The sequence below is a fragment of the Streptacidiphilus albus JL83 genome (assembly GCF_000744705.1).
In the GTDB taxonomy this organism is placed as follows: domain Bacteria; phylum Actinomycetota; class Actinomycetes; order Streptomycetales; family Streptomycetaceae; genus Streptacidiphilus; species Streptacidiphilus albus.
In genome coordinates, this window is sequence record NZ_JQML01000001.1 from 4,011,878 (window position 1) to 4,127,220 (window position 115,343).

Below are 115,343 nucleotides of genomic sequence, written 5' to 3' on the forward strand. Positions count from 1 at the left end.
CTGACCGGTATCGGCGCCTACCTCCTGCACCGCCACCGCGGAGGCGACCTGCTGCGAGACGTCCTGGCCTACCTCGTGCGGCTCATCGAGCCGGTCACGGTCAACGGCGAGGCCCTGCCCGGCTGGTGGACCGGCGACGGACCCCAAGGGCAGCCCTCGCCATCCTGGCCCGGCGGTCACGGCAACCTGGGCATCGCGCATGGCGGTTCCGGCATTCTCGCCCTGATGGCGACGGCCATGCGGCACGGCACCACCGTGGCCGGACAGCCCGAGGCCCTCGCGCGGATCTGTGCCCAACTCGACCAGTGGCGCACAGGCACCGACACGCGGGCCTGGTGGCCGGAGACGATCTCCCTGCCCGAATGGCGCTCGCGTACCAGCCGTCAACGTGGAGCAGGACGCCCGAGCTGGTGCTACGGCACACCAGGTCTGGCCCGCGCCCAGCAACTCGCCGCCCTCGCCATCGACGACACCCGCCTCCAGAGCCGCGCGGAGGCGGCCATGGCCGGTTGCCTTCACAACGAGGACCAGTTGGCCCAGATCACCGACGCCTCGCTGTGCCACGGCTGGGCCGGGCTCCTGCGTGCAACCGAGCGAATATCCGCCGACAGCAGCAGCGGCACCCTGGCCGACCTCCTACCGGGCCTGCGCGCCCGCCTGGACCAGCACAGGAGACCGGCACACCGCGGGTTCCTGGAAGGTGAAACGGGCGTGCTGCTGGCCCAGCAGACCGGCTCTGAATCGAACTGGGATGCCTGTCTGCTTCTCACCGGCTGAACCCGCCGTGTCACCCCGCCCGAAGCACCCGAAATCGCTAGGGTCTGCCACTCACCCCTCCCGTCAGACCCTTCAGGGAAGGAAACCCCGCATGAACGCCACCACCAGCTCCGACACCGCAGAAGCCCTGCGCAACCGCATGGTTGACCAGATCAAGGACGCCGGAGGCATCCAGTCCAGCGCCGTCGAGGACGCGATGCGCACCGTGCACCGCGACGCGTTCCTTCCTGCCGCCACCCTCGAGGAGGCATACGCCGACCAGGCCGTCACGATCAAGCCCAACCCCGCCGGCGGACTCGCGCTCAGCTGTGCCTCCCAGCCGACCATCGTGGCCCTCATGCTCGACCAGCTCGACGTCAAGCCCGGCGACCGCATCCTGGAGATCGGCGCCGGCACCGGCTACAACGCCGCCCTCCTCACCCACCTCGCCGGCCCCGACGGGCAGGTCACCACCGTCGACATCGACAGCGACGTCACCACCCACGCCCGCAAGGCCCTGGACGCCACCGGCAACGAGCACGTGCACGTCGCCACCCGCGACGGAGCCCTCGGCGACCCGGACCACGCCCCCTACGACAAGGCGATCGTCGCCGTCGGCGCCTGGGACATCCCGGCCGCCTGGTGGGACCAACTTCCCCCCGGCAGCCGCCTGGTCGTACCGCTGCGGTGGCGCGGCACCACCCGCAGCATCGCGTTCACCCGCGAGACCGATCGCATGGTCTCCAGCGACGTCCAACTGTGCGGCTTCGTACCCATGCTCGGCCAGGACGGCGAACGAGACGCCACCATCACCGCCGACGGAACCGTCAACCTGTACTGGGACATCGACCAGCCCATCGACCCTGCCGACCTGCACGGAGTCCTTGACCAGCCCAAGGCCGAGGCTTGGTCCGGCACCACCGTAGGCGGCTATGAGCCCTTCGACGGCGTCTGGCTGCGTCTAAGCGCCACCGAAGCGGGCACCTGCCGCATCGAGGCCCTGCCCGCCGCCGTCGAGTCCGGCCTGTGCAAGCCCGCGATCCCTTCTCGCAGCCCCGCTCTGGCCGAAGGCAACTCCCTCGCCTACTTCGTCACCCGCCGTCAAGAGAGCGAAGAGGGAAGCCCTGCCCAGTTCGAGCTCGGGGCAGTCGGCCATGGTCCGGCCGGAGGCGACCTCGCCGAGCGCCTATGCGAGCAGATCCGCGCATGGGGCAGGACCCGAACCGCACGCCCGACCATCACCGTCTACCCCGCCGGAACACCCGGCGACCAACTCGCAATCGGCTACGCCATCGACAAGCACGATAGCCGCATGGTCATCTCCTTGACCTGACCACGGCTGCGACGCGCAGATGTCACGCCTCAAGTGCGGCTGACACCTGTAGTTGACACAAAACGACGGTAGTCGTCACCAAGATCGGCAAGGTGCATCTCGCACAGCGCTGTTGGCCTCATCGGGTGCATGGATGAGGCACCGAAATACCGCACACCCTCCCCCCGAGCACCGCCCCGAACCCTCCTCAAAAATCAACCATTGATCACGTCGGTGGATTCGGGCTCAGTCCAGGCTGACAGAGAGGGGCCAGCGTTCACCCAGTTCAGCTCTTCTCTCTCGTGGAACCGCACGCTGTGGAGCCACACCTGTTGAGCGACGTTCGTTGTGGTGATGACGGCGTCATTGGTTTTGGTGCTGGGCAGCGACGGGAAGGGCCGGTCCGACGGAGTCGGACCGGCCCTTGTGTTCATGTCGCCGCGGTGATGCTCACTCTGTCGTGACTTCGGCGACAGCGGCGCGTGCTGACGCCTCGTCGACGATGGTCTTGTTCTGGACGAAGACGTCGAGCAGGGCCTGGACGGCAAGATTGTTGACCGCGCGGGGCAGTCCGCGCCCGGTGGTGTGGATCAGTTGGACGGCGTCATCGGAGAACAGCGGGTCGGACCGGCCGGCCAGGGCGAGGTGGTGTTTGAGGTAGCTGCCGGTCTCCTCGCCGGTCATCGGGGGCATCGCGAACCGCAGCGCGATCCGCTGGTCCAGCGCGGCCATGGTGCCCATCTTGATTCTCCTGCGCAGGGTGGGCTGGCCGATCAGCAGGCAGGCGAACGGCGACGCGGAGTCCATGTCCTGGTTGGTGAGCATCCGCACCGACTCCAACTGGTCGTGGCTCAGCAGGTGGGCCTCGTCGAGCACCAGGACGGGGACGCGGCCGCGCTCGGCGCGTTCGGTGGCCAGCGCGTCGGCGGCCTGCGGGATCAGCGCGGCAGTATGCGGGTGCGGGCTGCCGCCCAGCGCGGAGACGATCGCGCGGTGGATCCCGCGCGAGCCCACGGCGGGGTTGCCCAGGTAGATGACCTGATGGCGGACCGGGTCCAGAGCTGCCAGGGCGGCGCGGACAGCGACGGTCTTGCCCGCGCCGACCTCCCCGGTGACCACCCCGATCGCGCGCTCCGCGACCGCCCAGCTGATCCGGGCCACCGCCTCAGCATGCGCGCCGTGACGGTGCAGAGCCCCAGGGGCCAGGCTCTTGCCGAACGGCATCTTGGTGAAGCCGAAGTACTGCTGCAGGCGCTCGATCACCGCGTCACCTGCGCGTTCGCGGCCCGCTGCAGGGCGTCGGCCCGGTCGAACAGGGCGAAGGCCAGACGCGCGGCGGTGAACACGGCCTGGTCGGCCAACTCGGTGTCACGGAGCTTCGCGCGCTGGCAGACACGGTCGGCCAGGTCCAGCGCCCGAGTCGACAGCTCCCAGGCCCGGTCCAGTGCTTGCAGGTCAACCGGCACGGTGATCCCCTTCGCTGTCGCTGTCGCTGTCGCTGTCGCTGTCGCTGTCTTCGTGGAGGAGGGCCTTGTAGTTGATGCGTCCGGCGAGTTGTTCCTGGTGGGCGGCGTCCAGCAGGGCGAGGTAGTTGACCCCGGTCGCGGCGGCGGGCTGTTCGGGTGGGAGTTCGGGGCGGGCCTTGGGGTGGGAGTGGCGGCGGATCTCGAAGGGCGTCGCGGCGCCGAAGCTGCGGCTCCCGTGGCGGACCTCGATGTTCTCCAGGTCGAAGGGGTCGAAGACCAGCTCGACCTTGCGTCCCGCCAGAGCGGGTTCGACCTGGTAGGAGTTGGACTGCAGGCGCACGGTCGCAGTCTTGGACACGTTGCGCCACTCGGACCACAAGAACGCCTCCCGCAGCAGGTCCGGATGCGGCAGCCGCGGGCCCTGGCCCTTCTCCCAGCCCTCCTGCCAGCGGGCGAGTGGTCCTTGACCGGTCTCGGAGTGCTTGCGCGGGTGGTACTCGGTCTCCACCCAGGCCGTGAACTTCCGGTTCATCTCCGCCAATGCCGCTGCGGCCTGGTCGGCGGGCCGGTCGGCCAGGTCTGCGGTCTCGATCAGGAACTGGCCCCGAACCGTGCGGAAATAGCGTTCGATCTTGCCCCGGCCCTCCGGTCGACCGGGTCGCGAGTGGACCAGCTTGACCCCCAGGACAGCGCAGGCCCGCATCAGCCAGGAGTCCACGAACGGCGACCCGTTGTCCAGATAGACCCCTTCGGGGACACCCCGGGACGCCAACGCGGGACGAAGCGCGACCGCCAGGCGCACGGTGTCCTCAACGAAGCCGAACCGGGCCGCCATCACCGCCCGGGAGTGGTCGTCCAGGAACGCGAACAGGATCGTCTTGCGCCCGGCGACCAGCGGTCCGTGCAATGCGTCACCGACCCACAGCTCGTTCGGGCGCGAGGCCTCGAACCGGCCGAAGACCTCCTTCGGCCGGTCCTGGCCGAGCTGGTCCAGGCCCAGGCGCACGAAGTGCCGCTGCAAGGTGCGCTCCGAGGGCGCCCACCCCGAGTGCGCCCGCAGCACCCGCGCGACCTGCACCGCCGTGCGCCCGGGGTTCTCCCGCTTCAAGCCCGCCGCCAACTCCAGCACCTCGGCCGGCGTCCTGGCCGCGACCCGCATCGCGTTCGGGACCAGCGCCTCGAAGCCGCCCACCCGCCAGGAGCGGATCCACCGGTCCAAGGTGCCCCGCGCCACCTGCACCGGCTCCCCGTCCAGGCCGACATGGGTCAACGCGGCGATCTCGCGCACCAGCACTCCGCGCTGCTTGGCCGACAGCGCCGGGTCCAGCGCGTCCTGGACCACCCCGTAACGGAACAGACCCACCAGGCGGGCCCGCTCCGCGCGCTTGCGCATCTCTTCCTCGTACTGCGATGCCACCGGCACCGACCTCCCCTTGAGCACCAAGCCGGGCCGGCGACCGAAGGCGGCCGCCAGTCCCGGCCCACCACCCTCGCCCGCCCCACCGGCCCCGCATCAGGGGCGACTCGCGTTGATCGACGATCTTGGCCAGCCCGGTGCCAGCAGCCGCCCGCCCGACAACGCCGACGCCACCTGCCACGGCGACAAGGCGACCATCTCCGGCCACCTGGCGGTGACCGCGCCCGCCGCAGCAAGCACCGCCGCGACCCCGTCCGCGAACAGCGCGCCCCTCGGATCGGGCAGCACCGGATCCGAAGGCGCGACCTGCACCAACAGCACTGTGAACACCTCACGCACCACCCCGGCCCGGCCGGCGAACCGGCGCAACCAGCCCCGCACCGTCTGATCGGGAAGCCCCAGCCCGGCCGCGATCACCCGATGCCCGCTCCCAGCCGCCCGCGCCACCAGCGCCGCCCCGATCACCACCGCCGCGTCAGCACGCCGAAGCAGCACCGTGACCGGCAGCAACACATGCGTAGCCCCGCACTGCGGGCAGCGCGACCGACGCGGCCTCAACTCCAGCCGCAGCCCCCGCAGATCCCGCACCGACCGCCGCCCGGACCAACCCCACGGACGCAGCCCCGCACCGCACCCCGGACACGCGATCCGGCCCGCCGACAACCGCATCTCGACCCGAACCGGCGATACCTCTACCGTGACCACAGCGCCTCCGAGCGCGATGCGGCCCTCCCGGACTACTCGGCCAAGAGATCACCGGGAGGGCCGCGCCCATGTTCAACCATGAGCACGCTGTCGCCGCACACGACGAAGGGCAACCCCCCCGGGCTGCCCTCTCCCACATCACCACGACCCTGACGCGAACCCGCTCACCCATCACCACAACGAACGTCGCTCAACACACACCCAGTGGCGGCACCAGCACTGGAGGGCTCATCACAGAGGGAGGCTAAGCGGTCTTGGCGATTTGTAGTGCGTTTTGGGTAGGTGGCTTGATGGGAGGGGCTGCCGTGGTGATGAAGACGTTGCGTGTGGAGTTGTCGGCAGTGCAGGAAGCCGAGCTTCGAGGGCGGTTGGGGGCGCGGGATCTGGGCGTGAATGAGCGGATGAGGCTGGAGTGTGTGCGGCTGTCGGCGCAGGGCCGGACGGTGCCGCAGATCGCGTCGATCGTCGTCAGGCATGTGGTCACCGTGCGCAGGGCGCTGCACCGGTTCATCGGTGGTGGGTTCGCGGCCCTGGCGGATGTGCCGCGTCCGGGCCGGCCGCCGTGCTGGGCACGGGAGGACCTGGATGCGCTGGAGGCGATGCTGGACGAGGCGGCGGTCGCGGGGCGGACCTGGACTCTGCCTGGGTTGGCGGGGTGGTTGCGGCGCGAGCGCGGGGTGGACCTTGACTCCTCGTGGCTGTCGGTGCTGCTGCACCGGGACGGCTTCCGCTGGAAGCGCACCCGCGACAGTCTTCGGCATCTGGCTGATCCCGTCCGCCAGCGGGCCGCCCGGGCCGAGCTGGAGAACTTACGGAGGGAGGCCGACGCGGGTACGCGCGATCTGGTCTTTCTCGACGAGTCGGGGTTCGCGCCGACCATGCCCACCGGCTATACATGGTCGCGGGTCGGGCAACGCGCGGTGGTGCCGCGCGAGGACACCCGCGACCGGCGGGTCAACGTGCTGGGTGCCCTGATCGTGGGCACCGCTCCCGACCTGCTGTGGGAGTGCACCCCGGGGAAGATCGACGCAGGGGTGCTGTTGGAGTTCGTCTGCTCCCGGCTGGTCGGTCTGCCCGGCGGGGCAGCCGCTTTGGACCTGGCCGCCGACGGCGCCCCGGTGCCCGTGTGGCGGCGGCCCAGGCCGTGCACGGTGGTACTGGACAATGCCTCGGCGCACGTGGCCAAGGCATTCAAAGGCCGTCGCGCTCAGCTGATGCGGACTGGAGTGGATCTGTTCTACCTGCCGCCCCGCAGTCCCGAGCTCAACGACATCGAACGCGTCTGGCGCTCGGCCAAGTACGAGGACTACCCCGACCGGGCCCACACCGGCATCGACGCCATCGAAGCCGCCGTCGACCGGGCGCTGATCCGTCAACAGGTGCGTGTCCGAGGGTTACCGACCCACTCCACCCAAGCCGCGTGCTCTGAATCCCTGCCGCCGGGCGTTCTCCAGGTACGTACGGAACAGCCGGGTGGGGGCGCTGGGTTGGCTGGATCAGGGTCGAACGAACACGCGCCGGCTGTCGGGAGGTCAGCGCGGCTGGCGGTGCGAGCGCCGCGTGAAGACCGCCACATCATGGCCCATCCCCACGACAAGAACTCCGTCCGCGGTGATGGCGAGCGCGTGAGCGTCGGCTGCGACGATGAGTCCCGCGGGTTCACCTGTCCGTAGGTTCCACACCCGCACCGTCTGGTCCCAGCTGCCGGTGACGGCGACGGGAACGCCGTCCAGGATCGTGCACGCCACCGCCGTCACATCGCTGGTGTGGCCGGTGAGGGGTGGGCCGAGGGGGGTGCCGGTGGCCAGGTCCCACACCCGCACCGTCCCCTCGTTGCTGCCGGTGACGGCGACGGGGGCGCCGTCCAGGCTCGTGCACGCCACCGCCGTCACATCGCTGGTGTGGCCGGTGAGGGGTTGGCCGAGGGGCGCGCCGGTGGCCAGGTCCCACACCCGCACCGTCCCCTCGCCGCCGCCGGTGACGGCGACGGCGACGGCGACGGCGACGGCGACGGCGACGGCGACGGCGACGGCGACGGCGACGGCGACGGCGACGGCGACGGGGGCACCGTCCAGGATCGTGCACGCCACCGCGTACACGTCGTCGGTGTGGCCGGTGAGGGGTTGGCCGAGGGGGGTGCCGGTGGCCAGGTCCCACACCCGCACCGTCCAGTCGTCGCTGCCGGTGACGGCGACGGGGGCACCGTCCAGACTCGTGCACGCCACCGCCGTCACATCGCTGGTGTGGCCGGTGAGGGGTTGGCCGAGGGGGGTGCCGGTGGCCAGGTCCCACACCCGCACCGTCCGGTCGGAGCTGCCGGTGACGGCGACGGGGGCACCGTCCAGGATCGTGCACGCCACCGCGTACACGATGTCGGTGTGGCCGGTGAGGGGTGGGCCGAGGGGGGTGCCGGTGGCCAGGTCCCACACCCGCACCGTCCGGTCGGAGCTGCCGGTGACGGCGACGGGGACGCCGTCCAGACTCGTGCACGCCACCGCGTACACGCCGCTGGTGTGGCCGGTGAGGGGTTGGCCGAGGAGGGTGCCGGTGGCCAGGTCCCACACCCGCACCGTCCGGTCATAGCTGCCGGTGACGGCGACGGGGACGCCGTCCAGGATCGTGCACGCCACCGCCGTCACATCGCTGGTGTGGCCGGTGAGGGGTTGGCCGAGGGGGGTGCCGGTGGCCAGGTCCCACACCCGCACCGTCCCCTCGCCGCCGCCGGTGACGGCGACGGCGACGGCGACGGGGGCACCGTCCAGGATCGTGCACGCCACCGCGTACACGCGGTCGGTGTGGCCGGTGAGGGGTTGGCCGAGGAGGGTGCCGGTGGCCAAGTCCCACACCCGCACCGTCCCCTCGCCGCTGCCGGTGACGGCGACGGGGACGCCGTCCAGGCTCGTGCACGCCACCGCGGACACATCGTCGGTGTGGTCGGTGAGGGTGTTGCGAAGTGCGGGGGAGAAGCCGCTGCCCGTGGCCCAGCGGGGTGTCCAGTCGTGGTCGGGGATGGCGTGGTTCAGTTGCTGCCGTAGGGGTGCGGCGCCGGCGCGGGCGGCGTCGAGGGCGAGGATCTGGCGGCGCACGGCCGGGGTGGTGGTGGCGTGGAGGTTGAGGGTGGTGCGGTAGACGGCTGCGTTGAGGCGGGCGGGTTCGGTACGGGCGTGGTGCAGGTGGGGGGTCAGTGAGCGGGGGTTGGCGTGGACGAGGTACTCGGAGTCGGTGAGGATGTCGTCGAGGCGTCCGGCCGCGGTGGCGTGGGCGGCGAGGTGGGTGCGGGTGTAGGGGTGTGCGCGGGACCAGTCGCGGGTGGCGTCGGCGCGGTAGGGCACGCGGTCGGTCAGCAGGTCGGTGAACGCGGCGTGCACCGCCTGCGGATCAATGTCCTCGCGCAGGTACTCGGCCAGGGCCTGGTGGTAGAGGCGGTAGGCGGAGCGGCCGGACTCGGTGGCCTCCACGGCGTAGGAGCCCGCGGTGCGGGCCAGCCACAGCAGGTCCTCGTCGCTGTAGGCGCGGCCGGAGATCGCGGAGGCCAGGGGCGCCCAGATGTCCTCCCAGGGCAGGCCCTGGCCCTGGGCGAACGCCAGGGGGCGCAGGAGGTCGGTGGCGCGCTGGGCGTCGGTTCCGAGGCGGCGGGTGAGGTCCTCGCGCATGGCTGGTCCGGGCAGGCGCGGTAGACCGGCCTGCCACTGCCGGTCACCGGGGTCGGGGACGACGTGGTCGGCTGCGGCGAGGGTGCCCGCGGTGATGCGGGCGACGAGGAACGAGGTTCCGGCGGCGGCGGCGACCGCGAGGGCGACCGGGAGCGCCGCGTCAAGGTGGCGTCGGTAGGGGGAGGTGCGGTGGGCTTCGAGGAGGTTGCGGACGGTGTAGGCGCGCAGTGCCTGCGGGTCGGCGTAGCGGGGGTGGTCGAGGTCGATGATTCTTTCGTCGTCGGGCTGGTGGCGCGGTGGGATGCCGAGGCGGTCCAGGAGGTAGGGGCGGGTGCCCAGCAGGAGGCGGATCCGGCCGTTGGAGTTTTCGGTCAGGGGGCGCAGGATCCGGGTGCACAGGGTGTCGGGGGTGGCGGCCTCGTCCAGGGCGTCGATCAGGGCGGTGAACGGCTGCTTGTGGTCGCGCCGGCGGGCGTCGAGGGCTTCGAGGAGTTCTCCGACGGTGGTGGCACGGACGCGGGCGGCGGCGGCCAGGGCGTGCAGGACGTCGGCGTCGGTCAGGTTCTGGGCGTAGACGGCGACGTCCAGCGCGCCCTGGTCGGGTACCTGGCCGGGGTCCAGGTCCAGGGCGTGCAGGGGGACGGTGCGGCGGCGTTCGGGGTGGGACAGGGCGGCGATCAGGCCCAGGACGGCGGTCTTGCCCGAGCCGGGGCCCGCGGTGACGATCCGGCAGACCGCAGCGCCTGCGGCGGTGGCGGTGGCGGGGGTGCGCAGCCAGGTGGCGAGGTTGGCCAGGGCGGTGCGGCGGCCGCAGAACCACCAGCCCTGGGCGGTGTCGCCGTGGTTGGCCATGGCGCGGACCAGCAGGCGCCGGGTGAGTTCGGTGTCGCGGAGCTGGGCCTGCTCGTCGAATTCGGCGGCCTGCTGCACGGCCAGGTCCACGTCGGTCAGTCGGGTGCTGCGGCGGGGGTTGGCCAGGAACGCGGGCGGCTCGCCGGTCAGGCCGATCAGGGCCAGGGTGATGCGCTGGTGGGCGGGGCGGTCGGGGTGGTCGTTCATCTGCTGCACCACCGTGGACACCGCCAGGGTGTCCGGGCCGTGCCCGGCCGTGGCCCGACTGGCCACCGCCTGCGCGAGCAGGGTAGGGAACGCCCCGGCCAGGGCCTGCTGGTGCGGCTGGGCGGAGGAGACGACGACCAGGCCGGAGCCGGCGGCCTGCCCCCACTGGGCGCCGATGCGCTCCAGGGCGGCGGCGGCCATCTCGTTGCCGCCCTGCCCGGAGTAGCAGGTGTCCAGCATCAGCAGCAGCCGGCGCACCTTGGTGTCGCGCAGCATCGCCCGGGCCAGGTCCACGGTGGGCAGCGCGGTGTAGGCGATGTCGTCCGGGTCGGTGTCGCAGGTGAGCAGGACGTGGTCGCCGCCGTCGTCCAGGACCTCGCCGTGGCCGCAGATGTAGACCGCCAGGAGGTCGTCCTCGCGACGGTCCGGCGACTTGCAGAACGCCCGCAGCTGGTCCGTCAGCTGCGCGCGGGTGGGGTCCAGGCCCAGCCCGGTCTGATGCCGGTAGCCCAGGCGGCCGGTGAACAGCTCGATGACCTTCTCGCGGGCCTCTGCCAGCCCCGGCCGGTCCCAGGCAGGGCACTTGGGGTAGTGGGACACGGCGGTGGCGATCAGGAACCGGCGCGGCCCCCCGCCAGCCGCATCGGCGGCGCCGGTCACGCCAGGCCGGCCGCGATCGCCTGCCCGCACAGCGCATCGGTCAGGTAGGCGGTCGCGTCGTGCGCGTGCGCACCGTTGTGCACCCGCACCGAGCGCACCGCCTCACCGAAGGCCGGACGCAGATCCTTCACCAGCGCGACCACATCGCCCTCGTCCGCGATGTTCGTCCACACCAGCTCCCCGCCACCGGGCCACACCCCGCGCAGCACACCGCCCCTGCCCCCACCCGGCCAGCGCGAGGGCGCGGGATCCAGCCGGTGCAGGACCAGGTTCGCTATCCCCAGCGGGGAACCGAGGGTCACCAGCGCCCGCACGCCGTGCCCGGGCAGCGCGCACAGCGCCTCGTAGGCGACCACCGAACCCAGGGAGTGCGCCACCACCACCCGGGTGTCCGCGCCGATCGCCCCCAGCACCCGCGCCCGGGCCCGGGCACGGACATGGGGGTCCAGCAGGTAGCGGCGGACCTGCTTCAGGTCGAAGACCATCGCCCGCAGCGCCACCCCCGCGAAGAACCGCGACCCCGACAGCGCCCGCAACGCCGCCTGCACCGACCCCGGCACCGCGACCAGCGTGTCCGCCTCCGGCGCCACCACCGCCGGATCACTCCCGGCCGCCGCACGCCACCACGCCAGCAGCAGCTCCTCCTCGAAGCCCGCCGCGACATCGGCAGCCGTGTAGCGCGGATCCCCGACCGCCAGCAGCTCGCCCGCCGGGCGGAACACGTCCCCGTAGAACGCCACCGCCACATCCGGCTCAGCCGTGGCACCACTAGCGCCGGCGCGGCGCAGCCCGTCCACCAGCGCGGGCCGCCACTCCTTCAGCAACGTGGCCTCCCCGGACAACTGCTGGCCGACCCCGTGCACCGCCACCACACGCGCCACAGCGCACCACCCCCGGTCTGCTCGCCCTGGAAGCAGGGTAGGAGCAACCCGCCACCAGCGCGGTGAAAACCGACAACCCACATGCCCCGCCGCGAATCGCACAGCACATCCCAACCCGCTCGCCCCGCCCCCTTGCCGGACTGCATCACCTCGACAGCCTCGCCTGGCAGGCCGCCCAGCCAAAACGCACTACAAATCGCCAAGACGGCTTAGAGCTTGCCAAACATTGCAGACGTAGGCCCGAGCGCTGTATAGAGTGATCGCATGGGGGAAAATAGGACTCACATACTTGATGTGCCAGTGGAGGGCGGCGGCCGCCTCCTCGTCGAGGTGTCGGATGAGGATCTTCCTGACGGCCTCGATCTTGCGGCGGCCCCGCCTGGCGAAGTGGTAGCCCGAGCAGGCGCATCGTTGGAAAGCTCGCTTGGGCATCTCACGCCCGCACTCACGTCTCTGAGCACCAAGCTGCGGGCACTCAGACCTGACTCTGTCACCATCGAGTTCGGGATCGCGCTCAGTGCCGAGGTCGGAGTCGTCGTGGCCAAGGGCAGCAGCGAGGTGCACTTCGCAGTAACGCTCTCCTGGCAAGCTGCTTCGGACCCCCCAGGGATTGACGCGTCGTGACGAACCCGAACGCTTCCATCCTCCGGATCTTGACACTCTCGGGCACGGTCGTCGGGGTCGGAGCGCTGATTGGCGAGCGAGAGGTGGTCACCTGCGCACACGTGATCAACGCAGCGCTCGAACGCGATCCCCGAGACCAGGACGTCCCGGCCGACATCATCGAGCTCTCCTTTCCCTTGATCGCAAACGCGATGCGGCGGCAGGCACGCATCATTCGGTGGTTTCCGCCGACGCCAAGTGGGGTCGCAGGCGACGACCTTGCCGTATTGCAGCTCATTGACGCGTTACCGCGGGGTGCGGCGCCAGTCAGCATCGACCCAACCGCACCCAGTTCGGGCCGCGTCGTCGATGTCTTTGGCTACCCCGGTGTCCCTCCAAGGCCAGACGGGGCCTGGGTCGCGGCTGTGGTGCGAGGCTTGGTCGGCGGCGGCAGGCTCCAACTCGACGGCGGCGAGGGGTCAGCGCTACGGGTGCAGCCCGGCTTCAGCGGCAGCCCGGTCATTGACCGGGCGAGCGGTGGCTTCATCGGCCTGCTTGTGGCGGCGCCGCAGGGCCGTTCAGGCGATAGAGACAGCTATGCCATCTCTGCCAGCCGCATCAGGACTCTGTTGACGACCGGATCGGGTTCCCCCATTCGGGTTCGTGTGCCGGTCTCCGCCACCCTTGTGGGCCACACTGATGCTGTTATCTCGGTGGCATTCAGCGGCGACGGCACGACGCTCGCCACCGGCGGTGCGGACGGCACGGTCCGGCTATGGGACACCGGCACTGGTGCTGCCGTCGACACCTTCAGCGACCATAGCTCCGCAGTGAGCTCCGTGGCTTTCCTCCTGGACGGTGGATTGCTCGCGAGCGGCTGCGCGGACGGATCCGTCCAACTATGGAATCTTGTTATCTGCGCCGGTTACACGGTGACTGCCGACAGCGACGCGTGGTCGAGATCGTTCATCCCCGGCGAGGATGGCACCGCCAGTATCTCCACATTCCAAGGCAGCACTGCTGGTGTGTGGTCAGTGGCATTTAGCCCTAACGGTACGACCTTTGCCATCGGGCTCCGAGACGGGAGTGTCCTGGTACGGGATATCGCCATCGACTCCAGCCTTGTCCTCGCCGACCAGACCGACGAGGCGTTGTCGGTGGCGTTTAGCCCTGACGGCAAAACTGTCGCGCTCTGTGGCCGGGACGGTATCCCCCGGATGAGACATATTTCCGTCGACAACACCGGTGCCAGCGACAGTTCGGCCTGCCTATGGGCAGCCTCGGCTGCTGCCCTTGGTGGGAGCGTCGCAGTTTTCACCAGGAGTGTGAACTCAGTGGCATTCAGTCCAGATGGCAAGGTCCTCGCCAGCGGCGGAGCCGATGGAACCGTGCGGTTGTGGAACATGACTACCGGCGGTCTGACCGATACATTCACGGACCACGCCAGCGCGATAAACACCCTGGCATTCAGCCCTGATGGCACGATCCTGGCCAGCGGCAGCGACGACAACACTGTCCGGCTACGGAGCCTTTGGTAAGCCGCCAATTTTTTGTCCGATCGATACTCAGAGCGTTGTGGTGAACCGCTCTGCTGATCGATGACCTGCGGTTTTCTCTTCTCGGTGGTGTGTGAGCGGTGCCTGTCGGGCAGTCAGCTGACGTCTGGTCGGTTCGGTGGTGGAGGTGTCGTTCGTGCCGTCGGTGATCGCGTTGCTGGAGCGTCGTGAGGCGCGGGCTCGGGAAGAGCTTGATGCCTGGCAGGAGTTGCTGCGCGAGGCCCAGGAGCAGGTGAACCTCCACCGGGAGCGGGTGGAGTGCGCGCGGATCGGCCGGGAGGAGGTCCTGCGGGCGCTGGCGGAGGAGGTCGAGGTGGCGATGTTGCCGCTGCCGAGCGCGGTGACCGCGCCCGTTCCTGTGCCGGAGCCGGAGGCACCGGTGTCCTCGCCGTCATCGGAGTCGGTGACGGCGGCGGTTGACGTGCGGGAGCCGGCGGTGCCTGCGGCGTCGTCGGTTCTGCGGGGGGACTACGATCCGCGTCCGCCGGTGTGGCGGCCGGGGCTGGGGGTGGAGGTGCTGGCCGGGGTCTACCGGCAGGTCTTCGATGTGGTCGCGGCTGCGGGTGCTCCGGTGGCGGTCAAGGCGTTGACCCTCGCGCTGGGGCGGGACGCGGAGCGGTTGAACGAGATCGAGAAGGTCCGTCACCGTGCGTATGCGCTGCAGGCGCGGGGCTGGCTGGCTCGGGTGCCGGGCGGGTTGTTCATCCCCGCGCAGGGCCTGGTGCCGCCAGCCGGTGCGGGCGGAACTCGGGCCAGTGCGGGCGCTGGCCGGCCATCCGCCGCACGAGGGTGATCGTGGCGGCCCACCACACCATCTGCACGTGGTGGTCGGGGCGGCGCTCGTGGTCGCGGTTCAGGCGCCGTGAGCGCGACAGCCAGCCCAAGGTCCGCTCCACCACCCAGCGGCGCGCCAGCACCTTGAACCCCTTGGTCCCGTCGGTGCGCTTGACCACCACCACCTCCACCCCGTGCGCGGCGAAGGCGTCGGCCAGTTCCTGGCCCTGGTAGGCGGAGTCCACCCAGACGAGTTCGAGGAGCCGCCCGGGCTCGGCCATGAACGCTTCGAGCAGTTCGGGGGCGGCCTTGGAGTCGTGAACGTTGGCGGGGGTGACGGTGACCTCCAGCAGCAGTCCGCCGGTGTCGGTGAGGATGTGGCGCTTGCGGCCGTCCCGGGATTTTCCGCCGTCGTAGCCGCGTGAGGAGGCCGGGCAGGTCTCCGAGCCGTCCACGGACTGGGAGTCGATGATGCCCGCGCTCGGCTCCGGGAGGCGTCCCTGCCGCTCGCGCTCGGTGCGGCGTAGGCGCTGGTGGAGCTCGCGAATGTAGCCGTGGCGGCGCCAGCGGCGGAAGAAGTCGTAGACCGCCCGCCACCCAGGGTAGTCCGCGGGCAGGTTGCGCCACTTGACGCCGTTGTCGACCAGGTACCGTACCGCGTCGACCAGGCAATGCCACGAAGTTAAGGCTTCGGTGGTGGCGTCAAGGGGGGACGAGACATGGGAGGAGCCTCTGCTATCCAGGGGATCGACCAAGATCTTCCAAAGAGAGCAGAGGCCCAGTGGCCAAGTCTGTCACGGGCGGGACCGACGTGTTCGCGCCTGGTCATATCGGTGAGTTGACGCAGGTCATCCCACCCGAGTTGGTGGACGCGGTACTGGACGAGACGGGGGCTCGCGAGCATCGGCTGCGGAGCCTCCCGTCTCGTGTCGGGGTGTACCTGGTGCTCGCGCTTGGGCTGTTCGAGCATCTGGGCACCGGACTGGTGTGGGGCAAACTCACGTCCGGACTGGACGCCCGGACGCCGCATCCCTCTGAGAAGGCGCTTCGTGATCTGCGCCGGCGGGTCGGCGTGGCTCCGCTCAAGCGGCTGTTCGACGTCCTGGCCGGCCCGCTGGCCCAGCCGTCCACGCCTGGAGTGCGATACCGCCGATGGCGCACGGTCGCCTTCGACGGATGCGGAAGCCTGAACGTCCCCGACCACGAGCGCAACCGGTCCTGGCTCGGCCGCACCCAGCGCCGCCACGGCCCAGCGGGCTACCCCCGGCTGATGCTCATGACCCTGTGCGAAACCGGCACTCGAGGCCTGATCGCCGCCGTCTTCGGCTCCGCCTCGAAAGGCGAGACCGACTACGCCCACGACCTCGTCGGCCACCTGACCACGGACATGCTCTTGCTCGCGGACCGCGCCTTCGACAGCAACGAACTGCTCGCTGATATCACGGCTCAGGGAGCGGAGTTCCTGATTCGCGCGACCAGCACCCGGCGACCACCGGTACTGGCGCTGCTGCCCGACGGTTCCTATCTCACCCGGATCGGTGGTCTCAGGCTGCGGGTGATCGAAGCCGAGATCCGATCCCGGACTGCCGACAGCGGCGACTTCGGCGGGACCTACCGCCTGCTGACCACGCTCAAAGACCACCGCACCGATCCAGCCGACCACCTGGTGCGTCTCTACCACGAACGCTGGGAGATCGAGATCACCTACCTGGCGCTACGTCATACCCTGCTCAAGGGCCGGGTTCTGCGGTCGAAGGACCCGGTGGGCCTCAGCCAGGAGATGTGGGGACTACTCACCCTCTATCAGGCCCTGCGCTCGGTGATGGTGACCGCAGTGGAGACGATGCCCGGCTGCGATCCCGACCGGGCCGGCTTCACCGTCGCCCTGGAGGCCGCCCGCGACACGATCGTCAGCCTCGTCGGGACGACCGCGGCCGCAGGCCCCGGCAGCCGCCCCGACCTGGTCGGATACATCGGCGCTCATGTCCTGCGCGCACTGCTTCCCAAACGCCGGATGCGGCTGTCCGCCCGCATCGTCAAGTGCGGAACCTCCCGATACGCCGTCTGGAACCGCGACGGACGCCCACGCGACAGCACCCGGATCACTGCTATCGAGATCACCGTGCACCCACCCACCCTGCCAAGCGCGCAGGACTTGAGCCCGACCCTCTCCGGACGCTGGGGCCAGGTCTGCCAAATCCTGGCCGCGAACGCCAACCAAGCCATGCACACCCGCGACATCGCACAGCGCCTCGGCCTCGCGACCACAGGACACCGACTCAAGGGCTTCACCGCACAACTCTGCTACTGGGCCCGCAACGGCCGGCTCATCCGCACCGCGCCGAACACGTACAAGATCACCCTTCCTGACACCTTGACGCCACCACCGAAGCCTTAACTTCGTGGCATTGGTCGACCATGCTCCGGTGGCAGTGCGCCTCAGGGCGTCCGCCCCTTCCCTCCAGCCAGGCGGGCATCGGCATCGCGACGCGGACCACCGCCCATTCCGCGTCCGACATGTCGCTGTCGTAGCGCGGAGCGCGGTACCCGCCGGGAATCGCCCCGTACACGTGCACGTAGCAGTCACACCCCCGGGTGAGCGCAGTGGACTCACCGACACCACAAGTGCTCAACTGGTCGGGCAACGGGCTCCCTTGGCTTGCAGTGGTCTCGACAACCGACTGTCTACCAAGAGGCCCGTTGCTTCATGCCCGAGCAGTCCCGGGCACGCGCGTGCGAACCCTCACCCTCCCCACCGGCAGTCCTAGAACGCCGGACGGTTCACCACAACGCTCTCAACGGCCTGGGTTGTTCGCCGTCAGCTCCTCGAGATAGATCACCGCGAAATCGCGGGCCTCAACGAAGTCCTCGGCGGCCTCCGGGAGTCGCTCGCGACGACGCCATGCCCCCGTCGCTTCCATCGCCCCTTCCACGGCGATGAAGCGCGTCCTGGATTCCGACCACCGCGCATACTTCTCGGGGCCGTCCCAGAGGTCCAAGATCGTGATCGCGTCCAGCAGACGAGCTCTCAAGTCACCAGCGGCCACGTCCAGCGACGCGACGCGGAGGTTCTCGATCAGTTCGGCACGCGCGGTCGACCGTTCGTCGGTCCGCGGGTCAATCGGCCTGCCGCGGAACGACTTCAGCGCCCTAAGTGCCTCGATCACCCGATCCGTTGCCGCATCCGTGCGGGCTCGCCGCTCAGCCTCCAGCCGGGCATCATCGCCGCCCGCCTGGAGCTGCGCCAGTTCGGATTCCATCGACTTCGCCCGGGCGAGGACATCGTTCAGATCGGCCTCCAGGGCCTCGATCCGTGTCTCGAGGCCGACGATCCGCTCGGCCGCCTGCTCCTCCTCCGACCCATCTCGCCTCGCCCTGGCCGCACGATCCCATGCTTGACGCCACGGCTCCCACTCCTGCCCGCAGCCGGCCGCGATGAACTCGCGGAAGGTGTCGATGCGCGGGAACTTGTTCCCGTTGACGAGGTCGGAAATGGTCCCCTCGGCGAGGCCGGATGCCTTTCTGATCTCGGTGCCAGTCAGCTTCAAGACGGCCTTCAACCGCTTGGCCGCGTCGGCGAACTCCTCCCCGTTGGTGATCTCCGCCGGATCGGGCAGATCCTCCTTCGGCTCCGCGTTCACTCCTACCCCCTCCCATGTTCGCGTTTTCGCCACGCTACAGCGAAACCGGCCTACAGGCTGCGGAAGCGTCTTCGCAGCTTCTGCCTTGGGAGTGCCACCTTCGGAAGGGACTGTCGCAGCGGCCGCCGGTGATGGGGTGGAGCCGTCCAATCGACAACTCCTTCAGGGGGCAACCGTGGAGCTCCTGCTCCTCCTCTCGCTCATCTCGCTCGCCGTCTCGACGCTCACGGCGATGCTCGCCGTCCTGGCCCTGGCCTTCCGCCTCGGCTCGCCTCAGATTGAGCGCACCCCGGCACCCGCGGGGGACCGCTCGGTCGACCAGCCGATCCGGGCGCGCGGCCGCCTTTACAGCTTCGCGCTCCGCGGCGCGGCCTCCACGGCGGGCTCGTCCCTCGTCACCTTCGTCATCTGGTGGATCCAGCACCGCTGAGCATCGAGCGTGAACGGACGGGGGCCAAGGTCGGTGACCTTGGCCCCCGTCCGTTCGAAGGCTGAGCGGTGCCGGAACCCCGAGGGGCGAATACGCGGCCCCAGCGAGGACCAGGAAATCGGCACGAACAGAACGAAGCGGAGGCGTACTGTTGCTGGCGAGCACGGTGGTGGAGTCGGTCACCACCGTGATCGTCTGCGCATCGCGGAGCCGGTCGACGAGGGCATGGTGGACTGCCCCCACCCCACTGTCGGGTGCCCCGCCCAGAGTCTTCGAGCCCGGCCGTCGGCCCCGGCTCTTGTCCCGTCTCCGTTCGAGTGAGGCACTGTTGTCCAGCGAGCTCGTCCACACCAACCCGCCCAAGCAGCCGCCCAGCATGCTGCAGACCGAGCTCACCGAGGAGCAGATCGCTCTGCTCTTGGAGATCGCGACGCCGTACGTGAAGACAGGCTCCTGGCCGATCTGGGACTTCGTCGTCAAGCGGATGGACCAGCGCAAGCTGAACGCCCGCGACATCACGGCCTCGCTGCCGCGCGTCGGCACCAAGGGCACGCTCGGCCCCTCCTACGGCTTCACGGTCGGGCACGACTGGCGCATGCTCCGCGACAACGAACCGGTCCAGCTCACGGTTGCCGCCGCCCTCGTACTCGACGAGCTTCGCCCCCTCCTGGCAGATCCCTTCCTGCGCGTGCTGCACTACATGATCGCCCTGCAGCGCGACACGGAGCCGTCCCCGACCGAGGTCACCCAGACGTGGCTGGACTCGCAGGAACTGGCCAAGGCCATCCCCAGTCTCAAGCCCGAGTTCCTCTCCGCGCTGCCGAAGATCCTCGCTGCAGAGCCCGGTACTTGGCGCGGCAGTTCCCGTGGGCCGACCCTGCCGGACGACCCGACCTGGTCGCGCGAGATCACGCGGGAGATCCAGCAGTACGCCGAGGCGACGGACCTGGAATCCTACGTCGCCACCGTCTGCGAAATCGTGACGATGCAGGCCTGGGAGCAGAGCTACCATCACTTCCGCACTGAGCATGACGGCGTGCCCCTGCCTCGCGAGTACGCCGCGGCGCCCTGGCTCGACCCGGTGATCTCCAACGAGACGGCGGAGCCGCCCGTCGAGCCGGAGTCGGCCCGGCCCATCTACGTCAAGGAGTCGCTGATCGAGGAGTTGATCGACCTCGACGGCGCGGGCGGCTTCGTCACCGACAAGCTGGTCCAGCAGTGCAAGGAGCTGAACTTCAACTTCCGGCACGCACAGCCGTTCTCGTGTCACTCCCTGCTGCGCGCCATCATGGATCACGTCCCGCCGGCCTTCGGGGTGACGGGGTTCGCCCAGGTCGTCAGCAACGTGTCGTGGATCAAGACGGACAAGGACTACCTCAGGAAGCTCCAGGACTTCCGTACCCAGGGCGACGATGTGATGCACCGGCCGATCGGCCGACAGCGGAGCCGGATCGACATGCACGACGTTCCCGCGCCCGCAGCCCTGAATGCCCTGCTCGAAGGTCTCCTCAGGCATTTCCGAGACGCCCGGGACGCAGCCGCAGCCGGAAGGTGACGCGCCCGCCCGTCGGCTTCATGTCGGCGGGCGGCGCTCCACGGTCGACGAGCGCGGGTCAGCTGCGGCCTGCGCTCCGGTGGTAGCTGGTGGCCTCCCGAGGTGTCGGTCGGCGGGGTGATGATGGGGTGATGGTCGACGAGCAGGCAGTAGCGAAGTGGCACCTCAACGAGGAGCAGTGGGCCCAGCAGGTCGCCGCCTCGTGGTTGGGGGACCCGGCGGTCCGCGCGGTGGTGGAGGCGGCAGCCCCGGCCGCCGCCCAGATCGTCGCGCCGCTGGTGCGGCACATGGTCGACCAGGTGGAGATCACCCGGTTCTGCTGGAGGGTGTGCGACATCGGCGCGCTGTATCCGGACGGCAGCGAGAGCCTGAACCCGTTCGACCCGGCCGCCCCAGGCGCGTGGCAGCTGAGCGACGACGAGCGGACGCTGGCCGGCTACGTGGCCGCCGCCTTCCACCAGCTGGTCAAGTTGGTCGTGGAGAAGCTCGAAGAGGCCGGGGTGCATGTGGACGCGCCGTGGGGGTCCGACCAGGCGGTGGTCGCGGTGCTCCTGCTGCTGGAGGCGGAGGGGAGCTACCAGCTCCCCTGGGGTGACGCCCGGCTGCTGGCGGAGCATCTGCAACCGCCTGGCGTCTCCGCGATCACCCCGGACGGACGGTCGACCTCCGCGCGCGACGGCCGCTCGGACGAGATGGCCCGCAACGTCGACCGGATCCGCAAGGCCGTCCGTGAGCGGGCCGGCGGCCGCGACCATCGCCGCCCCTACGCCGCAGCGCGCGGCCAGCGCTCCGAGCCGCGCGCGACTGTCCTCCGCCGGGAGGTCCTGAAGGAGATTCTCGACGACGACCCCACGATGAAGGTCGAGTGGCTGCGCCGGACCTGGGATCTGTCAAAGGAGAAGCCGGGCGGGCGCCTGCGCTGCGAGTTGACGGCCCGGCTCGCCGCCGAGGGGCTGCCCGCCCCGAACAAGCCCTCCAGGGCCACCTTGTTCAAGGACTTCCAGGTGCTCGGGACCAGCAGGAACTGACCCGGGCGGAAAAGAGTCCGTGCGAACACCCGCGGGCGTTCGCACGGACTCGGGAACCGACAGTCTCTCCAACGTCAGCACCACGACGAAGACCTTGGAGCACCGGATGTCCACCGAGCACATGAACCCGCCCGCCCCCACGGCCACGCCGAGTCCACAGCCGCCGACGAAGTCGCGGTGGCTGCCGGAGGCCTCCACCCGGGTCGGCGCCGTCATGTACGCCTTCCTCGGCGCCCTCCTCCTTTGGGCCGGAGGCGCCCTGGTCCAGCACGTCCACATCTACTGGCGTTGACGGCCTGCTGCCGCGGCCCGAGGGGCTTCGCCCCCTCGGGCCGCGGGACGGACGCTGCCGCTGATGCGCGTCGTGCCCGCCCAGCCAGGCTCCTACGAGACGCCGACGAGCCGCTGGGGGTCGACGCGGCCTGCTGCCGGGTCGGTGAACGGGTTGGCAGCCACATCGAGTCCGAAGAGGGGGTAGAGGCGTTGGAGCGCGGCGTGGGCGTCGCGCTCAGGGTCCCCGAACGCCTCCCATGACTGGCTCCAGGCGTCGCTGGTCGCCGGCTGCGGTGCGCCCTGGAAGGGGAATTCCGGGTCGGCGCCGGGGGCGAGCGTGCGAGGCGGGGCCTGGGCGAAGCCAACGGCAACGACGCTATGCGTCCAGGGGCCGTCGAGGCGCGGCAGGATGGCGCGGTCCACCAGCCGGAAGTACTCGAGGGTGATCTCCGTGAGGACGAAGACGCTGATCCGGCCGAACTGGTGGCTTCCGTAGCTCTCCATGGCCCAGCCGAGCATTTCACGGTCGGCGGCCACCGCGGCGGTGACCGACCCATCGGCCTCCACCCACAGGCCCCACCGGGGCGGGGAGGTGAGCAGCAGGCCACCGTCGAGCGGTTCGGGCCGGTGGATGCCGGAGGCGAAGTTGAAGGCGGTGACGCCACGGAGGGTGTCCTGGTGGGTGAGCGCCTCCACCACCCCTCCGGTCGCGTACATCCCCGGCAGGAGACCGGTGAGTGGGCTGGGGGTGCTCTGGAAGAACAGGACGGGGGTGTCATCCATGTTCAACCTGCTGCGCAGCGCGGCGCGTTCCGCGGCTCGGTCCGCGTGGGGGGTCGGACGCGCTGCGGGGCCCCGGCGGACGCGAAGGCCGTCGTTGACCAGCCGGTAGACCTCGTCGGGCGAGAGGTAAGCGGTGGTGTCGCCGTTGCGCACGGGGATGGCCCAGGCGCCCCTGACGAACTTGCCATCCTCGTTGAGGCCGCGGGTGACGATGGCCCAGCGCTCTTGCTCGGGCAGGGGCGCGACCTCGATGACGAAGTAGTGCCCCGCCGTGTCCTGGTCCCCGTCGGGGTGGTCAAACCAGTGAAAGTCCACCTTGACCAGGGGCCGCAGGTACTCGGTCAGGACGTCCTTGTAGGAGTTCGGCTTGACCAGTTCCTTCCCGAAGGGCGTGGCCTTGGTCGCGGTCTCGTAGAGCTCGGTGGTCTTCTGTACGGCCTTGAAGCCGCACACGATCAGGCCGCCCCCGGCGTTGGCGAACGCAGCCACGTCCTTCGCCAACTCGTACTTGCCCTTGTCCGTGCCGAGGTCGTAGGGGCCGACGCCGGGCCAGACGCTCTTGAAGTCGACCCAGTCGCTCTCACGGGTGCCGATGATCCGGTCCGGGTCTCGCTGGACGAGCGCGGTGATCAGCTGCATGCGCGAGGAGACGGTCATGCCGCCAGGGTAGGGCTCGCGCTGGGTCAGCTTGCGCTTGTCCGGCCAGGATCCTCGAACTTGCGCTTGCCGTGCAACGGCCCGGGACCGATGCACGACGCAGTGACCTTCATCACTGCTAGGATCGCCTGCGCCCTCTGAAAGGGACACAATGCAGGTCGTCGCCAGGGACACGGCGCCAGGTTCGCCAGTCCGGCTTAAGCGACACGGCCTGCGGGGGGACACGGTGAGTGCAGCGATAACCGCGGTGGTCATCCCGGCGTCCGCGCGATGGCGGTCCGTCCGGCAGCAAACGAGGTGCCCGAGGTGCAGCAGCCAGGCGTAGGCCACGGCGGCGGCCAACAGCGGCAGGGATCTGATCCGGCGCAGCAGCAGCGTGCCGAAGGAGTGGGTGCCGCCAGTCGTGATGGGCGTGCGAACGAAGGATGCGCCGCCGCAGCCGGTGAACCCTGGCAGCACTACGACCTCGGACACGGCTACTGCGGCTACACCTTCTTCGAGCAATGCCAGCGCATGGCCTGCGCACGCTGCGACTTCTACACCCCGAAAACCTCCAGCAAGAGCCAGCTCCTGGAGGCCAAGGAGAACCTGCAAAAGATGCTCGTGGCCATCCCCCTGACGGACGAAGAACGTGCTGCGGTCGACGACGGCCAGGCCGTACTCGACCAACTCCTCGACCGGCTCACAGATGTCCCCACTCCCGCCAGCCCGCCGACCGCAGCGCTTGCGGTCGGCAGAAATAGCGGTGGGGTGGACCCGCAGGCGCGCCGGCCTCCTGCCGATCGCCAGCCGCTCGCCCAGCGTCCGCCCGTAGAAGGAGTGGACACGTCGGCCGAGCGTCGCGCAGTCCGGGCACTGCGGCGGCTTCCCCGCACCGCTGCCTCGATCGCCAACAGCTCGGGACTGACGATCAGCCGCTCCAAATCAATGTCGACACCGGGAAACAGCAGATCCTCGATCGCACGCAGGCCCATACCAGGGAGATTCTGCGACGAAACGATTCGTCATGCAGACCGCTGACCTGGCCTTTCGCGGACTTCGAGTCAGCATAGTTTTCGAGGCTCTGACCGCGATTGCGTGAATGACCTTGTGTCGGGGGTGCAGGGGCCGGGTGCCGAATTGCCAATCGTCGTCACGCGCGTTCGTCCGTAGTGTCCCGGCCGGAGCCTGAAGCCGAGGCGGAGCAGCGCTGGCGGCCCTGGTCTGCTGACGTGCGGCGTTGAAGGCCTCCGTCGCCGGTGGCCTTCAACGCCGAGACCCGTGTCCGGTTCGGCTTCGGGCATGCCGTCCCGGGCGGGCGGTGGCGACTATTTGACGGTGAAGGTCTGCCACGCGTCGTACTCGGACACCTGGGCGTTGGCATTGTGCGGGTCTGCGACCGAGTACGCCTCGGCGGGCATGGCGCTGATCTGCCACTGCCCGGCGTAGGCGGCCTTGCTGAACGTGATGCGCAGGTTCACGTGCTCCCAGTAGCCGGGGGTGATGGCGATCTGGTTCTTGACCAGCCATGTCCAGTAGTCGCCGGCCATGTCGGGCTTCCAGACGCCCCACCTCCCGGTGGCGGGGTCCTGCAGGCTGACGGTGACGCCGCGGTTGTCGAGGGCGGGCCTGCGGTCGTCGTCGGCGGTGAGGCCGAGCCCACGGCCCAGGACCTGCACCTTGTACGGGGACTCGTCCCGGTACCAGACGACCATGGTGACGGTCGTTCCGCGCTTGACCACGGCGGGGGTGTGGACGCTCGAGTTGAGGGTGCCGACGGTGGGCGGCATGTTCGCGGCGGGGTGCGCGGCCGCTTGCGCGGAGCCGGGCACGAGGGCCAGCAGGGCGGCGACGGCGGCGATGCCGAGCGCGGTACGGCCAGTGTTCATGGGTCCCCCAGTTGTGGTTGTGGACTCCGGAGCCTAACGCTGCCGTCACGAGCATCACCAGGATGGGTGGGCCACCGCACATACGGGCGCCGACTTGAGACGCCATCAACGCGGATGGCCGCGCCGGTGATGAGGCTTGATGAAAAATCGGTTCTACCCGCGCTTTCGTGAAGCCGCTGGTAGGTGGCCCGCATGCAAGATCGTTCCGGTGCGGCGTGCCGTACGTGTGAGCCTATGCGCGATCAAGGACATGTTGTTCCCCGACACCGAGGTCGAGCTGCATCAGCTGATCATGGAGCCGCTGCTGGTGGTTGTGGAGGCTGCGGCATGTGGTCGTCCGCTGCGCTGCCGAGACTGCGGCGATCCGGGGGCCGAGCCCAAGAGCCAGGCGATGGGCCGCGGAGCCGCCGGACCTGTCACAGGCCCCGGCTATGGTCCCTGCAACATCAACGAACGCTGGAGGCGACATGAGCTGGGACCTGCTCGTCCTGCCCGTCCCGGCGGAGTTCGTCTCAATCGACGACTTCCCCGACGACTTCACCACCGAGCCAATCGGTTCCTGCGAGGAGGTCAAGGCCACGCTGCGTGGTCGCATCCCGGGCATCGAGTTCGCTGAACCGACCTGGGGTCGGCTCACCGGCCCCACCTGGTCGATGGAGCTGAACCTGGGCTCCGAAGCCTCAGTGGACTCGATCATGCTCTATGTCCACGGCACCGGTGACGCCGTCCTGCAGGCCGTCATCGACATCGCTGACGCGGTGAGCTGCCGTGTGATCGACACCTCCCGGGGCGACTTCCTGGCAAAGGACGACCCGAGCAGCTGGCAGGCATTCCAGACCTACCGCGACCACGTGATCCGCGGCGATTAGACGCATCATGCCCCCAGGGCCGACGGTGCTCGGGTCGCACGTCGGAGACTATTTTTCGGCTTCAAGGAGGGTTGCACGCGTGCTGCTGGAAAAGCAGGAGATCACGGGAGTGAAGCTGGTGGGCAGCGGTCGCACACTCGGCCCACTCGAGCTGAATCGGTGCGTGTTCAACGGATCGGTGCTGGCGCAGTTCGACGACCCGGACCTGGGCCTGGTCGTTCGCGATGTCACTGCGAGACGTTGCCGGGTGAATCGGTCCGGGGCCCAGGGAGTGCGGTTCGAGGACGTGCACATCGACGGGCTCGCTGTCACCTCGCTGCTGCACTTGAACGCCTGCGTGTTCAAGCACGTGACGTTGACCGGCAACATCGGCCCGCTGATGGCGACCCCGCCGAACTACGCGCTCTCAGTAGACCTGCGGGACCGCTTCAGAGCCCAGATCATCGCCTACTACGCAGGCGTCGACTGGGCTCTGGACATCTCGCAAGCGGCGTTCTCCGAGGCGGACTTCTACTACGTCCCGGGGCACCTGATTCGGCGCGACGAAGAGACCCAGTTCCTGCTGCACCGCGACCGGGCGGAACACTTCGGCGATCTGAAGAAGCTGCCCGACTTCGCGCGGTTTGCCGTGAGCCGCTTCGAGGCGACACCGTTCGACACGCTCGTCGCCATCGCCCCCAAGCGCTCCAAGAACTTCACGACATGGCTCGCTGAACTGCAGATTCTTCGCACGGAGGGCCTTGCCGACTGACGTCGAATCAAGGCCTGGCCCGGCTTGCCGGGCATTCCATCGGCGACATATAGGGTAGAGAGCACGGTTCCGGGTCCACCGGACAGTCCTCGGTGGAGATCACGCGCTCGCACCACCTGCAGGCCAAGTCGGCTTGAGCGCCAGCCATGTTGAGAGACATGGCGATTTGCAGCATCTCCCGGAGCGGCAACCCGCTCAAGATCAATCACGGAACCGCGGTCAGAGCCGTTTTCGAAGAACGCCATCAGGCGTCGGGGCTCCGCCCCGCAGGGACGGATCGGCGGGACGGCGTCCAGCAGTGGTAGGAGCCGGGTGAGGTCGTAGCGGTTGCCCCCGATGAAACTGACGGCCAGCGCGGTGCCGTGCCGGTCGACCCAGACGCCGGTCTCGGTCCAGTCCCGCAGCCTGCGCCAGACCGTGAACGGTGTCCGCCAGCACGTCGATGATGCCTGACGCCGTGCGCAGGGTGGTGTGGGTGTCCGACGCCGATCGTCATCGCTTCGGCAGGCGCCGCGCCCACGGTTCGCGTCGCTCCGCGGGAATCGTCGTGAAGCTGCGGCCAGGGGCGTTGCAAAGTCCCGATGATGAGGTGAGTCTGCAGGTCGTAGTGCTGCGGGGCGTCGAAGGTGACCCGTCACGGAAGCAACGAAACTCCGGTTGAACGGGGTGACCTTCCCAAGTCGCCCTGCCCCGCCGGAGTTTCGATGTGTCGTCAGTCTGCCACCGTCTGTCTGGTCAAGTCGCCCGCCCTGGCGGGTGTCGCAGCGCTTCCGCTGGTGGAGCGGTTGCGGGTGCTGCCCGATCCGCGTCGGCGGCGCGGCGTGCGTCACCCGTTCGTGGCGGTGTTGCTGGTCGCCGCCTCGGCGGTGCTGGCCGGCGCACGCTCGTACGCGGCGATCGGGCAGTGGTCCACCAGCGCCCCGCAGCACACACTGGCCCGGCTGGGCGCCCGAACGGTGGGCGCACTGAGCATCCGGGTCCCGCCCAGCTCCGCCACGATCCGGCGGGTCATCGGCCACGTCTGTCCCGGTGGCCTGGCCGACCTGACCGGCACCGATCCCGCGGGCGCGCAGTCGCTGGCGGTGGACGGCAAGGCCGCCCGGGGCTCGCGTCACGACCAGATCCCGGCCGCCCACCTCCTGGCCGCGATGACCGACCAGGGCCGGACCGTCACCCAGCTGCGCGTGCCCGACAAGACCAACGAGATCACCTGCTTCGCCGCCCTGCTGGAGCCCTACGACCTGACCGGGGTCACCGTCACCGCCGACGCTTTGCACACCCAGCGCGCCCACGCCCGCTTCCTGGTCGAGGAGAAGCACGCGCACTACCTGCTGGTGATCAAGGCCAACCAGCCGGGCCTGCACCGACAGGTGCGGTCACTGCCGTGGAAGGAGGTCACCGCGCGCCGCTACGACCGCGAGAGCGGCCACGGCCGAAAGGAGACCCGGGTCACCAGGACACTGACGGTCACCGACCTCGGACTCGACTTCCCGCACGCCGTCCAGGCGGTGCGGATCCTGCGCCACCGCACCGACCTCAGGACCGGCGCGTGCACCCGCCAGACCGTCTACGCGATAACCGACCTGACCTCGCATCAGGCCTCACCCCAGCGCCTGGGTCAACTCGCCAGGTCACAGTGGACCATCGAGAACCGCCTGCACTTCGTCCGCGACACCACCTTCCACGAGGACGCCTCGAAGATCCGCACCGGCCACGGGCCCGACAACATGGCCACCCTGCGAAACCTGGCGATCAACACCCTCCGCGACGCCGGACACCACAACATCGCCGCCGGCCTCCGCCACACCTCCTACGAGCCTTTCACCCGCCCACTCGACCTCCTGGGCATCGCCTGACCGGCGCACTCACAAGATCAAGAGACTTTGCAACGCCCCTGAAGCTGCGGCTGTGTGTCCTTGCGTTCATCGGGCCCACAACTGCCTGGATCCGCTGACATGGACGCGTCCTTGTGGAAGGCTCGGTGGATACCGGGGGGCTACGTCACACAGGAGTGCGTTTCGGTCCGTTCCCCGACAGCCCGGGCCGACCGGGCGGCGAATGTGGAGGGGACTTGGCCCGCGGTGAGAACGACGACGCTGCCCACCGCCTCATTGAAGCCGACTACCAGGTGCTGCTGCGTGGCGAGAAAGAGCGTGCGAAGCTGCGCCAGAAGGTGCGGCGCCGTGAGCAGGACCTGGCCGACTTCGTGAAGCCCGGTTGTATCGGACCTGCCTGCTGGTCGGTCTCCTCTGCTTGATGGCCGGCCTGGGTTGGACGGATCTGGCCTGGGGCCACTCTGTCCGGATGGTCCGGGGCGACATTGCCCTCCTCCTCGTGGGTGCTGTCGCGCTGCTCTGCGCGAGGGTCGTGAAGCCGAACTCCAACGGGTGGCGTATCAATGCCGAGGACGAACTCGAGGTCGACCGGGTGGCCCTTCGTTTCCTCGATGCGCTTAGCCAGCCCACGCTGGCTGTTCGGCGTGACTTCTACCGCGCGGACACGGCCGAGATCGTCGACCAGTATCAGCGTGACAGCCGCAAGTACCGTCGCGTCCACAACAGCCTGCAGTCCCTAATCATGATCGGGTCGGCGACGACCACCATCATCGGAGCCCTGGACTCGGGCAGCGACTTGACCTGGCAGAGTGCCACTATCGTGGGTGTCAGCTTCGCTATCACCCTGGCCGCGATGTTCACCGGCTACTACAAGTACCGCGAGCGCGCCTACTTCCTGCAGCAGACCGCCGACTCCATCGAGGAAGAGTCCAACGCCTTCCGGCTTGGCGTCGGCCCGTACAAGGAGTTCGACCCCGGCCAAGCGGACCAGGCCCTGGCCAAGTTCGCCTCCCGGGTCGAAGACCTGCGTAACGAGCAGCGCCGCCGCCAGCAGCAACTCGACCAGCCGGCCGACCAAGCAGACGCGGCGGCTCCCGCCCCGGCCTGACCGATGAACGGATCGTTGCCTTCGACGAGTTACACGAAAGGATTTGTTTCATCACCGAAGAGCCCTGGCCACCTACTCCAAACGAAAAACCCCGTCAGGGATCCAGCCGCCGAAATATCCCTCCAGCAGGTTGATGATCCCTTGAGGAGCCACCAGCCCTCGGTTTTCGGCAAGCTGCCCAAGGCTCCACCAAGCGTGCCGCCCGTCGTGACAGCCAACTGTTGCCGGCCGCGATTCAGGCACTCTCATGATGATTACAGCCAGCTGCAGTCGGCCCCCCTGCTCCCAGGTCGGGAGTGGTGCCGGCCAGACAGATCCAACTGAATCACCGAAGCGGAATTCAATGCCGCCAAAGGCAGCTCCCATGAATGCCCTGGCGGCAGCCCGTGCATCGCCTCCCGATGTAAACGGAACCTCTGGCGGCATCCACCGGTGGCGACAGCAGGCGCCACAGAGGAACAGACGCCTTTCGGCATCCGTGATCAAAAGCATGACGCGGCGTTCGAGACGCGGCCGTGGAATCCACATGAGACCCAAGATTCAGTATCGCTACTCAAGTAGCAAATCGACTCGACCATTCGTGTCCTTCTGATCGTTTCAGAATGAGTTGAGACGATGCGCACCGCAAGGTGAATCGGAGACCTTCCCGTGGCAGGGCCTCGTCAAAGTGCGGCCTTGGCCGACTTGTCTGTTTCTGCGGTGAACTGACGTCGCGGCCGCTGACCTTGATCGAGACCCGCCCCTGCGCCGCCATGTACTCCAGTCGCACTTCGTGATCTGACGACCGAGGCTTCGCCATGCCCGACGACCGAGGGTTGCTGTGACAGGGAGCGGTTGGGTGTACCCGCGTCCATCCTGGGCGCGCGCGGAACCCGATGGCTCCCGCGCGCCAGGCCGTGCAGACTGGCCTGATGATCAAGTCGCAACCGCCCTCCGCCGCCCTGACCTGGGCCGCCGAAATCGCCGGCGCCGAGGCCTCCGCACGCACCGTCCGTCGACTGGTAGGCGGCACTCACGCCGCCACTCATCTGTTGGAAACCGTCGACCCGGTAGTGGAGATGGTCCTGCGCCGCTTTCCGCCCGGTGACCGCGCCGCCGCTCGGGAGGCACGCGTGCTGGCGGCGCTCGACGGACTCGGTGGCTGGGCTCCCCGGCTTCTGGATGCCGACCCCGAGGGAAAGCGGTTCGGCGAACCCGCCACCATGATCACCCGTCTCCCCGGCCGTTCGGATATCACATCGCCCTCCCCCGAGGTGGCAGCGGTCCAACTGGGGCGTGCCCTGGCTCGCCTCCACGACGTCCCACTCGCCAGGCTCACCGGACTCCGCGACGGGATGGCGGCGGCAACCATATCGTCGTCCCGTGCCAAGGACGCCGGTCCCGCCGCACCGATCCTGGCAGCCCATGGTCATCGCCTCGCTGATGAACCACGCGTCCTGACCCATTACGACTACTGGTCGGGCAACGCCCTGTGGCAGCAGGACGAGCTCGTCGGCATCGTCGACTGGTCAGGGGCGTCCCTGGCGCCGCGCGGCTTCGATGTGAGCTGGTGCCGCCTCGACCTCGCCCTGTTGCACGGCCCGGACGCACCCGAGATGTTCTTGGCCGCGTACGAGGAGGCCGCCGGCCGGACCGTGCCCAACGCCATACTCTGGGACTTGTTCGCCCTGACCAACTCACACCACGGGGTGGAGACCTGGCTGCCGAACTACCACGATCTCGGCCGCACCGGCCTGAAAGCAGTCGACCTCCGCAGTCGCCATACCGCGTGGACCGACGAGCGCCTTGCGTGCTACCGCGCCCTCCCGTCCGTCAAGCAGATCTGAGGCCACGCTCGCCAAGGGTGCCAAGAAACGCACCCGGTCGGGTGCCGGTTCAGGCGAGGGCGGCAAGGCGTCGCTTGTAGTGGTGCCAGCGTGCGCGGGCTTGGTGGCGTCGTCGCCAGGCGGTCCATTGCAGGTGGAAGGCCATGCGGCGGGCTGCAACTGGAGTACACGTCGCTCGGTGAGCCGCAATTGTCAGATGTGCTGCATCCAGATGTTGGGTTCCACATAGATGCCCTGGTCGGTGGACCTGTCGATGTGCAGCAGGTTCAGGCCTTGCGGGATGACGTAGTCACTCGACTCGGGGAACACCATGCCGGTCCACTGCTCCCACTCGGAGACGGTGCCGGTCATGGTCTGCGAGGCGGGGGCCGCCGCGAGAATTCGGGCGCCCAGACGCCGGTGGGTACGGATCCACGGATCGAGAGCGCTTCCGTCCTGGCGGGTCCATCCCATGTACGCCTCGATCGACGCCAGCGGGTACTGCGCCTTCAATGTCGGGCGAACCGGTGCGATGACCCGCTGCCATCCGGCGTCCACGGCGAGCCCGCGCAGTGCGTTGAGGGTCTCTCCGGCCAGGCCCTGTCCTTTGCGTGCGGGCGTGACGATGGCTCCGCAGATCACCAGTGTGTCCGGTTCGATGCCCTGCTCCCGGCCCTCGACGGCGCGGATGATGGCGTCGGTGTAGCCGGTGGGGAGCGTTTCGATCCGTCCGTCCCACCGGATCGGTATCCCCCAGCCGGATGCGACCGGCACGCCGTGCTCATCGACCAGCATGAGATTGAGGTCGGTGAACCACTCCCTGATCCTGCCGATGTACTGCTTGACCAGCCGGTCGGCTGTGATGAACTCCGGGAAGCCCTCGCTGAAGAGCTCCTGCAGCTGCTCATCAGACCATTCACGCGCGTCTGTTTGCTCAACGATCAAGGTCACAGACCCGTTTATAGCGCACCTCCGGCAGGCCGGACGAGGGGATCGGACGCATGGCTTCGGCAGAGCCGCATGATGCCGGTCTCGTGGTCAGGTGATTCCGAGGAGGGCGAGGGGTCGGTGGGCGTTGCGGGCGTTGTGTCGCAGGCTGGCGGCGATGTTGGTGGTGCCGGCGAGGTGGAGGGCGCCGATGGCGAGGTTGCGCCAGGTGGCCATGGCACGGGCCCGATGCCTGCTTGCACGAGATCCGCAGGGCGCAGTCCGCCGGGGACCGTCCGGCACTGGGCGAGCCACAGGTCCCGCCGTCACCCGGAGTGCCACGGTCGACACCTGAACCGCCGTCACAGCGGCAGCCCAGGGGCTGCGGTGGAGGCAGATCTCAGGGGTTCGCCAAGCACCTCAGAGACCTGCTCTGAGCTGCACTTTCGCAAGAAGGGCGTTGGGAGATCGGAGTGCAGACGTTTGCGGCTCCGGCAGCACAGGGCCACTGACCTGCGGCTTCGGAATTACCCACACATCCCACTGAGGCGGGGCTTGCGGAAAACCTTGAGGAAAACCCACGGGTGGACCTCCGGCCAGATATTCACAAACGCCCTGACCAACCGCTGTGCAAGCCCTTGGATCGACCTGTGTTCCTGACACCGAAACTCGGGCCGCAGCTGCACAGCTGCTGACCACGGTCAGGATACCGGATCAGCGCGCCGGGGTTCGCCCTCTACACGGATCCCCTCCAGCGAGACTGCCTACACCAACCCTGAACTGCATGTTCATCAGTTAATCAGGGGATCGCCGGACTGATGGGCCGCCGGGAGCGAGGTGGGTCCGCAGCCTGAAATGTCCGTTCTGCGGAGCCCGGGCGGAATGCAGTCCACTGGCAGGCGCATTTTCGGAGGTCGATCCGGGCCGACAGCTGGAACAGGAGTGCCTGATCCCCGAAAGGCAGTGGTCCGCGCACTCCATTCGAGCTGGGGTGATCTCCACCGTCCCACCTGCGGCGCCCACGACGATGACGCCCCAGGGGGCTATCCCTCGTAGCTCCAGGCCCGGCCGGTCTGCCGGTACTCGTCCACCGGCAGCGGCTGGACGCCGGCCCTCATGCGCGAGAGGTAGAGCAGGCCGTCGAGGTGGTCGATCTCGTGATGGACCAGGCGGGCCAGGCCGTGCTCGTAGACCGTGGTGAGGGTCGAGCCGTCCAGTGTGGTGGTTTGCACCGTGATGGTCAGGGGGCGCGGAACCAGGCCGCGGACGTCGAAGAACGACAGACAGCCCTCGTACTGCTCGTCCGTCTCGGCGGAGCGGTCGGTGATGACGGGGTTCAGCAGCACGATCGCGGGGGTGCCGCTCTGGGCGGGCTGGACCACGGCGGCGGCGCGGGCGATGCCGAGCTGTGGGGCAGCGATGCCCATGCCTTTGGCGAAGGAGTGCACCCGGCCGATCGGGTCGAGCGAGGCGAACAGCCGGTCCACGACCGCCTCGGCGTCCTCGCGCTCGGCGGGCAGGCTGAAGGGCCGGGTCGGGTCGGTCAGGATCGGGGCACCGTGCTGGACCACCCCGAGGCTTCGCATCTGCTGACTGGGCTGCACCTGGATCACCTGAACTTCCCATCGTCGCGCATCGGTTCAGGAAGCGCCCGGAACCGCCACTCAAGACGGTAGCGGGCGTGAACGGCCGGTGTGGCCGTGGACCAGGTGAAGAGCCGCACGCCGTCCTCCTCGGTGCGGACCGGCGGAGTTCGCAGCGGGGATGCCTCCGCGCTCATGGACGTCTCGGTGCCCCAGACGACCGGGTCCAGGGCGGCGGGGAAGGCAAGTTGGACCTGCAGGTGCTCGGTGGGCAGGCGGACCGCGCGCTGGAACCAGCGGCCCCATTTGGTGTCGGCGACCGAGTAGGCGTACTCGATCCAGACGCTCTCGCCCGGGTAGGGGCCTGTACGGTCAACGGTGTAACGCCTGATCGAGGAAGAACACCTGATGAGCGACGTGATCGTGTCCGCTGAAGCGATCGATGAGGGTCGGCCGACTATGGTGTCGGCGGACCTGCTGGACGACCAGTTGATCGGCCAGCTGGTCGACCGGGCCAGGGCCGGCGGTCTGCAGCTGACCGGGGAGGGCGGGCTGCTGCAGCAGCTCACGAAGCGGGTCCTGGAGTCCGCCCTCGAGGGCGAGATCACCGACCACCTCGGCTACGAGAAGCACGACCCGGCCGGGGACGGGAGCGGGAACTCCCGCAACGGCACCCGGGCCAAGACGGTCCTGACCGAGGTCGGCCCGGTGGAGATCGAGGTGCCACGGGACCGCGACGGCAGCTTCGAGCCGCAGCTGGTCAAGAAGCGGCAACGGCGGCTGACCGGCGTGGACGAGATGGTGCTGTCCCTGTCCGCTCGGGGCCTGACCCACGGGGACATCTCCGCCCACCTGGCCGAGGTCTACGGTGCGAGCGTGTCCAAGACGACGATCTCCACGATCACCGACAAGGTGATGGAGGGCATGTCGGAGTGGCAGAACCGGCCGCTCGACCCGGGGCGGATTCCATCGGTGGTCGCGACATCGAGGAGAAGATCACGCCATGCCCAGGTATCCCGGAAACAGGCTCCCGCTCGCGGTGCCCAAGAAGTACTTCGAACTGCGTAGAGGTGGCCTGAAAGGGGCAGCCGCTGCCCGCCAAGTGGGCGTATCCGTCTCGTGCGGGTCCCTGTGGTTCACCAAGGCTGGAAGCATGATCCTTCCGGACGAACCGATCGACCCGCGCTTCCTGACCCAGGACGACCGGATCGCCATCGCCGACGGCCTGCGCGCCTACCGGCCCGCGGCCGTGATCGCCGAGGAGATCGGCAAGCACCGCTCCACCGTCTACCGCGAGATCGCCCGCGGGAGCAAGGACAGCGGCTCCTACGACCCCTTCCGGGCCCACAACCAGGCCATCCTGCGCCGGGCCCGCCCCAAGGACGAGAGGCTCCAAGCTGACTGCAAGCTAAGGGAGTTCGTCAATGACAAGCTCCAGCAGCGCTGGTCACCCCAGCAGATCTCACGCCACCTGACGAAGCACCACCCCGACCGGCCCGAGAAGCACCTGTGCCCGGAGACAATCTACCGAGCCCTCTACAACGGCATCCTCGACAAGCGCACGGCCAAGCTCCGCACCGGCCGCAACCGGCGCAAGAAGCAGCGCCGGGGCATACCCCTGACCAACGCGATACCCAGGATGCGCCCGCTCTCCACCCGGCCCCGCGCCGCCGAGGAGCGCCGCCAGGCCGGACACTGGGAGGGCGACCTGATCATCGGCAAGGGCCAGCAGTCGGCGATCGGCACCCTGGTCGACCGCGCCACCCGCTACGTCCGCCTGATCCACCTGCCCGCCGGTTGGAAGGCCCCCGAGGTCCGCGACGCCCTGGTCGAGCAGACCGCCGACCTACCTGCCAGGCTCAGACGCACGCTGACCTGGGACCAGGGCCGCGAGCTCTACCTGCACGAGCAGATCGAGGACCTCACGGGGTTCCTGGTCTACTTTTGCGACCCGCACGCCCCCTGGCAGCGCGGCACCAACGAGCACACCAACGGCCTGCTGCGCGAGTACTTCCCCAAGGGCACCGACCTGCGTCACTACACCGAACGCGACCTCACGCAAGTCGCCCGCCAGCTCAACGAACGCCCCCGTATCGTGCTCGGCGACCGCACCCCGGCCGAGGCCATGAGACGCTGGTCGAAGGAACTCGCCTACCGCTGAATCGCAACGACCAGTGGAATCCGCCCGGTGTACCCGGTGGTCTTCATTGACTGTATACATGTCAAGGTGCGGGATGGGCAGGTCGCGAACCGGCCGGTCTACGTCGCCCTGGCCGTGACCGTGGACGGCAACCGGGACATCCTGGGCCTGTGGGTCGGCGACGGGGGCGAGGGTGCCAAGTACTGGCTTCAGGTCCTGACGGAGCTGCGGAACCGTGGCGTCGAGGACGTGTGCATGGTGGTCTGCGACGGCCTCAAGGGCCTGCCCGACGCCATCGGAACCGTCTGGCCGCAGGCGATCACGCAGACCTGTGTCGTTCACCTGATGAGGGCGTCGTTCCGTTACGCGGCCCGCCAGGACTGGGACAAGTTCTCCAAGGCCCTCAAGCCGATCTACACCGCGCCGACGGCCAAGGCCGCCGAGGACCGCTTCCTGGACTTCCAGGAAGTCTGGGGCGCCAAGTACCCTGCCATTGTGCGTCTTTGGGAGAACGCCTGGGCGGAGTTCGTGCCCTTCCTCCAGTTCGACCCCGCGATCCGGCGGATCGTGTGCACCACGAACGCGATCGAGTCCGTCAACTCCCGCATACGCAAGGCCGTCCGCGCCCGCGGCCACTTCCCCAACGAACAAGCCGCACTCAAGTGCGTCTACATGGCCGTCATGAGCCTGGACCCCACCGGAACCGGCCGAAAGCGATGGACGATGCGCTGGAAGGACGCACTCCAAGCCTTCGACATCACCTTCGACGGCCGCCTCTCAGCCGGCCGTCGCTGAACACCCCCAACAACCCAAAGCCACCGTTTACTGGACAGACCCACCCGTGACGCACTGTTAGATGCTGATGCTCTTGGGTACTTGGGACGGCAGCAGGAAGGTGTACGGGCGGGCTCGTTGGGCGTTGCGGGCCTGGATGGTCTGTTCGGCTGCGGCGAGGTCCTGCTTGAAGCGTTGTGCTGCGGACGCGGCGGGGGTGAGCGCGAAGTCGAGTCCGTAGTCGCCGAGCGGGCTGCCGTGGACGGCGGCGAGGAGGGTGGCTGCGCCCGACTGCAGGAGGGCGACGTCGGCGGGTGGGAAGTTGTTCATCCAGTCCTGTTCGGTGTGGCCGGTGCCGGTGGGTTCGGGGGTGCAGCCGAACAGCGGGGCGCCGGGCAGGTAGGACATCCACTGTGACTGGGAGAAGTTGACTGCGGAGTGCTGCGGGCCGGTGATCCAGACCAGGGTGGTGAGGATGTCCACCAGTCCTTGGCGGTCCTGGATGCCGCCGGGGGTCGGCCCGAAGTCCTTGAAGTCGACTGCGGCGGCGAAGGCCTGGAGCGCGGTGTCGGCGCGGACCGCGGTGTCGCCGGCGTAGTTGGCGCCGACGAAGTCGGTGACCCAGGCGCTGATGGCGTTCCACAGCAGCATGCCGTCGTCGCGGTAGGGGTAGTGCGGCATGGTCTTCGTGTCGCTGGTGCCGTTCGCGGCGACGCGCCGTGGAAGTGCTGCGCCCTGGTAGGAGAAGTCGCGCAGGTGGCGGTCGATGAAGGCGTTCATGCTGGGCACGGTCGGCGCGGCCATCAGGTCGAACCAGGCACCCGGTGCGGTCAGCAGGATGGGCACCTGGCTGTTGATGAAGGGCATGCCCTCGAAATGGTGGCGCGCCAGGACCGCGACCGGATGCAGGTCGGGCAGGTGGGCCGCCGCGTCCAGGACGCGGCCGGCGACCAGGTGGGTGTAGGTCAGGTGGGCCAGGGACTCGTGCACGGTGTGGTGCGCGACCTGGACGCAGTTGCGGGCGAGCAGCCAGCTGTAGCCGTCGGCGGGGGTGTAGATCTGCCGGCCCGCCGGGTCCTGGCCGCACTGGATGGCGAACGGGAGAGTCGCGCTGCCGTCGGCGGTGACGCAGAAGGCGATCATCGGGGCGTACATGTGCTTGGCGGTGCCGTCGGTGTGGGGACCTGCGACGAGATCCGCGGTGAGCGCGTAGTCGGACCAGTAGAGGCGGCCCGCGGCGAGCGCCGTGTCCAGCGTGGGCGCGCCGAGTTCCGGGACGGCGGCGAGGTGCGCGGTGGTGATCGGGAACTTGCCGGGGACGGCGGTCATGCGCACCAGGCGGGTGGGGTCGGGTCCGGAGACGTACGACTCGGCGACCACGGCGTCGTTGCGGAAGGTCCCGGCGAGGGCCGGGAGGTCCAGCAGGGGCGGGGTGAACACCGCGCGGTAGCCGTCCTCGGTGTGCACGACGTCGCCGCCGACGACCGGGCCCGGGTAGAGTCCGACGAGCTCCTGGAGCGTGGCCGGTGGCCCGGTGAGCAGCCAGTTCGGGATGTTGGCGGCGGAGTCGCGGAAGGTCCAGCGCCCGGAGTTGACGACCTTCTGGTTGTTGCCGAACACACTGGTGACCGCGGGTGCCATCTGCGTGACCCAGGCCGGCGTGGGTCCGGGGACCACCGCCATCCGGCGCGGACCGCGCACCGGCGACCCGAAGGCCGCGGTCGGGCGGACGGCCGGGCCGGCCAGCGCCGCCACCAGGCCCGCCTTCAGCGCACTGCGACGATTGAGCTCCGCCATGGGTCACCCTCCACAGGAACCGTAGGACGCGGTAATGCGCACCAGCGACTCTTCACCCATGGCGCGGAAAGGGTGGTGTGGATACGCACGGCACGCCGGAACGATCACCCGTTCGCGGCGCGGGACAGGCGGCACCCTGCCCGAGGCCGGCTGCGGCCGACATGGAAGTGCACCGGGCACCGGGACGAGCAACCGTGAGCGGCAAGGGCTGACCTTCGCCCTGCCTCGGAACACCTCGGAATGCGCGATGGCGCCCCCGGCATACCGGGGGCGCCATCGTGTCAGTCGGTTCAGCGCAGCCGGGTCCGGCGGCGGGTCCGGGCGAGGCCGGCCGTCAGGAGCCCGGCTCCGACCAGGAGCAGTGCCACGACCCAGCCGATTTCCGTCGCCAGGTTCCCAGCGCCGGTGTCCGGGAGGGGCTTGGGTCGCGGGGTCGGCTTCGGCGTCGGTGTCGGCTTGCCGATGTGGAGCGGGCCGCCGTCGGGGCCGTTGGTGCCCGGCTGGTTGCTGTTGTTGCTCCTGTTGGGGTCGGGGGTGGTGGAGGTGGCGGTGGCGATGTTGTCGACGTCCTTGCCGTTGTCCGTGTAGGCGGGGTCGAGCTTGACGAGGATGTGGTGGACCGTCTGGCCGCCGGGGGCCAGGCGCGGGAGCGGTCCGCAGGTGACCGTCCTGCCGTTGGCGGTGCAGCCGTCCGGGGAGGAGACGAACGACAGCGCGGCGGGCAGCGGGTCGGTGACCTTGACGTTGATCGCGGTGGAGGGGCCGTGGTTGGTGGTGGTGAGGGTGTAGGTGAAGGTGTCGCCGGGGTCGACCTGGTTCTTGCCGGCCGGGTAGGTGGCGGTCTTCGCCAGCGCCAGGTCAGCGGCGGGGGCGAGGGTGCGGATCGTGAAGGTGTCCTCGTCGTTGGCGGGGAAGTTGTCGGCGGCGTCCTCGACGCGGATCTTGCCGGTGAAGGTCTGGCCGGCTGCGGCGTCCGGGGACAGGCGCAGGGCGAACACGGTGTCCACGAAGCCGTCCGGCGGTGCGCCGGGCCCGTCCTGGGTCAGGGACCGGGTCATGGAACGGGGTGTGGTGCGGGGCTGGGGGATCATCCGGGCGGGGAGTGTGCAGGTTGCCAGTTGCGGGGTGTTCGCGATGCAGGGGGCGGGCGGGGTCTTGGCGAAGGAGAGCTGGGCGGGCAGCGTCACCGTGAAGGTGCTGTCGTCGGCGGTGCTGGACGGTCCGTGGTTGGTGATGCGGGCGGTCAGGTCGACCGTCTCGCCGGGTGCGGCGAGGTCCTTGGACAGGGTCGCCAGGGCGGCCAGGTCGCGCTTGGGCGCGGCGGGCTTGCCGCCGTCCGGCAGCGGGGCGGTGTCGGTGTCGTTGTTCGGGTTGGGGTCGGTGTTGTCGGCGTGGACCACGGCGCGGTTGATGATGTCGCTGCCGTCTCCGGTGTAGGAGGGGTCCAGGCGGGTGGTCAGGACGTAGGTGAAGCTCGCGCCGACCTTCAGGCGGCCGGTCGCCGGGCAGGTGACCGCCCGGGTCGTGGCGTCCACGGTGCAGCCAGCCGGCCGGGAGGACACGAAGGCCAGCGCCTTCGGCAGCTTGTCGGTCAGGACCACGTGGTAAGCGTCGGAGGAGGGACCGTTGTTGGTCACCGTGATCGTGTAGTCGACGTTCTCGCCCGGTGCGACCGCCGCACCACTGGACGACTTCGTGACCGACAGGTCCGCCTCGCCGCGGGCGACCTTGATGCCGGGCAGCCCGGCGGCAGCCGAGGAGTTGTTCGACAGGTCCGGGTCCGCAGTCGCGGACGAGACCTTGGCGATGTTGCGGACCTCGGTCCCGTCTTGCTCGTAGTCGGGGTCGATCCTGACGGTGAAGGTGAACGTCTTCGTCCCCTTGTCCGCCAGTACCGCCAGGGTCGGGCAGGTCACGTCCGACCCGACGGCGGTGCACCCGTCGACCGAGGACACGAACTCCAGCGGCGCGGGCAGCGCGTCGGTGGTCTTCACGACCGCGGCCTGGGCCGGACCGTTGTTGGTGACGGTGACCTCGTAGTCGAACGTCCCACCGGGTGAGACCTGCTTGGTCCCGACCGGCTTCTTGGTGACCGCCAGGTCCGCCTTGGCCGGCGCCGGGGGGTTCGGGGTGGGGTTCGGGCCCGGGTTCGGGCCGGGGCCCGGGCCCGGCAGGGTGCCGGTGGCCGCGTCGGAGATGTTGTTGGTCAGGTCGGGGTCGGTGGTGTCGGTGGCGACCTTCGCCTGGTTGCGGACGTCGCTGCCGTCACCGGCGTAGGCCGGATCCAGCTGGACCTTGATCGTGTAGGACTTCGACGCCTTCGCCGCCAGGGTGGCCAGCTTCGGGCAGGTCACGTCCTGCCCGGCAGCGGTGCAGCCGTCGCTCGCTGACACGAACTCCAGCATGGCGGGCAGGGCGTCGGTGACCACCAGGCCCTTGGCGTCCGAGGGGCCCTTGTTCGTCACCGTGACCGTGTAGTCGAAGGACTCACCGGCGCCGATCGGGGTGGTGCTCGCGGGCTTCTTGGTGATCGCCACGTCGGCCTTCACCGGCGCGGGAGGGTTCGGGGTGGGGTTGGGGCCGGGGTTCGGACCCGGGTCCGGGCCCGGCAGCGTCCCGGTGGCCGCATCCGAGGTGTTGTTCGACATATCCGGATCGGTGGTGTCCGTGGCGACCTTCGCCTGGTTCTTCACATCGCTGCCGTCACCGGTGTAGGCCGGGTCCAGCTGGACGGTGATCGTGTAGGACTTCGAGGCACCGTTCGCCAGGGTGCCCAGCTTCGGGCAGGTGACGTTCTGTCCGACAGCGGTGCAGCCGTCGCTCGCTGAGACGAACTTCAGCGCTGCGGGCAGGGCATCGGTGACCACCAGGCCCTTCGCATCCGAGGGACCCTTGTTGATGACGGTCACGGTGTAGTCGAAGGACTCACCGGGCGCGACCGGGGTCGTGCTCGCCGCCTTCTTGGTGATCGCCACATCCGCCTTCACCGGGGCGGGCGGGTTCGGGGTGGGAGCCGGGTTCGGACCCGGCAGACCACCGGTAGACGCATCCGAGGTGTTGTTGGTCAGATCGGGGTCGGTGGTGTCCGTGGCGACCTTGGCCTGGTTCTTCACGTCGCTGCCGTCTCCGGTGTAGGCCGGGTCGAGCTGGACGGTGATCGTGTAGGACTTCGAGGCACCGTTCGCCAGGGTGCCCAGCTTCGGGCAGGTGACGTTCTGTCCGACAGCGGTGCAGCCGTCGCTCGCTGAGACGAACTTCAGCGCTGCGGGCAGGGCGTCGGTGACCACCAGGCCCTTCGCATCCGAGGGACCCTTGTTGATGACGGTCACGGTGTAGTCGAAGGACTCACCCGCAGCCACCGGGGTGGTACTCGCAGCCTTCTTGGTGATCGCCACATCGGCCTTCACCGGGGCGGGCGGGTTCGGGGTGGGCGCCGGGTTCGGACCCGGCAGGCCACCGGTCGACGCATCCGAGGTGTTGTTCGACATGTCCGGGTCGGCGGTGTCGGCGGCGACCTTCGCCTGGTTCTTCACATCGCTGCCGTCACCGGTGTACGCCGGGTCGAGCATCACCTTGATCGTGTAGACCTTGATGGCCTTCGCCGCCAGGGTGGCCAGCTTGGGGCAGGTGACGTCCTGTCCGGTCGCAGTGCAGCTGTCGCTTGCTGACACGAACTTCAGCGCGGCGGGCAGGGCATCGGTCACCACCAGGCCCTTCGCCTCCGAGGGGCCCTTGTTGGTGACGGTCACGGTGTAGTCGAACGTCTCACCGGGCGCGACCGGGGTCGTGCTCGCCGCCTTCTTGGTGATCGCGACGTCGGCACTCGGCGGTGCCGGCGGGTTCGGGGCGGGGTTGGGGCCGGGGTTCGGACCCGGGTCCGGACCGGGCAGACCACCTGTGGACGCGTCGGAGGTGTTGTTCGACATGTCCGGGTCCGCGGTGGTGGACTTCACCGACGCCTGGTTCCTGATGTCACTGCCGTCACCGGCGTACGCCGGGTCCAGCTGGACCGTCACCGTGTAGGTGTGCGTGGCCTTCGCTGCCAGGGTCGGCAGCGCCGGGCAGGTGACGGTCTGACCGGAGGCGGTGCAGCCGTCGGAGGCGGACACGAAGCCCAGGTGCGCCGGCAGCGTGTCCGTCATGACGACCGCCTTGGCAAGCGAGGGACCGTTGTTCGTCACCGTCACCGTGTAGTCGAAGGTGCCACCCGGCGCAACCGGAACCGTCGAGGCCGCCTTCTTCGTGATCGACAGATCAGCGGACGGCTTCAACGGCGGGTTCGGGCCAGGACCGGGCTTCGGACCGGGCAGGCCACCGGTGGACGCGTCGGAGGTGTTGTTCGACTTGTCCGGGTCGGCGGTGTCGGACTTCACCAACGCCTGGTTCCTGATGTCACTGCCATCACCGGAGTACGCCGGGTCAAGCTGCACCGTCACCTTGAAGAGCTGCGTCTTGCCCGCGTCCAGGGTCGCGACCGGACCACACGTCACCGTCTGGCCCGAGGCCGTGCAGCCTGCGGACGGCTGGAAGATCAGCGTCGACGGCAGCTCATCGGTCACGATGACGTTCTTCGCCTGCGAGGGACCGGCATTCGCCACAGTGATGTCGTAGGTGAACGACTGACCCGCAGCGACGGCGGTCGTGCCCTCGGCCTTCTTCGTGATCGACAGATCAGCGGACGGCTTCAACGGCGGGTTCGGGCCAGGACCCGGACCCGGCAGACCACCGGTCGAGGCGTCCGAGGTGTTGTTCGACATGTCCGGGTCGGCGGTGTCGGACTTCACCGACGCCTGGTTCCTGATATCGGAACCATCACCCGCGTAGGCCGGGTCAAGCTGCACGGTCACCTTGAAGACCTGCGTCCTGCCCGCGTCCAGGGTCGCGACCGGACCACACGTCACCGTCTGGCCCGAGGCCGTGCAGCCTGCGGACGGCTGGAAGATCAGCGTCGACGGCAGCTCATCGGTCACGATGACGTTCTTCGCCTGCGAGGGACCGGCATTCGCCACAGTGATGTCGTAGGTGAACGACTGACCCGCAGCGACGGCGGTCGTGCCCTCGGCCTTCTTCGTGATCGACAGATCAGCGGACGGCTTCAACGGCGGGTTCGGGCCAGGACCCGGACCCGGCAGACCACCGGTCGACGCGTCGGAGGTGTTGTTCGACATGTCCGGGTCGGCAGTGTCGGTGGCGACCTTCGCCTGGTTGCGGACATCCGAACCGTCACCGGCGTAGGCCGGGTCCAGCTGGACGGTGATCGTGTAGGACTTCGACGCCTTCGCCGCGAGCGACGCCAGCTTCGGGCAACTGATGTTCTGCCCTGCGGCGGTGCAGCCGTCGCTCGCCGAGACGAACTTCAGCATGGCGGGCAGAGCATCGGTAACCACCAGGCCGGATGCCTGCGAGGGACCGTTGTTCGTCACGTTGATCGTGTAGTCGAACGACTCACCCGCAGCAACCGGCGTGGTGCTCGCCGCCTTCTTCGTGATCGCCACATCGGCGCTCACCGGGGTAGGCGGATTCGGGCCAGGGCCCGGACCGGGCAGACCACCGGTGGACGCATCAGACGTGTTGTTCGACATGTCCGGGTCAGCGCTGTCGGTGGCGACCTTCGCCTGGTTCCTCACATCACTGCCGTCACCGGTGTACGCCGGGTCCAGCTGAACCTTGATCGTGTAGACCTTAGACGCCTTCGCCACCAGGGTGGCCAGCTTCGGACAGGTCACGTTCTGCCCCACCGCGGTGCAGTTGTCACTCGCCGACACGAACTTCAGCGCCACCGGCAGCGCATCGGTCACCAGCAGGCCGGAGGCCTGCGAGGGACCATTGTTCGTCACCGTCACGGTGTAGTCGAACGACTCACCGGGTGCCACCGGGGTGGTGCTCGCCGCCTTCTTGGTGATCGCCACATCGGCCCTCACCGGGGCGGGCGGGTTCGGACCCGGATCCGGGCCCGGCAGACCACCCGTGGACGCGTCGGACGTGTTGTTGGTCAGGTCCGGGTCCGCGCTGTCCGTCGCGACCTTGGCCTGGTTCTTCACGTCACTGCCGTCACCGGCATAGGCCGGGTCCAGCTGCACGGTGATCGTGTAGACCTTAGACGCCTTCGCCGCCAGCGTGGCCAGCTTCGGGCAGGTCACGTTCTGCCCGACCGCGGTGCAACCATCACTCGCCGACACGAACTTCAGCATCGCAGGCAGGGCATCGGTTACCAGCAGGCCGGAGGCCAGCGAGGGACCGTTGTTGGTCACCGTCACCGTGTAGTCGAACGTCCCACCGGGTGCGACGGGGGTGGTGCTCGCCGCCTTCTTGGTGATGGCGACGTCAGCCCGGACCGGGGTCGGCGGGTTCGGGCCGGGGCCCGGGCCCGGGAGGGTGCCGGTGGCTGCGTCGGAGGTGTTGTTGGTCAGGTCGGGGTCGGTGCTGTCGGTGGCGACCTTGGCCTGGTTCTTCACGTCAGTGCCGTCACCGGTGTACGCCGGGTCCAGCTGGACCGTGATCGTGTAGACCTTAGACGCCTTCACGGCCAAGGTGGCCAGCTTCGGGCAGGTCACGTTCTGCCCGACCGCGGTGCAGCTGTCACTCGCCGAGACGAACTTCAGCGCCGTCGGCAGGGCATCGGTCACCACCAGGCCGGACGCCTGCGAGGGACCGTTGTTCGTCACCGTCACCGCGTAGTCGAAGGACTCGCCGGGAGCGACCGGAGCCGTTCCGACCGGCTTCTTGGTGATCGCCACGTCAGCCTTCACCGGCGCGGGCGGGTTCGGGGTGGGAGCCGGGTTCGGACCCGGCAGACCACCGGTCGACGCATCCGAGGTGTTGTTGGTCAGGTCCGGGTCCGCACTGTCGGTGGCGACCTTCGCCTGGTTCTTCACATCGCTGCCGTCACCGGCATACGCCGGATCCAGCTGCACCTTGATGGTGTAGGTCTTCGAGGCCTTCGCCGCGAGCGACGCCAGCTTCGGGCAGCTCACGTTCTGACCTGCGGCGGTGCAACCATCGCTCGCCGAGACGAACTTCAGCATGGCCGGCAGAGCATCGGTCACCACCAGGCCGGAGGCCAGCGACGGGCCGTTGTTCGTCACCGTCACCGCATAGTCGAACGACTCGCCAGGTGAGACCGGGGTGGTGCTGGCCGCCTTCTTCGTGATCGCCACATCGGCCTGTACCGGTGCGGGCGGATTCGGGGTCGGGGCGGGGTTCGGACCCGGCAGACCACCGGTCGACGCATCGGAGGTGTTGTTCGTCAGGTCGGGGTCCGCACTGTCGGTGGCAACCTTGGCCTGGTTCTTCACGTCACTGCCGTCACCGGTGTACGCCGGGTCCAGCTGGACGGTGATCGTGTAGACCTTCGACGCCTTCGCCGCCAGGACTGCCAACTTCGGGCAACTGACGTTCTGTCCGGCCGCGGTGCAGCCGTCACTCGCCGACACGAACTTCAGCATCGCGGGCAGGGCATCGGTCACCAGCAGGCCGGACGCCTGCGAGGGACCGTTGTTGGTCACCGTCACCGCGTAGTCGAACGTCCCACCGGGTGCCACCGGAGTGGTACCCGCCGCCTTCTTCGTGATCGCGACATCCGCCCGCACCGGGGTCGGCGGGTTCGGGCCAGGGCCCGGGCCCGGCAGACCACCGGTCGTCGCGTCCGAGGTGTTGTTGGTCAGGTCGGGGTCGGTGCTGTCGGTGGCGACCTTGGCCTGGTTCTTCACGTCGCTGCCGTCACCGGTGTACGCCGGGTCGAGCTGGACGGTGATGGTGTAGGTCTTCGATGCCTTCGCCGCCAGGGTGGCCAGCTTGGGGCAGGTCACGTTCTGCCCGGCCGCGGTGCAGCTGTCGCTCGCCGAGACGAATTTCAGCGCGGTCGGCAGGGCATCGGTCATCACCAGGCCGGACGCCTGCGAGGGACCGTTGTTCGTCACCGTCACCGTGTAGTCGAAGGACTCGCCGGGTGCCACCGGGGTGGTGCTGGCCGCCTTCTTGGTGATGGCGACGTCGGCCTTGACCGGCGCGGGCGGGTTCGGAGTGGGAGCCGGGTTCGGACCCGGAAGACCACCGGTCGACGCATCCGAGGTGTTGTTCGACGGGTCCGGGTCGGCACTGTCGGTGGCGACCTTGGCCTGGTTCCTCACATCGCTGCCGTCACCGGCGTAGGCCGGATCCAGCTGCACCTTGATCGTGTAGACCTTCGAGGCCTTCGCCGCAAGCGACGCCAGCTTCGGGCAACTGACGTTCTGTCCGGCCGCCGTGCAGCTGTCGCTCGCCGAGACGAACTTCAGCGCCGCCGGCAGGGCATCGGTCACCAGCAGGCCGGAGGCCAGCGAGGGACCGTTGTTCGTCACGCTGATCGTGTAGTCGAACGACTCACCCGCAGCCACCGGGGTGGTGCTCGCCGCCTTCTTGGTGATCGCCACATCCGCCTTCACCGGGGCGGGCGGGTTCGGAGTGGGAGCCGGATTCGGACCCGGCAGGCCACCGGTCGAAGCATCAGAGGTGTTGTTCGTCAGGTCCGGGTCCGCGCTGTCCGTCGCAACCTTCGCCTGGTTCTTCACATCAGTGCCGTCACCGGCGTAGGCCGGGTCCAGCTGGACCGTGACGGTGTACGTCTTCGACGCCTTCGCAGCCAGGGTGGCCAGCTTGGGGCAGGTCACGTTCTGCCCAGCGGCGGTGCAGCTGTCGCTCGCCGAGACGAACTTCAGCATGGCGGGCAGCGCGTCGGTCACCAGCAGGCCGGAGGCCTGCGAGGGACCGTTGTTCGTCACGCTGATCGTGTAGTCGAACGACTCACCCGCAGCCACCGGAGCCGTTCCGACCGCCTTCTTGGTGATCGCCACATCGGCTCGCGCCGGGGTGGGCGGATTCGGACCCGGCCCCGGACCGGGGAGAGTGCCGGTGGCCGCGTCTGAGGTGTTGTTCGTCAGGTCCGGATCCACACTGTCCGTCGCGACCTTCGCCTGGTTCTTCACGTCGCTGCCGTCACCGGTGTACGCCGGGTCCAGCTGGACCGTGACGGTGTACGACTTCGACGCCTTCGCCGCCAACATGGCCAGCTTGGGGCAGGTGACGTTCTGCCCGGCCGCTGTGCAGCTGTCACTCGCCGAGACGAACTTCAGCGCGGCGGGTAGGGCGTCGGTCACCACCAGGCCCTTCGCGTCCGAGGGACCGTTGTTCGTCACCGTCACCGTGTAGTCGAAGGACTCACCGGGGGCGACCGGTGCGGTCGACGCGGGCTTCTTCGTGATCGCGACATCGGCCTGTACCGGCGCGGGCGGGTTCGGGGTCGGAGCTGGGTTCGGACCCGGCAGACCACCGGTCGACGCGTCCGAGGTGTTGTTCGTCAGATCCGGGTCCGCACTGTCCGTGACGACCTTCGCCTGGTTCTTCACGTCACTGCCGTCACCGGTGTACGCCGGGTCCAGCTGGACGGTGACGGTGTACGTCTTCGACGCCTTCGCGGCCAGAGTGGCCAGCTTGGGGCAGGTCACGTTCTGCCCGGCCGCTGTGCAGCCATCACTCGCCGAGACGAACTTCAGCATCGCGGGCAGGGCATCGGTCACCACCAGGCCGGACGCCTGCGAGGGACCGTTGTTGGTCACCATCACCGTGTAGTCGAACGTCCCACCGGGTGCGACCGGGGTCGTGCTCACAGCCTTCTTGGTGATGGCGACGTCCGCCCGTACTGGCGCGGGCGGGTTCGGGGTGGGCGCCGGGTTCGGACCGGGCAGACCACCGGTGGATGCGTCCGAGGTGTTGTTGGTCAGGTCCGGGTCGGTGCTGTCGGTGGCGACCTTCGCCTGGTTCTTCACATCACTGCCGTCGCCCGTGTACGCCGGGTCCAGCTGAACGGTGATCGTGTAGGTCTTCGACGCCTTCGCGGCCAGGGTGGCCAGCTTGGGGCAGGTCACGTTCTGCCCAGCGGCGGTGCAGCTGTCGCTCGCCGAGACGAACTTCAGCGCCGCCGGCAGCGCATCGGTGACCACCAGGCCGGAGGCCAGCGAGGGACCGTTGTTCGTCACCGTCACCGTGTAGTCGAACGTCCCACCGGGTGCGACGGGGGTGGTGCTGGCCGCCTTCTTGGTGATCGCCACATCCGCCTTCACCGGTGCGGGCGGATTCGGGGTGGGCGCCGGGTTCGGACCCGGCAGACCACCGGTCGACGCATCCGAGGTGTTGTTGGTCAGGTCCGGGTCGGTGCTGTCGGTGGCGACCTTCGCCTGGTTCTTCACATCACTGCCGTTGCCGGCGTAGGCCGGGTCGAGCTGGACGGTGATGGTGTAGGACTTCGACGCCTTCGCCGCCAGGGTGGCCAGCTTCGGGCAGGTCACGTCCTGCCCAGCCGCGGTGCAGCCGTCGGTCGCTGACACGAACTTCAGCATCGCGGGCAGGGCATCGGTCACCAGCACGCCGGATGCCTGCGAGGGACCGTTGTTGGTCACCGTCACCGTGTAGTCGAAAGACTCGCCCGCAGCAATCGGGGTGGTGCTCGCCGCCTTCTTGGTGATCGCGACATCCGCCTTCACCGGCGCGGGCGGGTTCGGGGTGGGAGCCGGGTTCGGACCCGGCAGACCACCGGTCGACGCATCCGACGTGTTGTTGGTCAGGTCGGGGTCAGTGGTGTCGGTGGCGACCTTGGCCTGGTTCTTCACGTCGCTGCCGTCACCGGCATAGGCCGGGTCCAGCTGCACCTTGATCGTGTAGACCTTCGAAGCCTTCGCCGCCAGCGTGCCCAGCTTCGGGCAGGTCACGTTCTGCCCGGCCGTAGTGCAGCCGTCGCTCGCCGAGACGAACTTGAGCATGGTCGGCAACGCGTCGGTCACCAGCAGGCCGGTTGCTTGCGCGGGGCCGTTGTTCGTGACCGTCACGGTGTAGTCGAAGGACTCCCCCGCAGCCACCGGCGTGGTGCTCGCGGCCTTCTTGGTGATGGCGACGTCGGCCTTCACCGGGGCGGGCGGGTTCGGGGTGGGCGCCGGGTTCGGGCCCGGCAGGCCGCCGGTCGTCGCGTCCGAGGTGTTGTTGGTCAGGTCGGGGTCGGTGGTGTCCGTGGCGACCTTCGCCTGGTTGCGCACGTCGCTACCGTCACCGGTGTAGGCCGGGTCGAGCTGGACGGTGATCGTGTACGACTTCGACGTCTTCGCCGTCAGGGTCGCCAGCTTGGGGCAGGTCACGTTCTGCCCGGCCGCAGTACAGCTGTCGCTCGCTGAGACGAACTTCAGCATGGTGGGCAGGGCGTCGGTGACCACCAGGCCCTTCGCGTCCGAGGGGCCGTTGTTGGTGACGGTCACGGTGTAGTCGAAGGACTCACCGGCAGCCACCGGGGTGGTGCTCGCCGCCTTCTTGGTGATGGCGACGTCCGCCTTCACCGGCGCGGGCGGGAACGGCGCCGGGCCGGGGCCCGGCAGGGTGCCGGTGGACCCGTCGGAGGTGTTGTTGCTCGGGTCCGGGTCGGCGGTGTCCGTGGCGACCTTCGCCTGGTTGCGCACGTCGCTACCGTCACCGGTGTAGGCCGGGTCGAGCTGGACGGTGATCGTGTAGGTCTTCGACGCCTTCGCGGCCAGGGACGCCAGCTTCGGGCAGGTGACGTTCTGTCCTGCGGCGGTGCAGCTGTCGCTCGCCGACACGAACTTCAGCGCCGCCGGCAGGGCGTCGGTGACCGCCAGGCCCTTCGCTTCCGAAGGCCCGTTGTTCGTCACCGTGACCGTGTAGTCGAAGGTCTCGCCCGGCGCGACGCTCTTGGTTCCGGCCGGCTTCTTGGTGATCGCGACGTCCGCCTTCACCGGCGCGGGCGGGTTCGGGGTGGGAGCCGGGTTCGGACCCGGCAGACCACCGGTCGACGCATCCGAGGTGTTGTTGGTCAGGTCCGGGTCCGTGCTGTCGGTGGCGACCTTCGCCTGGTTCTTCACATCACTGCCGTCACCAGCGTACGCCGGGTCCAGCTGGACCTTGATCGTGTAGACCTTGGAAGCCTGTACCGCCAGCGACGCGAGCTTCGGGCACGAGACGTTCTGTCCTGCGGCGGTGCAGCCATCGCTCGCCGACACGAACTTCAGCGCGGCGGGTAGCGCATCCGTCACCACCACACCCTTCGCATCCGAGGGGCCGTTGTTCGTCACGGTGACCGTGTAGTCGAAGGACTCACCAGCGGCCACCGGCGTGGTCGACAACGCCTTCTTGGTGATCGCCACATCGGCCTTCGCCGGCGCGGGCGGGTTCGGGGTGGGCGCCGGGTTCGGGCCCGGCAGGCCACCGGTCGTCGCGTCGGAGGTGTTGTTTGCCGGGACCGGGTCGGTGGTGTCCGTGGCGACCTTGGCCTGGTTCTTCACATCAGTGCCGTCACCGGCGTACGCAGGGAGCAGCTGCACCTTGATCGTGTAGACCTTCACCCCCTTCGCGCCCAGTACCGCCAGCTTCGGGCACGAAACGTTCTGCCCGGCCGCGGTGCAGCCGTCGCTCGCCGAGACGAACTTCAGCATGGCGGGCAGCGCGTCCGTCACCACCAGACCCTTCGAGTCCGAGGGGCCGTTGTTGGTCACGGTGACCGTGTAGTCGAAGGACTCACCAGCGGCCACCGGCGTGGTGCTCGCCGCCTTCTTGGTGATCGCCACGTCCGCCTTCACCGGCGCGGGCGTCGGGTTGGGCCCCGGGCCGGGGAGGGTGCCGGTGGACGCGTCCGAGGTGTTGTTGGCGGGGGTCGGGTCGAAGGTGTCCGAGGACACCTTCGCCTGGTTGCGGACGTCCGTGCCGTCGCCGGTGTAGGACGGGTCCAGCTGCACCTTGATGGTGTAGGTCTTGACCGCCTTCGACGCCAGGGTGGCCAGCTTCGGGCACGACACGTCCTGCCCGGACGCGGTGCAGCTGTCGCTCGCCGACACGAACTTCAGCGCCGCCGGCAGGGTGTCGGTCATGACGACGCCGGCTGCGTCCTGGGGGCCGTTGTTCGTCACGGTGATCGTGTAGTCGAAGGTCTCACCCGCGGCCACCGGTGTGGTCGAGGCCGGCTTCTTGGTGACAGCCAGGTCCGCCTTCGGGATGGCGGTGATCGTCACGACCGGCTTGTTCGCGTTCGGCGTGGCCTTGGGCGGCCCCACCAGGTAGTTCCCGAAGGTGCCGGTGGCGGTGGCCGTGTAGGTACCGGGCGCGGTGGGCGTCGCGATCCGCGCCTGGAAGGTGAAGGTCTTGGTCTCCTCACCGGGGACGGTGAGCGGCTTCGTCCAGTTCAGGTCTTGGCCGCTGGCGGACGGCTCGGTCGTCAGGTCCCCGCTCATGGTGCCCGGGATGTAGCTGAAACCGGCGGGCAGCGTGAACTTCAGCGTGTCCGGCGTCACCTCGAGCGGGACGGTGGACCGGGCGTTGACGGTGTAGGTCACCACCGTACCGCTGAGCTCGGGGGTCGTGGTGGGCGTGACCGTCGACGTCAGTTCCAGGCGCGGCACCCCGGGCTCGGTGATCAGCGTGTCCATTTCGATGGTCTTGCTGCCGCCGGCCGGGACGGTGACCAGCCACGCGATGGCGATTCCGTTGTCGATGTTCTCGTTGCCTCGGACGACCTTGTTCTGCAGGGCGGTCTTGTTGTTGATCCCCGTGAATTCGCCACCGTGCTCGCCCGCGTAGTACTCGTTGCCCGGGGTCACCGGGACGAACTGCTCGACCTGGCCGGCGGCAGCAGATCCGGTGCCGATGCACACCGGTGACCAGCCGCCGTTCGGCAGCTGGACCGCCGCGCTGAACCCGCTGTCCACTCCTGCGAGATAGCAGTCGGCCGCGTGGTAGAAGCGGAAAGTCTTGTCCGTCGTCCCGGTGTTGGTGAACTCGTAACGCTGCCGGTTCTGCTGCTGCCCCTCCACATACGTGTCGGTCAGCTTGTAGTTGATGCCGCTGCTGCCGGCCTGCCAGGTCTGCGAGATCAGAAAGGGATCCGCAGCGGTGCCGGCGCCGGTCATCGGCACCCGGTCCAGCAGGATGCTGGCTGCACCCGCCTCCGGGCTGAGCGAGCCGTACCGGAGGTTGTCGATCACCAGGGAGTTGGCACCCGCCGAGTAGAACTGCTTCGTGCCCGCGATCCAGCTGTCGAACCCACCCGTGCTGGTCCGTAGCACCTCGCGCGTGGGCGGGCCGGCGGTGTTGATGCACAGGTCGTAGTTGGTCCGGCAGGTCACGGACCTGGAGATGTTCGTGTCCGTGCTGTCACTGTGGTCGCCCGGTGTCGGATCCACGATCCCCGAGGCCGTGATCGTGGCGGTGTTCGTCACCGTCGTGCCCGCTGCGGTGGCGACGGGCTTGACCGTGATGGTGTAGGTGACCTTGCCGTTCACCCCGAGGCCCGCAGTGGTCGCGATGGCGTTGCCCGTCCCCTTGTCGAGGCCGCAGCTGGAACCCGTTCCCGTCGCCGCGCAGGCCCAGCTGACGCTGGTGAACGCCGCCGGGACCGTGTCCGCGACCTTCACCGCAGTCGCTGCGGAGGGGCCGGCGTTGGTGACCACGACGGTGTAGATGTAGGACGAGGCGTTGGCCTCGACCGCGCTGAACCCGGTCGTGGTGATCGCCAGGTCGGCCGACCCTGTCGCCGTGGTCTTCAGTGCGATGATCGCTGTGTTGTTCGCCGCGACCGGATCGTCACTGTTCGCGACCACGGCCTTCCCGCTCGCCAGCGCGGTGTTCAGCGGCGCGGCCGGATCGACCACCACGGAGATCGCGAACGAGGTCACCGCACCGTTCTTCATCGCGGTCGGGATCGTGCAGGTCACCGACTTCTTGTCGGACGAGACCACGCATCCTGCGGGCTGCGTCGCGGCAGCCGTCGTGTTGGCCGGCAGCGTGAACGTCACGGTCGAGGCCGCTGCGGTGTCCGACGGGCCGCCGTTGGTCACCGTGCCGGTCACGGTGGTCGCCGTGCCCGGGGTCAGCGGGTCGGTCGTCGCGTCCACCGCGATGGACAGGTCGTTGGACGGCCTGGACGTGGTCGACAGCGCCACGGCCGCCGTGTTGTTCGCCGGCTTCAGGTCGTCCGCCGAGGCCACCGTCACCGAACCGCCCGACAGGGCCGTATTCAGCGGGGCGTTCGTGTCGACGAGCAGCGAGATCGGGAAGTCGACCTTGGCGCCCTTGGCGAGCCCGGCGGAGACCGGGCAGGTGACCGACTTCCCGTCAGTCGCCGCCGTGCAGCCGACCGGAAGCGTCGAGGTGAGCGTGGTGCGCTGCGGAAGCGTGAAGGTGACGGTCGCGTCGGTCATCGTGTCCGACGGGCCGCTGTTGGTGACCGTCAGCGTCGCCACGGACGTGCCGCCGGGTGCCACCGGGGTCGGGACGGCCTTCGACGTCATCACTAGGTCGCTGGAGTACACCGTGATTCTCGCGCTCGGGCAGGTCGACGGCTGTGCGGGGTCCGTGCACAACGCCTTGGTGGTGTTGGTGTCCGAGGTCAGCGCCGTCACGGCGTTGAGGTAGTTGCCCTCCGTCGTCCCCTTGACCGTGATCTTCAGGGTCGCGGTCGCGTCCTTGGCGATCGCGCCGACCGTCCAGGCTCCGGTGGTCCTGTTGTACTTGCCGACGGAGTCGTCCGATACCCACGTCAGACCGGTCGGCAGCAGGTCTGTCAGGACGACGTTGGCTGCCGGGTTCGGGCCGGTGTTCTGCACGGCGAGGGTGAACACCGCCTGGCCGCCGGTCAGCACCGCCGGCTTGTCCACGGACTTCGTCACCGTCAGATCCGCCAGCTGCCCGATCTTCACCGGTGCCACCTTCGACAGGGCGGTGACGCCGTCGCCGCTGAAGTCGTTGGTGGCGAATCCTGGCGCCGCCGTGGTCTTCGCCTTCGCCTGGAAGGTGAAGGTGAGCGACTCCCCGGCATCGATCTCGATCGGGCCGCCCCAGGTCAGATTCGAACCCGTCACGGACGGCTCACCGATATCGGCGCCGGTGGTCGACCCGGGGACGTAGTCCAGTCGGGGGTCCAGTGTGTCGGCGAAACCGTAGGTGGTGAACGGGACGGTGTTCGGGTTGGTGAGCTTCACCGAGTAGGTGGCTGTTTCTCCCGGCGCCATGCCGGTCGGCGTCACCGTCTTCACCGCTGCCAGCAGTTTGGTACCCACCGGACGGAACGCGGTGTACAGGCTGAAGGTCTTCGACTCGTTCGCCGCCAGCGAGACCGGCCAGGAGAGGCCGATCGCGGCGGTGACCGCATTCGCGCAGTCACACGTGTTCGGCAGCGTATTCCTGCCCCTGATCGTACTGCCGACGGTGTTGACGTCGGCTTCCATGAACCTGCTGCCGGCGGTCAGCGGAACGAGCATCATCGTCTGCCCGGATCCGTCCGCGTTCTTCAGACACGCGATGCCGTTGCCCATACCGGATGCGGCCGGCACCACCGCGCCGAAGGAGGTGCCGCCGCTCTGCATCACGCAGCCGGCGGCCCGGTACAGTTCGCCGGTCCTGGCCGCGGAGGTGGTGTTCGTCAGCGTGAAGTCAAGCCGGAACCTGTTCTCACCGTTGACGTACGTCTCCTTCTCGGAGATCGTGACCGCGGGGGAGGCAGTGTTCACGATGGTCGTCATCGTCAACGGGTCGGACGCGGTACCCGAACCGGTGATCGCCGATTGGCTGACCGGGCGGAAGGGCCCGCTGTTGTTGGTCTGCAGCCACGCCGATCCCGCGTTGGTGAAACCGTTGTTGTTGAAGGCCGTGGCGCAGTTGCTGGCGGAGAACTGGTTCACGCTGCTGAACTGCGCCTGGCACTGCAGGTCGGTGGTGGTAGTGGTCGTGATCGGATTGCCCGTGATGGTGCCGGTGGGCACCACGGTGACCGCGACGGTGGTCGTGAGCGACGGGCTCCCGCCGCCCTGGGTGGCGGTGTAGGTCACGTTGCTGCCGACCGGCTGACCGGAGGCGGTGATCGACCAGGTGCCGCCGGCCGTGACGGTCGCCGTGCCGACCGTCGTCGTACCGCGCGTCAGCGTCACCGTCGCCCCCGGCAGGCCGGTGCCGGTGAACGTGGAGTCCGCCCAGATGGTGTCGCCGCCATTCGGCGACGTGATCTTGACGTCCGGGATCGCCCACTCGACCACGGCAGCGCCGGGGGTGTTCGGGTTTCCGTACTTGTCGTTGTCGAAGAACGGGTCTCCGGTCCCGCCCGGAGTCCGGCCCGAGCCTGCGGCGGTCGTACCGTCCGGCACCTTCGCCGTGTCCGCGAACCCGCTGCCACCGCCGCCACCCGCACCGCCCCGTTGCGAGCCGGTGATCGTCGTACCGCCGTCACCGCCACCGCCCCCGGCGAAGCCGCCGCCGCCACCACCACCCGGTGTGCTGGTAGTGGGCCCGGTCAGGCCGCCCCCCGCGCCGCCCTGCCCATTGGGCGAGTTCGTTCCCGCCTTCCCCGAGCGGGTGCCCAGTCCCCCCGCCGCTCCTCCGGTGGTGCCGGACGCGCCACTGCCGCCCTTGGCGTCCGAAGGGGACGGGGCGTCAGTGCCTGATCCGGCGGCTTCACCGCCACCGGCCCCGCCATCGGCGCCAGCGGCCGAACTGGTGCCACGGCCCGCGCCGCCGCCACCGCCCGCCACCAGCAGCAACGAACCCGAGGCGTCCTTGAGATCCGTACGGCCTCCGCCGCCGCCTGCGCCAGTGCCACCGGCCGCACTGTTCAGGTTGAAGTCCGGCGCCCCGATAGTGATCGAGTACGACGCCGCCAGCGGTGCTGACACCGTCCCCACGGTGTATCCGCCCGCGCCACCGGCATTGGGGGGACTCGTGTCCGAGTTGCCACCACCGGAACCCCAGAGGTGGAACCGCACCGCAGTCGTGCCGGTCGGCGGGGTGAACCTCTGGACGGCCTTCGTGCTGCGGAACACCTGGCACTGGTTGAAACCCGTGGTCTTCGCCGCGCAGGTGCCCGCGGCGGCACGCGGCTGGTGCTCGACAAGCGACTTGTGAGCGACGTGGTTCACCGAGGCCGCGGTGGCTGCCAGGCCCGGCGATCCTGCCAGCACCAACGCACACGTCACGGCCATCACGATCAGGCGATGCACCCTGCCGACCATCGGATTTCCATTCTTCACAAATCAAGACATTTAGTGACGTTTGTATGGAAAGCCATATAGGCGGTAGATCCGGCAGGACACCCCGCAGCGGCGCGATACTCAGGGAAATGAACCCGTACGGCGCAGACCCCACCCACCCGGGCGCTCTTCGCGGGAAATCCGGCGGACATCGTCGACGCGCCGTACGACCAGGCGATACGACGCCGTGGTAGGGAAGATGCCCGCACCGGATCCCGCACGGCACGCACTGCTACCAGCCAGCCCCCGAGACGCCGAGGACACAGGCGTCCCGGGGGCTGGCTGGCCCCGGGGGCAGCGTCCCGGGGGCCGGGCAGGGAGGCATGCCGAGGACATGCCAGTGGCGGCGCACAGAGTTGTGCGCCGCCACCAGGTCACGGACCTCGATCATCACCAATGCAGGCCGACCCCGCCGGGACAGGAGGCCGGTCAGGCTCTTCAACGGCCTTTCACGTGAAGCAACTTGTATACGTTCAACCGCACCCGGGACACAGGATTCCGGCGCCGGCCGCTACTTCGCCCCGCCTGCGGCGTCGGCCGACCTGCCGCGTCGACGCAGGACCGTCCCGGCCGTGGCGAGCAACCCGAGGGCCGCCGCAGCACCCCCCGCCCACATCCACCCCTCGGCGATCCCGCCGCCCGACCCGGCGTGGTGACCGGCGGCGGCCAGCTCCGGGTTGACCTGGACCGTACCCGAATCGGAGGCACAACCCAGCAGCTTCCGAGTGTCGCCCTGCTGCACACAGGCGGTACTGGACAGCGTATCGGCGCTGTGGTGGGCCGCATCGGAGTGGGGCTGCTTGACCTGAATACCCTGGGCCCGGGCGGCCGCGAGCTGGGCACGGGTACCCAGATGACCGGCCACGTGCAGCTCGCGGGTCTGACCGGCGGCCAGGTCGATGGCCCACAGGACCTGGGTACCGGTGTTGCGGCCGCCGTCGGAGATCGCCGCGGGCTGGACCGCCGCCGACAGCATCTGGGAGACCTGGAGGTGCTTCATCGGGTCGGGGGTGGTGTTGCGGACCGTGACGGTGTAGTCGACGTCGGTGCCCTCGGTCAGCGCGGTACCGGAGTGCCGCACCGCCACCTCCACCGGGTGCGACGCCGCGTCGGGTCCGGCGGCGGACCCGTCCGCGGGCACAGCGGACCCCGGCTTGGCCGGTGCCCCGACAGTGAAGGACCGCGACACGGACTGCGTACCCGAGGCCGTCGCGGCAGAGGCTGTCGGAGCCACCGACAGCGGCAGCGCCACCATAGCGGCGGCCGCCACGGCGGTACAGGCAAGGCCCGAAGACAGGCGCGGAACGTTCATGGGACTCCCTCGGATACGACATCTGAACTTCCACCGACAGACTGATTGTCCGTTATGCCCTACTGGAAGAGTGGGAGGCCACCCCAGCCGAGGCAGCCGGCTGCCGCCTTGACCGACACGAGCCGCCCGCGCTGGCTCCCTTTATCCCCCCAACGCAGACCGGCAAGGGACCGGGGTTCCCGAACACGAGCAGGTGGGTGATCAGGTCAGCCGGACCGGGTCGCCCCTCGGCACACAGCCCCTCGACCCTGTCGGCGGCCGACTGACCGGCGAGCAGGAGCACCCAGGTCAAGCACCTTGAAACAGGCAGCCGTCCCGAGCCCGAACAGGACAGGCCGACTCCAGGCGAGACTCCCAGTTCACCTGGACAGGTGAAACCAGGCACAGCACCGCCCGGCTGATCTCGGCTCATCACCTGGTCAGTGATACGCCGAGACCATGGGGACTACGAGCAGCACCGACAGCATTCATCACACCCGTGAACAAAAGCGTCTGACAGCCAGCCGCCTATTCCAACAGGGCGACCTGTCGGACGGGGAGATCGCGCGCCTGCTGGGCGCGCACGCATCGACGGTGCGCAGCTGGCACCACACATGGACCGCGGGCGGCCCCGACGCCCTGCTCGGACACGCGAACGGCGGCGTCAAGTGCCCCCTGGACCCGGCCCAATGCCAGGCCCTGCGCGAACTGCTGCGCCGCGGCGCTGCGGACTACGGCTTCGCCACCGACATCTGGACCCTGGCCCGGATCCGCCAGGTGATCGACGAGCGCTTCTCGGTGGCCTACACCTCCCTGTCCGGGATCAGCCACCTCCTGCACCGCATGGGCTTCACCTCGCAACCGGCCCACCGCGACGTCCCCGGGCACGACGGGGGCGCGATCTGGGAATGGGTGGACACCACCTGGCAGGACACGCACACACAGGTGTGACTGTTCAGTCGAAGTGGCGGATGTGCGCTTGATTTGGCGGAATGAGGCCGGGTCGGGGTCACGAGTGATCGGGGTGTCTGTCCCGTTGCACTCCAGTTGGCGGATTCGCAGACCTTCGCGTTCGTGGTGGCCGTTTCGCATTGGATGCTTGAATCGATCGCTTCGCGCTTGTCCGGTCTCGCTGGACCTGGTGGCGCCTCAGGTGACAGTCGGCCAATTCCCGGCGTGTGTGGCTCGCCACGCCCGGATTTGATCTCTCGGGGTGGATCGCGTCTCATCGGGCACCCGCCACTGCGGACTGTGCCCACGGACGGCTCCGGAGTTGAGCCGTGGGCGCCGTGGCAAGGACATCTCCTCGCCTTCGCTCGTAGTCCTGAGGAATCCCGGACCGCCGATCTGCGGTGAAGGCCAGGGCGACAACCTTCGCGCGGCAAAGCCCGATCCGCAGGGCGCGAGGGACCGCCGGGCCCACCGTCGATCCCCCGAACGCCCGGTCACTCTTGTGAGCGGTTTGGTTGGTGCGGGAGCGGGCATGGCGTTCGACCGAGGTGGATGATCTTCGGCGGCAGGTCCCGCAAGGTGCCCCGCCTGCCCGTCCGTGTCGACACATTCAGGAGCGAAACGATGGCCGCAGTGACGCAGAACCACGCCCCTTGGGGCCTCGCCCGGATCTGCCAGCGTCAGGCGGTCTCGGACGACCCCTCCACGTGGGAGTACGTCTGTGGTGCACGTCGGTCTGCGATCGTGTTGTGGGACCGGGCAGTCCGGCCCCAGGCGGGGCCGGACCTCAGCAAGGCTCGCTCTCTCAGGCCGCGTCCCGCGTGAGCCGAGCGCTGTGCCCCTGCCCTGGGGTCCACAGCCGCCCGCCGTCCTCCTGATGGATGCGGCGCGACGTCGCGTTCTGGGACATGGCGAAGGCGAGGGCGAAGACCTTCTGGCGCTCGATCCCGTAGGAGATCATCCTGCGGTTCCACAGGCTGAGGTCGAACTGGCTGTTCACGGACTCCGAGTCGCTGCGGTAGGGGTACACCGTCTGATGGGCGAGGGTGAGCTGGGGTATCTGCTGCAGGTACTCGGCTCGGTGGAAGCCCAGTTCCGCGTCGCTCTTCCGAGGCTTGCCGGTGGCCGGGTCGACCACCTTGCGGTCCAGGGAGTGGCTGGTGATGCCCACCTGGACGCGGTGCTCGTGGGGACCGTAGCGGCACGGGACCCGCAGCGTGTGGTACCAGCGGGACTTGCTCGCTCCCGCACCGTGCTGAAGGCGCGTCACCGGGACCGGGATCAGGACGGAGGTGCCGTCGTCGATGATGACGCGTTCGGCCACCCGGCCCTGGTCGCACCACAGGTCGTGGCGGCAGCGGCCCGGGCGCAGCAGTTCCAGGTGTCGGGGCCGGATCGACTTGTGCTGCTTGTTGATCACGAGCAGGCCCAGTCGGGCCAGGGCGTCGCGGTGCACCCCGCGGAACGCGCCGTCGTAGACCACGCCCATGCATCCCGGCAGGTCGCGCTTGAGTCGGCTGAAGTGCCGCACTGCGATGGCGGCCTCGTCCTCGTACGCTCCGCCCGCAACATGGGCGAAGGAAAGGATGACCCGGCGCCAGTAGCAGTCGTCCCGGGCACTCGCGAAGAACCACTTGGTGCCGCGCACGGCGACTTTCTCCTCCTCGCCGTTCTCGTAGTAGACGCGTGCCGCGGAGTAGACGCGGTGCAGCTTGATCTCACCCGTCGTGGTGTCCACAGTGACGGTCCGCTCGGCCTTGGAGGGGGCCTTGGGTACGGTCCCGTCGCCCACGATCAGCTGTCGCCGCTCGGGCCTGGCCCAGTTCCTGGGTGCGTCCTCGGGGAACAGGCCCTGCTCCAGGGCCTGTTGGAAGCTGGACCTGCGGAACTCCTCCTCGAGTTCCTCGAAGGCCGGCGCGAGCAGTTTGGCTTCGGCGTACTGGTACTGGTCCCGGGTGGGTGCCTGGTCGGGCAGCCTGGCGGCCATGGCGCGGGAGAGGTTCGCGCGGATGTGTTTGCGCACGGACTTCCACTGGACTTCGTCCGTCAGGGCCCCGACCGCTGACCGCTTGGACTTCGTCACGGGCATCAGTGCGGCGATCATCAGGTAGACCACGGTCGGCGACCGACTCCTCGTCGCCACCGAACCGCTGAGCCCCTATCCCGGCGGGGACCGCAGCGTTCTCGCCCAGCACGAGACCTTCCTCGATCCGCTGGTCCTGCTGACGGTGGCGGCCGGGGTCACCCGCCGGGCGCGGCTCGGCACCAGCACCCTCAACGCGCTGTGGCAGCCGCCCATGCTGCTGGCCCGCTCGCTCGCCACGATCGACCAGGTCTCGGCCGGAAGGCTCGATGTCGGACTCGGGCTGGGGTGGTCCCGCGACGAGTACCAGGCGGTCGGCACCCCGTGGCAGGGTCGGGGGGTGCGGCTGGAGGAGACCCTCGACCTGTTCGACCGGATATGGGCCGAGGACGAGGTGGTCCGGCACGACGGCGCACTGTGGACCGTTCCCCCCTCCTACGTGCGCCTGAAACCCCGTCAGCGGCCGCGGCCGCCAGTGCTGTTGGGCGGCTTCGGCCCGGCGACCCTCGCCCGCGTCGGCCGCCGCGCCGACGGCTGGCTCGGGGTCGGCCTACCGCTGCCGGTGCTGGCCCAGGCCTGGGAGGCCGTCACCGGGCACGCCGCGAAGGCCGGCCGGGACGCCGACGCGCTCCGTCTGGTCCTCCGGGTCAACCCGGTGTTCTCGGCCGATCCCGTGCCGGACGAACAGGTCCCCAACCGGGGCACGGTTCGGCAGTTGGCCGACTACCTGTCGGCAGCCGTCGAGAGCCTCGGCGCGGAGCCGCTGATCGACCTGCACCACACCGCCGACGATGTCGAGGAGTTCCTGGACCTGGCCCGCGAGCTCCACGACCTCGTGCGCTCGCGCACCGCCTGAACCCCGGCGCACGGCCGGTGGCTGGGCCGCCGGTCCACGGCGGGCCCAGGTCCACCGGCAACCGAGGGGGTCAGCGGGCGGGGTCGGCGACCCGCTCCGGCTCGTCGGCCTTGGGTGCCGGGATGCGCCCGAGGCGGCTCTTCACGCCCCAGGTGGTGACCAGCTTCAGCGCCTCGCCGACGATGTTGCCGCTCATCTTGCTGGCGCCGAACTCCCGCTCGACGAAGGTGATCGGCACCTCGGCGACCTTGAAGCCGGCCCGGACCGTGCGCCAGGCCAGGTCGACCTGGAAGCAGTAGCCCTGCGAGGCGACCTCGCTCATGCCGATGCCGAGCAGGGTCTCCTTGCGGAAGGCGCGGTAGCCGCCGGTGACGTCCCGGATCGGCACCTGCAGCATCAGCCGCGAGTAGGTGCTGCCGCCGCGCGACAGCAGTTCGCGCTTCTTGGGCCAGTTGACGACCTCGCCGCCGGGGACCCAGCGCGAGCCGAGCACCAGGTCCGCGTGGCGCAGCGCGGTCAGCAGCCGGGGCAGCTGCTCGGGCTGGTGCGAGCCGTCCGCGTCCATCTCGACCAGGACGTCGTAGCCGTTGTCGATGCCCCAGCGGAAGCCGGCCAGGTAGGCCGCGCCCAGACCCTCCTTGCCCTTGCGGTGCAGCACCTGGAGGTTCGGGTCATCGGCGGCGAGCGCGTCGGCGGCCTGACCGGTGCCGTCGGGGCTGTTGTCGTCCGCGACCAGGATGTGCGCCTCGGGGACGGCCGCGCGGACCCGGGCGGTGATCCGGCCGACGTTCTCGATCTCGTTGTACGTCGGAATGATCACAAGGATTCTGCCGAGGTCGCCGAAGGTTTCGGTACTTTCGGTCGTGGTGTCCGACACGGGCTGGCCCCTTACTCCGCTTGCCGCGATCGTGCTCATTTTCCGTCGCGGCATCCCGCCGCGACACTCTCCCGGTCGGCTTGCCGCGCTACTGCTACCACGGACCGCGTAAGGGGAAATCGTGACGACGGTACAGGGCGCGCTTCGCCCGCCGCATCCCAGGGACTCGCCGGGGAACGGCGTCGGACGACCTTTTGCGTCGTCGGAACGCGGCTGTACCCGCTTCCGAGCGCCCTCTTTGAAAGGAAGTGGCAGACGGGTAAGAAAGCGGTATGTCCGGGCGTTGCCACCGCTCTCGAACGGGCCGGGCATTCCCCCCGGACAGCCGGTCGACGGCGGTCCCGAGGACGTGATCGAGGGTCAATTCCCGTGACGATATGACGAGAGTTCTGCTCTCGCCGCGCCACCGACCGGATCGGCAAATAGCACTATTTGGGACATATACCTACCTGGTATCGAATCTGCATGCGTCCGCGCCCGGTTCGAACTGCGAAGGATGGCTCTCCCCGGTGGACCATCTGGGGCGCCATCATCGTCGCCCGGCTGGCCTGACCGCCCGTCAGCGGCGGTTGACGGCTGCGGCCTGGACGGCGGTCAGCACCGGGGTGTCGCCGCCGATCAGCTCCAGCGCCAGTCCGGCCGTCTCCGGGTGGTGCAGCAGGTGCGCCAGCACGTCGGCGACGTCGGCGCGCGGGACGCCGCCGCGTCCGGTCCGCTTGGCCAGCAGCACCCGGCCGGTGCCCGGGTCGTCGGTCAGCCAGCCGGGGCGCAGGATCGTCCAGTCCAGCCCGGAGCGCACCACCAGCGCGGCATCGGCCGCCCCCTTGGCCCGGAGGTAGGCCGCGAAGCCCTCGTCGGTGTCCGGGGCCGGCTCGCGGTCCGCGCCCATCGAGGACAGCTGCACGAAGCGGCGCACCCCGGCCCGTTCCGCCGCGTCGGCGAAGCGGACCGCGCCGAGGTGGTCGATCTCCTCGGTCCGGCCGACGCCCCCCTTGCCCCCGGCGCCGGCCGCGAACACCGCCGCGTCCGCCCCGGCCAGGACCGCGGCCAGCTCCTCCACCGTGGCGGTCTCCAGGTTGCAGTGGACCGGCTCGGCCCCGGCCTCCCGCACGTCCTCCTGCTGCTCCGGCTTCCGGACCAGGCCGACCGGGCTGTCCCCCCGGTCGGCGAGCAGCCGCTCCAGCAGCAGGGCGATCTGACCGTGTCCACCCGCGATGACGATGCGCATGGAACCGACGATAGGAGCCGACCGGGGGCGCCGCACCCGGTGGTACCGCACCCGGTGCAGCCGCCGGATACGGTGCCCGGACGACGCCCGGCCCCACCCCGGGTTTGTACCGTGGGCGGATGGCAGCGAACGGATGGTGGCGCCGGGTGTCCCCCGGCCGGGCGGTGGTGCTGGACGCCGTGGCGGCGCTGCTGGTGTTCGGGCTGCTGCTGGCCGCCGCCGCGATGGCGGCCCGGCCCTCGCGGCACGTGCTGCCGACGCTGGACTCGCTGCACCCCGCCGCCGTCGTCCTGGCCGCCGCCTCCTGCGGGACCCTGCTGCTGCGCCGGCACCGGCCCTGGGGCGCGCTGGCGCTGTCCCTGGTCTGCGGCGTGCTCTACGCCCTGGCCGGCTACACCATGAACCCGTTGCTGATGCTCCCGACGGTGGTCGCGCTCTACACCGTGGCCGTCAGCACCGACCGCCGTACCGCCTGGGGCACCGCGGCCGGCTCGGTGGCGGTGCTGGTCGGCGCCGGGATCGCGCTCGGCCCGGAGACATGGCTGCAGCCGCAGAACTTCAGCGTGCTCGCCTGGGCCGGGACGGCGGCGGCCGTCGGCGACGCGGTGCGCTCCCGGCGCGCCTACATCGCCGCCGTCGAGGAGCGGGCCGAGCGCGCCGAACGCACCCGCGAGGAGGAGGCCGGCCGCCGGGTCGCCGAGGACCGGATCCGGATAGCCCGCGAGCTGCACGACGTGGTCGCCCACCACATCGCGCTGATCAATGCCCAGGCCGGGGTCGCCGTCCACCTCGCCGGCGAGATCCCGGCGCCGGTCCTCGCCGCGCTGGAACACATCCGGGACGCCAGCCACGAGGCACTGCAGGAGCTCAAGGCGACGGTGGGGCTGCTCCGGGCCTCCGACGAGTCCGGCGTGCCGCTGGAGCCCGCTCCCGGCGTCGCCCAGCTGCCCGAGCTGCTGGCCTCCTTCGCCCGCGCCGGGCTGGCCGTCAGCCTGGAGCAGCAGGGCGAGGTCAGGCCGCTGCCGCCGGCCGTGGACCTGACCGCGTTCCGGATCGTCCAGGAGTCGCTGACCAACGTCAGCAAGCACGCCGGGGTGCCCACCGCCCGGGTGCAGCTCTTCTTCGGGCCCGAGCAGCTGGCCATCCGGGTCGAGGACGACGGCCGCACCGCGCCGATGCGCAGCAGCTACCTGGACCAGGGGCAGGGCCACGGGCTGACCGGCATGGGCGAGCGGGCGGCGGTCGTCGGCGGCACGCTGAGCGCCGGACGCGACCCCTGGGGCGGGTTCCGGGTCGCGGCCGACCTACCCTTGCGTCCGGTGGCGAGGGGAGCCGAGACATGACCATCCGGGTGCTGCTGGCCGACGACCAGGCCCTGCTGCGGGGCACCTTCCGCATGCTGATCGACTCGACGCCGGACATGGAGGCGGTCGGCGAGGCCGCCGACGGCCGCGAGGCGGTGGAGCTGGCCGGGCCGCTCCGGGCCGACGTGCTGCTGATGGACATCCGGATGCCGGGCCTGGACGGCCTGGCCGCGACCCGGCTGATCTGCGCCGACCCGGAGCTGTCCGGGGTCCGGGTGCTGATCCTGACCACCTTCGAGTTCGACGAGTACGTGGCGGAGGCGCTGCGCGCCGGGGCCAGCGGCTTCCTCGGCAAGGGCATGCGCCCCGAGGAGCTGCTGGAGGCGATCCGCACGGTCGCGGCCGGTGACTCGCTGCTCTCCCCCTCCGCCACCCGCACCCTGATCACCCGGTTCCTGGCGCAGCCGCAGCGCGCGGACGCGACCGCCGGCGCGGACCCGGCCCGGCTGGACGTGCTGACGCCGCGCGAGCGCGACCTGATGGCGCTGGTCGCCCTCGGCCACTCCAACGACGAGATCGCCGAGCGGCTCCTCCTCAGCCCGCTGACGGTGAAGACGCACGTCAACCGGGCGATGACCAAGCTCGGCGCCCGCGACCGGGCCCAGCTGGTGGTCATCGCCTACCAGTGCGGCCTGGTGCTGCCCGGCGCCCGCTGAGCCGCCCCTGGGGCCGTCCCTCAGGGGCGCCCGCCTACTTCAGGAGGAGAACCGGCTCCGGTCTACTACGCCCGTGGTAGGACCGGGACGCTGCCGCAGGGGGACGCGCCGGGGTGCCCGGCACGGAAGGCTGGGGAGCATGAACGGACTCCCGCGATGATCGTAGCCAGCAACCTCACCAAGCGTTACGGCGACAAGACCGCTGTGAACGACCTGTCGTTCACCATCCGCCCCGGCATCGTCACCGGCTTCCTCGGCCCCAACGGCGCCGGCAAGTCGACCACGATGCGCATGATCATGGGTCTGGACGCGCCGACGCAGGGCAGCGTCACCGTCAACGGCAAGCGCTACGCCGACCATGCCGCGCCGCTGCACGAGGTCGGCGCGCTGCTGGAGGCCAAGGCCATCCACACCGGTCGTTCCGCCCGGAACCACCTGCTGGCGCTGGCCGCGACCACCGGCATCGGAGCCCGCCGGGTGGACGAGGTGATCGAGCTGGTCGGTCTGACCGAGGTGGCCCGCAAGCGGGCCGGCGGCTTCTCGCTGGGCATGGGGCAGCGGCTGGGCATCGCCTCCGCGCTGCTCGGCGACCCGGCCACGGTCCTACTGGACGAGCCGGTCAACGGCCTCGACCCGGAGGGCATCCTCTGGATCCGCAACCTGCTCAAGGGCCTGGCCTCGGAGGGCCGCACGGTCTTCGTCTCCTCGCACCTGATGAGCGAGATGGCGCTGACCGCCGAACACCTGATCGTCGTGGGACGCGGCAAGCTCATCGCCGACACCTCGGTCGCCGACTTCACCCGCAGCGCCTCCCGCAACGTCGTCCGGGTCCGTTCCCCGCACGCCGAGAAGCTGCGCTCGCTGCTGGTCGGCCCGGACGTCACGGTGGACGCCGTGGAGCCGGGCACGTTCGAGGTCACCGGCCTGGACAGCGACCGGATCGGCACCGTCGCCGCCGAGAACGGCGTCACCCTGTTCGAGCTCGCGCCGCAGCAGGCCTCCCTGGAGGAGGCGTTCATGGAACTCACCCGGGACGCCGTCGAGTACCACGCCAGCACCACCGTCGCCGCCCACGGCGGCGCGCCGGTCGGCACCGGAAGGAGCACGTCATGAGCACCGCCACCGCGCCCGACGCGACCGTGAAGGCCTCGTTCGCCAAGGGGCAGGGCAAGGTGACCCAGGCGCGAGTGATCAACTCCGAGTGGATCAAACTACGCACCCTGCGCTCCACCCCGATCACTCTGCTGGTGGCCGTCCTCATCATGGTCGGCCTGAACCCGCTGATCACTTGGGCGAACGCCAGCCACGGCGGCGGCCACGGCGACGCCGTCAACGGCGCGGAGCTCAGCCTGGGCCTGTACATCCTGGCCCAGTTGGCCGTCGGCGTGCTCGGCGTGCTGATCGTCAGTGGCGAGTACAGCACCGGGATGATCCGTGCCAGCCTCTCCGCCGTGCCCAAGCGGCTGCCGGTGCTGTGGGCCAAGGCGATCGTCTACGCCGTGGTCGTGCTGGTCGTGATGACGATCGCCTGCCTCGGCGCGTTCTACGGCGGCCAGGCGATCCTGTCCCACTACGACCGGGCCGTGACCCTCACCGATCCCGGTGTGGCGCGGGTGGTCTTCGGAACCGGGCTCTACCTCACGTTCGTGGGCCTGCTCGGCATCGGCCTCGGCGCGCTGATCCGCAATGCGGCGGGTGCCATCGCCGTGCTGGTCGGCATCCTCTGGGTGGTGCCGATCCTCGCGCACCTGCTGCCTTCGAGCTGGGCCCCCCACATCGTTCCCTACCTTCCCAGCAACGCCGGTAGCGCGATGCTCTCGGTGGTGCCGGACCCGACGATGATGTCCCCCTGGAGCGGGTTCGCCCTCTTCGCCGGCTACGCGGTGGCCCTGCTGGCGGTCGCCGGCCTGCTGCTGAAGCGCCGCGACGCCTGACCCGTCCCACCGTTCCTCTGCCGGAACACCACAGCGCTGCGCCCCCGGACCTTCGTCCGGGGGCGCAGCGCTGTTCGGTGCTGTCCGAGCGTCAGAAACGGCCCGCGAAGGTCGGGGCGTAGTCGCTGATGGTGTCGATCTTGACACCGGCGCTCGGGTTGGCGGCCTCGACGTAGGAGCCGTTGCCGATGTAGATGGCGACGTGGTACGCGTTGGCGGCGGTGCCGTCGGTGGACCAGAACAGCAGGTCACCGGGCTGGAGGGCGTTCATCGAGACCGGGGTCGCGGCGGCGGCCTGATCCTCGCTGGTGCGCGGGATGCTGATGCCGGCCTGGGCCAGCGCGGCCTGGGTCAGGCCCGAGCAGTCCCAGGTGTTCGGGCCGGTGCCGCCGTAGACGTAGGCGTCGCCGACCTGCGCCTGGGCGAAGGCGATGGCCGCGGCCATGCCGCTGCTGCTCGCGGTCGAGGAGCTGCTGCTGCTCGTGCTGGTCGTGGTCGTGGTGGCGGCCGGGGCACTGGTGCTGCTGGTGGTGCTGTCGGACGAGGAGCTGGAGGAGCTGTCCGAGGCGGACCAGTTGGAGCTGCCGGCGCTGTAGCTGGAGCCGGAGCCGGAGTTGGAGCTGTCCAGGTTCGCGCTGCCGGAGACCGTGTCGGAGGAGGTGGTGGCGCCGGTCGCGGCGGTGCGGCCGGACAGGGCCAGGCGCTCGCCCGGGTAGATCAGGTCCGGACCCTGGGTGAGGACCGAGCGGTTGAGGGCGTAGAGCCGCTGCCAGCCACCGTTGACGTCGTGGTCGGCGGCGATGGTGGAGAGCCAGTCGCCCGCGAGCACGGTGTAGTACGAGGCGGTGGTGGTGTCGGCGGCCCGGGTGCCGCTCGCCGAGGTGGGGGCGGCGACGGCGGCCGGGGCGGTCGCCGGGGCGGAGGCAGGAGCGGCGGCCGGGGCCGTGGCGGAGGCGGTGTTGGCGGTGATCATCGGAACGGCGAGGCTGACGATGCCGGCGAGGCCGACACCGGCGAAGAGGCGCTGCTTGGTGGTGCGCCGGGCCTTGACGGCCCGGTGGCGACCGGTGCCGGCGGTGGAACCGGTACGGCCGTTGGTCTCATGGGTGCTCGAAGGCAGCATGTTGAAGCGGTCCTCTCCCACGCCTGCGAGGTGAGCTGTCGGATTCGGGCTGGAGTTGCCCGGCCGTGCTGAGCACGGCTTCACCCCAAGCCGCGACTGTGAGATCGCGGCGACTTACCTGGTTCCCCCGCCCCTGCCGTGGTGCGGTGCCGATGTGCCACAGCCTCCGGCGGCAGGACTCGGCGTTCCGGAGGCGTTGGTTCCGCATAAGTGCGAACGGACCGAACGCTAGGCAGATTGTGCTTGAAACTACAACTCGGTGTGAGCCTACTCACATACAAACCGGAATAAAAAGGGCTTCGGCTGCCCAGATGCTGCCGTGACAAGGCAGACCTAATGTCGTTGTTGTCCATATATAAAGGGATGGGAGCCACCGACCATGACAGGTACGGCAGCAGACCCCGGGACAACGTCCAAGAGCCTCGCCCCCGACGGCCGGGGCGAGAACCACCGCTGGTGGGTGCTGGCCGTGATCGGCCTGGCCCAGCTGATGGTGGTGCTCGACGCAACCATCGTGAACATCGCCCTGCCGTCCGCGCAGAAGGACCTCGGCTTCAGCAACGGCAACCGCCAGTGGATCGTCACCGCCTACGCCCTCGCCTTCGGCAGCCTGCTGCTGCTCGGCGGGCGGATCGCCGACCTGGTGGGCCGCAAGCGGGTCTTCCTGATCGGACTGGCGGGCTTCTCCGTCGCCTCCGCCATCGGCGGGGCCGCGCCCAGCTTCGAGGTGCTGGTCATCGCCCGCGCCCTGCAGGGGGCCTTCGGCGCGCTGCTGGCGCCCGCCGCACTCTCCCTGCTGACGACGACCTTCACCGACTCCGCAGAGCGCGCCAAGGCGTTCGGCATCTACGGCGCCATCGCCGGCACCGGCGGCGCCGTCGGCCTGCTGCTCGGCGGGCTGCTCACCGAGTACCTGGACTGGCGCTGGTGCCTGTACGTCAACCTGCTGCTGGCCGTGCTCGCCATCATCGGCGCGGTCCGGCTGCTGCACGCCGGCCGGCCGGCCGACCCGCCCAAGCTGGACATCCCCGGCACGGTCGTGGTCTCACTGGGCCTGTTCGGGCTGGTCTACGGCTTCTCCAACGCCGAGACCCACTCCTGGAGCTCCGTCGGCACCTGGGGCTTCCTGGCCGCCGGGGTGCTGCTGCTCGCCGTCTTCGCCTGGTGGCAGACGCGCACGCCGCATCCGCTGCTGCCGTTGCGGGTGGTGCTCGACCGGAACCGGGGCGCGTCCTTCCTGGCGATGTTCCTGGCCGGCGCCGGGATGTTCGGGGTCTTCCTGTTTCTGACCTACTACCTGCAGCAGTCGCTGCTCTACTCGCCGGTCAAGACCGGACTGGCCTTCCTGCCGATGGTCGCCGTGATGATCGTCACCTCGGTCACCGCCACCAACAAGCTGGTGCCCAGGCTGGGCGCCAAGCCGATCGTGCCGGTCGGCATGCTGCTCGGCGCCTGCGCGATGGCCTGGCTCACCAGGCTCGACCTGAACAGCACCTACGCCGCCGACGTGATGCCGCCGCTGCTGGTGCTCGGCCTCGGCCTCGGCCTGATCTTCGCCCCGGCGATGTCGCTGGCCACGGCCGGGGTCGAGCCGCACGACGCGGGCGTCGCCTCGGCCACCGTCAACACCAGTCAGCAGGTGGGCGGTTCGATCGGCACCTCGCTGCTGAACACCCTGGCCACCAGCGCCGCCACCGCCTACCTGGTCGGCCGGGCGCACACCTCGGCCAACACCGCCCAGGCGCAGCTGCACAGTTACTCGACCGCCTACTGGTGGTCGGCCGGGTTCTTCCTGTTCGGGATGGTGGTCTGCGGCCTGCTCTACCCGGTGGGCCGACCCCGGATCAATCCGGAGAACGCGGACGCCCCCATCCACATGTGACCTCCGTCAGACGTGGATGGGGGCGCGGCGGGTGGCCCCGGTGTCAGCCGAGGCGGGTGAGCCGGGTCCCGTAGGAGGGCTCGGCCAGGTCGGACTGGAGGTTTATCGGGATCCGCTGGGCGCTGACCCCGGTGCCGACGACCAGCTCGCCGACGCCGTCGCCGGCCCGGCCGGTGCGCGGCAGCACCCCGCCCGTCGCCTCCAGCGAGACCGGCACCGAGGTGCCGGACCAGCCGATCACGTTCACGTCCTTGGACGCCACCACCGGCGTCCGGCCGCCCTCGCCGTCGTCCACGTAGCCGACGACCTCGCCCTGGTGCACCAGGATGTGCGACTGGAGCACGCCCTCAGCGCTGACCAGCAGCTTCTTGCTGGTCGCCATGACGTTGTCGAGGATGCCGAAGGTCGAGCTCAGGGCCGGCTGCCCCAACGTCACACCGAGCACGGTCTGGGTGGTCCCGCCGATCTTGACCTGCGCCGCCCACATCAGGCAGCCCAGCGCCGCCGAGTCGGAACCGGTCTTGACCCCGATCACGCCGTTGGCGCCGAGCAGCTTGTTGGTGTTGTAGGTCAGCGGGTTCTCCGGCGGCGAGAACGACTGGGTGCTCACGATCTCCCGGAAGACCGGCGTCTCCATGACCACCTTGGCCAGCTTGAGCTGGTCGGCGGCGGTGCTCTTGGTGGTGTCCTCCAGACCGCTGGGGTCGGTGTAGGTGGTCTGCGACATCCCCAGCGCCGTCGCCTCGGCCTGCATCTTGGCGACGAAGGCGGCGTCGGTGCCCGCGTCCCAGCGGCCGAGCAGCCGGGCGACGTTGTTGGCCGAGGGGATCAGCAGCATCTGCAGGGCCTGGTACTCGGTCAGCTGCTCGTTCGCGCTGACCTTCATCACCGACTCCCCGCCGGCCGTGCCGTTGGTGTAGTCGGTCACCGCCTGCTGGTCGACGGTGATCACCGGGCCCTGCTGGCCGACGGCCAGCGGGTGGTCCTTGAGGATCAGATGGGCCGTCATCACCTTGGTCACGCTGGCGATCGGCACGGCGGTCTCCGCGCCGTTCTGGCCCAGTGAGCCGAGGCCGTCGACCTCCACCGCCGACTGTCCCGCCGTCGGCCAGGACAGGGCCGGTGCAGAGCCGCCGAAGGTGTACTCCGAGGCGGCGGTCAGCCGCAGTTGCGGCGTCGGCAGCGGGCGCAGCACCTGGACCACCGCGAGCACCGCCAGGACGACGCAGAGCAGGCCGCCCCAGAGGGCGGTCCGCTTGGCCGCGCGGCGCAGCGGGGTCATCGGCCGGCGACTGAGCGTCGCCAGGAGCTCCAGCGCCTCGGAGGTGGTCTCCGGGCTGCCTTCCGGGGCCGGGCCCGCCCCCGGTCCGACTCCCTGTCCGACTCCCGGTCCGGGGGCTGGTTCCAGAGCCGGTTCCGGAGCCGGTTCCGGGGCCGGGATCGGCACGGCGTCGAACGCCCGCAGATAGGCCGGGTTGAGGGCGGCGGCCGGAGCGGACTGCTCCACCGGCTCTTCGGGCTCGGCGGCCGGGTCGTCGACCTCGTCCGGGTCCAGCCGGAAGCCGCGGAACTGGCGCAGGGTCTGGGTCGGCGGGTCGTAGGGGACGCGCAGGGCGGTGGTGGGCTCGTCGAGGGTGGCCGCGTGCTCGGACTCGCCGCGGGCGCCGACCCCGCTCAGCTCCAGCACGGCCCCGCGCGGGGCGTCCTCGGCGTCGGCGGCTTCGTCTGCGGCGTCGGCCTCGTCAGCGGCGGGCTCGGCGTCCCCGGCAGCGTCGCCCCCGGCAGCGGCGCCCCCGGCGTCGACGTCCTCGGCGGCGTCCGCGGCCTCGGCGGCGGGCTCCTCGGCCGCGTCGTCGTCGGGCTCCGGGACGGCCTCGGCCTCCGGGGCGGCGTCAGCCTCCGGCGCGGCGGCCTCGGCGGCGGTCCCGTCCGGCTCCGGCGCAGCCGTCTCCGCGGACGCTGTCTCCGCGGACGGCGTCTCGGCGCGGGTGGCTGTCGGAGTGGGCTCCGCGGCGGATGCCGACCCCCGCGTGTCCTCGTTCCGCTCCGCCCTGTCGGGGGACTCGCCCACGTAACCCAGCCTCCTCGTGTGTGTCCTGTTTGGTGTGCCCGATGGGCGCGCGGCATCCGCGCGCCGACCCCAGTTTCCTGCACGCCCGCCGCATCCCGCGCACACGATGCCCCGTACCGGCGTTTCCCCTGGGACGACAGCCACTGCTGAGGCAGACGTGGACTTCGTCCGGGTGGTTCCGGAGATCACGTTGTCGTGTCACTCTCGAGGCACCCTCGACAGCAGGGTGTGAGAGGCGTCACTCTGTCTTCATCCACGCGGGGAGGCTTGGATGGGCAAGAGCCGCAGAACAATTCCCGAGGAACTGTTGTTGCTCGCACTGGACCCGGCAACCGGGACCACCGCGCAACCGCAGACCCTTGACCTCGGACTGGCCGGGGCACAGCTCGTCGAGCTGGCCATGGCCGGGAGAATAGTCCCGAACGGGGACCGGATCGCCGTGGTGAACCCACGGCCGACCGGTGACCCGACACTGGACCACGCCCTCGAACTGCTGCGCCGTCGCGGCAGTGCGGTGCGTGCCGTTCACTGGATCGGTGGGCCCCGACTGGGGCTGCGCCAGACGTACCTTGCGCACCTGGAGCGGTGCGAGATGGTGCGGGCGGTGCCGGGCCAGGTGTGCGGAGTGCTTCCGACGACGCGCTACCAGGCGTCCGACGACTGCACGAACAGCGCCATCAAGGAACGGCTGGACACGGCCATCCGGACCGGGATCCCCCCGGACCCCCGGACAGCCGCTCTGGCTGCCCTGGCCCACGCCGTGGGCCTCGGAAAACACCTATATCCGGGTAACGAGGGCCGCTCCTCCAGGTCACGCCTGCGCGACCTGATCCGGTACGACCCGCTCGGCGGGATGGTCGCGCACGCCGTCATGGATGTGCAGAACGGCCTGCCGGCGGCCCAGGTACGGGGCGGCGGAGCCGCACCGAACCGGACCGCTCCGCGGAGCGCCGCACGACCCGGCGCCCTGCCGGGCATGGTGCGCACGGGGGTTCGCTGACCGTCGCCGCACCGCACCGCAACCCTCGACCGCCGCCCCACCGCGACCACCCTCGCGGTACGGGCGGCGGTCCGTTTTCTGCCCGGAGGCCGCCTGATGTCCGGCTTGTTCGAACGAGCGACCAACCAGGGTACGCGTCGGCGTGCGCCTGCGTCTCGCACGCCTGCTCATTTCGGTTGCGAGGCTCGATACCGGACGATTGCTCCACACGAGGGCGGTTCCGAGTGGCATCCTGCTGAACACGAGGGATACCAACCAATCCCTGTTCCGATGACTCCATTGCCGGAGGATCAGTTGTCATCCGCCAGCATCAACCCGACCATCCGACGCCGCCGGCTCGGCGCGAAGCTGCGCGAACTCCGGGAAGAACTCGGCATCACCGCCGAGGACGTCGCCCAGCGGCTGCTCGTCTCGCAGTCCAAGATCAGCCGACTGGAGAACGGGCGGCGCAGTATCAGCCAGCGCGACGTGCGCGACCTGTGCCGCGTCTACGAGGTGACGGACGAGAAGCTGCTCGACGCGCTGATGGCGATGGCCCGCGAGTCGCGCCAGCGGGGCTGGTGGCACGCCTTCGGTGACGTCCCCTACAGCGTCTACATCGGTCTGGAGGCGGACGCCGTCTCCATGCACACCTACGAGTCGCTGTTCGTCCCGGGCATGCTGCAGACCCGTGAGTACGCCTACGCGGTGGTGGCCGGCATCCAGCCGGAGGCGCTGCCGGCCCAGAACGAGAAGCGCACGGACATCCGGATGAAGCGTCAGGAGATCATCCGGGACCAGGAGAAGCCGCTGCGGCTCTGGGCGGTCCTGGACGAGGCCGTGCTGCACCGCGAGGTCGGCGGGGTGCAGACGATGCGGGAGCAGCTGGAGTACCTGCTGGAGGTCAGCTCCTGGCCGCATGTCACGGTCCAGGTGCTGCCGTACAGCGTGGGAGCCCATCCGGGGATGAGCGGGACCTTCGCCATCCTGGAGTTCGAGGACCCGGACGACGCGACCGTGGTCTACCTGGAGGGCGTGACCAGCGACCTGTACCTGGAGAAGGAGCAGGACGTGCGGACCTACTCGACGATGTACGAGCACCTCCGCGCCCAGGCCCTGCACCCGGACCAGACCCGGGAACTGATCGACCGGATCGCCAAGGGCTTCGCCGGCTGAGGAGTTCCGCGCGGGTCAGGACGGGTAGTGTACGCGCGAAGCAGCGGCCGACATGCCATCTCGGCCGGAATTCCTCAGTCTTGAGGGTCCGTACGAGGCGACTGGCGCGATCGGCACCCCCCGGGGGTGACACTGGTTGCAGATCAACCAATCCCCACCAGCGAAACCGGAGTGAGTATCCATGACTCAGATCATCCTCACCGCCGACGCCGACCTCGCGTGGCGCAAGTCCTCCTACTCGGGGAACGGCAACTGCGTGGAGGTCGCCGTGCCCGAGGCCGGCATGGCCGTGCGGGACTCCAAGGACCCCAAGGGCCCGGCCCTGCACTTCACCGCCGAGGCCTGGTCGGCGTTTGTCGCCGACGTCGTCGGCGGTGCCTTCGAGATCGGCTGAGTCGGCGAGACCACTGAGCCGGCGCTGAGAACAGCGGCAGGGCCCCTCCCCCGATACGGGAGGGGCCCTGCCGTTCGTCCGCTCAGCGCAGTTGGTCCACGTGGACGTCGGTGCCCGGCAGCGTCGGGACGAAGGGCGCGACCAGCTCGACCCGCGCCCCGGGGACGGCTGCGGCGACCTCGGCGTCCAGCCCGGTGAAGGCGTCCCAGCAGGTGCGCGGGTCGTCCTGGAGGAACCAGAGCAGGGTGAGCCGGGTGTCGACGCCCTCCACCTGCTTGACGTAGGTCATCCGGTCTCCGGGCAGCGGCAGCGGCCGGAACAGCACGCACATGGCCGCCGGGCCACCGGCCCGCAGCTTCGCCGGGAGGTGCCGGTCCAGCAGCCAGTCGGTGAGCCGGTCGCGCTGCGCCGCGTCCTCGGTGTCGATCACCTCCAGCACCAGGCCGCCGTAGGGGTGGTCCAGCGCATGGACGTCCCGCGGGCCGGCTGCGCCGTCCCGATAGGCGGCGGCGACGTGCTGCTGAAAGGCGGTGAAGACGTGGGTGCGGTCCCGGTAGACCCGGCCGTCGCGGTTGAGGCGCTTGTTGATCCCGACGGTCCAGCGCATATGGGCGTCCTGGCGCCCCTCGTTGATCCAGTAGACGGAGAGGTAGCAGCCGGTGGAGACCGGCTCGGCGACCGCCGACTTCTCCGGGTAGCGGAGCAGTTGGAGGTCGCGGGTGGCCACCCAGCGGCGTCCGGCGAACATCCAGGGCATGGCCATCGCCCCGGCGTAGAAGTGGTCGTCCTCGTACCAGCGGTTGTAGCCGTACTCGTGGCCGGGGTGCGGCTCCACCATGGTGATCAGCGCGCTGCCGATGGACACTCCGTAGGGGCCGCGCGACGCCAGGTCGGCGTACCGGTCCAGGTCCTCGCCACCGCTCGGCCGGTCACTCTGCTGCCGGTCGCCGTCTGTCATCTGCTGACCTCCCGATACGTTTGCCCGCCCGTCGAGCTGACGGTAAGTCAGATTTCGACAACTGCCCAGCCCCCCGGCGCGGGTCTGCGGAACTTCGCACAGGCCCGACCCTCCTGGCCGACCGCGACTTCGGACGATCGACCGATGGGCCGCGGCGGCCCCCGGCCCTAGCGTGGGCGCACATGCGCAGACGTGCCGTCGCCCCCGTGGTTGTGCCCGTGCCCTTCGATCCGGCCGCCGCCTGGTCGGCCCGCCGGGTGCTCGGGCTGACCCCCGCGCTGGTGGCGCGGGACCTGGCCGCGCACGGCGTCCACGTGTTCCCGTCACAGGTGATCGCCTGGGAGTCGGGCGAGCTGCTGCCGAGCGAACGCGAACTGACCGCCCTGGCCCGAACCCTGTGGTGCGAGCCGGGGCGGCTGATGGGCGGCCGGGCCCGGAGCATCCGCGACCACCGCCTGGCCGTCGGCATGCCGCTGGAGGAGCTGGCCCGGCGGCTCGGCCTCACCCCGCGCGTGTACGCCCAACTGGAGTCGGCCCCCGCTGGCAGGGCGACCCCGACCGGACCCTGCTGCTGGCCGAGGCCCTGCAGCTGACCCCGTACGGACTGGTGCTCGCCACCGACCGCGAGGAGCAGCTGCGCGACGTGCTGCAGCGGGCCGTGGACGGACGCTGGTCGGCGCAGCTGAAGCCGCTGCTGCGGCTGGTCCCGACCATCCGACGGGAGGCCGCGGAGCACGCGCTGCAGGTGCTCTACCGCGAGGGGCACGCCGCGGGCGTGATGTGGGGCGCCACCCAGCAGCAGGAGCAGGAGCTCGCCGCCCCCGAGCGGCCGCCGCTGACGGAGCGCTTCTGGGCACTGCTGCCGGACTAGCCCACCGCCCGACCGGATCGGGGCGTGGCCGACCCGCGCGCCTCTGGCCTTTCCAGGCGTGCTGTTCTAATCTGACGCATCGTCAGATACCGGCTGGACACTGGCCGTCGCAGAGGGGTTCGCCGCCATGGCACTGTTCGAGGGTCGTACGGTCCTGGTCTCCGGGGTGGGTCCCGGACTGGGGCAGCAGGTCGCGGTACGGGCGGCGCGCGAGGGCGCCAACGTGGTGCTCGGGGCGCGGACGGAGGAGAACCTGGCGAAGGCCGCGGCCGAGATCGAGGCCGGCGGCACCGGACAGGGGGCCGGTCGGGTCGCCTGGCGGTCGACCGACATCGCCGAGCCGGAGGCCTGCGACCGGCTGGCGGAGCTGGCCGTGGAGCGCTTCGGCCGGATCGACGCGGTCGTCCATGTCGCGGCCATGGACAGCTACTTCGGCGGACTGGCCGACGCCGACTTCGCGGCCTGGCGCCGGGTGCTGGACGTCAACCTGATCGGCACCCTCCAACTGACCCGCTCCTGCCTGCCGGCGCTGCGCGAGCGCGGCGGGTCGGTGGTGATCATCGGCACCCAGTCCGCCGTGGCCGCGCCGAGCCAGGTCCGGCAGGCCGCGTACGCGGCCTCCAAGGGCGCGCTGACCTCCGCCATGTACTCGCTGGCCCGGGAGCTCGGGCCGGACCGGATCCGCGTCAACACGGTGCTCCCGGGCTGGATGTGGGGCCCGGCGGTGGAGATGTACGTCCGCTGGACCTCGGGCACCGAGGGCGTGCCGGAGGAGGAGGTCAAGGCCCGGCTCTCGGAGCGGATGGCGCTGCCCGAGCTGGCCACGGACGGCGATGTGGCCGAGGCCGCGCTGTTCTTCGCCTCCGACCGGGCGCGGGCCATCACCGGCCAGTCCCTGCTGGTCAACGCCGGCGAGCTGATGCACTGACGCGCCGGGAACAAGTCGGTTCCATCGCCTCCCTGTTGCTGCGGTCCGGTCCTGACGAAGCGTGTGTTCATGGTGATGAACGCGCGCCGCTTCAAGCAATCACCACGGAGGTCAAGGGAAGGTAAAATCGTTCCACTGGTAGATCGATGTTCACGATTCTGAACAGAAAAATGCCAAGGAATGGGTCATCAGCCATCAATTCCGCCCTTCCTCTGAACGTGGATATGAACGCGCGGTCTTGACCATCGGTCAGGACCGCGCTTCACTTTCGGCATCACGGCATTGGTTATTCACCTTAACTCGCCCTACCGGCTCGCCCCATGGGTGCTGCACGGCCCGGTCCTGCGAAGCGCGCTCCGACCCCCGTTCCGCACACGAGACAAGGCGACCCAGCATGACGCAGACCGCAGCGGCCCCACCCTCCGTACGCCGGATCAATCCCGGCACGCTCTACTTCTTCGGCGCCCTCGGCGGCATCCTCTTCGGCTACGACCTCGGCGTCATCGCCGGCGTGCTGGTGATCATCAGCAAGGTCTGGGCCCTCACCGGGTTCGAGAAGGGCGTCGTCACCGCCAGCCTCTCGGTCGGCGCCATGATCGGCGCCGGTCTGGCCGCCCGGCTCAACAACCGGATCGGCCGGCGGCGCAGCATCATGGTGGCCGGCGTCATCGTCGTCATCGGCACCGTCGCCTGCTGCCTGGCGCCCGACTTCGACTCACTGGTGGTCTTCCGCGGCATCCTGGGCATCGGCATCGGCTTCTCCTCGGCCACCGTGCCGACCTACCTCGCCGAGCTGGCGCCCGGCCGACTGCGCGGGGCGATGTCCTCGCTGAACCAGATCTTCATCGTCCTGGGCATCCTGATCGCCTCCATCGTCACCTACGAGCTCGCCCCGTCCAAGGACTGGCGGTGGATGTTCGCCGGGGCGCTGGTGCCCGCGACCGTCCTCGTGGTCGGCCTCAACTTCCTTCCGGAGACTCCCCGCTGGCTGCTCAACCTGGGCAAGGAGGACGAGGCCCGGGCGGTGCTGGCCAGCACCCACGCCGGTCAGGACGACGACATCGACGCCGAGGTCGCGTCGATCCGCGAGGTCATCCGGGCCGACACCGAGAAGACCGGCCGGATCCGCGACCTGGGCGCCAAGTGGGTCCGGCCGATGCTCTTCGTCGCCCTGCTGCTCGCCGTCGGCCAGCAGTTCTCCGGCGTCAACGCCATCAACGCCTACTTCCCGACCATGCTGGTGACCCTGGGCTTCACCACCAGCATCGCACTGCTCTCGGCGATCGTCCTGGGCGTCACCAAGCTCGCCTTCACCACCTGGGTGGTCTTCGTCGTCGACCGCTGGGGCCGCAAGCCGCTGCTGCTGATCGGCAACGTGGTCATGGTGGTCACCCTGCTCGGGGCCGGCTGGGTCATCCTCCACGTCCACGACAAGGGCACGCTGGGCACCCTGACGGTGATTCTGCTGGTGCTCTACCTGGCCGGCTACGAGCTGGGCTGGGGCGCGGTGGTCTGGGTGATGATGGCCGAGGTCTTCCCGCTGAAGGTCCGGGCGGCCGGCATGGGCGTCGGCGCGGTCGTGCTCTGGGCCGCGACCGGCCTGATCACCGCGCTGTTCCCGATCATCTCCGACAAGAACCACCTGGGCCTCGGGCACGCCATGTGGCTCTTCGCCGGCGTCAACGTCGTGCTGTTCCTGCTCACCTGGTGGCTGGTCCCCGAGACCAAGGGCCGCAGCCTGGAGCAGATCGAGCTCAACCTGCGCGAGAGCGCCACCACCGGCTGACCCCCACCGGCACCACCACCCGACCCTCCCCCGGTCCCGGGGCGGGGCGCCGCTCCCGCAGCAGCGCCCCGCCCCGGCGCCACCCCTGCCACGGCTCGGCCGCCCTCCGGGGCACCCGTTTTATGGGTACCCGGGGCGTGAGCTCCCGGTTTGCGAAGTCGAGCCACCAATCCGCCTCGGATCGGAAACCTTGACTCCACTTCACGTTCGCCCGGCCTTGCACCCACGGGGAATACGGTCCGCCCCATGACCACCCCGCAGACCCCCCGCACCGCCCGCACCGCCCGCGCCATCGGCGCCGCCGCCGTCGCCTCCGCCCTGGCCGTCGGCGCCCTCGCCGCCACCGCCGGCGCCGCGAACGCCGCCCCCGTGGCCGCCCACAGCGCTGCTCACCCGGTCGCCCACACCGTCCCGGCCTGGGCCCGGAAGCACGCCGCGCACCCGATCCCGTTCACCGCGGCCACCGTCACCGAGAACAGCGACGGCAGCTACACCATCAGCTGGGCCGCCACCGGCCTGGCCGGGGTCACCGTCTACGCGGGCGCCACCCAGGACCACATCTACTACCGGCACGCGGTCGCGCGGGGCCGGGGCACCGACAGCGTCACCGTGCCCGCCTCGGCCATCCCCGCCCGCGCGGCCTCCAAGGACCGGCAGTGGTTCCGGCTGGTCCCCAGCCAGGGCGAGGGCCTGACCCTGGCCGACCGCAGCCTGCACCTGGCCAGCGCCCCCAACTTCCGCGACGCGGGCGGCTACCGCACCGCCGACGGCTCCTGGGTGAAGATGGGCCTGATCTACCGCTCCGGCGACATCTCCAAGCTCTCCGCCGCCGACCTCGCGGAGCTGCAGCGCCTCGACATCCACACCGTCTACGACCTGCGCACCGATGCCGAGCGCAGCAGCAGCCCGGACCAGGTCCCGGCCGGCGCCACCGACACCCAGGAGAACATCCTCGGCGCCGCCAGCACCGCCGGCTTCACGCCGACCACCCCCGCCGCGGCCACCCAGGAGATGATCCAGGCCGAGGTCACCATGGTGGACGCGCCCTCCGCGCAGACCGGTTACCACAACGTCCTCACCGGCATCGCGGACCGCCAGGACCTCGCCGTGGTCTACCACTGCACCGCCGGCAAGGACCGCACCGGCTGGGCCAGCGCCGTGCTGCTCACCGCGCTGGGCGTGCCGGAGTCCACGGTCGAGTCCGACTACCTGGCGAGCAACACCTACAACGCCGCCTCGAACGCCGCCACCCTGGCGCAGCTGCCGCCCGCCTACGCGGCCGTCTACCAGCCGCTGCTGACGGTCACCCCGGCCTACCTGGCCAGCGGCTTCAACGAGGTCACCGCGCAGTACGGCACCTTCGCCAACTACCTGAACAAGGGCCTGGGCATCGACTCCAAGACCCTGCACGAGCTCCGCTCGGAGCTCCTCGTCGGCTGAGGCCCTCGCGGAACCCCACGCACGTCCGGGGGCGGTACGGCGACACCGGCGCCGTACCGCCCCCGGACCGCGTTCGGTCCAGGACCGTGTTCACTCCAGGACCGGCAGCAGTGCCGGGAGGTGGCCGTCGGAGGCCAGGGCGGCGGCGCGGCGCTCCTCGGGGACCGGGTTGTAGTTGGTGGTGCGCTGGGCGGCCGGACGACCGGCTGCGGCGGCCATGGCCTCCAGGCCGCGGATGGACTCGTAGCTGCCGTAGGCCGAGCCGGCCATCCGGGAGATGGTCTCCTCCATCAGCGTGCCGCCCAGGTCGTTGGCGCCCGAGCGGAGCATCTCGGCCGCGCCGTCGGCGCCCAGCTTGACCCAGCTGGTCTGGATGTTGGGGATGTGGGTGTGCAGCAGCAGCCGCGCCATCGCGACCACCGCCCGGTTGTCGCGCATGGTCGGGCCGGGACGGGCGATTCCGGCCAGGTAGACCGGGGCGTTGGTGTGGATGAACGGCAGCGTGACGAACTCGTTGAAGCCACCGGTGCGTTGCTGGATCTCGGCCAGTAGCCGCAGGTGGGCCAGCCAGTGCCGGGGCTGGTCGACATGGCCGTACATCATCGTCGAGGAGGAGCGCAGGCCCAGCTCGTGGGCGGTGCTGACGACCTCGACCCAGGTCGCGGCGGGGAGCTTGCCCTTGGTGAGGATCCAGCGGACCTCGTCGTCCAGGATCTCGGCGGCGGTGCCGGGGATGGTGTCCAGCCCGGCCTCCTTGGCCTGCTGGAGCCAGTCGCGGACGGAGAGGCCGGTGCGGGTGGCGCCGTTGACGACCTCCATCGGCGAGAAGGCGTGGACGTGGATGCCGGGCACCCTGGCCTTCACCGCGCGGACGATGTCGAAGTAGGCGGTGCCGGGCAGGTCCGGGTGGATCCCGCCCTGCATGCAGACCTCGGTCGCGCCCACCTCCCAGGCCTGCTCCGCGCGGTCGGCGACCTGCTCCAGCGAGAGGGTGTAGGCGTCGGCGTCGGTTCGCCGCTGGGCGAAGGCGCAGAAGCGGCAGCCGGTGTAGCAGACATTGGTGAAGTTGATGTTGCGGGTCACGCAGTAGGTGACGGTGTCGCCGACCGCGTCGCGGCGGACGTCGTCGGCGATCCGGCAGAGCGCGTCCAGCGCCGGTCCGTCGGCGTGGAACAGCGCCAGCGCCTGGTCGTCCGTCAGCCGGGTCGGGTCCTCGGCGGCGGTGGCCAGGGCCTGGCGCAGGTCCCCGTCGATCCGTGAGGGCGCCGAGTGCTCGGCGGCCTGCTCGCGCAGGGACTCCCAGTCGCCGTAGACCTCGTCGAAGTCCTCCCGGCGGTCGCCGGTCCGACCGTCGGTGTCGATGGTGCGGTGCAGGTCGGTCCGGCCGCTGGGCACGAACGCCTCGTCGGGCTCCTGCCAGGGCAGGCCGACCGGGAGCGCGTCCGGGCGGGCCAGGCCGGTGACCGGGTCGGCCAGGGCGCGGACGTGCGGCAGGATCCGCGGGTCGAGCCAGGGCTCGCCGCGCAGGATGTAGTCGGGGTAGACGGTGAGGCGTTCCCGCAGCTCGAAGCCGTTGGCCGCGCACTGGGCGGCCAACTCGTCGATGTGCGGCCAGGGGCGCTCCGGGTTGACGTGGTCCGGGGTGAGCGGGGAGACCCCGCCCCAGTCGTCGATGCCGGCCGAGATGACCAGCGCGTACTCGCCCGCGGCGGAGCCGCTGATCGATGCTGTGACCAGGTTCGGCGGGGCCTGGATCCGGGCCGAGGGGCCGAGCAGCACCCGGGCCACGGCGATGGTCGCGGCCAACTCCTCCAGCTCGGCGTCGGGCATGGCCCGCATCGCGGTGTCCGGCTTGGCCCGGAAGTTCTGCACGATCACCTCCTGCAGCCCGTGGTACTGCCGGGCGACCCGGCGCAGCGCGAAGAGGGAGTCGGCGCGCTCCTCGTAGGTCTCGCCGATGCCGATCAGGATGCCGCTGGTGAAGGGGACGTTGGAGCGCCCGGCGTCCTCCAGGACGCGCAGCCGGACGGCGGGCTCCTTGTCCGGTGAGCCGTAGTGCGGGCCGCCGGGCTCGGACCAGAGCCGGGTGGCGGTGGTCTCCAGCATCATCCCCATGGAGGGGGCGACCGGCTTCAGCCGCTGGAAGTCGGTCCAGCTCAGCACCCCGGGGTTGAGGTGCGGCAGCAGCCCGGTCTCCTCCAGCACCCGGATCGACATGGCGCGGACATAGGCCAGGGTGTCGTCGTAGCCGTGGGCGTCCAGCCACTCGCGGGCCTCGGGCCAGCGTTCCTCGGGCCGGTCGCCGAGGGTGAACAGGGCCTCCTTGCAGCCCAGTGCCGCGCCCTTGCGGGCGATGTCGAGGACCTCGTCGGGCGAGAGGTAGAGGCCGTGGCCCTCGGCACGGAGCTTGCCGGGGACGGTGACGAAGGTGCAGTAGTGGCAGCGGTCCCGACAGAGCCGGGTGAGCGGGATGAAGACCTTCTTGGAGTAGGTGATCACTCCCGGTCGGCCGGCCGCCTCCAGGCCGGCGTCGCGGATCCGCGCGGCGGTGGCGGTGAGGTCGCGGAGGTCCTGGCCCCGGGCCTGGAGCAGTACGGCCGCCTCGGCGGCGTCCAGGGCGACACCCTCACGCGCACGGTGCAGAGCCCGGCGCATGGCGTTGCCGGTGGGGGCGACGGAAGCGGTGGACTGCTTCTGATCCTTCATGTGCTGAACCATACGCGGCCCGACCCCGTCGGCCGTAGGGACCCTGAGGGGCACTCAGGGTCGGGTGCGACGAGAGGCGGACAGCCGGCCGATCCTCCAGGGCGATCCGGAACGGGTCGCACAGGCGTCTAATGGATGGCATACGGGGAGACGTCGATCTGTTCGGAGGGACACGGCATGTCGAACAGCAGTGGGGGAACAGGAAGCGCCGGGGGCGGGCCGACCGGTGACGACATCCTCGGCGCGGCGGAGCCCGCGGCCGGGGCACGACGCGGCCGACGGAGCCGGGTACTGGTGCCGGCGACGGTCGCGGCGGTGGCGGCGGCCGGTCTGATCGCGGTCCCGGTGTTCGCGGCGAGTTCCTCGCTGCCGTCGGTCACCGCGCAGCAGCTGCTGGCGAAGGTGCTGTCCTCGCATGTGCAGACCTTCTCCGGGTCGGTGCAGACCACAGTGGACCTCGGTATCCCGTCGCAGGTGATGAGCGCGCTGCCGTCGGCGGTCGCCGGGGCCTCGGCCGGTACCGGTGCGGGGGCGTCGGCCGGGCAGTCGAAGGCGGCGGAGCAGGCGGTGACCGCGCTGGCCTCGGGCACCCATGTGCTGAAGGTCGCGGCCGACGGCCCGACCCGCCAGCTGCTGAGCTCCAGCGACGCCGGGGCGACCTTCACCCTGGCCCACGACGGCAGCACGGCCTGGGTCTACGACGGCCAGTCGGGGACGGCGACCGAGCTGACCGGTCTGGGCGCGAACGACGCCGCCGCCGGCTCGGCGGCCCGGAACGCGGCCGACCCGCAGCAGTTGGCGGCGCAGGTGCTGCGGGCCCTCGGCCCGAACACCTCGGTCTCGGTCCAGGGCCAGTCCATGGTCGCCGGACAGTCCGTGTACGAGTTGAGTGTGAAGCCGAAGGGCGCCGGCTCGACCATCGGCGAGGTGCGGATCGCCGTCGACGGCGCCAACGGGATGCCGCTCCAGGTACGGGTGCTGCCCTCGGACGGCAGCGACCCCATCCTGGACGTCGGCTTCACCTCGGTGTCCTTCGCGACCCCGGCCGCAAGCACCTTCGCCTTCACTCCGCCGAGCGGCACCAAGGTCGCGCACGAGGCGGTCCCGGTCCGCACCGCCGCCCCGGAGCACGGGCAGCAGCACCACGCCCTGCCCAAGGTCGGCGCCGGGTCGGACACCACGGTGCTCGGCAGCGGCTGGGAGTCCGTCTACGTCCTCAACCCGGGCTCGCAGGCGAAGGGCGGCGCCGGGCTGTCCGGTGAGCTCGGGGCGGTGAAGGAGTTCGGCAAGCCGGTGGCCGGCGGCGCCCTGATCTCGACCAAGCTGGTGAACGTCCTGGTGACCCCCAACGGGACGGTCTACGCGGGCGCGGTCACCCCTGCGGTGCTGGAGGCCGACGCCGCCGGCGGCCGGTAGCGGCATCACGGCGACGGCATCACTACGACGGCGTCACGGCGACGGCGTCACTACGACGGCGATTCGGCGACGGCCGGACGGGCCCGGTTCCGGCGGAGGCGACTCCGCGGGAACCGGGCCCGTCCCGTTCCGGCCCGGCCACCCCGGCCGCCGCGCGCCCCGGACCTGGGATTCGGAATTCCCGCCGCAGCGGCCGGAAATCCCAGGTGTGGTAGTACTCACACGACCCGACAATGACGAACCATCAGGGTGAATGCAGTGCCCAGCAGGCATTCTGGCGGAAACCAATTCCGCTGCGGAGGCCGTCGGGCGGGGCCGTCGGCCGACCGCCGAACCGACCGCCGAACGGCCCGGGAACGGCCCGGGAAGTGCAGCGAGAACCGCACCGGAACCGTCCGATCGTTCGGAAGGCTGCTGGAACTCCGTCCGGGCCACCGGACCGCCCGGGCCGCGGACGCCGCCGCCGGGCCGCGACCGACACGATATCCGAGCCCGGCCACGGACGGCTGCGGACGGCTGCGGACCGCTGCGAAGGAAGCGTGAAGTCCCAGGTCGTGCAGATGCAGATGCAGACGCAGATGCACTCGGGACCGGTGCCACGGCCGCCCGCGCCGGCCGGGGACGCCCCTCCGGGCGGCCCGCCGTCGCCTTCGGTGACCCGTCGACAGCGGCACGGATTCACCGCCCGGCATTCTTCGGCCCATGTGTCGTGACATGGGCTGTTTTGGCGCCGAAGCACCGCGCAATGGGCCCGACAGCGGGCCCGCCGGGCGCCCGATTAACACCCCGGGCAGTGGTGGCATTACCATACCGATGCCGGTCGAACTGTTGCCGAAATGTGTTGTCCCAGCAGAAAGGCCAGCTTGACGAAAAGGCTTGCGGACCTGTCAGATGATGGTCACTCATCTGAGCGTGTGAAGAAAACCTTGCCGAGTCACGCGGGCGCCTCCCTCAGCCCCGGGCCGATCGACGGCACGGCACGCTCGCCGTACAACAGGGAGACATCCACAGATGACCATGAGTCGCCGCACCTTCCTTGCGGCTGCGGGATTCGCCGCGGGCACCGGGCTGCTCTCGGCCTGCAGCAGCGGCGCCCAGGCCACCACCGGGCTTAAGGGTGCCCCGACCACGCTGGAGGTCTTCTCCTGGTGGACGGCGAGCGGCGAGAAGGACGCTCTGAGCTCCCTCGTCGCGGACTTCAACCTGGTCAACCCGAACATCAAGTTCGTGAACGAGGCGGTCTCCGGCGGCGCCGGCACCAACGCCAAGGCCGTGCTGGCCCAGCGGCTCGCCGCGCACAACCCGCCGGACACCTTCCAGGCCCAGGCCGGGGCGATGGTCGGCGACTACATCACCGCCGGGCAGTTGGAGGACGTCACCTTCCTCTACGAGCAGCAGGGTTGGAAGACCGCCTTCAACCAGGACGTGCTGGACCTGATCCAGCGCGACGGCAAGCTGTACTGCGTCCCGGTCGACATCCACCACATCAACCTGCTCTGGTCCAACAAGAAGATCTGCGACAACCTCAAGATCTCGACCGCGCCGCAGGACATACCCGAGTTCGTCGCCGGTCTGACCAAGGTCCAGTCGGCCGGGCTGATCCCGCTGGCGCTGTCCCGCGACCCCTCCGAGACCTGGCAGTGCCAGCACGTCCTGGAGGCCATGCTGATCGGCACCCTCGGCGCCGACGGCTGGTCCGCGCTCTGGAAGCCCGGTGCCGACTGGAGCTCGCAGGGGGTGACCGAGGCGCTGCAGAGCTACCACACCGTCATGTCGCACGCCCCGGGCACCGGCGGCAACATGTCCTGGGACCAGGTCAGCGCGCAGCTCGCCCAGGGCAAGGCCGGCTTCCAGATCATGGGCGACTGGACCGAGGCCAGCTTCCAGGTCGGCAGCTTCCCGCTGGTCCCGCACGTGGACTACGACTGGGCCCCCAGCCCCGGCACCACCGGCATCTTCGACTTCGCCTCCGACTGCTTCACCCTGCCGATCGGTGCCAAGCACCGGGACGCCACCATCGCCTGGCTGATCGAGTGCGGCAGCCAGCGCGGCCAGGACGCCTTCGACACGGTCAAGGGCGCCATCCCGCCGCGCGCCAAGCTGGCGAGCGGCGAGCGCAGCCTGTTCGACCCCTACCTCCAGTGGTCGCTGGACCAGTGGGGCGGCGACCGGATCGTGGGCTCGCTGACCCACGGCGTGGTCGCGCCCGGGGCCTGGAACAACGCCATCCTGGCGGCCGTCGGCGACTACGTCGTCACGCCGGACATCGAGAAGCTGCAGTCCGCCCTGGTCGCCGCCGCCGCCGCGCACTTCGCGCTGTCGGCCCACTGACCGGCCGCCCGCCGGGCGGCCGAGCGGACGTCAGTCCTGCTGCGGGGCCGCCGCCACGATGAGTCTTCCGACCGTCGCGGCGGCGGCCTCGCGCACGTCCCGGGTCATCGCCTCGTCGGTGATCAGGGTGTCCACGGCCGCCAGCGGGGCGTAGGAACTGAGGCTGACCACCCCCCACTTGCTGTGGTCGGCCAGCACCACCACCTGGGCGGCGCACTCCATCAGCGCCCGGTTGGTCTCCGACTCGGCCAGGTTGGGCGTGGTCAGCCCGGCCTCCGGGTCGATCCCATGGCAGCCCATGAACAGCAGGTCCACGTGCAGGTCGTGCAGGGCCAGCGCGGCGATCGGCCCCACCAGCGCGTCCGAGGGCGTCCGGACGCCGCCGGTGAGCACCACCGTGGGACCGGCCCGACCGGGGCGGCGGGCCTCCTCGAAGACGTCCGCCACCCGGACCGAGTTGGTGACCACGGTGAGCCGCTGCACCCGCAGCAGGTGCCGGGCCAGCGCGTGGGTGGTGGTGCCGGCCGACAGCGCCACCGCCGTCCCCGGCCGGACCAGGGCCGCGGCGGCCTGGGCGATCTCGTCCTTGGCCTCGGGCTCCCACTCGGTCTTGGCCTCGAAGCCCGGCTCCACGCTGCTGGCGCTGCCCGCGATCAGCGCCCCGCCGTGGACCTTCTCCACCAACCCCTGTCGGGCCAGGTCGGACAGGTCCCGACGGATCGTCATGTCCGAGACCCCGAACCGGGTCGACAGCTCCCCCACCCGGACGCTGCCGGCCTGCCGGACCTCGGCCAGGATCACCGACTGCCGTCGCTTCGCCAGCATGACTTCCCCCTGCTACCAACAGCGTGCACAGTCAGACATGGATAAACGCAATCAAACACGAACGCGCATATCACATGCCCCAGCGGACGGACTGTCAAGGGGTTGTGCACGGACCGCAGTTCAGGACGCCGTGGGCTCCGGTGCCAGGACGGCGCCCGGTCCGGCCGGTCGGGCCCGTGCTGTCATTTCCGTTACCGGGATTCGGTCATGACAGCGCCTCGGTCATGACAGCGCCTCGGTCCTGGCGGCGGTCGAGCGTTGCAGCCGGACCGCCGAGTGGACCGTGGCCGCCAGCAGTCCCAGGTTGCGCAGCAGCAGCACCGCCACCGGGATCAGGTGGTCCTCCTTCAGCCCGGACCAGAGCAGCGGGTAGCCGAGGGTGGTCAGCGCCGTCAGCGCCAGCAGCGCCAGCGCCGGCCGGCGCTGGCCGGTGGCCCGGAAGGCCAGACAGAGCGCGCCCAGGCCGAGCAGCCAGACGAAGTACTGGGGGCTGATCACCCGGCTGGTGGTGACGAAGACCAGCATCGCGGTGAAGGCCGCGTCGGCGGCGGTGGCGGCGGTCCAGACCCGGGCCCGCAGCCGCCACAGGAGGAGCCAGCCGAGGCCCAGCACGGTGAGCGCGAGGGTCGCGGTGGAGAGGGCGGAGACGCCGGGCCCGAAGACCTGGAAGGAGCCGTAGCTGTAGCGGACGGTGCCGTGGTAGCCGACCAGCTTCGCGGCCAGCAGCAGGCTGCCGGGCAGCGACTCGATCTCGATCCCCCGGGAGCCCTGCTCCCCCAGGAAGCCGAAGGCGTGGGTGAACAGCGCTGCCGCCAGCCCGGCCAGCAGCACCCCGGTCACCAGCGCGGAGCTCCAGGAGCGGTGGGTGACCCGGCCCCGGGGGGTACCGATCAGCACCAGCACCGGCCAGGCCTTGACCAGCGCGCCCAGCGCCGCCAGCACCCCGCCGCCGACGGCGGAGCGGCCCAGCAGCAGCACCGAGCCGACCGCCAGCGCGGTGACCGCGACGTCGAAGCGGATGTACGGCAGCTGGAGCAGCAGCGGCAGCCCGAGGACCCACAGCCACAGTCCGTCGAGCCGGCGCTCCGGCCCCCGGGAGGCGCCGAGCAGCATCGCGGCGACGGCCGCGTCGCAGAGCAGCATCAGCACCGCGAAGGCCGCCGCGTAGGGCAGGAAGGGCAGCGCCCTGGGGGCGAGGAAGACCAGTCCGGCGACGGGCGGGTACTGCCAGGTGGCCTCGTGGAAGGGGAAGTGGCCGTGGGCCAGCTCGGCAGCCCAGTGCGGATAGAGGGTGTGCACCTCGTCCGTGCTCCCGCGCCCCTCGGCGACGGCGGCGGCGAACAGGACCGCCCGGGTGCCGAGCCAGAGGACCAGCGCGGCGGTCCGGCTCCGCAGCAGCAGCCGGACGATCCCGTCGGCGGCCCCGGCGGACGGCCCGGGGGGCGCGGCGGGCGACGGCGGCGCGGGCGGGGTCGACGCCGGGTCGGGCAGGCGTTCGGTGCTGGGCAACGCGGCTTCCTCGGGATCCTCGGGAGCAGGGAGCTGGCCGGGCGGGTGGGCGCGACCCTGCACAAGATAGCCCCCGTCCCTGTCCCCCGGATGCGGGGACGGGGACGGGGGCTGCGGCCGTGGCCGCCAGGTCCTACCGGGTCACTTCTCCAGCGGCACGCCGGCCCCGACCGGCGGCTCCTCCGCCGACGGGTGCTCCTTGATCACCACGTCGAAGGGCACGATCGTCGCGACGACGTTGGGCAGCTTGCCGACGGCGCGGGCGATGTGGTCGGCGGTGCGCCGGTGCAGCAGCCGGCCGAGGATCGGCGAGTAGTTGCGCTCCGGGATCAGCAGGGTGATCTGGCTCTTCTGGTCGGCCGTGTTGCGGGTGATCAGCTCCAGCAGCGAGCGGGTGATCCGGCGGTCCGGGCACTGGACGACCTCCAGCGGCAGGTCGCCCACCTCGGCCTCGGACCACTGGGCGGCCAGCTTCTCGGCCTCCAGGTTGTCGATCATGAAGTGGACGGCGCGGATCTCCGAGGGGCGCAGCGAGCGGGCGTAGCTGATCGCCTTGAGCGCGGCCAGGTCGACCCGGTCCACCAGGATGTACATCACCTGGCGGCGGTACTTGGGGTTGGCGGTGTCGGCGGAGGCGGCGGTCAGGGTGGCGGCCTCGTCGCGGTAGCGCTTGTTGACCTTGATCAGCGCCCAGACGCCGAGCGGGAAGATCACCACGACCACCCAGGCGCCCTCGGTGAACTTGGTGACCGCGAAGATCGCGACGACGCAGATGGAGAGCGCGGCGGCGGTGGCGTTGATGGCGATCTTGATGGCCCGCTTGGGCTCGTTCGGCCGGTCGATGAAGTGCTTGACCAGGCCGCAGCCGGCCATGAAGAAGCCGGTGAAGACGCCGATGGCGTAGAGCCCCAGCAGGCTGTCCAGCTGGGCGTTGGTGACGATCAGCAGCACCAGCGAGACCGCGGTCAGGGTGATGATGCCGCTGGAGAAGGCCAGCCGGTGCCCGCGCCGGGTCAGCTGGCGCGGCAGGAAGGAGTCCTCGGCCACGAAGCTGGCCAGGAAGGGGAAGCCGTTGAAGGAGGTGTTGGCACCGGTGTAGAGGATCAGCGCGGTGGCGAGCTGCAGGAAGACCAGGCCGGCCTGGCCGAACCAGCTCGACCCGAAGATCAGATTGCCCTCCTGGGCGAGCACCGAGGGGCTGCCGTCCACATAGGGGATGGAGTGGGTGCGCCAGGCCAGGATCGAGACGCCGAGCACCAGGGTGCCCAGGGTGACCGACATGGCCACCAGGGTCTTCCGGGCGTTGCGGCCCTGCGGGCTCTTGAACGCGCTGACGCCGTTGGAGATGGCTTCGAGGCCGGTCAGCGAGGTACCGCCGTTGGCGAAGGCGCGCAGCAGCATGAAGACCATGCTGACCTTGAGCAGCGACTCGCCGCCGTGGACGCCGAGCGGCGTGGCGCCGGCCGCGTGGACGTCGGCCATCGGGATGTGGCCGAAGACGCCCCGGATGATGGCGACGGAGAACAGCAGGCCCATCGCGCCCATGTAGAGGTAGGCGGGGGCGGCGAACGCCTTGCCGGCCTCACGGATGCCGCGCAGGTTGCCCCAGCAGAGCAGCAGCACGATGAAGACCGAGATCGGCAGCTGGTAGTTGTCGACCCAGTCGTAGTGCTTTCCGCCGAGCAGGTGAACCAGCGACAGCAGGGCGACCGTGCCGGCGGCGGTCTGCACGGCGACGGTGACGATGTAGTCGATCAGCAGCGCGACGGCCGCGACCTGGGCCACCCGGGGGCCGAAGTTCTCACGGGCGACGACGTAGGAGCCGCCGGCCCGGGTGTAGACCATGACGACTTCGCGGTAGCAGAGCGTCAGCACCGTCAGCACGAAGAGGACGACACCGGTGATCGGCATCAGCAGCCCGAAGGCCGACAGGCCGACGACCCCGATCATCTGCACCAGCATGGCCTCGGAACCGTAGGCCGAGGAGGAGATGCAGTCCGAGGCCAGGACACCGAGGGCGACCGGGTTGGACAGCTTCTCGTGGGCCAGCTGCTCGGTGGTGAGCGGTTTCCCGAGCAATCGTTTCTTCACCCGGTAGCCGAGGCTCTCCGGAAGTTCGACGACCCCGGGGCGCGCCAACAGGGCCGCGTCACCGCCGCCGCCGCCCGACGAGTCTGCTGCCGAGCTGACACTGGTGCGGCTGTCCATGCCGTATCCGATCCGCGAATGCCGTTGCTGACGAAGGAGCTGCGCACCCGGGAGCGGATGCACCCGTGCATGCTTACTCTCGCCTGGGCGGACAAAACGGTCAAAAGCAGTAGCCGTTAAGGATTTGTTGCCGATCTTAACGACATATTGACACTCATCCCTTCGTTACACCGGAACAAAACAGGCCCCGGTGGCCGGATCGCAGCAGCTCGATCCGTCCACCGGGGCCTGGATTGGCGGAACCGTCGGTCCGGCTCAGTCCACCGTCCAGGTGTCGGTACCGGTCAACAGGGCGTCAAGGTCACCCGGGCCGCGCCGGGCGGCGGCCGTCTCCAGCTGGTCGGCCATCAGGGTGTCGTAGACGGGTCGGCGGACGCTGCGCAGCACCCCGATCGGGGTCCGGTACAGGGTGTCGTTCCCGGCCAGCCGGGTGAGCGCGAAGGCGGTGGTCGGATCGGCCGCATGGGCGTCGTGGACCAGCACCTCGGCCTGGTTGCCCTCGGTCACCGGGGCGGTGACCAGCCCGCCGGTGGCCGGGTCGCGGAAGACGCCCTGGCCGCCGTCGGCGCCGAAGCGGATCGGCCGGCCGTGCTCCAGCGGAATCAGCGCCTCGTCCCGGGTGGCCGGCTCCTTGAGGGTGTCGAAGGCTCCGTCATTGAAGATGTTGCAGTTCTGGTAGATCTCCACCAGCGCGGTGCCCTCGTGCTGCGCGGCCTCCCGCAGCACCGACTGGAGGTGCTTCCGGTCGGAGTCGATGGTGCGGGCGACGAAGGTGGCCTCCGCGCCCAGGGCCAGCGACAGCGGGTTGAAGGGGGCGTCCAGCGAGCCCATCGGGGTGGACTTGGTGATCTTGCCGACCTCGCTGGTGGGCGAGTACTGGCCCTTGGTCAGTCCGTAGATCCGGTTGTTGAACAGCAGGATCTTGAGGTTCACGTTCCGGCGCAGTGCGTGGATCAGGTGGTTGCCGCCGATGGACAGCGCGTCGCCGTCGCCGGTGACCACCCACACCGAGAGGTCCCGGCGGGAGGTCGCCAGTCCGGTGGCGATGGCCGGGGCCCGCCCGTGGATGGAGTGCATCCCGTAGGTGCTGAGGTAGTAGGGGAAGCGCGAGGAGCAGCCGATCCCGGAGATGAAGCAGATGTTCTCCCGGGCCAGGCCCAGCTCGGGCAGGAAGGACTGGACGGCGGCGAGGATCGCGTAGTCCCCGCAGCCGGGGCACCAGCGGACCTCCTGGTCGGACTTGAAGTCCTTCATCGCCTGCGGGGCGGCGGCCTTCGGCACCAGCGTCAGCAGCGCGCGCCCGGCGCCGTCGGTCGGGGTCTGCGGCATCGAGGTGGGCGGCGTCGGGGTGGGCGGCGTCGGGGTGTCAGGCATCCACGGCCTCCAGGTGGGCGGTGAGGGCGTCGGCCAGCTGCTCGGCCTTGAACGGCAGGCCGGTGACCTGGGTGAAGGATCTGGCGTCCACCAGGTACTTCGCCCGGACCAGGTGGGCCAGCTGGCCGAGGTTCATCTCCGGGACGACCACCCGGTCGTAGCGGGCCAGCACCTCGCCCAGGTTGGCCGGGAAGGGATTGAGGTGCCGCAGGTGGGCCTGGGCGACCCGGCCCCCGGCGGCGCGCACCCGGCGGGCGGCGGCGGCGATCGGGCCGTAGGTCGAGCCCCAGCCCAGCACCAGCAGCCGGGCCTCGCCGCCCGGGTCGTCGACCTCCAGCGCGGGCACGGCGATGCCGTCGACCTTGGCCTGCCGGGTGCGGACCATGTGGTCGTGGTTGGCCGGGTCGTAGGAGATGTTGCCGGTGCCGTCCTGCTTCTCGATGCCGCCGATCCGATGCTCCAGGCCGGGGGTGCCCGGCACGGCCCAGGGCCTGGCCAGGGTCTCCGGGTCGCGGAGGTAGGGCCAGAAGCTGCCGTCCGGGCGGTTCGGGGCGGTGGCGAACTGCGGGCGGAGGTCCGGCAGCTCGCTCTGCTCCGGGATCCGCCAGGGCTCGGAGCCGTTGGCCAGGTAGCCGTCGGAGAGCAGGAAGACCGGGGTGCGGTAGGTCAGCGCGATCCGGGCGGCCTCCAGGGCGGCGGTGAAGCACTCGGCCGCCGTGGCCGGGGCGACGATCGGCACCGGGGCCTCGCCGTTGCGCCCGTACATCGCCTGCAGCAGGTCGGCCTGCTCGGTCTTGGTCGGCAGCCCGGTCGAGGGGCCGCCCCGCTGGATGTCGACGATCAGCAGCGGCAGCTCCAGCGAGACCGCCAGGCCGATGGTCTCCGACTTCAGCGCCACCCCGGGACCGGAGGTGGTGGTCACCCCCAGGGCGCCGCCGAAGGCCGCGCCCAGCGCCGCGCCGATGCCGGCGATCTCGTCCTCGGCCTGGAAGGTCCGGACGCCGAAGCTCTTGTGCTTGGACAGCTCGTGCAGGATGTCCGAGGCCGGGGTGATCGGGTAGGAGCCGAGGTAGAGCGCCAGCCCGGACAGCTTCGAGGCGGCGACCAGCCCGTAGGCCAGCGCCAGATTGCCGGAGATGTTGCGGTACCGGCCGGGCGCGAAGGCCGCGGTGGCCGGGGCGACCTCGTAGGAGACGGCGAAGTCCTCGGTGGTCTCGCCGTAGTTCCAACCCGCCTTGAAGGCGCTGATATTGGCCTCGGCGATCTCCGGCCGCCTGGCGAACTTGGTCCGCAGGAACCTTTCGGTGCCCTCGGTCGGCCGGTGGTACATCCAGCTGAGCAGCCCCAGCGCGAACATGTTCTTGGCCCGCTCGGCGTCCTTGCGGGCCAGGCCGCTGTCCTTCAGCGCTTCGACGGTCAGGCTGGTCAGCGGCACCGGGTGGACCGCGTAGCCGGCCAGCGAGCCGTCGGCCAGCGGGTCGGCCGTGTAGCCGACCTTGGCCAGCGCCCGCTTGGTGAACTCGTCGGTGTTGACGATGATCTCGGCCCCGCGCGGGACGTCGCCGAGGTTGGCCTTGAGCGCCGCCGGGTTCATCGCCACCAGCACGTTCGGGGCGTCGCCCGGGGTGAGGATGTCGTGGTCGGCGAAGTGCAGCTGGAAGCTGGACACCCCGGGCAGGGTGCCGGCGGGGGCCCGGATCTCGGCGGGGAAGTTGGGCAGGGTGGAGAGGTCGTTGCCGAAGCCGGCGGTCTCGGTGGTGAAGCGGTCGCCGGTGAGCTGCATCCCGTCACCGGAGTCGCCGGCGAAGCGGATGACGACCCGGTCGAGCCGCTGCACCCGCCGCGGGGCGGGCCCGGTGGGCACCGCGGCGGGCGGCGGCCCCTCGGCTTCGATCGGCTCCTGGACCTGACTGGTCAACGCAAGGACCTCCCTCGACGGGGCTGCTTGGTGCATCGATCGTCATCCTAAGCCGGTCGGGGCCGCCCTTCACGGTAAGCCGGGGACACGTCTCCAGGTTGCCCGAAATCACGTCGCCAGCAGGATGATTGACTGCTCATCAGATGTTTGTGGCGACGGTCGGGGAGCTCAGCAGTTGAACACGGGTCAGCCGTTGATGTAGGTCAGCACGGCCAGCACCCGGCGGTGGTCCTCCGGGCTCTGGGACAGGCCCAGCTTCATGAAGATATTGCTGACGTGCTTCTCCACCGCGCCGTCGGAGACCACCAGCTGCCGGGCGACGGCCGCGTTGGTGCGACCCTCCGCCATCAGCCCCAGGACCTCCCGCTCACGCGGCGTCAGACTGTCCAGCACATCGTGCTTCCGGCTGCGGCCGAGCAGCTGGGCGACCACCTCCGGGTCCAGCGCGGTGCCGCCCTGGGCCACCCGCTGCACCGCCTCGACGAACTCCCGGACGTCGGCGACCCGGTCCTTCAGCAGGTAGCCGACTCCCCGGGTCGAGCCCGAGAGCAGCTCCGAGGCGTAGCGCTCCTCCACGTACTGGGACAGCACCAGCGTCCCCACGCCCGGGTGGCGGCGGCGCAGTTCGACGCAGGCGCGGACGCCCTCGTCGGTGTGGGTGGGCGGCATCCGGACGTCCGCGACCACGACGTCGGGCAGCTCGCCCCGCAGTGCCAGCTCGTCCAGCAGGGCCAGCAGTTCCTCGCCGTCGCCGACCCCGGCCACGACCTCCAGGCCGCGGTCGGTCAGCAGCCTGGTCAGGCCCTCCCGCAACAGCACCGAGTCCTCGGCGATGACTACCCGCACGTGCGCACTCCCTCGTCCCCCGGGGCGACCGTCCGGCTGCCCCTCGCGGGAACAGTCTCGCCGATGTGCGCGGTACCCGCCGTCACATCGTGCGGAGCGCCACCGCATCGCAGAGGCCCTCCAGGGCCGACCTGGCGGAGCAGTCCGGCAGCCGGACCAGCAGCTCGCGGGCGGCCTCGGCGTAGCGCAGGGTGTCCTCGCGGGCGCGGGCCAGCGCCGGGTGGGCGCGCAGCAGCAGCAGTGCCTCGGCGTGCCGGGCGTCGGCGTCCGGGACGGCGGGGGCGAAGCCGGCGTCCAGCAGCTCGCGCAGCCGGAGGTCGCCGGGGACGGCGGGGTCGGGCTCGGCGGCCCGGAGCAGCAGCACCGGCAGCGTCGGCACGCCCTCGCGCAGGTCGGTGCCGGGGGTCTTGCCGGACTCCTCGCTGTCGCTGGCGATGTCGAGGATGTCGTCGGCGAGTTGGAAGGCGATACCGATGCGCTCGCCGTACTGGGTGAGCACCTCGGTCACGTCCTCGTCGGCGCCGGACATCAGCGCGCCGAAGTGGCAGGCCACCGCGATCAGCGAGCCGGTCTTGCCGGAGAGGACGTCGAGGTAGTGCTGGACCGGGTCCTGACCGGGACCGGGGCCCGCGGTCTCCTGGATCTGGCCGGTGACCAGCCGTTCGAAGGCGTCGGCCTGCAGCCGGACCGCCTCCGGGCCGAGCCCGGCGAGGATCTTCGACGCCCGGGAGAAGAGGAAGTCGCCGGTGAGGATCGCCACCGAGTTGTCCCAGCGGACGTTGGCGCTGGCCGAGCCGCGCCGCATCAACGCCTCGTCCATGACGTCGTCGTGATAGAGCGTGGCCAGGTGGGTGAGTTCGACCACCACCGCGGAGGGAACCACCCCGGGCGCGTTGGGATCGCCGAACTGGGCGGCCAGGTGGACCAGCAGCGGACGGAAGCGCTTGCCCCCGGCGTCGAGCAGATGCTGTGCGGTCACTGTGATGAACGGCACATCGCTCTTGGTGGCCTCACACAGCGCCTGCTCCACGGCAGCCATGCCGAGGAGGACGTCCGCTTCCAGTGCCTGGTCCTGCACGCTCAGCCCCAAGGGCCCCACGACGGTCACCGGGAACTCTCCTGTCGCTGTGGTCGGTCACACGGCTTCTTCCCGAGCCGCTACTGCCATCCTGAGCAGCGTATCCGGTCAAGAGATGATCAATGCTCCGGCCCGGCGTGGCAAGCGCCACGCCGGGCCGGACTTCGGGGCCGATGCCCGCCGTCAGTGGATGAAGACGGACGCCTGACCGGCCAGGTGGAGGAAGTACTGCGGCAGGATGCCGAGCACCAGGGTGACCGCCACCCCGAGCGCGATCGCGGTGCCGGTGAAGACGCTCGGCACCGCGACGCTCGGGCCGTCAGGTCGCGGGTCGGAGAAGAACATCAGCACGATGACCCGGATGTAGAAGAAGGCCGCCACCGCCGAGGAGAGCACACCGACGATCACCAGCGGGGTCGCCCCGCTGGCGGCGGCGGCCTGGAAGACCGCGAACTTCCCGGCGAAGCCGCTGGTCAGCGGGATCCCGGCGAAGGCCAGCAGGAACAGCGCGAAGACCGCCGCGACCAGCGGCGAGCGCCGGCCGAGCCCGGCCCAGCGGGACAGGTGGGTCGCCTCCCCGCCGGCGTCGCGGACCAGGGTGACCACCGCGAAGGCGCCGAGGGTCACGAAGGAGTAGGCGCCGAGGTAGAACAGCACCGCGGAGATCCCGGCCTTGTTCATCGCGATCACGCCGGTGAGGATGAATCCGGCGTGGGCGATGGAGGAGTAGGCCAGCAGCCGCTTCACATCGGTCTGGGTGACCGCGATGATCGAGCCGACCACCATGGTCAGGATCGCCACGCCCCACATCACCGGACGGAAGTCCCAGGTCAGGCCGGGGAAGGCCACGTAGAGCAGGCGCAGCAGCGCACCGAAGGCGGCGACCTTGGTGGCGGCCGCCATGAAGCCGGTGACCGGCGTCGGCGCCCCCTGGTAGACGTCCGGGGTCCAGGAGTGGAAGGGCACCGCGCCGACCTTGAACAGCAGGCCGACACCGATCATCGCCATCCCGATCAGCAGCAGCGCGTCGTTGCCGGTGGTGTTGGCCAGGGCCGGGGTGACCGGCGACTCGGTCCCGGAGACCACCGCGGCGATGCCGCTGAGCGAGACCGTGCCGGCGTAGCCGTAGAGCAGCGCCAGCCCGAACAGGAAGAAGGCCGAGGAGAACGCCCCGAGCAGGAAGTACTTGACCGCCGCCTCCTGCGAGAGCAGCCGCCGGCGGCGGGCCAGCGCGCAGAGCAGGTAGAGCGGGAGCGAGAAGACCTCCAGCGCGATGAACATGGTCAGCAGGTCGCCGGCGGCCGGGAAGAGCAGCATCCCGACCACGGCGAACATGGTCAGCGGGTAGACCTCGGTGGTGGCGAAGCCGGAGCGGACGGCGGACTTCTCCGCGTCGCTGCCGGGCACCGCCGCCGCCTGCGGGGTGAAGGCGTCGACCGGGGCGCCGTTGGCTGCGGTCCCGGTCTCCAGCCGGCGTTCGGCGAAGCCGAGCACCGCGACGATCGAGATCAGCAGGATGGTGCCCTGGAGGAAGAGGGCAGGACCGTCGACCGCGACCGCGCCCTGGACGGCCAGGTCGGCCTTGGCCCCGGCGTAGCCGTCGGCGGCCAGCAGCACGATCGCCACGAAGGCCGCGACCAGTCCGGTCAGGGCGATGCCGATCTGGGTCCAGTAGCGGCCCTTCCGGGGCACGAAGGCCTCGGCCAGGATGCCGAGCACGGCCGCGCCGGTGACGATCAGCATCGGCGACAACTGGGCGTACTGGACGTGCGGTTGGGTGAAGGTGCCGATGGTCGAGGACGTCGACGAGTCGGCGAGTGTCCACAGGCTGTGGACGGCGCTCGGCGCGCTGCTCACTGTCCGCCTCCGGTCGTGGTGGTTGTCGTCCCCGTGGTGCCGGTCGCGGTGACCGGGTGCGCGGGGGCGGGATCGGTCCGCTGGACGGCGGAGAGCGTGGCGTTGACGGCCGGGTTGACCAGGTCGGTGAGCGGCTTCGGGTAGACGCCGAGCACCAGCAGCAGCGCGATCAACGGGGTGACCACCACCAGCTCCCGGGCCCGGAGGTCACGGAAGCCGCTGACCGCGGCCTTGACCGGACCGGTCATGGTGCGCTGGTAGAGCACCAGCACGTAGAGCGCGGCCAGGACGATGCCGATGGTGGCGATGATGCCGATCACCGGGTACCGGGTGAAGGTGCCGACCAGCACCAGGAACTCGCTGACGAAGGGCGCCAGTCCGGGCAGCGACAGCGTCGCCAGACCGCCGATCAGGAAGGTCCCGGCCAGGATCGGCGCGACCTTCTGGACGCCGCCGTAGTCGCCGATCAGCCGGCTGCCCCGACGGGACATCAGGAACCCGGCCACCAGCAGCAGCAGCGCGGTCGAGATGCCGTGGTTGACCATGTAGAGCGTCGCCCCGGCCTGCGCCTGCGAGGTCATCGCGAAGATGCCCATGATGATGAAGCCGAAGTGCGAGATGGACGCGAAGGCGATCAGCCGCTTGATGTCCTTCTGACCGACCGCCAGCAGCGCCCCGTAGATGATCCCGATCAGCGCCAGCACCAGGATCGCCGGGGCGAAGGTCCTGGAGGCGTTCGGGAACAGGTAGAGGCAGTAGCGCAGCATCGCGAAGGTGCCGACCTTGTCGACCACCGCCGTGATCAGCACCGCCACGCCCGGGGTGGCCTCGCCCATGGCGTTCGGCAGCCAGGTGTGCAGCGGCCAGAGCGGGGCCTTCACCGCGAAGGCGAACATGAAGCCGAGGAACAGCGCGTTCTCGGCGACCGGCGAGAAGTGCAGCTTGCCGCTGGCCAGCGCCCGGGTGATGGTCGGCAGGTCGAAGGTGCCGTGGCCGCCGGTGCCGATGCCCTGCTGGGCGGTGATCACATAGAGCCCGATCACCGCGGCCAGCATGATCAGTCCGCCGAGCAGGTTGTAGAGCAGGAACTTGACGGCCGCGTAGGAGCGCTGCTTGGCGTCCTCGCCCTGGGTGCGGTCGCCGAAGCCGCCGATGAGGAAGTACATCGGGATGAGCATGGCCTCGAAGAACACGTAGAACAGGAAGACGTCGGTGGACTCGAAGGAGAGCACCACCATCGCCTCGACCGCCAGGATCAGGGCGAAGAAGCCCTGGGTCCGGCGGCTGCGCTCGAAGGTGCCGGCGTCGTTGGCGACCGGGTCGGCGTCGTGCCAGGAGGCCAGCATCACGAAGGGCACCAGGACCGCGGTGAGCAGGATCAGCACCACCGCGATGCCGTCGACGCCCAGGCTGTAGCCGATGCCGAAGTCGGCGATCCACGGGTGCGACTCGGTGAACTGGTAGTGCGCCCCGCCGGGGGTGAAGCGGACCGCGATGACGATGGACAGTGCCAGCGTCGCCAGCGAGAGCGCCAGCGGGATGATCTTGTTGAGGTCGCGTCGCCGGGGATTGGTGGCGGCCGGTAGGGCCGCGGTGAGGACCGCGCCGACGGCCGGCAGCGCGGCGGTCACGGTCAGCAGCGGGAAGGAGCTCACATCGACCTCATCAGGAGAGTCGTGGCCACCAGCACCAGCGCACCGCCGAACATCGACAGCGCATAGGAGCGGACATAGCCGGTCTGCAGCTTGCGGGCGCGTCCGGAGACCCCGCCGACCAGGGCGGCGACGCCGTTGACCACGCCGTCGAAGCCCTTGGCGTCCAGGTAGACCAGGAAGCGGGTGAGGTGCTCGCCGCCGCCGACCAGGACCACGTGGTTGAAGTCGTCCTGCAGCAGGTCGCGCCGGGCGGCCCGGGTGAGCAGCGAGCCCAGCGGCGGGGTGGCCGGCACCGGGCGGCGGCCGTACATCAGCCAGGAGGCCAGCACCCCGAGCGCGATCACCACCATGGAGATCAGCGTGACGCTGAGCGAGGTCAGCGGGGAGTGGCCCTCCTCGTGACCGGTGACCGGGGTCAGCCAGTTGACGAAGGAGCTGTTCAGCGAGAACAGCCAGCCGGCGAAGACCGAGCCGAAGGCCAGCACCACCATCGGGACCACCATGGTCTTCGGGGACTCGTGCGGGTGCGGCGGGTGGGCCTCGCCCGCGGCGGAGCCGCTGATGTCTGGAGTGGGGACCCAGCGCTTCTCGCCGAAGAAGGTCATCAGCATCACCCGGGTCATGTAGAACGCGGTGACGCCGGCCCCGATCAGGGCGGCCGTGCCGAGGATCCAGCCCTCGGTGCCGCCGCGGGCGAAGGCCGCCTCGATGATCTTGTCCTTGGAGAAGAAGCCGGACAGGCCGGGGAAGCCGATGATCGCCAGATAGCCGAGGCCGAAGGTGACGAAGGTCAGCGGCATGTACTTGCGCAGCCCCCCGTACTTCCTCATGTCGACCTCGTCGTTCATCCCGTGCATCACCGAGCCGGCCCCGAGGAACAGCCCGGCCTTGAAGAAGCCGTGGGTGACCAGGTGCATGATGGCGAAGACGTAGCCGATCGGACCGAGCCCGGCCGCCATGATCATGTAGCCGATCTGCGACATGGTCGATCCGGCCAGGGCCTTCTTGATGTCGTCCTTGGCACAACCGACGATGGCACCGAAGAGCAGCGTCACCGCGCCCACGCAGACCGTGGCCAGCTGGGCGGTCGGGGCCAGGTTGAAGATCGCGCCGGAACGGGTGATCAGGTAGACGCCGGCGGTGACCATGGTCGCCGCGTGGATCAGCGCCGAGACCGGGGTCGGGCCCTCCATCGCGTCACCGAGCCAGGACTGCAGCGGCACCTGCGCCGACTTGCCGCAGGCGGCCAGCAGCAGCATCAGCCCGATGCCGGTCAGCGTCGCCTTCGAGGCGTGGCCCGCGTTCGGGAAGACCGCGCCGAAGGTGAAGCTGCCGAAGGTGCTGAACATCAGCATGATCGCGATCGACAGTCCCAGGTCGCCGACCCGGTTCACCAGGAAGGCCTTCTTGGCGGCGGTCGCGGCGCTGGGCTTGTGCTGCCAGAAGCCGATCAGCAGGTACGAGGCCAGGCCCACGCCCTCCCAGCCGACGTACAGCAGCAGGTAGTTGTCGGCCAGGACCAGCAGCAGCATGGCCGCCAGGAAGAGGTTCAGATAGCCGAAGAAGCGCCGGCGGCGTTCGTCGTGCTCCATGTAGCCCACCGAGTAGAGGTGGATCAGCGAGCCGACACCGGTGATCAGCAGCACGAACACGATGGAGAGCTGGTCGAGCTGGAAGCCCACCGGGGCCTGGAAGCCGTTGACCGGCACCCAGGTCCACAGGGTGATGTGGGCCGCCCGCGAGCCGACCGGCTGCCCGAGCATGTGGAAGAAGAGGGTGAGCCCCACGGCGAAGGAGGCGGTGGAGGCGAGGACGCCGAGCCAGTGGCCGAAGGCGTCCAGGCGGCGTCCGCCCAGCAGGAGCACGGCGGCTCCGGCCAGGGGCACCGCGACCAGTACGGGGATGAGATTGTCCACGGTCAGTCAGCCTCCGCCGCTACAGCTTCATGAGGTTGGAGTCGTCGACCGAGGCCGAGTGACGGGTGCGGAAGACGCTCACGATGATCGCCAGTCCGACGACGACCTCGGCGGCGGCCACCACCATGGTGAAGAAGGCGATGATCTGCCCGTCCAGGTTGCCGTGCAGCCGGGAGAAGGTGACCAGGGCCAGGTTGGAGGCGTTGAGCATCAGCTCCACGCACATGAACAGCACGATGGCGTTGCGCCGCACCAGCACGCCGGTGGCGCCGATGGTGAACAGCAGGGCCGCCAGATAGAGGTAGTTGACGGGGTTCACTCGGAGGCCCCTCCGTTCTCACCGGGTACGACGGGAGCTGCGGGCGTCTTCTGAAGGTTCGTCAACTCCGAGCTGGTGCGCGGCTTCGGCGCCTTGCGATCGAGCCATTCGGCGGTGCCGGCCTCCAGCTCGTCCATCCGTCGCAGCATGTCGCCGCTGACGTCGCGCATCTGGCCCCGGGCCCGCAGCGTCGGGTTGACCGACAACTCGGCGATGCTGCCGTCCGGCAGCAGGCCGGGGATGTCCACCGCGTTGTGCCTGGCGTAGACGCCGGGGGCCGGCAGCGGGGTGATCTGGGTTCCCAACCTGACCCGCTGCTCCGCGAGTTCGCGCTGGGACTGGCGTTCCTCGGTGTGCTCCCGGTGGGTCAGCACCATCGCCCCGATCGCGGCGGTGATCAGCAGCGCGCCGGTGACCTCGAAGGCCCAGACGTACTGGCTGAAGATCCGCAGCGCCAGCCCCTGGACGTTGCCGCCGGCCGCCGCGTCGGCCGCGCCGACGCCGGTGAAGGTGCGCAGCCCGGCGTTGCCGATGCCGACGATCAGCATCGCCCCGAAGCCGAGGCCGCCGAGGACCGCCGCCACGCGCTGGCCCTTCAGCGGCTCCTTCACCGCGTCCTCGGCGGTCACGCCGACCAGCATCACCACGAACAGGAAGAGCATCATGATCGCGCCGGTGTAGACGACGATCTGGACCACGCCGAGGAAGACCGCGCCCTCGGCCAGGTAGCAGACGGCCAGGGCCAGCATGGTGGCCGCGAGGCAGAGCGCGGAGTGCACCGCCTTCCGGCAGAGCACCATGCCCAGCGCTCCGGCCACGGCGATCACCGCGAGCACCCAGAACTGCACGGCCTCACCGGTGGAGGCGGCCCCGGTCAGCGGGACGGCGAGCTCGTTCATGCCGACGCCCCCTCGGCCTTGGGCCCGGTCTCCGCGGTCTCGCCCTTGCTGACCGCCACCTGCCGGACCGTGCCCGGCGCGGCCTCGGTGACCGCGCCCCGGTAGTAGTCGCCCTCGTCCGTCCCGGGGAAGATCGAGTGCGGGGACTCGACCATGCCCTCGGTCAGGCCGGCCAGCAGCTGCTCCTTGGTGTAGATCAGCGACTCCCGGCTGCTGTCCGCGAGTTCGTACTCGTTGGTCATCGTCAGCGCCCGGGTCGGGCAGGCCTCGATGCAGAGTCCGCAGAGGATGCAGCGGGCGTAGTTGATCTGGTAGACCCGGCCGTAGCGCTCGCCGGGCGAGTAGCGCTCCTCGTCGGTGTTGTCCGCGCCCTCCACGTAGATGGCGTCGGCCGGACAGGCCCAGGCGCAGAGCTCGCAGCCGATGCACTTCTCCAGCCCGTCCGGGTGGCGGTTCAGCTGGTGCCGGCCGTGGAAGCGGGGCGCGGTGGGCTTCTTGTACTCCGGGTACTGCTCGGTGAGCCGCTTCTTGAACATGGCCGTGAAGGTCACGCCGAAGCCGGCGGCGGGGCCCAGTCCGAACGAGGAACGCTCGGACGAGTCATCACTGGGCATCGTCGTCTCCTCCCTTCAGTGCGGAAACGTTGGCTGCGGAAACGGGCTGCGGGATCCGGGAGGGCCGGCGCGGCGTGGGCGGCAACTGCTGCCCGGGCAGCGGCGGCACCGGGAACCCGCCGGCCATGGCGTCGAACTCCGGCTCGGGCGCGGTCTCCTCGGGGGCCCGGCGGTTGCGCAGGGTGTCCCAGACGATCGACAGCAGCACCACCGCCAGGATCGCGCCGACGCTGACCAGCACCAGGTCGGTGTAGTGGGTGCCGCGGTTCCGCAGCGTCCGCACCGTGGCGACCAGCACCAGCCAGACCAGCGAGACCGGGATCAGCACCTTCCAGCCCAGCTTCATGAACTGGTCGTAGCGCAGCCGGGGCAGGGTGCCGCGGAGCCAGATGAAGAAGAACAGCAGCAGCTGGATCTTGATGACGATCCAGAGCATCGGCCACCAGCCGTGGTTGGCGCCCGCCCAGAAGGCGGTGATCGGCCACGGCGCGCGCCAGCCGCCCAGGAACATCACGCTGGCGACGGCCGAGACGGTCACCATGTTGATGTACTCGGCCAGCATGAACATCGCGAACTTCAGCGAGGAGTACTCGGTGTTGAAGCCGCCGACCAGCTCGCCCTCGGCCTCGGGGAGGTCGAACGGCGCCCGGTTGGTCTCGCCGACCATCGAGATGATGTAGATGATGAAGCTGACCGGCAGCAGCAGCGCGAACCAGGTGTGCTGCTGGGCGGCGACGATCCCGGAGGTGGACATGGTCCCGGAGTCCAGGAAGACCGCCGCGAAGGACAGGCCCATGGCGATCTCGTAGGAGACCATCTGCGCGGCCGAGCGCAGCCCGCCGAGCAGCGGGTAGGTCGAGCCCGAGGCCCAACCGGCCAGCACGATGCCGTAGATCCCGATCGAGGCGATGGCCAGGACGTAGATCATGGCCACCGGGAAGTCGGTGAGCTGCATCGTGGTCCGGGTGCCGAAGATCGAGATCTCGTGGTCGGCCGGTCCGAAGGGGATCACCGCGAAGGCCATGAAGGCCGGGACCGCCGAGATGACCGGGGCCAGGATGTAGACCACCTTGTCGGAGGCGGTGACGACCAGGTCCTCCTTGAGGGCCAGCTTCACCCCGTCCGCGAGGCTCTGCAGCATGCCCCAGGGACCGTGCCGGTTGGGGCCGATCCGCAACTGCATCCAGGCGACGACCTTGCGCTCCCAGACGATCGCGATCAGCACCGTGCCGACCAGGAAGGCGAAGCAGAACACGGCCTTGACGACCACCAGCCACCAGGGGTCGGTGCCGAACACCGAGAGGTCCTCGGTCGCGGCGAGCAGGGCTGCCTGAGCCGCCATCAGTTCACCTCCAGGGTGGTCGGGGCCTGGGCCAGTCCGACGACGCGGCCGGGGAGCACGCCCAGGGCGCGGGTGGCGCCGCCGGGGGTGGAGTTGAGCGGGATCCAGACCACCCGGTCCGGCAGGTCGGGGGTGATCGCCAGCGGCAGGGTGACCGAGCCGGCCGGTCCGGAGAGCGAGAGCGGCGCACCGTCGGCGACGCCCACCTCGGCTGCGGTGGCCGGGGACAGCCGGGCCACCGCCGGGTGGCGGGTGCCGGCCAGCGCCGGGTCGCCCTCCTGCAGCGAGCCGTTGTCCAGCAGCATCCGCCAGCCGCCGAGCACCGCCTCGCCCGCGCCGGGGCGCGGCAGCGGACGGGCCTGCTCGGCCGGGGGGTCGAGCGGCGCGTGCCCGGCACCGGACCAGGCGCCCAGGGCGTCCAGTTCCCGGCGGGCCGCGGTGAGGTCGGGCAGGCCCAGGTGCCGGTCCAGCGCGTCCGCCAGCATGTGCAGCACCCGGAGGTCGCTGCTCAGATGACGCCGGGTCAGCTGGTCGGCCTTGATCGCGGTCTCGAACATCCGGACCCGGCCCTCCCAGTCCAGGAAGGTCCCGGCCTTCTCGGCCACCGCCGCCACCGGCAGCACCACGTCGGCGCGCTCGGTCACCGCGCTGGGCCGCAGCTCCAGGCTGACCAGGAAGCCGACCCGGTCCAGCGCCGCCTCGGCGGCGGCCGGGTCGGGCAGGTCGCCGGTGTCCACCCCGCCGACCACCAGCGCCTCGACGTCGCCGTTGGCGGCGGCGGTGAGGATGCCGTTGGTGTCGCGGCCGAACCGGGCCGGAATGCCGGCGATGCCCCAGGCGGCGGCGGTCTCGGCGCGCGCCTCTGGGTCGGTGACCGGGCGTCCGCCGGGCAGCAGGCCGGGCAGCGCGCCGGCCTCGACCGCGCCGCGCTCGCCGGCCCGGCGCGGGATCCAGGCCAGCCGGGCACCGCTGGCCCGGGACAGCCGGACCGCCGCGCTCAGCGCGCCCGGCACCCCGGCCAGCCGCTCGCCGACCAGCACCACCGCGCCGGGCTGCCGCAGCGCCTCGGCCGCGCGTCCGGCGTCGCCGTCCAGCGGGTCGCCCTCGGCCAGCGCCTCCAGCCACTCGGTCTCGGTGCCGGGCGCGGCCGGCAGCAGGGCGCCGCCGAGCTTGTGCAGGCCCCGGGTGCCGTAGGCGGCGATCGAGAAGACCTGCTGCCGCCGGGTCCGAGCCGCCTTGCGCAGCCGCAGGAAGACGATCGGCGACTCCTCCTCGGGCTCGAAGCCGACCAGCAGCGCCGCCGGGGCGGCCTCCAACTGCTCGTAGCTCAGGCCGTGGTGGTGCGGGCCGCCGCCGACGTCCACCCCGCGCCCGGCCACGGCCGAGGCGAGGAAGTCCGCCTCCTCGGCACTGTGCACCCGGGCCCGGAAGTCGACGTCGTTGGTGCCCAGCGCGACCCGGGCGAACTTGGCGTAGGCGTAGGCGTCCTCCACCGTCGACCGGCCGCCGACCAGCACCGCCGCGCGTCCGTGCGCGGCGGCCAGCCCGGCCGCGGCCGCGGCCAGCGCCTCCGGCCAGGAGGCGGGGACCAGCACGCCGGTCTCGTCCCGGACCAGCGGCGTCTCCAGCCGCTCCCGGGACTGGGCGTAGCGGAAGCCGAAGCGGCCCTTGTCGCAGGTCCACTCCTCGTTCACGGACGGGTCGTCACCGGCCAGCCGGCGCATCACCTTGCCGCGCCGGTGGTCGGTCCGCACCGCGCAGCCGGAGGCGCAGTGCTCGCACACCCCGGGTGAGGAGACCAGGTCGAAGGGGCGGGAGCGGAACCGGTAGGCGGCCGAGGTCAGCGCGCCCACCGGACAGATCTGGATGGTGTTGCCGGAGAAGTAGGAGCGGAAGTCCTCGCCCTCGCCGATGCCCACCTGCTCGTTGGCGCCGCGCTCGATCAGGTCGATGAACGGGTCGCCGGCGATCTGCTCGCTGAAGCGGGTGCAGCGGGCGCAGAGCACGCAGCGCTCCCGGTCCAGCAGCACCTGGGTGGAGATCGGCACCGGCTTCTCGTAGGTGCGCTTGACGCCCTCGAACCGGCTCTCCGCCTGTCCGTGCGAGAGTGCCTGGTTCTGCAGCGGGCACTCGCCGCCCTTGTCGCAGACCGGGCAGTCCAGCGGGTGGTTGATCAGCAGCAGCTCCATCACGCCGTGCTGGGCCTTCTCGGCCACCTTCGAGGTGACCTGGGTGCTGACGACCATCCCGTCGGTGCACGGGATGGTGCAGGAGGCGACCGGCTTGCGCTGGCCCTCGACCTCGACGATGCACTGGCGGCAGGCCCCGACCGGGTCCAGCAGCGGGTGGTCGCAGAAGCGGGGGATGGTCACGCCGATCATCTCGGCGGCCCGGATGATCAGTGTGCCCTTCGGCACATGGACCTGGACGCCGTCGATGGTGACGGCGAGCAGTTCCTCCTTCGGTGGCGGGGCAGCGGCCGCACCGGGAGCTTCCGAGGTGACGGTCATGCAAGCACCCCCTTCTCCTGGGCGGTGTGGTGGGTGGACGGCGCGGAGCCGCCGCGCGGGCGGCCGTCGGCCCAGACGGTGGCGGCCGCCGGGTCGAACGGGCAGCGGCCCTCGGCGAGGTGCTGCTCGTACTCCGCGCGGAAGTACTGGAGCGAGGAGAAGATCGGGCTGGCGGCGCCGTCGCCGAGGGCGCAGAAGGACTTGCCGTTGATGTTGTCGGCGATGTCGTTCAGCTTCTCCAGGTCGCCCTCGACGCCCTGGCCCGCCTCGATCCGGCGGAGCAGCTGGACCAGCCAGTAGGTGCCCTCACGGCAGGGGGTGCACTTGCCGCAGGACTCGTGGGCGTAGAACTCGGTCCAGCGGGTGACCGCCCGCACCACGCAGGTGGTCTCGTCGAAGATCTGCAGTGCCTTGGTGCCGAGCATCGACCCGGCGGCGGCGACGCCCTCGTAGTCGAGCGGGACGTCGAGGTGGGCGTCGGTGAACATCGGGGTGGAGGAGCCGCCAGGGGTCCAGAACTTCAGCCGGTGCCCGGCCCGCACTCCCCCGGTCATGTCCAGCAGCTGGCGCAGGGTCAGACCGAGCGGCGCCTCGTACTGGCCGGGGTTGGTGACGTGCCCGGAGAGCGAGTAGAGGGTGAAGCCCGGGGACTTCTCGCTGCCCATGGAGCGGAACCACTCCTTGCCCCGGTGCAGGATGCTCGGCACCGAGGCGATGGACTCGACGTTGTTGACCACCGTCGGACAGGCGTAGAGGCCGGCGATGGCCGGGAACGGCGGCCGCAGCCGGGGCTGGCCGCGCCGTCCCTCCAGCGAGTCCAGCAGCGCCGTCTCCTCGCCGCAGATGTAGGCGCCGGCCCCGGCGTGGACGGTGATGTCCAGGTCGAAGCCGGAGCCGAGGATGTTCTGGCCGAGGTAGCCGGCCTCGTACGCCTCGGCGACCGCGCCGTGCAGCCGGCGCAGCACCGGCACGGTCTCGCCGCGCAGGTAGACGAAGGCGTGGCTGCAGCGGATCGCGTAGCTGGCGATCACCATGCCCTCGATCAGCGCGTGCGGGTTGGCGAACAGCAGCGGGATGTCCTTGCAGGTACCCGGCTCGGACTCGTCGGCGTTGACCACCAGGTAGTGCGGCTTGCCGTCACCCTGCGGGATGAACTGCCACTTCAGTCCGGTGGGGAAGCCGGCACCGCCGCGACCGCGCAGTCCGGCGTCCTTGACCAGGGCGATGACCTCGTCCGGGGTCGACCGCAGGGCCTCGCGCAGGCCCAGGTAACCGTCGTGGCGGCGGTAGGTGTCCAGCGTCCAGGGGCGGTCGTCGCCCCAGCTCGCGGACAGGACCGGGGAGAGCAGCTTCTCCGGGTGCTCGGCGGTCATTCGGCCGCTCCTTCCTGGGCTGAGGAGGCCTCCGGCGGCGCGTCCTCGTGGGGTGCGCCCTCGGGAGCTGCGCCCTCGGGGCGGCGGGCTTCCTCATGGGCGGGCGCGTCCTCGTGGCGGGGGGCGACCACGCGCCGGGGTCCGGCGCCGGGCAGGGCCTCGCCGCGGGAGAGCCGCAGCCCGGCCATCGAGGGTGCGCCGCCGGCCCCGGACTCGTCGTTGGCCCCGGGGCGTTCGTCGGGGAAACCGGCCAGGATCCGGGAGGTCTCCCGGAAGCTGCACAGCTTGGCGCCCCGGGTCGGCCTGACCTCGCCGCCCCGGCCCGCGCGCAGCTCGTCGACCAGGGCCTTGGCGCTGTCCGGGGTCTGGTCGTCGAAGAACTCCCAGTTGACCATCACCACCGGGGCGTAGTCGCAGGCCGCGTTGCACTCGATGTGCTCCAGCGAGACCGAGCCGTCCTCGGTGGTCTCGTTGTTGCCGATGCCGAGGTGCTGCTGCAGCTCCTCGAAGATCTGGTCGCCGCCGAGCACCGCGCACAGGGTGTTGGTGCAGACGCCCACGTGGTACTCGCCGGCCGGCTGCCGCCGGTACATCGAGTAGAAGGTGGCGACGGCGGTCACCTCGGCCGTGGTCAGCCCCAACTGCTCGGCGCAGTAGCGCATCCCGCTGCGGCTGACGAAGCCCTCCTCGGCCTGGACCAGGTGCAGCAGCGGCAGCAGCGCCGAGCGGCTCTCCGGGTAGCGGTCGATCAGCTCCTGGGCGTCCGGGTCGAGCCGGGCCCGGACCGCCGCCGGGTAGGCGGGGGCGGGGAGCTGGGGCAGGCCCAGCAGGGTCGGGCTGGTCGTGCTCTCGTCGGTGGTCACCGGTCCACGCCTCCCATCACGGGGTCGATCCCGGCCACGGCGACGATGACGTCCGCGACCTGTCCGCCCTCACACATCGCCGCCATGGACTGCAGGTTGGTACTCCAACCCTGCGGGGAGCGACCCCCCGCACCCTCACGCCGCGGCTCCGTCGGCTCAAGCTGACTGGTCACCGGTCCACGCCTCCCATCACGGGGTCGATCCCGGCCACGGCGACGATGACGTCCGCGACCTGTCCGCCCTCACACATCGCAGCCATGGACTGCAGGTTGGTGAAGCTGGGGTCGCGGAAGTGGACCCGGTAGGGGCGGGTGCCGCCGTCGCTGACGACATGGACGCCGAGCTCGCCCTTGGGCGACTCCACCGCCTCGTACGCCTGTCCGGCCGGGACCCGGAAGCCCTCGGTGACCAGCTTGAAGTGGTGGATCAGGGCCTCCATGGACTCGCCCATGATGGTCCGGATGTGGTCCAGCGAGTTGCCCATGCCGTCCGGTCCCAGCGAGAGCTGGGCCGGCCAGGCGATCTTCTTGTCGGCGACCATCACCGCGCCGCTCGCGCCGCGCAGCTGGTCCAGGCACTGCTCGACGATCCGCAGCGACTGCTCCATCTCGGCCAGCCGGATCAGGAAGCGGCCGTAGGAGTCGCAGGTGTCGGCGGTCGGGACCTCGAAGTCGTACTGCTCGTAGCCGCAGTAGGGCTGGGCCTTGCGGAGGTCGTGCGGCAGGCCGGTGGAGCGGAGGATCGGTCCGGTCGCGCCGAGCGCCATGCAGCCGGCCAGGTCCAGGTAGCCGACGTCGACCAGCCTGGCCTTGAAGACCGGGTTGTTGGTGGCCAGCTTGTCGTACTCGGGCATCCGCTTGCGGAGCAGCTTGACGCCCTCGCGGATCTGGTCCAGCGCGCCGGGCGGCAGGTCCTGCGCCAGGCCGCCGGGGCGGACGTAGGCGTGGTTCATCCGCAGCCCGGTGACCAGCTCGAAGATGTCGAGGATGACCTCGCGGTCGCGGAAGCCGTAGATCATCAGGGTGGTGGAGCCGATCTCCATCCCGCCGGTGGCGAGGCACACCAGGTGCGAGGAGATCCGGTTCAGCTCCATCATCAGCACTCGGATGACGGAGGCCCGTTCGGGGATGTCGGCGGTGACGCCGAGCAGCCGCTCGACCGCGAGGCAGTAGGCGGTCTCGTTGAACAGCGGGGTCAGGTAGTCCATCCGGGTCACGAAGGTCGTGCCCTGGGTCCAGTTCCGGAACTCCATGTTCTTCTCGATGCCGGTGTGCAGGTAGCCGATGCCGCAGCGGGCCTCGGTCACCGTCTCGCCGTCGATCTCCAGGATCAGCCGCAGCACGCCGTGGGTGGACGGGTGCTGCGGGCCCATGTTGACGATGATCCGCTCGTCGTCGGCCCTGGCCGCGGCGGTGACGATCTCGTCCCAGTCGCCGCCGGTGACGGTGTAGACCCGGCCCTCGGTGGTCTCCCGGCCGGCCGCCTCGGCCTGCCCGGTCTGCTCGGTCTGCTCGGTCGCGTGTGGTGTGGACATCAGTTGTACGACCTCCGCTGGTCGGGAGCCGGGATCTGCGCGCCCTTGTACTCGACGGGGATGCCACCGAGCGGGTAGTCCTTGCGCTGCGGGTGGCCCAGCCAGTCGTCCGGCATCATGATCCGCGTCAGCGCCGGGTGGCCGTCGAAGACGATGCCGAAGAAGTCGTAGGTCTCGCGCTCGTGCCAGTCGTTGGTCGGGTAGACCGCGAACGTCGAGGGCAGGTGCGGGTCCGCGTCGGGAGCGGTGGTCTCCACCCGGATCAGCCGGTTGTGGGTGATCGAGCGCAGGTGGTAGACGGCGTGCAGTTCGCGTCCGGGCTCGCCCGGGTAGTGCACGCCGCTGACACCGGTGCACAGTTCGAAGCGCAGCGCGGGGTCGTCCCGCAGCGTGCGCATCGCCGGGACCAGGTGCTCCCGGGCGATGTGGAAGGTGATCTCGCCGCGGTCGACCACGGTCTTCTCGATCACGTCCGCGACCTGGAGCCCCTGCTCCTCCAGCGCGCCCTCCAGCTCGTCGGCGACCTCGTCGAACCAGTCACCGCCGTAGGGGCGGGGGGTGGCGCCGGGCAGGACGATCGGGCTGACCAGCCGGCCGTAGCCGGAGGTGTCGCCGCTGCCGCCGCCCACTCCGTTGCCTCCGCCGAACATCCCGTGCCGGACGCCGACGATCTCCAACTCGGTGCCCTCGCGCGGGACCGGCACTCCGCTCTCGGTGCTGCCGCTCTCTGTGCTGTCGCTCACCGCAGCAGCCCCTTCATCTCGATCGTCGGGGTCGCCTTCAGCGCCAGCTCCTCGGCCTCCGCCTCGGCCTTCGCCTTCTGCGCGCCGAGCTTCTCGTGGCGGATCTGCTCGTGCAGCTTGAGGATCGCGTCCATCAGCATCTCCGGCCGGGGCGGGCAGCCGGGGAGGTAGATGTCGACCGGGATGATGTGGTCGACGCCCTGCACGATCGCGTAGTTGTTGAACATCCCGCCGGAGCTGGCGCAGACACCCATGGAGATGACCCACTTGGGGTTGGCCATCTGGTCGTAGACCTGGCGGACCACCGGGGCCATCTTCTGGCTGACCCGGCCCGCCACGATCATCAGATCGGCCTGGCGCGGGGAGCCGCGGAAGACCTCCATCCCGAAGCGGGCCAGGTCGTAGCGGCCGGCGCCGGTGGTCATCATCTCGATCGCGCAGCAGGCCAGGCCGAAGGTGGCGGGGAAGAGCGAGCTCTTGCGCACCCATCCGGCAGCCTGCTCGACCGAGGTGAGCAGGAAGCCGCTGGGCAGCTTCTCCTCAATACCCATCTGGTGTCCTCTCAGCTCTCGGTTCCGCTGTGGTCAGTCCCACTCCAGGCCCCCGCGCCGCCACACGTACGCATACGCGACGAAGACGGTGGCGATGAACAGCACCATCTCGACCAGGCCGAAGAGCCCGAGGGCGTCGAAGGTGACGGCCCACGGGTAGAGGAAGACGATCTCGATGTCGAAGACGATGAAGAGCATCGCCGTCAGGTAGTACTTGATGGGGAACCGGCCGCCCCCCACGGGCTGCGGAGTGGGCTCGATGCCGCACTCGTACGCCTCCAACTTGGCGCGGTTGTACCGCTTGGGGCCGGTCAGCGCGGCCATCGCCACGGAGCCGACCGCGAAGGCGGCGGCAAGGGCACCAAGTACCAGAATCGGCGCATATGCGTTCATACCGAACGACCTCCCAGGCGTCAGTCTGCGCCGACGTCCCTGTCGGTGACTGCGGGTCAGTACAGCTCGCGACCGTGATCCCCTCATGTGAGGCAGTTCACAAGGCCCCAAGACGGCTGCATCCTATGCCCGTTCACATGTGATCTGCGACACGGGCGTCAGCCCCTTCAATGTGATCTACGCCACCTGACGGATGATCAAGAAGTAATGACCGGGCAAAATCGGCCACCAGCCGTGTGCTTTCCTTCACAAGGCGTAGCGATTTATGCGATTTCCGCAGGTGGAGCGCCGATTCACTAGCAGACGCGAGTGATCCAAAGCAACTTTTGTCTCTACCATCCGGCCGTGCTAAAGAAACTCGCCCATCAGGGTGGACACCGTGGACGGCAGTTGACGGAATCATCCGTCCGTGGCCGGATTGCACCTTCCGGCCGGGCAGCACTCGGGGTGCGGCTGCCGGATCCGGGCCCCGGTGACCGCTCCGCCACATCCCCGCGCGCCCCCACAGGGGGACCGCTGTTCCCGGAGGTTCGCAGTTAGGGTGAAACCCGAAGCACCCACGGAGGAGGCAGCATGTCGGCCGAAGCATTCGAGACACCGGGATCCGGCGTTCCGGAGTACTCGTCCTGGGACGGTCTCCAGCAGTTGCCCGAGGAGGTCGCCGCGCAGATCGAACTGTGGGACCGGAAGGTCCTCTGGAACCGGCGCGGTCCGCTGGAACACCAGCAGTTCACCGTCCGGATGCGCAACGCCCTGGAGGCCGAAGCCCGCCGGGCCATGTCCGGCGGCTCCGCCGACGCCGGCTCCCGCGCCGCCGATCAGCGGTGCTGGCAGGTCGAGGTCGAGACCAATGTCTTCTTCACCCGTGACAAGTCCAGCTTCCTCACCCCGGACTTCCTGGTCCGGCGGTGCCTCCCGCGCGGGGCCGACACCCTCGCCGGCGACGTCGTCCTGGTCGGCGAGGTCCTGTCGGGATCGGACACCCCCAAGCGCCGGGCCTGGAAGACG

81 protein-coding genes, 4 pseudogenes and 1 riboswitch (2 of these 86 running past the window's edge) are annotated in these 115,343 nt (G+C 70.0%); of the genes and pseudogenes, 39 read left to right on the top strand and 46 right to left on the bottom strand.

The window, feature by feature from the left end; all coding sequences use genetic code 11:
• Nucleotides 1-777, top strand: the 3' portion of a protein-coding gene (locus tag BS75_RS17340) for a lanthionine synthetase C family protein (protein WP_034088888.1). Its footprint begins 360 nt before the window's first position; 777 of the gene's 1,137 nt are visible here — the last part of the coding sequence; its start codon lies beyond the left edge, outside the window; it ends in the stop codon at nucleotides 775-777.
• A gap of 91 nt (nucleotides 778-868) precedes the next feature.
• Complete coding sequence (gene fxlM, locus BS75_RS17345) at nucleotides 869-2,089, top strand: methyltransferase, FxLD system (RefSeq protein WP_034088889.1); 1,221 nt, start codon at nucleotides 869-871, stop codon at nucleotides 2,087-2,089.
• A gap of 429 nt (nucleotides 2,090-2,518) precedes the next feature.
• Here fxlM and BS75_RS17350 read toward each other — a convergent pair whose 3' ends face one another.
• The 4 genes from BS75_RS17350 to BS75_RS17365 all read right to left on the bottom strand — a co-directional run bounded on the left by BS75_RS17350 (nucleotide 2,519) and on the right by BS75_RS17365 (nucleotide 5,464).
• Complete coding sequence (locus tag BS75_RS17350; protein ID WP_034087041.1) at nucleotides 2,519-3,331, bottom strand: ExeA family protein; 813 nt, start codon at nucleotides 3,329-3,331, stop codon at nucleotides 2,519-2,521.
• Complete coding sequence (locus BS75_RS17355) at nucleotides 3,328-3,534, bottom strand: hypothetical protein (RefSeq protein ID WP_034087040.1); 207 nt, start codon at nucleotides 3,532-3,534, stop codon at nucleotides 3,328-3,330. The genes BS75_RS17350 and BS75_RS17355 overlap by 4 nt, the downstream gene beginning before the upstream one ends.
• A complete protein-coding gene (locus BS75_RS17360; protein WP_231607805.1) occupies nucleotides 3,524-4,951 on the bottom strand; it encodes a DDE-type integrase/transposase/recombinase in 1,428 nt (475 codons plus the stop codon). Before BS75_RS17360 ends, BS75_RS17355 begins: the two co-directional genes overlap by 11 nt.
• Before the next feature lie 96 nt (nucleotides 4,952-5,047).
• Nucleotides 5,048-5,464, bottom strand: a complete 417-nt coding sequence (locus BS75_RS17365) for a hypothetical protein (RefSeq protein ID WP_197091886.1) — start codon at nucleotides 5,462-5,464, stop codon at nucleotides 5,048-5,050.
• Nucleotides 5,465-6,057: 593 nt separating this feature from the next.
• Here BS75_RS17365 and BS75_RS50335 point away from each other — a divergent pair.
• Nucleotides 6,058-6,948, top strand: a pseudogene (locus BS75_RS50335) (IS630 family transposase); the annotation flags it as partial.
• A 240-nt stretch (nucleotides 6,949-7,188) separates the two neighbouring features.
• Here the strand turns inward: BS75_RS50335 and BS75_RS17370 are convergent.
• Nucleotides 7,189-10,968 (bottom strand): caspase family protein, encoded by a 3,780-nt coding sequence (locus BS75_RS17370; protein WP_081983299.1) that lies wholly within the window; start codon nucleotides 10,966-10,968, stop codon nucleotides 7,189-7,191.
• Nucleotides 10,969-11,024: 56 nt separating this feature from the next.
• Nucleotides 11,025-11,909: a lipase family protein gene (locus BS75_RS17375; RefSeq protein WP_174515110.1), complete on the bottom strand. Its 885-nt coding sequence runs from the start codon at nucleotides 11,907-11,909 to the stop codon at nucleotides 11,025-11,027.
• A 264-nt stretch (nucleotides 11,910-12,173) separates the two neighbouring features.
• On the opposite strand from BS75_RS17375, the gene BS75_RS17380 reads away from it, so the two are divergent.
• From BS75_RS17380 to BS75_RS17390, 3 genes are all read left to right on the top strand, one after another.
• Nucleotides 12,174-12,533, top strand: a complete 360-nt coding sequence (locus BS75_RS17380) for a CU044_2847 family protein (RefSeq protein WP_034088892.1) — start codon at nucleotides 12,174-12,176, stop codon at nucleotides 12,531-12,533.
• Nucleotides 12,530-14,050 carry a WD40 repeat domain-containing protein gene (locus BS75_RS17385; protein WP_034088893.1) on the top strand — a complete coding sequence of 507 codons (1,521 nt, stop codon included), beginning with the start codon at nucleotides 12,530-12,532 and terminating at the stop codon, nucleotides 14,048-14,050. The genes BS75_RS17380 and BS75_RS17385 overlap by 4 nt, the downstream gene beginning before the upstream one ends.
• A 136-nt stretch (nucleotides 14,051-14,186) precedes the next feature.
• Nucleotides 14,187-14,861, top strand: coding sequence for a hypothetical protein (locus BS75_RS17390; protein ID WP_081982123.1), 675 nt, complete (start codon nucleotides 14,187-14,189; stop codon nucleotides 14,859-14,861).
• Here BS75_RS17390 and BS75_RS17395 read toward each other — a convergent pair.
• Nucleotides 14,770-15,597, bottom strand: coding sequence for an IS5 family transposase (locus BS75_RS17395; RefSeq protein ID WP_231607806.1), 828 nt, complete (start codon nucleotides 15,595-15,597; stop codon nucleotides 14,770-14,772). The two genes, BS75_RS17390 and BS75_RS17395, sit on opposite strands and share 92 nt — an antisense overlap.
• Before the next feature lie 26 nt (nucleotides 15,598-15,623).
• On the opposite strand from BS75_RS17395, the gene BS75_RS17400 reads away from it, so the two are divergent.
• Nucleotides 15,624-17,240 (top strand): IS4 family transposase, encoded by a 1,617-nt coding sequence (locus BS75_RS17400; protein WP_034088895.1) that lies wholly within the window; start codon nucleotides 15,624-15,626, stop codon nucleotides 17,238-17,240.
• Nucleotides 17,241-17,637: 397 nt separating this feature from the next.
• On the opposite strand, the gene BS75_RS48305 is transcribed toward BS75_RS17400, so the two are convergent.
• Nucleotides 17,638-18,483, bottom strand: coding sequence for a helix-turn-helix domain-containing protein (locus tag BS75_RS48305; protein ID WP_034088896.1), 846 nt, complete (start codon nucleotides 18,481-18,483; stop codon nucleotides 17,638-17,640).
• Between the two features lie 175 nt (nucleotides 18,484-18,658).
• Between BS75_RS48305 and BS75_RS17410 the strand changes: the two genes are divergently transcribed.
• The 4 genes from BS75_RS17410 (at nucleotide 18,659) to BS75_RS17425 (ending at nucleotide 21,788) form a co-directional block, all read left to right on the top strand.
• Nucleotides 18,659-18,913 (top strand): hypothetical protein, encoded by a 255-nt coding sequence (locus BS75_RS17410; RefSeq protein WP_034088897.1) that lies wholly within the window; start codon nucleotides 18,659-18,661, stop codon nucleotides 18,911-18,913.
• A gap of 328 nt (nucleotides 18,914-19,241) precedes the next feature.
• On the top strand, nucleotides 19,242-20,468 hold the full coding sequence (locus BS75_RS17415) for a hypothetical protein (RefSeq protein ID WP_034088898.1): 1,227 nt from the start codon (nucleotides 19,242-19,244) through the stop codon (nucleotides 20,466-20,468).
• Between the two features lie 131 nt (nucleotides 20,469-20,599).
• Nucleotides 20,600-21,496, top strand: a complete 897-nt coding sequence (locus tag BS75_RS17420) for a hypothetical protein (RefSeq protein ID WP_034088899.1) — start codon at nucleotides 20,600-20,602, stop codon at nucleotides 21,494-21,496.
• Nucleotides 21,497-21,602: 106 nt separating this feature from the next.
• Nucleotides 21,603-21,788 carry a hypothetical protein gene (locus BS75_RS17425; protein ID WP_152646364.1) on the top strand — a complete coding sequence of 62 codons (186 nt, stop codon included), beginning with the start codon at nucleotides 21,603-21,605 and terminating at the stop codon, nucleotides 21,786-21,788.
• Between the two features lie 92 nt (nucleotides 21,789-21,880).
• Here BS75_RS17425 and BS75_RS17430 read toward each other — a convergent pair whose 3' ends face one another.
• Entirely contained in the window at nucleotides 21,881-23,209 is a 1,329-nt protein-coding gene (locus tag BS75_RS17430) for an AlbA family DNA-binding domain-containing protein (RefSeq protein ID WP_034088901.1), read from the bottom strand.
• Between the two features lie 306 nt (nucleotides 23,210-23,515).
• On the opposite strand from BS75_RS17430, the gene BS75_RS50340 reads away from it, so the two are divergent.
• The gene (locus BS75_RS50340; RefSeq protein ID WP_231607808.1) at nucleotides 23,516-24,229 is read left to right on the top strand and encodes a hypothetical protein; all 714 of its coding nucleotides are present in this window, start codon (nucleotides 23,516-23,518) and stop codon (nucleotides 24,227-24,229) included.
• 287 nt (nucleotides 24,230-24,516) lie between these two features.
• Here the strand turns inward: BS75_RS50340 and BS75_RS17435 are convergent, their stop codons facing one another.
• A complete protein-coding gene (locus BS75_RS17435) occupies nucleotides 24,517-25,077 on the bottom strand; it encodes a hypothetical protein (RefSeq protein WP_034088902.1) in 561 nt (186 codons plus the stop codon).
• Nucleotides 25,078-25,544: 467 nt separating this feature from the next.
• On the opposite strand from BS75_RS17435, the gene BS75_RS17440 reads away from it, so the two are divergent.
• Both BS75_RS17440 and BS75_RS44425 read left to right on the top strand, forming a co-directional pair.
• A complete protein-coding gene (locus tag BS75_RS17440) occupies nucleotides 25,545-25,946 on the top strand; it encodes a hypothetical protein (protein ID WP_034088903.1) in 402 nt (133 codons plus the stop codon).
• Between the two features lie 79 nt (nucleotides 25,947-26,025).
• On the top strand, nucleotides 26,026-26,697 hold the full coding sequence (locus tag BS75_RS44425) for a hypothetical protein (RefSeq protein WP_052069500.1): 672 nt from the start codon (nucleotides 26,026-26,028) through the stop codon (nucleotides 26,695-26,697).
• Between the two features lie 271 nt (nucleotides 26,698-26,968).
• Here the strand turns inward: BS75_RS44425 and BS75_RS52220 are convergent.
• Nucleotides 26,969-27,068: pseudogene (locus BS75_RS52220) on the bottom strand (IS5/IS1182 family transposase); the annotation flags it as partial.
• Between the two features lie 333 nt (nucleotides 27,069-27,401).
• Between BS75_RS52220 and BS75_RS17450 the strand changes: the two are divergent.
• The 4 genes from BS75_RS17450 to BS75_RS17460 all read left to right on the top strand — a co-directional run bounded on the left by BS75_RS17450 (nucleotide 27,402) and on the right by BS75_RS17460 (nucleotide 31,466).
• Nucleotides 27,402-28,553 carry an ISAs1 family transposase gene (locus BS75_RS17450; RefSeq protein WP_231607809.1) on the top strand — a complete coding sequence of 384 codons (1,152 nt, stop codon included), beginning with the start codon at nucleotides 27,402-27,404 and terminating at the stop codon, nucleotides 28,551-28,553.
• 215 nt (nucleotides 28,554-28,768) lie between these two features.
• Entirely contained in the window at nucleotides 28,769-28,954 is a 186-nt protein-coding gene (locus tag BS75_RS48310; protein ID WP_152646365.1) for a hypothetical protein, read from the top strand.
• A complete protein-coding gene (locus BS75_RS46580; protein WP_231607810.1) occupies nucleotides 28,954-29,640 on the top strand; it encodes a DUF4231 domain-containing protein in 687 nt (228 codons plus the stop codon). Before BS75_RS48310 ends, BS75_RS46580 begins: the two co-directional genes overlap by 1 nt.
• A gap of 911 nt (nucleotides 29,641-30,551) precedes the next feature.
• Nucleotides 30,552-31,466 (top strand): phosphotransferase family protein, encoded by a 915-nt coding sequence (locus tag BS75_RS17460; protein ID WP_034093234.1) that lies wholly within the window; start codon nucleotides 30,552-30,554, stop codon nucleotides 31,464-31,466.
• 192 nt (nucleotides 31,467-31,658) lie between these two features.
• Here the strand turns inward: BS75_RS17460 and BS75_RS17465 are convergent, their stop codons facing one another.
• The 3 genes from BS75_RS17465 to BS75_RS17475 form a co-directional block, all read right to left on the bottom strand.
• Nucleotides 31,659-32,396, bottom strand: coding sequence for a hypothetical protein (locus BS75_RS17465; protein ID WP_034088904.1), 738 nt, complete (start codon nucleotides 32,394-32,396; stop codon nucleotides 31,659-31,661).
• Nucleotides 32,397-32,483: 87 nt separating this feature from the next.
• A complete protein-coding gene (locus BS75_RS51505) occupies nucleotides 32,484-32,609 on the bottom strand; it encodes a hypothetical protein (protein ID WP_269330720.1) in 126 nt (41 codons plus the stop codon).
• An 806-nt stretch (nucleotides 32,610-33,415) separates the two neighbouring features.
• Entirely contained in the window at nucleotides 33,416-33,976 is a 561-nt protein-coding gene (locus BS75_RS17475) for a peptide deformylase (RefSeq protein WP_231607811.1), read from the bottom strand.
• 438 nt (nucleotides 33,977-34,414) lie between these two features.
• Here BS75_RS17475 and BS75_RS17485 point away from each other — a divergent pair, with 438 nt between their 5' ends.
• The 3 genes and pseudogenes from BS75_RS17485 to BS75_RS17495 all read left to right on the top strand — a co-directional run.
• Entirely contained in the window at nucleotides 34,415-35,023 is a 609-nt protein-coding gene (locus BS75_RS17485) for a transposase (RefSeq protein WP_267970551.1), read from the top strand.
• Nucleotides 34,959-36,116 (top strand): IS30 family transposase, encoded by a 1,158-nt coding sequence (locus tag BS75_RS17490; RefSeq protein ID WP_034088906.1) that lies wholly within the window; start codon nucleotides 34,959-34,961, stop codon nucleotides 36,114-36,116. The genes BS75_RS17485 and BS75_RS17490 overlap by 65 nt, the downstream gene beginning before the upstream one ends.
• A 27-nt stretch (nucleotides 36,117-36,143) precedes the next feature.
• A pseudogene (locus BS75_RS17495) lies at nucleotides 36,144-36,890 on the top strand (IS256 family transposase); the annotation flags it as partial.
• A 57-nt stretch (nucleotides 36,891-36,947) separates the two neighbouring features.
• Here the strand turns inward: BS75_RS17495 and BS75_RS17500 are convergent.
• From BS75_RS17500 to BS75_RS17510, 3 genes are all read right to left on the bottom strand, one after another.
• The gene (locus BS75_RS17500; RefSeq protein WP_034088908.1) at nucleotides 36,948-38,666 is read right to left on the bottom strand and encodes a lipoxygenase family protein; all 1,719 of its coding nucleotides are present in this window, start codon (nucleotides 38,664-38,666) and stop codon (nucleotides 36,948-36,950) included.
• A gap of 290 nt (nucleotides 38,667-38,956) precedes the next feature.
• Complete coding sequence (locus tag BS75_RS48315) at nucleotides 38,957-56,677, bottom strand: DUF11 domain-containing protein (protein ID WP_156164264.1); 17,721 nt, start codon at nucleotides 56,675-56,677, stop codon at nucleotides 38,957-38,959.
• A 541-nt stretch (nucleotides 56,678-57,218) separates the two neighbouring features.
• Nucleotides 57,219-57,848 carry a DUF11 domain-containing protein gene (locus BS75_RS17510; protein ID WP_034088910.1) on the bottom strand — a complete coding sequence of 210 codons (630 nt, stop codon included), beginning with the start codon at nucleotides 57,846-57,848 and terminating at the stop codon, nucleotides 57,219-57,221.
• A 609-nt stretch (nucleotides 57,849-58,457) separates the two neighbouring features.
• On the opposite strand from BS75_RS17510, the gene BS75_RS17515 reads away from it, so the two are divergent.
• Nucleotides 58,458-58,949, top strand: coding sequence for a helix-turn-helix domain-containing protein (locus BS75_RS17515; RefSeq protein WP_081982403.1), 492 nt, complete (start codon nucleotides 58,458-58,460; stop codon nucleotides 58,947-58,949).
• 805 nt (nucleotides 58,950-59,754) lie between these two features.
• Here the strand turns inward: BS75_RS17515 and BS75_RS17525 are convergent.
• Nucleotides 59,755-61,092 (bottom strand): hypothetical protein, encoded by a 1,338-nt coding sequence (locus tag BS75_RS17525; RefSeq protein ID WP_152645892.1) that lies wholly within the window; start codon nucleotides 61,090-61,092, stop codon nucleotides 59,755-59,757.
• 7 nt (nucleotides 61,093-61,099) lie between these two features.
• Here BS75_RS17525 and BS75_RS17530 point away from each other — a divergent pair, with 7 nt between their 5' ends.
• A complete protein-coding gene (locus BS75_RS17530) occupies nucleotides 61,100-61,888 on the top strand; it encodes a TIGR03619 family F420-dependent LLM class oxidoreductase (RefSeq protein ID WP_152645893.1) in 789 nt (262 codons plus the stop codon).
• Between the two features lie 70 nt (nucleotides 61,889-61,958).
• On the opposite strand, the gene BS75_RS17535 is transcribed toward BS75_RS17530, so the two are convergent.
• Together BS75_RS17535 and BS75_RS17540 are read right to left on the bottom strand one after the other, a co-directional pair.
• Nucleotides 61,959-62,765 (bottom strand): polyprenol monophosphomannose synthase, encoded by an 807-nt coding sequence (locus tag BS75_RS17535; protein WP_034088913.1) that lies wholly within the window; start codon nucleotides 62,763-62,765, stop codon nucleotides 61,959-61,961.
• A gap of 559 nt (nucleotides 62,766-63,324) precedes the next feature.
• Nucleotides 63,325-63,993 carry an SDR family oxidoreductase gene (locus tag BS75_RS17540; RefSeq protein ID WP_034088914.1) on the bottom strand — a complete coding sequence of 223 codons (669 nt, stop codon included), beginning with the start codon at nucleotides 63,991-63,993 and terminating at the stop codon, nucleotides 63,325-63,327.
• A 119-nt stretch (nucleotides 63,994-64,112) separates the two neighbouring features.
• Here BS75_RS17540 and BS75_RS17545 point away from each other — a divergent pair, with 119 nt between their 5' ends.
• The 4 genes from BS75_RS17545 to BS75_RS17560 all read left to right on the top strand — a co-directional run bounded on the left by BS75_RS17545 (nucleotide 64,113) and on the right by BS75_RS17560 (nucleotide 67,947).
• On the top strand, nucleotides 64,113-65,336 hold the full coding sequence (locus BS75_RS17545; protein ID WP_034088915.1) for a sensor histidine kinase: 1,224 nt from the start codon (nucleotides 64,113-64,115) through the stop codon (nucleotides 65,334-65,336).
• Nucleotides 65,333-66,013 (top strand): response regulator, encoded by a 681-nt coding sequence (locus BS75_RS17550; RefSeq protein ID WP_034088916.1) that lies wholly within the window; start codon nucleotides 65,333-65,335, stop codon nucleotides 66,011-66,013. Before BS75_RS17545 ends, BS75_RS17550 begins: the two co-directional genes overlap by 4 nt.
• 156 nt (nucleotides 66,014-66,169) lie before the next feature.
• On the top strand, nucleotides 66,170-67,126 hold the full coding sequence (locus tag BS75_RS17555; RefSeq protein WP_042438142.1) for an ATP-binding cassette domain-containing protein: 957 nt from the start codon (nucleotides 66,170-66,172) through the stop codon (nucleotides 67,124-67,126).
• A complete protein-coding gene (locus tag BS75_RS17560) occupies nucleotides 67,123-67,947 on the top strand; it encodes an ABC transporter permease subunit (protein WP_052069504.1) in 825 nt (274 codons plus the stop codon). Before BS75_RS17555 ends, BS75_RS17560 begins: the two co-directional genes overlap by 4 nt.
• Nucleotides 67,948-68,038: 91 nt before the next feature.
• On the opposite strand, the gene BS75_RS44435 is transcribed toward BS75_RS17560, so the two are convergent.
• Nucleotides 68,039-69,091, bottom strand: coding sequence for a C40 family peptidase (locus BS75_RS44435; protein ID WP_152645894.1), 1,053 nt, complete (start codon nucleotides 69,089-69,091; stop codon nucleotides 68,039-68,041).
• Nucleotides 69,076-69,229: riboswitch (cyclic di-AMP (ydaO/yuaA leader) on the bottom strand. Its footprint overlaps the gene before it by 16 nt.
• Nucleotides 69,230-69,449: 220 nt before the next feature.
• On the opposite strand from BS75_RS44435, the gene BS75_RS17570 reads away from it, so the two are divergent.
• The gene (locus BS75_RS17570; protein ID WP_081982405.1) at nucleotides 69,450-70,952 is read left to right on the top strand and encodes an MFS transporter; all 1,503 of its coding nucleotides are present in this window, start codon (nucleotides 69,450-69,452) and stop codon (nucleotides 70,950-70,952) included.
• 43 nt (nucleotides 70,953-70,995) lie between these two features.
• Here the strand turns inward: BS75_RS17570 and BS75_RS17575 are convergent, their stop codons facing one another.
• Nucleotides 70,996-73,023 carry a D-alanyl-D-alanine carboxypeptidase family protein gene (locus tag BS75_RS17575; protein ID WP_052069506.1) on the bottom strand — a complete coding sequence of 676 codons (2,028 nt, stop codon included), beginning with the start codon at nucleotides 73,021-73,023 and terminating at the stop codon, nucleotides 70,996-70,998.
• Between the two features lie 271 nt (nucleotides 73,024-73,294).
• Between BS75_RS17575 and BS75_RS17580 the strand changes: the two genes are divergently transcribed.
• The 3 genes from BS75_RS17580 (at nucleotide 73,295) to BS75_RS17590 (ending at nucleotide 75,572) form a co-directional block, all read left to right on the top strand.
• The gene (locus BS75_RS17580; RefSeq protein WP_034088917.1) at nucleotides 73,295-74,023 is read left to right on the top strand and encodes a GOLPH3/VPS74 family protein; all 729 of its coding nucleotides are present in this window, start codon (nucleotides 73,295-73,297) and stop codon (nucleotides 74,021-74,023) included.
• A 294-nt stretch (nucleotides 74,024-74,317) separates the two neighbouring features.
• The gene (locus tag BS75_RS17585) at nucleotides 74,318-75,178 is read left to right on the top strand and encodes a helix-turn-helix domain-containing protein (RefSeq protein ID WP_231607812.1); all 861 of its coding nucleotides are present in this window, start codon (nucleotides 74,318-74,320) and stop codon (nucleotides 75,176-75,178) included.
• Between the two features lie 181 nt (nucleotides 75,179-75,359).
• Nucleotides 75,360-75,572, top strand: a complete 213-nt coding sequence (locus BS75_RS17590; protein WP_042438146.1) for a DUF397 domain-containing protein — start codon at nucleotides 75,360-75,362, stop codon at nucleotides 75,570-75,572.
• 82 nt (nucleotides 75,573-75,654) lie between these two features.
• Here BS75_RS17590 and BS75_RS17595 read toward each other — a convergent pair whose 3' ends face one another.
• The gene (locus BS75_RS17595) at nucleotides 75,655-76,530 is read right to left on the bottom strand and encodes a hypothetical protein (protein WP_042438147.1); all 876 of its coding nucleotides are present in this window, start codon (nucleotides 76,528-76,530) and stop codon (nucleotides 75,655-75,657) included.
• 182 nt (nucleotides 76,531-76,712) lie between these two features.
• Here BS75_RS17595 and BS75_RS44440 point away from each other — a divergent pair, with 182 nt between their 5' ends.
• The 5 genes from BS75_RS44440 (at nucleotide 76,713) to BS75_RS17615 (ending at nucleotide 81,555) form a co-directional block, all read left to right on the top strand.
• On the top strand, nucleotides 76,713-77,123 hold the full coding sequence (locus BS75_RS44440; RefSeq protein ID WP_152645896.1) for a helix-turn-helix domain-containing protein: 411 nt from the start codon (nucleotides 76,713-76,715) through the stop codon (nucleotides 77,121-77,123).
• A gap of 14 nt (nucleotides 77,124-77,137) precedes the next feature.
• Nucleotides 77,138-77,401, top strand: a complete 264-nt coding sequence (locus BS75_RS44445) for a hypothetical protein (protein WP_052069508.1) — start codon at nucleotides 77,138-77,140, stop codon at nucleotides 77,399-77,401.
• Between the two features lie 127 nt (nucleotides 77,402-77,528).
• Entirely contained in the window at nucleotides 77,529-78,329 is an 801-nt protein-coding gene (locus BS75_RS17605) for an SDR family oxidoreductase (protein ID WP_034088919.1), read from the top strand.
• 394 nt (nucleotides 78,330-78,723) lie between these two features.
• A complete protein-coding gene (locus BS75_RS17610) occupies nucleotides 78,724-80,115 on the top strand; it encodes a sugar porter family MFS transporter (protein ID WP_042438148.1) in 1,392 nt (463 codons plus the stop codon).
• A 246-nt stretch (nucleotides 80,116-80,361) separates the two neighbouring features.
• Nucleotides 80,362-81,555 carry a tyrosine-protein phosphatase gene (locus BS75_RS17615; RefSeq protein ID WP_034088920.1) on the top strand — a complete coding sequence of 398 codons (1,194 nt, stop codon included), beginning with the start codon at nucleotides 80,362-80,364 and terminating at the stop codon, nucleotides 81,553-81,555.
• A 90-nt stretch (nucleotides 81,556-81,645) separates the two neighbouring features.
• On the opposite strand, the gene BS75_RS17620 is transcribed toward BS75_RS17615, so the two are convergent.
• A complete protein-coding gene (locus BS75_RS17620; protein WP_034093248.1) occupies nucleotides 81,646-84,210 on the bottom strand; it encodes a bifunctional FO biosynthesis protein CofGH in 2,565 nt (854 codons plus the stop codon).
• A 228-nt stretch (nucleotides 84,211-84,438) separates the two neighbouring features.
• On the opposite strand from BS75_RS17620, the gene BS75_RS17625 reads away from it, so the two are divergent.
• Nucleotides 84,439-85,677 carry a LolA family protein gene (locus BS75_RS17625; RefSeq protein WP_042438150.1) on the top strand — a complete coding sequence of 413 codons (1,239 nt, stop codon included), beginning with the start codon at nucleotides 84,439-84,441 and terminating at the stop codon, nucleotides 85,675-85,677.
• A 1,011-nt stretch (nucleotides 85,678-86,688) separates the two neighbouring features.
• Nucleotides 86,689-88,008 (top strand): ABC transporter substrate-binding protein, encoded by a 1,320-nt coding sequence (locus BS75_RS17630; RefSeq protein ID WP_052069510.1) that lies wholly within the window; start codon nucleotides 86,689-86,691, stop codon nucleotides 88,006-88,008.
• Between the two features lie 30 nt (nucleotides 88,009-88,038).
• Here the strand turns inward: BS75_RS17630 and BS75_RS17635 are convergent, their stop codons facing one another.
• The 22 genes and pseudogenes from BS75_RS17635 to BS75_RS17735 all read right to left on the bottom strand — a co-directional run bounded on the left by BS75_RS17635 (nucleotide 88,039) and on the right by BS75_RS17735 (nucleotide 114,335).
• The gene (locus tag BS75_RS17635) at nucleotides 88,039-88,833 is read right to left on the bottom strand and encodes a DeoR/GlpR family DNA-binding transcription regulator (RefSeq protein WP_034088921.1); all 795 of its coding nucleotides are present in this window, start codon (nucleotides 88,831-88,833) and stop codon (nucleotides 88,039-88,041) included.
• A 222-nt stretch (nucleotides 88,834-89,055) separates the two neighbouring features.
• Nucleotides 89,056-90,342: a glycosyltransferase 87 family protein gene (locus BS75_RS17640; protein ID WP_160312266.1), complete on the bottom strand. Its 1,287-nt coding sequence runs from the start codon at nucleotides 90,340-90,342 to the stop codon at nucleotides 89,056-89,058.
• A gap of 141 nt (nucleotides 90,343-90,483) precedes the next feature.
• Complete coding sequence (locus BS75_RS17645; RefSeq protein ID WP_081982407.1) at nucleotides 90,484-92,550, bottom strand: APC family permease; 2,067 nt, start codon at nucleotides 92,548-92,550, stop codon at nucleotides 90,484-90,486.
• Between the two features lie 255 nt (nucleotides 92,551-92,805).
• Nucleotides 92,806-93,879 (bottom strand): 2-oxoacid:ferredoxin oxidoreductase subunit beta, encoded by a 1,074-nt coding sequence (locus tag BS75_RS17650; RefSeq protein WP_034093253.1) that lies wholly within the window; start codon nucleotides 93,877-93,879, stop codon nucleotides 92,806-92,808.
• Between the two features lie 37 nt (nucleotides 93,880-93,916).
• Nucleotides 93,917-95,818: a 2-oxoacid:acceptor oxidoreductase subunit alpha gene (locus BS75_RS17655; RefSeq protein WP_042438187.1), complete on the bottom strand. Its 1,902-nt coding sequence runs from the start codon at nucleotides 95,816-95,818 to the stop codon at nucleotides 93,917-93,919.
• Between the two features lie 210 nt (nucleotides 95,819-96,028).
• Nucleotides 96,029-96,688 carry a LuxR C-terminal-related transcriptional regulator gene (locus BS75_RS17660; RefSeq protein ID WP_034088923.1) on the bottom strand — a complete coding sequence of 220 codons (660 nt, stop codon included), beginning with the start codon at nucleotides 96,686-96,688 and terminating at the stop codon, nucleotides 96,029-96,031.
• 82 nt (nucleotides 96,689-96,770) lie between these two features.
• The gene (locus BS75_RS17665; RefSeq protein WP_034088924.1) at nucleotides 96,771-97,796 is read right to left on the bottom strand and encodes a polyprenyl synthetase family protein; all 1,026 of its coding nucleotides are present in this window, start codon (nucleotides 97,794-97,796) and stop codon (nucleotides 96,771-96,773) included.
• 153 nt (nucleotides 97,797-97,949) lie between these two features.
• Nucleotides 97,950-99,623, bottom strand: coding sequence for an NADH-quinone oxidoreductase subunit NuoN (gene nuoN, locus BS75_RS17670; protein WP_034088925.1), 1,674 nt, complete (start codon nucleotides 99,621-99,623; stop codon nucleotides 97,950-97,952).
• Entirely contained in the window at nucleotides 99,620-101,278 is a 1,659-nt protein-coding gene (locus BS75_RS17675) for an NADH-quinone oxidoreductase subunit M (protein ID WP_042438152.1), read from the bottom strand. Before BS75_RS17675 ends, nuoN begins: the two co-directional genes overlap by 4 nt.
• Nucleotides 101,275-103,194: an NADH-quinone oxidoreductase subunit L gene (nuoL, locus tag BS75_RS17680; protein WP_034088926.1), complete on the bottom strand. Its 1,920-nt coding sequence runs from the start codon at nucleotides 103,192-103,194 to the stop codon at nucleotides 101,275-101,277. Before nuoL ends, BS75_RS17675 begins: the two co-directional genes overlap by 4 nt.
• 19 nt (nucleotides 103,195-103,213) lie before the next feature.
• The gene (gene nuoK, locus BS75_RS17685) at nucleotides 103,214-103,513 is read right to left on the bottom strand and encodes an NADH-quinone oxidoreductase subunit NuoK (protein ID WP_034088927.1); all 300 of its coding nucleotides are present in this window, start codon (nucleotides 103,511-103,513) and stop codon (nucleotides 103,214-103,216) included.
• Nucleotides 103,510-104,412 carry an NADH-quinone oxidoreductase subunit J gene (locus BS75_RS17690; RefSeq protein WP_081982409.1) on the bottom strand — a complete coding sequence of 301 codons (903 nt, stop codon included), beginning with the start codon at nucleotides 104,410-104,412 and terminating at the stop codon, nucleotides 103,510-103,512. Before BS75_RS17690 ends, nuoK begins: the two co-directional genes overlap by 4 nt.
• Complete coding sequence (nuoI, locus tag BS75_RS17695; protein WP_034088928.1) at nucleotides 104,409-105,026, bottom strand: NADH-quinone oxidoreductase subunit NuoI; 618 nt, start codon at nucleotides 105,024-105,026, stop codon at nucleotides 104,409-104,411. Before nuoI ends, BS75_RS17690 begins: the two co-directional genes overlap by 4 nt.
• The gene (gene nuoH, locus BS75_RS17700) at nucleotides 105,016-106,368 is read right to left on the bottom strand and encodes an NADH-quinone oxidoreductase subunit NuoH (protein ID WP_042438153.1); all 1,353 of its coding nucleotides are present in this window, start codon (nucleotides 106,366-106,368) and stop codon (nucleotides 105,016-105,018) included. Before nuoH ends, nuoI begins: the two co-directional genes overlap by 11 nt.
• Nucleotides 106,368-108,878 (bottom strand): NADH-quinone oxidoreductase subunit G, encoded by a 2,511-nt coding sequence (locus tag BS75_RS17705; protein WP_034088929.1) that lies wholly within the window; start codon nucleotides 108,876-108,878, stop codon nucleotides 106,368-106,370. The genes nuoH and BS75_RS17705 overlap by 1 nt, the downstream gene beginning before the upstream one ends.
• Nucleotides 108,875-110,251 (bottom strand): NADH-quinone oxidoreductase subunit NuoF, encoded by a 1,377-nt coding sequence (gene nuoF, locus BS75_RS17710; protein WP_034088930.1) that lies wholly within the window; start codon nucleotides 110,249-110,251, stop codon nucleotides 108,875-108,877. The genes BS75_RS17705 and nuoF overlap by 4 nt, the downstream gene beginning before the upstream one ends.
• A complete protein-coding gene (gene nuoE, locus BS75_RS17715) occupies nucleotides 110,248-111,114 on the bottom strand; it encodes an NADH-quinone oxidoreductase subunit NuoE (protein ID WP_231607813.1) in 867 nt (288 codons plus the stop codon). Before nuoE ends, nuoF begins: the two co-directional genes overlap by 4 nt.
• Nucleotides 111,111-111,215 (bottom strand): annotated as a pseudogene (locus BS75_RS48320) (NADH-quinone oxidoreductase subunit D-related protein); the annotation flags it as partial. The gene nuoE and the pseudogene BS75_RS48320, both read right to left, overlap by 4 nt.
• 68 nt (nucleotides 111,216-111,283) lie before the next feature.
• Nucleotides 111,284-112,648 carry an NADH-quinone oxidoreductase subunit D gene (locus BS75_RS17720; RefSeq protein ID WP_034088931.1) on the bottom strand — a complete coding sequence of 455 codons (1,365 nt, stop codon included), beginning with the start codon at nucleotides 112,646-112,648 and terminating at the stop codon, nucleotides 111,284-111,286.
• The gene (locus BS75_RS17725; RefSeq protein ID WP_034093258.1) at nucleotides 112,648-113,352 is read right to left on the bottom strand and encodes an NADH-quinone oxidoreductase subunit C; all 705 of its coding nucleotides are present in this window, start codon (nucleotides 113,350-113,352) and stop codon (nucleotides 112,648-112,650) included. The genes BS75_RS17720 and BS75_RS17725 overlap by 1 nt, the downstream gene beginning before the upstream one ends.
• Before the next feature lie 35 nt (nucleotides 113,353-113,387).
• Entirely contained in the window at nucleotides 113,388-113,942 is a 555-nt protein-coding gene (locus BS75_RS17730; RefSeq protein ID WP_034088932.1) for a NuoB/complex I 20 kDa subunit family protein, read from the bottom strand.
• Between the two features lie 33 nt (nucleotides 113,943-113,975).
• Nucleotides 113,976-114,335, bottom strand: coding sequence for an NADH-quinone oxidoreductase subunit A (locus BS75_RS17735; protein ID WP_034088933.1), 360 nt, complete (start codon nucleotides 114,333-114,335; stop codon nucleotides 113,976-113,978).
• Between the two features lie 573 nt (nucleotides 114,336-114,908).
• Here BS75_RS17735 and BS75_RS17740 point away from each other — a divergent pair.
• On the top strand, nucleotides 114,909-115,343 hold the 5' portion of the coding sequence (locus BS75_RS17740; RefSeq protein WP_034088934.1) for a Uma2 family endonuclease. The gene runs 243 nt beyond the window's last position; the window shows 435 of its 678 coding nt (coding positions 1-435); the start codon lies at nucleotides 114,909-114,911; the stop codon falls past the right edge of the window.

Bases quoted from the DNA above. Each gene is read 5' to 3' on its own strand.
- BS75_RS17490 (WP_034088906.1), top strand. From the start codon at position 34,959: ATGCCCAGGTATCCCGGAAACAGGCTCCCGCTCGCGGTGCCCAAGAAG.
- BS75_RS17440 (WP_034088903.1), top strand. From the start codon at position 25,545: ATGAGCTGGGACCTGCTCGTCCTGCCCGTCCCGGCGGAGTTCGTCTCA.
- BS75_RS17420 (WP_034088899.1), top strand. From the start codon at position 20,600: ATGGTCGACGAGCAGGCAGTAGCGAAGTGGCACCTCAACGAGGAGCAG.
- BS75_RS17735 (WP_034088933.1), bottom strand. From the start codon at position 114,335: ATGAACGCATATGCGCCGATTCTGGTACTTGGTGCCCTTGCCGCCGCC.
- BS75_RS17630 (WP_052069510.1), top strand. From the start codon at position 86,689: ATGACCATGAGTCGCCGCACCTTCCTTGCGGCTGCGGGATTCGCCGCG.
- nuoF (WP_034088930.1), bottom strand. From the start codon at position 110,251: ATGACCGCCGAGCACCCGGAGAAGCTGCTCTCCCCGGTCCTGTCCGCG.
- BS75_RS51505 (WP_269330720.1), bottom strand. From the start codon at position 32,609: ATGGCCACCTGGCGCAACCTCGCCATCGGCGCCCTCCACCTCGCCGGC.
- BS75_RS17460 (WP_034093234.1), top strand. From the start codon at position 30,552: ATGATCAAGTCGCAACCGCCCTCCGCCGCCCTGACCTGGGCCGCCGAA.
- BS75_RS17590 (WP_042438146.1), top strand. From the start codon at position 75,360: ATGACTCAGATCATCCTCACCGCCGACGCCGACCTCGCGTGGCGCAAG.
- BS75_RS46580 (WP_231607810.1), top strand. From the start codon at position 28,954: ATGGCCGGCCTGGGTTGGACGGATCTGGCCTGGGGCCACTCTGTCCGG.
- BS75_RS17515 (WP_081982403.1), top strand. From the start codon at position 58,458: ATGGGGACTACGAGCAGCACCGACAGCATTCATCACACCCGTGAACAA.
- BS75_RS17690 (WP_081982409.1), bottom strand. From the start codon at position 104,412: ATGAACGAGCTCGCCGTCCCGCTGACCGGGGCCGCCTCCACCGGTGAG.
- BS75_RS17450 (WP_231607809.1), top strand. From the start codon at position 27,402: ATGTGTCGTCAGTCTGCCACCGTCTGTCTGGTCAAGTCGCCCGCCCTG.
- BS75_RS17435 (WP_034088902.1), bottom strand. From the start codon at position 25,077: ATGAACACTGGCCGTACCGCGCTCGGCATCGCCGCCGTCGCCGCCCTG.
- BS75_RS17730 (WP_034088932.1), bottom strand. From the start codon at position 113,942: ATGGGTATTGAGGAGAAGCTGCCCAGCGGCTTCCTGCTCACCTCGGTC.
- BS75_RS17625 (WP_042438150.1), top strand. From the start codon at position 84,439: ATGTCGAACAGCAGTGGGGGAACAGGAAGCGCCGGGGGCGGGCCGACC.
- nuoI (WP_034088928.1), bottom strand. From the start codon at position 105,026: ATGCCCAGTGATGACTCGTCCGAGCGTTCCTCGTTCGGACTGGGCCCC.
- BS75_RS17555 (WP_042438142.1), top strand. From the start codon at position 66,170: ATGATCGTAGCCAGCAACCTCACCAAGCGTTACGGCGACAAGACCGCT.
- BS75_RS17645 (WP_081982407.1), bottom strand. From the start codon at position 92,550: ATGGACAGCCGCACCAGTGTCAGCTCGGCAGCAGACTCGTCGGGCGGC.
- BS75_RS17650 (WP_034093253.1), bottom strand. From the start codon at position 93,879: ATGCCGCAGACCCCGACCGACGGCGCCGGGCGCGCGCTGCTGACGCTG.
- BS75_RS17425 (WP_152646364.1), top strand. From the start codon at position 21,603: ATGTCCACCGAGCACATGAACCCGCCCGCCCCCACGGCCACGCCGAGT.
- BS75_RS17635 (WP_034088921.1), bottom strand. From the start codon at position 88,833: ATGCTGGCGAAGCGACGGCAGTCGGTGATCCTGGCCGAGGTCCGGCAG.
- nuoH (WP_042438153.1), bottom strand. From the start codon at position 106,368: ATGGCGGCTCAGGCAGCCCTGCTCGCCGCGACCGAGGACCTCTCGGTG.
- fxlM (WP_034088889.1), top strand. From the start codon at position 869: ATGAACGCCACCACCAGCTCCGACACCGCAGAAGCCCTGCGCAACCGC.
- BS75_RS17380 (WP_034088892.1), top strand. From the start codon at position 12,174: ATGGGGGAAAATAGGACTCACATACTTGATGTGCCAGTGGAGGGCGGC.
- BS75_RS17485 (WP_267970551.1), top strand. From the start codon at position 34,415: ATGGTGTCGGCGGACCTGCTGGACGACCAGTTGATCGGCCAGCTGGTC.
- BS75_RS17570 (WP_081982405.1), top strand. From the start codon at position 69,450: ATGACAGGTACGGCAGCAGACCCCGGGACAACGTCCAAGAGCCTCGCC.
- BS75_RS17615 (WP_034088920.1), top strand. From the start codon at position 80,362: ATGACCACCCCGCAGACCCCCCGCACCGCCCGCACCGCCCGCGCCATC.
- BS75_RS17720 (WP_034088931.1), bottom strand. From the start codon at position 112,648: ATGTCCACACCACACGCGACCGAGCAGACCGAGCAGACCGGGCAGGCC.
- BS75_RS17560 (WP_052069504.1), top strand. From the start codon at position 67,123: ATGAGCACCGCCACCGCGCCCGACGCGACCGTGAAGGCCTCGTTCGCC.
- BS75_RS17705 (WP_034088929.1), bottom strand. From the start codon at position 108,878: ATGACCGTCACCTCGGAAGCTCCCGGTGCGGCCGCTGCCCCGCCACCG.
- BS75_RS17605 (WP_034088919.1), top strand. From the start codon at position 77,529: ATGGCACTGTTCGAGGGTCGTACGGTCCTGGTCTCCGGGGTGGGTCCC.
- BS75_RS17610 (WP_042438148.1), top strand. From the start codon at position 78,724: ATGACGCAGACCGCAGCGGCCCCACCCTCCGTACGCCGGATCAATCCC.
- BS75_RS17500 (WP_034088908.1), bottom strand. From the start codon at position 38,666: ATGGCGGAGCTCAATCGTCGCAGTGCGCTGAAGGCGGGCCTGGTGGCG.
- BS75_RS17430 (WP_034088901.1), bottom strand. From the start codon at position 23,209: ATGACCGTCTCCTCGCGCATGCAGCTGATCACCGCGCTCGTCCAGCGA.
- BS75_RS17620 (WP_034093248.1), bottom strand. From the start codon at position 84,210: ATGCGCCGGGCTCTGCACCGTGCGCGTGAGGGTGTCGCCCTGGACGCC.
- BS75_RS17540 (WP_034088914.1), bottom strand. From the start codon at position 63,993: ATGCGCATCGTCATCGCGGGTGGACACGGTCAGATCGCCCTGCTGCTG.
- BS75_RS17545 (WP_034088915.1), top strand. From the start codon at position 64,113: ATGGCAGCGAACGGATGGTGGCGCCGGGTGTCCCCCGGCCGGGCGGTG.
- BS75_RS44440 (WP_152645896.1), top strand. From the start codon at position 76,713: ATGCGCAGACGTGCCGTCGCCCCCGTGGTTGTGCCCGTGCCCTTCGAT.
- BS75_RS17580 (WP_034088917.1), top strand. From the start codon at position 73,295: ATGGGCAAGAGCCGCAGAACAATTCCCGAGGAACTGTTGTTGCTCGCA.
- BS75_RS17595 (WP_042438147.1), bottom strand. From the start codon at position 76,530: ATGACAGACGGCGACCGGCAGCAGAGTGACCGGCCGAGCGGTGGCGAG.
- BS75_RS17550 (WP_034088916.1), top strand. From the start codon at position 65,333: ATGACCATCCGGGTGCTGCTGGCCGACGACCAGGCCCTGCTGCGGGGC.